The 112,992-nt window shown below is 63.4% G+C and carries 108 protein-coding genes and 1 pseudogene (2 of these 109 only partly in view); 51 read left to right on the top strand and 58 right to left on the bottom strand.

Annotated features, from left to right (window positions below; all coding sequences use genetic code 11):
* Positions 1-375 carry the 5' portion of a T4SS efffector SepA family protein gene (locus OHD58_RS18545; protein WP_263804896.1) on the bottom strand. Its footprint begins 189 nt before the window's first position, so the window shows 375 of its 564 coding nt (coding positions 1-375); it begins with the start codon at positions 373-375; its stop codon lies beyond the left edge, outside the window.
* A gap of 479 nt (positions 376-854) precedes the next feature.
* Between OHD58_RS18545 and OHD58_RS18540 the strand changes: the two genes are divergently transcribed.
* Positions 855-2,150 carry an ATP-binding protein gene (locus tag OHD58_RS18540; protein ID WP_263804943.1) on the top strand — a complete coding sequence of 432 codons (1,296 nt, stop codon included), beginning with the start codon at positions 855-857 and terminating at the stop codon, positions 2,148-2,150.
* A 67-nt stretch (positions 2,151-2,217) separates the two neighbouring features.
* Here the strand turns inward: OHD58_RS18540 and OHD58_RS18535 are convergent, their stop codons facing one another.
* From OHD58_RS18535 to OHD58_RS18525, 3 genes are all read right to left on the bottom strand, one after another.
* The gene (locus OHD58_RS18535; protein ID WP_263804895.1) at positions 2,218-2,814 is read right to left on the bottom strand and encodes a PadR family transcriptional regulator; all 597 of its coding nucleotides are present in this window, start codon (positions 2,812-2,814) and stop codon (positions 2,218-2,220) included.
* Between the two features lie 159 nt (positions 2,815-2,973).
* Positions 2,974-3,375: a DUF305 domain-containing protein gene (locus OHD58_RS18530; RefSeq protein ID WP_263804894.1), complete on the bottom strand. Its 402-nt coding sequence runs from the start codon at positions 3,373-3,375 to the stop codon at positions 2,974-2,976.
* A 144-nt stretch (positions 3,376-3,519) separates the two neighbouring features.
* Positions 3,520-6,054 (bottom strand): heavy metal translocating P-type ATPase, encoded by a 2,535-nt coding sequence (locus OHD58_RS18525; protein ID WP_263804893.1) that lies wholly within the window; start codon positions 6,052-6,054, stop codon positions 3,520-3,522.
* Between the two features lie 146 nt (positions 6,055-6,200).
* On the opposite strand from OHD58_RS18525, the gene OHD58_RS18520 reads away from it, so the two are divergent.
* The 3 genes from OHD58_RS18520 (at position 6,201) to arsK (ending at position 9,432) form a co-directional block, all read left to right on the top strand.
* A complete protein-coding gene (locus OHD58_RS18520; RefSeq protein ID WP_263804892.1) occupies positions 6,201-6,521 on the top strand; it encodes an ArsR/SmtB family transcription factor in 321 nt (106 codons plus the stop codon).
* Between the two features lie 50 nt (positions 6,522-6,571).
* Positions 6,572-8,026 carry an NAD(P)-binding domain-containing protein gene (locus tag OHD58_RS18515; protein ID WP_263804891.1) on the top strand — a complete coding sequence of 485 codons (1,455 nt, stop codon included), beginning with the start codon at positions 6,572-6,574 and terminating at the stop codon, positions 8,024-8,026.
* Positions 8,027-8,142: 116 nt separating this feature from the next.
* Positions 8,143-9,432: an arsenite efflux MFS transporter ArsK gene (gene arsK / locus OHD58_RS18510; protein ID WP_412177240.1), complete on the top strand. Its 1,290-nt coding sequence runs from the start codon at positions 8,143-8,145 to the stop codon at positions 9,430-9,432.
* Here arsK and OHD58_RS18505 read toward each other — a convergent pair.
* The 5 genes from OHD58_RS18505 to OHD58_RS18485 form a co-directional block, all read right to left on the bottom strand.
* Positions 9,429-9,791 (bottom strand): tRNA-binding protein, encoded by a 363-nt coding sequence (locus tag OHD58_RS18505; protein ID WP_263804889.1) that lies wholly within the window; start codon positions 9,789-9,791, stop codon positions 9,429-9,431. The two genes, arsK and OHD58_RS18505, sit on opposite strands and share 4 nt — an antisense overlap.
* Before the next feature lie 9 nt (positions 9,792-9,800).
* Positions 9,801-10,301 (bottom strand): YbjN domain-containing protein, encoded by a 501-nt coding sequence (locus OHD58_RS18500; RefSeq protein ID WP_263804888.1) that lies wholly within the window; start codon positions 10,299-10,301, stop codon positions 9,801-9,803.
* Positions 10,302-10,618: 317 nt separating this feature from the next.
* Positions 10,619-10,942 (bottom strand): accessory factor UbiK family protein, encoded by a 324-nt coding sequence (locus tag OHD58_RS18495; RefSeq protein WP_263804887.1) that lies wholly within the window; start codon positions 10,940-10,942, stop codon positions 10,619-10,621.
* Between the two features lie 81 nt (positions 10,943-11,023).
* Positions 11,024-11,326 (bottom strand): type II toxin-antitoxin system RelE/ParE family toxin, encoded by a 303-nt coding sequence (locus OHD58_RS18490; protein ID WP_263804886.1) that lies wholly within the window; start codon positions 11,324-11,326, stop codon positions 11,024-11,026.
* Positions 11,316-11,591: a type II toxin-antitoxin system ParD family antitoxin gene (locus OHD58_RS18485; protein WP_263804885.1), complete on the bottom strand. Its 276-nt coding sequence runs from the start codon at positions 11,589-11,591 to the stop codon at positions 11,316-11,318. Before OHD58_RS18485 ends, OHD58_RS18490 begins: the two co-directional genes overlap by 11 nt.
* A 124-nt stretch (positions 11,592-11,715) precedes the next feature.
* On the opposite strand from OHD58_RS18485, the gene lgt reads away from it, so the two are divergent.
* The 6 genes from lgt (at position 11,716) to OHD58_RS18455 (ending at position 17,423) form a co-directional block, all read left to right on the top strand.
* Positions 11,716-12,567, top strand: a complete 852-nt coding sequence (gene lgt, locus OHD58_RS18480) for a prolipoprotein diacylglyceryl transferase (RefSeq protein WP_263804884.1) — start codon at positions 11,716-11,718, stop codon at positions 12,565-12,567.
* On the top strand, positions 12,564-13,652 hold the full coding sequence (locus OHD58_RS18475; protein WP_263804883.1) for a class I SAM-dependent methyltransferase: 1,089 nt from the start codon (positions 12,564-12,566) through the stop codon (positions 13,650-13,652). Before lgt ends, OHD58_RS18475 begins: the two co-directional genes overlap by 4 nt.
* A gap of 102 nt (positions 13,653-13,754) precedes the next feature.
* The gene (gene pgeF, locus OHD58_RS18470) at positions 13,755-14,549 is read left to right on the top strand and encodes a peptidoglycan editing factor PgeF (protein ID WP_263804882.1); all 795 of its coding nucleotides are present in this window, start codon (positions 13,755-13,757) and stop codon (positions 14,547-14,549) included.
* 1 nt (position 14,550) lies between these two features.
* On the top strand, positions 14,551-15,702 hold the full coding sequence (locus OHD58_RS18465; protein ID WP_263804881.1) for a M24 family metallopeptidase: 1,152 nt from the start codon (positions 14,551-14,553) through the stop codon (positions 15,700-15,702).
* Positions 15,703-15,757: 55 nt separating this feature from the next.
* Positions 15,758-16,342 carry a hypothetical protein gene (locus OHD58_RS18460; RefSeq protein WP_263804880.1) on the top strand — a complete coding sequence of 195 codons (585 nt, stop codon included), beginning with the start codon at positions 15,758-15,760 and terminating at the stop codon, positions 16,340-16,342.
* 145 nt (positions 16,343-16,487) lie between these two features.
* On the top strand, positions 16,488-17,423 hold the full coding sequence (locus OHD58_RS18455) for a ribose-phosphate pyrophosphokinase (protein ID WP_263804879.1): 936 nt from the start codon (positions 16,488-16,490) through the stop codon (positions 17,421-17,423).
* A gap of 106 nt (positions 17,424-17,529) precedes the next feature.
* Here the strand turns inward: OHD58_RS18455 and OHD58_RS18450 are convergent, their stop codons facing one another.
* The 3 genes from OHD58_RS18450 to OHD58_RS18440 all read right to left on the bottom strand — a co-directional run bounded on the left by OHD58_RS18450 (position 17,530) and on the right by OHD58_RS18440 (position 20,427).
* On the bottom strand, positions 17,530-17,973 hold the full coding sequence (locus OHD58_RS18450; protein ID WP_263804878.1) for a hypothetical protein: 444 nt from the start codon (positions 17,971-17,973) through the stop codon (positions 17,530-17,532).
* 274 nt (positions 17,974-18,247) lie between these two features.
* Complete coding sequence (gene chrA, locus OHD58_RS18445) at positions 18,248-19,612, bottom strand: chromate efflux transporter (RefSeq protein ID WP_263804877.1); 1,365 nt, start codon at positions 19,610-19,612, stop codon at positions 18,248-18,250.
* 2 nt (positions 19,613-19,614) lie between these two features.
* Positions 19,615-20,427 (bottom strand): chromate resistance protein ChrB domain-containing protein, encoded by an 813-nt coding sequence (locus OHD58_RS18440; RefSeq protein WP_263804876.1) that lies wholly within the window; start codon positions 20,425-20,427, stop codon positions 19,615-19,617.
* A gap of 302 nt (positions 20,428-20,729) precedes the next feature.
* Between OHD58_RS18440 and OHD58_RS18435 the strand changes: the two genes are divergently transcribed.
* The 9 genes from OHD58_RS18435 to OHD58_RS18395 all read left to right on the top strand — a co-directional run bounded on the left by OHD58_RS18435 (position 20,730) and on the right by OHD58_RS18395 (position 28,743).
* A complete protein-coding gene (locus tag OHD58_RS18435) occupies positions 20,730-22,505 on the top strand; it encodes a DEAD/DEAH box helicase (protein WP_263804875.1) in 1,776 nt (591 codons plus the stop codon).
* A 121-nt stretch (positions 22,506-22,626) separates the two neighbouring features.
* Positions 22,627-23,265 (top strand): bleomycin resistance protein, encoded by a 639-nt coding sequence (locus OHD58_RS18430; protein ID WP_263804874.1) that lies wholly within the window; start codon positions 22,627-22,629, stop codon positions 23,263-23,265.
* A 205-nt stretch (positions 23,266-23,470) separates the two neighbouring features.
* Positions 23,471-24,112 (top strand): 50S ribosomal protein L25/general stress protein Ctc, encoded by a 642-nt coding sequence (locus OHD58_RS18425; protein ID WP_263804873.1) that lies wholly within the window; start codon positions 23,471-23,473, stop codon positions 24,110-24,112.
* 27 nt (positions 24,113-24,139) lie between these two features.
* Entirely contained in the window at positions 24,140-24,868 is a 729-nt protein-coding gene (gene pth, locus OHD58_RS18420; RefSeq protein WP_263804872.1) for an aminoacyl-tRNA hydrolase, read from the top strand.
* 95 nt (positions 24,869-24,963) lie between these two features.
* Positions 24,964-26,067, top strand: a complete 1,104-nt coding sequence (ychF, locus tag OHD58_RS18415) for a redox-regulated ATPase YchF (RefSeq protein ID WP_263804871.1) — start codon at positions 24,964-24,966, stop codon at positions 26,065-26,067.
* A gap of 222 nt (positions 26,068-26,289) precedes the next feature.
* Positions 26,290-27,264 (top strand): magnesium/cobalt transporter CorA, encoded by a 975-nt coding sequence (gene corA / locus OHD58_RS18410; protein ID WP_263804870.1) that lies wholly within the window; start codon positions 26,290-26,292, stop codon positions 27,262-27,264.
* Between the two features lie 115 nt (positions 27,265-27,379).
* The gene (locus OHD58_RS18405; protein ID WP_263804869.1) at positions 27,380-27,847 is read left to right on the top strand and encodes a MaoC family dehydratase; all 468 of its coding nucleotides are present in this window, start codon (positions 27,380-27,382) and stop codon (positions 27,845-27,847) included.
* Positions 27,844-28,314 carry a MaoC family dehydratase gene (locus tag OHD58_RS18400; RefSeq protein WP_263804868.1) on the top strand — a complete coding sequence of 157 codons (471 nt, stop codon included), beginning with the start codon at positions 27,844-27,846 and terminating at the stop codon, positions 28,312-28,314. The genes OHD58_RS18405 and OHD58_RS18400 overlap by 4 nt, the downstream gene beginning before the upstream one ends.
* A gap of 81 nt (positions 28,315-28,395) precedes the next feature.
* The gene (locus OHD58_RS18395) at positions 28,396-28,743 is read left to right on the top strand and encodes a DUF1428 domain-containing protein (RefSeq protein WP_263804867.1); all 348 of its coding nucleotides are present in this window, start codon (positions 28,396-28,398) and stop codon (positions 28,741-28,743) included.
* Positions 28,744-28,829: 86 nt separating this feature from the next.
* Here the strand turns inward: OHD58_RS18395 and OHD58_RS18390 are convergent, their stop codons facing one another.
* The 6 genes and pseudogenes from OHD58_RS18390 to OHD58_RS18365 form a co-directional block, all read right to left on the bottom strand.
* Positions 28,830-29,561, bottom strand: coding sequence for a hypothetical protein (locus tag OHD58_RS18390; RefSeq protein ID WP_263804866.1), 732 nt, complete (start codon positions 29,559-29,561; stop codon positions 28,830-28,832).
* Between the two features lie 98 nt (positions 29,562-29,659).
* Entirely contained in the window at positions 29,660-30,205 is a 546-nt protein-coding gene (locus tag OHD58_RS18385) for an adenine phosphoribosyltransferase (protein WP_263804865.1), read from the bottom strand.
* Between the two features lie 543 nt (positions 30,206-30,748).
* Positions 30,749-31,594: pseudogene (locus OHD58_RS18380) on the bottom strand (cytochrome c1); the annotation flags it as partial.
* Positions 31,595-31,625: 31 nt separating this feature from the next.
* A complete protein-coding gene (locus OHD58_RS18375) occupies positions 31,626-32,927 on the bottom strand; it encodes a cytochrome b (RefSeq protein ID WP_263804864.1) in 1,302 nt (433 codons plus the stop codon).
* Positions 32,928-32,948: 21 nt separating this feature from the next.
* On the bottom strand, positions 32,949-33,512 hold the full coding sequence (petA, locus tag OHD58_RS18370; protein WP_263804863.1) for a ubiquinol-cytochrome c reductase iron-sulfur subunit: 564 nt from the start codon (positions 33,510-33,512) through the stop codon (positions 32,949-32,951).
* Positions 33,513-33,796: 284 nt separating this feature from the next.
* Positions 33,797-34,111: a DUF6665 family protein gene (locus tag OHD58_RS18365; protein WP_263804862.1), complete on the bottom strand. Its 315-nt coding sequence runs from the start codon at positions 34,109-34,111 to the stop codon at positions 33,797-33,799.
* Positions 34,112-34,218: 107 nt separating this feature from the next.
* Between OHD58_RS18365 and OHD58_RS18360 the strand changes: the two genes are divergently transcribed.
* A complete protein-coding gene (locus OHD58_RS18360) occupies positions 34,219-34,563 on the top strand; it encodes a cupin domain-containing protein (protein WP_263804861.1) in 345 nt (114 codons plus the stop codon).
* Between the two features lie 6 nt (positions 34,564-34,569).
* On the opposite strand, the gene OHD58_RS18355 is transcribed toward OHD58_RS18360, so the two are convergent.
* The 3 genes from OHD58_RS18355 to OHD58_RS18345 all read right to left on the bottom strand — a co-directional run bounded on the left by OHD58_RS18355 (position 34,570) and on the right by OHD58_RS18345 (position 38,939).
* A complete protein-coding gene (locus OHD58_RS18355; protein WP_263804860.1) occupies positions 34,570-36,438 on the bottom strand; it encodes an ABC transporter ATP-binding protein in 1,869 nt (622 codons plus the stop codon).
* Between the two features lie 201 nt (positions 36,439-36,639).
* Entirely contained in the window at positions 36,640-38,502 is a 1,863-nt protein-coding gene (locus OHD58_RS18350; RefSeq protein WP_263804859.1) for an ABC transporter ATP-binding protein, read from the bottom strand.
* A 38-nt stretch (positions 38,503-38,540) separates the two neighbouring features.
* A complete protein-coding gene (locus OHD58_RS18345) occupies positions 38,541-38,939 on the bottom strand; it encodes a hypothetical protein (RefSeq protein WP_263804858.1) in 399 nt (132 codons plus the stop codon).
* Between the two features lie 422 nt (positions 38,940-39,361).
* Between OHD58_RS18345 and OHD58_RS18340 the strand changes: the two genes are divergently transcribed.
* Both OHD58_RS18340 and OHD58_RS18335 read left to right on the top strand, forming a co-directional pair.
* Complete coding sequence (locus OHD58_RS18340) at positions 39,362-39,826, top strand: tRNA (cytidine(34)-2'-O)-methyltransferase (protein WP_412177239.1); 465 nt, start codon at positions 39,362-39,364, stop codon at positions 39,824-39,826.
* Between the two features lie 367 nt (positions 39,827-40,193).
* Positions 40,194-40,604, top strand: a complete 411-nt coding sequence (locus OHD58_RS18335) for a hypothetical protein (protein ID WP_263804857.1) — start codon at positions 40,194-40,196, stop codon at positions 40,602-40,604.
* A gap of 14 nt (positions 40,605-40,618) precedes the next feature.
* On the opposite strand, the gene OHD58_RS18330 is transcribed toward OHD58_RS18335, so the two are convergent.
* Positions 40,619-40,876: a hypothetical protein gene (locus OHD58_RS18330; protein WP_263804856.1), complete on the bottom strand. Its 258-nt coding sequence runs from the start codon at positions 40,874-40,876 to the stop codon at positions 40,619-40,621.
* 114 nt (positions 40,877-40,990) lie between these two features.
* Here OHD58_RS18330 and hemF point away from each other — a divergent pair, with 114 nt between their 5' ends.
* Entirely contained in the window at positions 40,991-41,905 is a 915-nt protein-coding gene (hemF, locus tag OHD58_RS18325; RefSeq protein WP_263804855.1) for an oxygen-dependent coproporphyrinogen oxidase, read from the top strand.
* 5 nt (positions 41,906-41,910) lie between these two features.
* On the opposite strand, the gene OHD58_RS18320 is transcribed toward hemF, so the two are convergent.
* On the bottom strand, positions 41,911-42,111 hold the full coding sequence (locus tag OHD58_RS18320) for a hypothetical protein (RefSeq protein ID WP_263804854.1): 201 nt from the start codon (positions 42,109-42,111) through the stop codon (positions 41,911-41,913).
* Between the two features lie 92 nt (positions 42,112-42,203).
* Here OHD58_RS18320 and OHD58_RS18315 point away from each other — a divergent pair, with 92 nt between their 5' ends.
* The gene (locus OHD58_RS18315) at positions 42,204-43,103 is read left to right on the top strand and encodes a LysR substrate-binding domain-containing protein (RefSeq protein WP_263804853.1); all 900 of its coding nucleotides are present in this window, start codon (positions 42,204-42,206) and stop codon (positions 43,101-43,103) included.
* A 96-nt stretch (positions 43,104-43,199) separates the two neighbouring features.
* Here the strand turns inward: OHD58_RS18315 and OHD58_RS18310 are convergent, their stop codons facing one another.
* The gene (locus tag OHD58_RS18310; RefSeq protein ID WP_263804852.1) at positions 43,200-44,102 is read right to left on the bottom strand and encodes a LysR family transcriptional regulator; all 903 of its coding nucleotides are present in this window, start codon (positions 44,100-44,102) and stop codon (positions 43,200-43,202) included.
* A gap of 152 nt (positions 44,103-44,254) precedes the next feature.
* Here OHD58_RS18310 and OHD58_RS18305 point away from each other — a divergent pair, with 152 nt between their 5' ends.
* The 3 genes from OHD58_RS18305 to OHD58_RS18295 all read left to right on the top strand — a co-directional run bounded on the left by OHD58_RS18305 (position 44,255) and on the right by OHD58_RS18295 (position 46,652).
* Positions 44,255-45,697, top strand: coding sequence for an MFS transporter (locus OHD58_RS18305; RefSeq protein ID WP_263804940.1), 1,443 nt, complete (start codon positions 44,255-44,257; stop codon positions 45,695-45,697).
* Between the two features lie 387 nt (positions 45,698-46,084).
* Complete coding sequence (locus OHD58_RS18300; protein WP_263804851.1) at positions 46,085-46,345, top strand: DUF1344 domain-containing protein; 261 nt, start codon at positions 46,085-46,087, stop codon at positions 46,343-46,345.
* Between the two features lie 121 nt (positions 46,346-46,466).
* Entirely contained in the window at positions 46,467-46,652 is a 186-nt protein-coding gene (locus tag OHD58_RS18295; RefSeq protein ID WP_263804850.1) for a DUF1059 domain-containing protein, read from the top strand.
* Positions 46,653-46,657: 5 nt separating this feature from the next.
* Here the strand turns inward: OHD58_RS18295 and OHD58_RS18290 are convergent, their stop codons facing one another.
* From OHD58_RS18290 to OHD58_RS18280, 3 genes are read right to left on the bottom strand one after another with little or no spacing between them, the layout of a single operon-like run.
* Positions 46,658-47,923: a CCA tRNA nucleotidyltransferase gene (locus OHD58_RS18290; RefSeq protein WP_263804849.1), complete on the bottom strand. Its 1,266-nt coding sequence runs from the start codon at positions 47,921-47,923 to the stop codon at positions 46,658-46,660.
* Positions 47,920-48,552 (bottom strand): CoA pyrophosphatase, encoded by a 633-nt coding sequence (locus OHD58_RS18285; protein ID WP_263804848.1) that lies wholly within the window; start codon positions 48,550-48,552, stop codon positions 47,920-47,922. Before OHD58_RS18285 ends, OHD58_RS18290 begins: the two co-directional genes overlap by 4 nt.
* Before the next feature lies 1 nt (position 48,553).
* The gene (locus OHD58_RS18280) at positions 48,554-49,183 is read right to left on the bottom strand and encodes a DUF1285 domain-containing protein (RefSeq protein ID WP_263804939.1); all 630 of its coding nucleotides are present in this window, start codon (positions 49,181-49,183) and stop codon (positions 48,554-48,556) included.
* A 134-nt stretch (positions 49,184-49,317) separates the two neighbouring features.
* Between OHD58_RS18280 and OHD58_RS18275 the strand changes: the two genes are divergently transcribed.
* The 4 genes from OHD58_RS18275 to OHD58_RS18260 are packed head-to-tail and all read left to right on the top strand — an operon-like array spanning position 49,318 to position 56,158.
* On the top strand, positions 49,318-50,325 hold the full coding sequence (locus OHD58_RS18275) for an AAA family ATPase (protein WP_263804847.1): 1,008 nt from the start codon (positions 49,318-49,320) through the stop codon (positions 50,323-50,325).
* Between the two features lie 25 nt (positions 50,326-50,350).
* Positions 50,351-51,271, top strand: coding sequence for a DUF58 domain-containing protein (locus tag OHD58_RS18270; RefSeq protein ID WP_263804846.1), 921 nt, complete (start codon positions 50,351-50,353; stop codon positions 51,269-51,271).
* The gene (locus tag OHD58_RS18265; RefSeq protein ID WP_263804845.1) at positions 51,268-54,090 is read left to right on the top strand and encodes a DUF4159 domain-containing protein; all 2,823 of its coding nucleotides are present in this window, start codon (positions 51,268-51,270) and stop codon (positions 54,088-54,090) included. Before OHD58_RS18270 ends, OHD58_RS18265 begins: the two co-directional genes overlap by 4 nt.
* A 1-nt stretch (position 54,091) precedes the next feature.
* Entirely contained in the window at positions 54,092-56,158 is a 2,067-nt protein-coding gene (locus tag OHD58_RS18260; RefSeq protein ID WP_263804844.1) for a hypothetical protein, read from the top strand.
* A 33-nt stretch (positions 56,159-56,191) separates the two neighbouring features.
* Here OHD58_RS18260 and OHD58_RS18255 read toward each other — a convergent pair whose 3' ends face one another.
* Positions 56,192-56,740 (bottom strand): GNAT family N-acetyltransferase, encoded by a 549-nt coding sequence (locus OHD58_RS18255; protein ID WP_263804843.1) that lies wholly within the window; start codon positions 56,738-56,740, stop codon positions 56,192-56,194.
* A 284-nt stretch (positions 56,741-57,024) separates the two neighbouring features.
* Here OHD58_RS18255 and OHD58_RS18250 point away from each other — a divergent pair, with 284 nt between their 5' ends.
* A complete protein-coding gene (locus OHD58_RS18250; protein ID WP_263804842.1) occupies positions 57,025-58,014 on the top strand; it encodes a glutathione S-transferase family protein in 990 nt (329 codons plus the stop codon).
* Positions 58,015-58,020: 6 nt separating this feature from the next.
* On the opposite strand, the gene OHD58_RS18245 is transcribed toward OHD58_RS18250, so the two are convergent.
* Positions 58,021-58,521 (bottom strand): NUDIX domain-containing protein, encoded by a 501-nt coding sequence (locus OHD58_RS18245; RefSeq protein WP_263804841.1) that lies wholly within the window; start codon positions 58,519-58,521, stop codon positions 58,021-58,023.
* Between the two features lie 50 nt (positions 58,522-58,571).
* Here OHD58_RS18245 and OHD58_RS18240 point away from each other — a divergent pair, with 50 nt between their 5' ends.
* Positions 58,572-59,513 carry a metallophosphoesterase family protein gene (locus OHD58_RS18240; RefSeq protein WP_263804840.1) on the top strand — a complete coding sequence of 314 codons (942 nt, stop codon included), beginning with the start codon at positions 58,572-58,574 and terminating at the stop codon, positions 59,511-59,513.
* Here the strand turns inward: OHD58_RS18240 and OHD58_RS18235 are convergent.
* Entirely contained in the window at positions 59,510-60,148 is a 639-nt protein-coding gene (locus OHD58_RS18235; protein ID WP_263804839.1) for a hypothetical protein, read from the bottom strand. The two genes, OHD58_RS18240 and OHD58_RS18235, sit on opposite strands and share 4 nt — an antisense overlap.
* A 124-nt stretch (positions 60,149-60,272) precedes the next feature.
* Positions 60,273-61,031: an alpha/beta fold hydrolase gene (locus OHD58_RS18230; RefSeq protein WP_263804938.1), complete on the bottom strand. Its 759-nt coding sequence runs from the start codon at positions 61,029-61,031 to the stop codon at positions 60,273-60,275.
* Positions 61,032-61,235: 204 nt separating this feature from the next.
* Between OHD58_RS18230 and OHD58_RS18225 the strand changes: the two genes are divergently transcribed.
* A complete protein-coding gene (locus OHD58_RS18225; protein ID WP_263804838.1) occupies positions 61,236-62,021 on the top strand; it encodes an aspartyl/asparaginyl beta-hydroxylase domain-containing protein in 786 nt (261 codons plus the stop codon).
* A 46-nt stretch (positions 62,022-62,067) separates the two neighbouring features.
* Here OHD58_RS18225 and OHD58_RS18220 read toward each other — a convergent pair whose 3' ends face one another.
* Both OHD58_RS18220 and leuA read right to left on the bottom strand, forming a co-directional pair.
* On the bottom strand, positions 62,068-63,816 hold the full coding sequence (locus tag OHD58_RS18220) for a tetratricopeptide repeat protein (RefSeq protein WP_263804837.1): 1,749 nt from the start codon (positions 63,814-63,816) through the stop codon (positions 62,068-62,070).
* Between the two features lie 180 nt (positions 63,817-63,996).
* Positions 63,997-65,697: a 2-isopropylmalate synthase gene (leuA, locus tag OHD58_RS18215; protein WP_263804836.1), complete on the bottom strand. Its 1,701-nt coding sequence runs from the start codon at positions 65,695-65,697 to the stop codon at positions 63,997-63,999.
* Positions 65,698-66,085: 388 nt separating this feature from the next.
* Between leuA and OHD58_RS18210 the strand changes: the two genes are divergently transcribed.
* On the top strand, positions 66,086-66,568 hold the full coding sequence (locus OHD58_RS18210) for a GNAT family N-acetyltransferase (protein WP_263804835.1): 483 nt from the start codon (positions 66,086-66,088) through the stop codon (positions 66,566-66,568).
* A 4-nt stretch (positions 66,569-66,572) separates the two neighbouring features.
* Here OHD58_RS18210 and OHD58_RS18205 read toward each other — a convergent pair whose 3' ends face one another.
* From OHD58_RS18205 to OHD58_RS18170, 8 genes are all read right to left on the bottom strand, one after another.
* Complete coding sequence (locus tag OHD58_RS18205) at positions 66,573-67,658, bottom strand: AbrB family transcriptional regulator (RefSeq protein ID WP_263804834.1); 1,086 nt, start codon at positions 67,656-67,658, stop codon at positions 66,573-66,575.
* Between the two features lie 139 nt (positions 67,659-67,797).
* Positions 67,798-68,712 carry a cation diffusion facilitator family transporter gene (locus OHD58_RS18200; protein WP_263804833.1) on the bottom strand — a complete coding sequence of 305 codons (915 nt, stop codon included), beginning with the start codon at positions 68,710-68,712 and terminating at the stop codon, positions 67,798-67,800.
* Positions 68,713-68,732: 20 nt separating this feature from the next.
* The gene (locus OHD58_RS18195; protein WP_263804832.1) at positions 68,733-70,922 is read right to left on the bottom strand and encodes an anthranilate synthase; all 2,190 of its coding nucleotides are present in this window, start codon (positions 70,920-70,922) and stop codon (positions 68,733-68,735) included.
* Between the two features lie 265 nt (positions 70,923-71,187).
* A complete protein-coding gene (locus tag OHD58_RS18190) occupies positions 71,188-72,003 on the bottom strand; it encodes a galactosyl transferase (protein ID WP_263804831.1) in 816 nt (271 codons plus the stop codon).
* Positions 72,004-72,040: 37 nt separating this feature from the next.
* Entirely contained in the window at positions 72,041-73,048 is a 1,008-nt protein-coding gene (locus tag OHD58_RS18185; RefSeq protein WP_263804830.1) for a polysaccharide pyruvyl transferase family protein, read from the bottom strand.
* Between the two features lie 52 nt (positions 73,049-73,100).
* The gene (locus tag OHD58_RS18180) at positions 73,101-74,585 is read right to left on the bottom strand and encodes a lipopolysaccharide biosynthesis protein (RefSeq protein WP_263804829.1); all 1,485 of its coding nucleotides are present in this window, start codon (positions 74,583-74,585) and stop codon (positions 73,101-73,103) included.
* 377 nt (positions 74,586-74,962) lie between these two features.
* Positions 74,963-76,345 (bottom strand): FAD-containing oxidoreductase, encoded by a 1,383-nt coding sequence (locus tag OHD58_RS18175; protein ID WP_263804828.1) that lies wholly within the window; start codon positions 76,343-76,345, stop codon positions 74,963-74,965.
* Positions 76,342-76,803: a DUF4126 domain-containing protein gene (locus OHD58_RS18170; protein WP_263804827.1), complete on the bottom strand. Its 462-nt coding sequence runs from the start codon at positions 76,801-76,803 to the stop codon at positions 76,342-76,344. Before OHD58_RS18170 ends, OHD58_RS18175 begins: the two co-directional genes overlap by 4 nt.
* A 244-nt stretch (positions 76,804-77,047) precedes the next feature.
* On the opposite strand from OHD58_RS18170, the gene OHD58_RS18165 reads away from it, so the two are divergent.
* Complete coding sequence (locus OHD58_RS18165; RefSeq protein ID WP_263804826.1) at positions 77,048-77,833, top strand: SDR family NAD(P)-dependent oxidoreductase; 786 nt, start codon at positions 77,048-77,050, stop codon at positions 77,831-77,833.
* Positions 77,834-77,842: 9 nt separating this feature from the next.
* Here OHD58_RS18165 and OHD58_RS18160 read toward each other — a convergent pair whose 3' ends face one another.
* From OHD58_RS18160 to OHD58_RS18120, 9 genes are all read right to left on the bottom strand, one after another.
* Positions 77,843-78,898 (bottom strand): succinylglutamate desuccinylase/aspartoacylase family protein, encoded by a 1,056-nt coding sequence (locus OHD58_RS18160; RefSeq protein ID WP_263804825.1) that lies wholly within the window; start codon positions 78,896-78,898, stop codon positions 77,843-77,845.
* A gap of 158 nt (positions 78,899-79,056) precedes the next feature.
* Positions 79,057-80,736 carry a formate--tetrahydrofolate ligase gene (locus OHD58_RS18155; RefSeq protein WP_263804824.1) on the bottom strand — a complete coding sequence of 560 codons (1,680 nt, stop codon included), beginning with the start codon at positions 80,734-80,736 and terminating at the stop codon, positions 79,057-79,059.
* 145 nt (positions 80,737-80,881) lie between these two features.
* Positions 80,882-82,063, bottom strand: a complete 1,182-nt coding sequence (locus tag OHD58_RS18150) for a DUF2333 family protein (RefSeq protein WP_263804823.1) — start codon at positions 82,061-82,063, stop codon at positions 80,882-80,884.
* Positions 82,064-82,077: 14 nt separating this feature from the next.
* Positions 82,078-83,364, bottom strand: a complete 1,287-nt coding sequence (locus OHD58_RS18145) for a DUF6638 family protein (protein ID WP_263804822.1) — start codon at positions 83,362-83,364, stop codon at positions 82,078-82,080.
* The gene (locus OHD58_RS18140) at positions 83,364-85,274 is read right to left on the bottom strand and encodes an ATP-binding protein (RefSeq protein ID WP_263804821.1); all 1,911 of its coding nucleotides are present in this window, start codon (positions 85,272-85,274) and stop codon (positions 83,364-83,366) included. The genes OHD58_RS18145 and OHD58_RS18140 overlap by 1 nt, the downstream gene beginning before the upstream one ends.
* 10 nt (positions 85,275-85,284) lie before the next feature.
* Positions 85,285-85,707, bottom strand: a complete 423-nt coding sequence (locus OHD58_RS18135) for a hypothetical protein (protein ID WP_263804820.1) — start codon at positions 85,705-85,707, stop codon at positions 85,285-85,287.
* Positions 85,700-86,845, bottom strand: a complete 1,146-nt coding sequence (locus OHD58_RS18130; RefSeq protein WP_263804819.1) for a hypothetical protein — start codon at positions 86,843-86,845, stop codon at positions 85,700-85,702. Before OHD58_RS18130 ends, OHD58_RS18135 begins: the two co-directional genes overlap by 8 nt.
* A 22-nt stretch (positions 86,846-86,867) precedes the next feature.
* A complete protein-coding gene (locus OHD58_RS18125) occupies positions 86,868-87,956 on the bottom strand; it encodes a hypothetical protein (RefSeq protein ID WP_263804818.1) in 1,089 nt (362 codons plus the stop codon).
* Between the two features lie 158 nt (positions 87,957-88,114).
* Positions 88,115-88,729 (bottom strand): thymidine kinase, encoded by a 615-nt coding sequence (locus OHD58_RS18120; RefSeq protein WP_263804817.1) that lies wholly within the window; start codon positions 88,727-88,729, stop codon positions 88,115-88,117.
* Between the two features lie 217 nt (positions 88,730-88,946).
* Between OHD58_RS18120 and choX the strand changes: the two genes are divergently transcribed.
* From choX to choV, 3 genes are all read left to right on the top strand, one after another.
* Entirely contained in the window at positions 88,947-89,888 is a 942-nt protein-coding gene (gene choX / locus OHD58_RS18115; RefSeq protein ID WP_263804816.1) for a choline ABC transporter substrate-binding protein, read from the top strand.
* A gap of 118 nt (positions 89,889-90,006) precedes the next feature.
* A complete protein-coding gene (gene choW, locus OHD58_RS18110; RefSeq protein WP_263804815.1) occupies positions 90,007-90,861 on the top strand; it encodes a choline ABC transporter permease subunit in 855 nt (284 codons plus the stop codon).
* Positions 90,858-92,042: a choline ABC transporter ATP-binding protein gene (gene choV / locus OHD58_RS18105; protein WP_263804814.1), complete on the top strand. Its 1,185-nt coding sequence runs from the start codon at positions 90,858-90,860 to the stop codon at positions 92,040-92,042. Before choW ends, choV begins: the two co-directional genes overlap by 4 nt.
* Before the next feature lie 24 nt (positions 92,043-92,066).
* Here the strand turns inward: choV and OHD58_RS18100 are convergent, their stop codons facing one another.
* The 3 genes from OHD58_RS18100 to OHD58_RS18090 form a co-directional block, all read right to left on the bottom strand.
* Positions 92,067-93,371 (bottom strand): glucoamylase family protein, encoded by a 1,305-nt coding sequence (locus OHD58_RS18100; RefSeq protein WP_263804813.1) that lies wholly within the window; start codon positions 93,369-93,371, stop codon positions 92,067-92,069.
* A 165-nt stretch (positions 93,372-93,536) separates the two neighbouring features.
* Positions 93,537-95,450, bottom strand: a complete 1,914-nt coding sequence (locus OHD58_RS18095) for an adenylate/guanylate cyclase domain-containing protein (RefSeq protein ID WP_263804812.1) — start codon at positions 95,448-95,450, stop codon at positions 93,537-93,539.
* Between the two features lie 120 nt (positions 95,451-95,570).
* Positions 95,571-96,149, bottom strand: a complete 579-nt coding sequence (locus OHD58_RS18090; protein WP_263804811.1) for a TetR/AcrR family transcriptional regulator — start codon at positions 96,147-96,149, stop codon at positions 95,571-95,573.
* Positions 96,150-96,352: 203 nt separating this feature from the next.
* Here OHD58_RS18090 and OHD58_RS18085 point away from each other — a divergent pair, with 203 nt between their 5' ends.
* The 5 genes from OHD58_RS18085 to OHD58_RS18065 all read left to right on the top strand — a co-directional run bounded on the left by OHD58_RS18085 (position 96,353) and on the right by OHD58_RS18065 (position 101,516).
* Complete coding sequence (locus OHD58_RS18085) at positions 96,353-96,850, top strand: (2Fe-2S)-binding protein (protein WP_263804810.1); 498 nt, start codon at positions 96,353-96,355, stop codon at positions 96,848-96,850.
* The gene (locus OHD58_RS18080) at positions 96,847-97,905 is read left to right on the top strand and encodes an FAD binding domain-containing protein (RefSeq protein ID WP_263804809.1); all 1,059 of its coding nucleotides are present in this window, start codon (positions 96,847-96,849) and stop codon (positions 97,903-97,905) included. The genes OHD58_RS18085 and OHD58_RS18080 overlap by 4 nt, the downstream gene beginning before the upstream one ends.
* Positions 97,895-100,159, top strand: coding sequence for a xanthine dehydrogenase family protein molybdopterin-binding subunit (locus OHD58_RS18075; protein ID WP_263804808.1), 2,265 nt, complete (start codon positions 97,895-97,897; stop codon positions 100,157-100,159). The genes OHD58_RS18080 and OHD58_RS18075 overlap by 11 nt, the downstream gene beginning before the upstream one ends.
* Positions 100,160-100,299: 140 nt before the next feature.
* Positions 100,300-100,605: an ATP-dependent Clp protease adapter ClpS gene (gene clpS, locus OHD58_RS18070; RefSeq protein ID WP_263804807.1), complete on the top strand. Its 306-nt coding sequence runs from the start codon at positions 100,300-100,302 to the stop codon at positions 100,603-100,605.
* 74 nt (positions 100,606-100,679) lie between these two features.
* Complete coding sequence (locus OHD58_RS18065; protein ID WP_263804806.1) at positions 100,680-101,516, top strand: class I SAM-dependent methyltransferase; 837 nt, start codon at positions 100,680-100,682, stop codon at positions 101,514-101,516.
* 98 nt (positions 101,517-101,614) lie between these two features.
* Here the strand turns inward: OHD58_RS18065 and OHD58_RS18060 are convergent, their stop codons facing one another.
* Complete coding sequence (locus OHD58_RS18060; RefSeq protein ID WP_263804805.1) at positions 101,615-102,097, bottom strand: YkgB family protein; 483 nt, start codon at positions 102,095-102,097, stop codon at positions 101,615-101,617.
* 169 nt (positions 102,098-102,266) lie between these two features.
* Here OHD58_RS18060 and OHD58_RS18055 point away from each other — a divergent pair, with 169 nt between their 5' ends.
* Both OHD58_RS18055 and OHD58_RS18050 read left to right on the top strand, forming a co-directional pair.
* Complete coding sequence (locus OHD58_RS18055; RefSeq protein WP_263804804.1) at positions 102,267-103,145, top strand: AraC family transcriptional regulator; 879 nt, start codon at positions 102,267-102,269, stop codon at positions 103,143-103,145.
* Between the two features lie 103 nt (positions 103,146-103,248).
* Positions 103,249-105,018, top strand: a complete 1,770-nt coding sequence (locus OHD58_RS18050; RefSeq protein ID WP_263804803.1) for an adenylate/guanylate cyclase domain-containing protein — start codon at positions 103,249-103,251, stop codon at positions 105,016-105,018.
* Between the two features lies 1 nt (position 105,019).
* On the opposite strand, the gene OHD58_RS18045 is transcribed toward OHD58_RS18050, so the two are convergent.
* From OHD58_RS18045 to OHD58_RS18035, 3 genes are all read right to left on the bottom strand, one after another.
* Positions 105,020-105,964, bottom strand: coding sequence for a hypothetical protein (locus tag OHD58_RS18045; RefSeq protein WP_263804802.1), 945 nt, complete (start codon positions 105,962-105,964; stop codon positions 105,020-105,022).
* A gap of 326 nt (positions 105,965-106,290) precedes the next feature.
* On the bottom strand, positions 106,291-106,635 hold the full coding sequence (locus OHD58_RS18040) for a hypothetical protein (protein WP_263804801.1): 345 nt from the start codon (positions 106,633-106,635) through the stop codon (positions 106,291-106,293).
* 866 nt (positions 106,636-107,501) lie between these two features.
* Positions 107,502-108,230 carry a hypothetical protein gene (locus tag OHD58_RS18035; RefSeq protein ID WP_263804800.1) on the bottom strand — a complete coding sequence of 243 codons (729 nt, stop codon included), beginning with the start codon at positions 108,228-108,230 and terminating at the stop codon, positions 107,502-107,504.
* 184 nt (positions 108,231-108,414) lie between these two features.
* On the opposite strand from OHD58_RS18035, the gene OHD58_RS18030 reads away from it, so the two are divergent.
* From OHD58_RS18030 to OHD58_RS18010, 5 genes are all read left to right on the top strand, one after another.
* On the top strand, positions 108,415-109,176 hold the full coding sequence (locus OHD58_RS18030; protein WP_263804799.1) for a 3-hydroxyacyl-CoA dehydrogenase: 762 nt from the start codon (positions 108,415-108,417) through the stop codon (positions 109,174-109,176).
* A 245-nt stretch (positions 109,177-109,421) separates the two neighbouring features.
* Complete coding sequence (locus tag OHD58_RS18025) at positions 109,422-110,591, top strand: CaiB/BaiF CoA transferase family protein (RefSeq protein WP_263804798.1); 1,170 nt, start codon at positions 109,422-109,424, stop codon at positions 110,589-110,591.
* Between the two features lie 35 nt (positions 110,592-110,626).
* Positions 110,627-111,406 (top strand): HugZ family protein, encoded by a 780-nt coding sequence (locus OHD58_RS18020; RefSeq protein WP_263804797.1) that lies wholly within the window; start codon positions 110,627-110,629, stop codon positions 111,404-111,406.
* A gap of 159 nt (positions 111,407-111,565) precedes the next feature.
* Positions 111,566-111,910: an ArsR/SmtB family transcription factor gene (locus tag OHD58_RS18015; protein ID WP_263804796.1), complete on the top strand. Its 345-nt coding sequence runs from the start codon at positions 111,566-111,568 to the stop codon at positions 111,908-111,910.
* A gap of 80 nt (positions 111,911-111,990) precedes the next feature.
* Positions 111,991-112,788, top strand: coding sequence for a TrmH family RNA methyltransferase (locus OHD58_RS18010; protein ID WP_263804795.1), 798 nt, complete (start codon positions 111,991-111,993; stop codon positions 112,786-112,788).
* Positions 112,789-112,813: 25 nt separating this feature from the next.
* Here OHD58_RS18010 and OHD58_RS18005 read toward each other — a convergent pair whose 3' ends face one another.
* Positions 112,814-112,992, bottom strand: partial view of a hypothetical protein gene (locus OHD58_RS18005; protein WP_263804794.1) — the 3' portion only. 955 nt of this gene lie beyond the right edge of the window; the window shows 179 of its 1,134 coding nt (coding positions 956-1,134); its start codon lies off the right edge, out of view; the stop codon is at positions 112,814-112,816.

The following is a 112,992-nucleotide window of genomic DNA, read 5'->3' as shown; positions in this document are numbered from 1 at the left end:
CTCCTCGTATTGCTCAGCCTTCGCCGGGATGTGCAGTTCGCGAACCAGTTTGTCGCCCCCTAGCCCCTTAGCTTTAAGTTGTGCGATCGTTGTCAACAGGATGGCAGACCAACGCGGACCGTGAATTGCCTTGCCATTCACGGAAGCTGAAAGCGGTTTCGTGAAAGCGAGTCCAGGCGCGGTATCAAACTCCATAGCACCGGAACTCGTCATGGTCGCATCTTCCGGCTCGTCATCGCGCTCCATACCAAGCTGTTCCATTACCTCCTGCACCATGCGGTCGATGGTTTCGCTGGGCGTTTTCGTACCGAACCAAGTCGAGATGGACTTTAGGTCGGAAAAGGTGGCGTCGTTAATCCTGACCACAGGCATCATTGGTTTCTCCGTTTTGTCTGATCGCGCGCAGGATATGTAACATATCCTGAAAGCTATTTCTAGCAGAATATGTTACATAATTCGTCCATTAACATGCTTGTGGATCAAGCGTCGGATTTTCAACACAGGCGCTCTGACTGCGCATCGTCATTGGTGTCGCAGCCGATGCGCCTATATGTTGGCGCAAGCCGGCTGTAAGAAGGGAGACGAAAACCTTCGCGGCGGGAATCGGCTGGAAAGCGCCTCGGTACGGCAACCATCCGGTTCCAGCGTTCTTGGAGAACACCCGGGTGTGGACTAGATTGTCGGACATGCTGCCGTCGTTCAGGATCGACGAGACGACCGGCACCAATTGGAAAGGAAACATGGCGGCTTCCGAGATCACGCCGGAACGAACTTTTCCGCGCACGCGCACGGCACACCTCATTGCGAAATGGCGTCTCGGCTGGGTGAAATTCTGGCGTTTCGTATCGCGTTACATGCCCAAGCGGCTCTACGCGCGCTCGCTGATCATCGTGATCGCGCCGATGATCCTGCTGCAGTCGGTGATCGCCTTTATGTTCATGGAGCGCCACTGGCAGACGGTGACCCTGCGCCTGTCGCAGGCGGTCACCCGCGACATCGCCGCGATCATCGAGATGATCGAGACTTATCCGCATGATCCCGGCTATTCCGACGTTATCCGCATCGCCCAGGACCGGCTGTCGCTGAAGATCGATATCATGCCGCCCGACCCGTTGCCCGCGCCGGGGCCGAAGCCGTTCTTTTCGATCCTCGACCAGATCCTGTCGTCGGAAATCACCAAGCAGATCAACCGGCCATTCTGGCTCGACACGGTGGGCAACTCCAACATCGTCGAGATCAGGATCCAGCTTGAAGACAAGGTGCTCCGGGTGTTTGCCCGCCGCAGCCAGGCTTATGCCTCCAACACTCACATCTTCCTGCTCTGGATGGTTGGCACCTCGCTGGTGCTGCTGATGATCGCCGTGCCATTCCTGCGCAACCAGATCCGGCCGATCATGAAGCTTGCGGAGGCTGCGGAAAGCTTCGGCAAGGGGCGGCAGATGCCACGCGATTTCCGGCCGCGCGGCGCCGAGGAAGTGCGCCGTGCCGGCGTCGCCTTCATCCAGATGCGCGAACGCATCGAGCGCCAGATCGAACAACGCACGGCGATGCTCACCGGCGTCAGCCACGATTTGAGGACCATTCTCACCCGCTTCAAGCTGCAGCTGGCGCTGGCCGGTCAGAACGAGGACACCAAGGCGCTGGATCAGGACATCGACGACATGCAGTCGATGCTGGAAGGCTATCTCGCCTTTGCCCGCGGCGAGACGAGCGAGGATGCCGGCCGCTTCGACCTGCGCGCCTTCTTCGACAAGCTGGGCGATGAGGCCAAGCTGCGCAAGCGCACCATCAAGACATCACTGACCGGCAGGCCGGAGGTTCATGTGCGGCCGAACGCCTTTTCGCGGCTCCTGTCCAATATCGTCGGCAATGCCTTCCGCTATGCGGAAAACGTCGAAGTGGATGCCGTGCACATGCGCGGCTGGCTGACGGTCACCATCGACGACGACGGCCCGGGCATCCCTGCCGAAAAACGCGAGGAGGTGTTCAAGCCGTTCTTCCGGCTCGACGAAGCCCGCAACCTCGATTCCACCGGCACCGGGCTCGGCCTCGCCATCGCCCGTGACATCGCCCGCAGCCACGGCGGCGACATCTCGCTCGAAGACAGCCCGATGGGCGGCTTGCGGGCCGTCATCAAGGTGCCGGCTTAAGCTCACGAAGCACGGACAACCGGCAAAATGAGCGGCGGACAGCCGCCGCTCATTTCCGGATGCGGTATCAGAGATTGTCGAGGTCGACGCGGGCTTTCCTGAGAATGTCGCGGGCCTTTTCGGCTTGTTCCGCAGTCAGCGTGCCGCTGCGCAGCTTGCCATGGATGGCGCGGCGCAAGGCCCGCATCTCCTCGCCGATCGCGAAGCCGCTGATTTCTTCTGAAGCCTCGTCAAGCTGGGCGTTGATCTTGTCGAGTTCGGCGCGGTTCTCCTCGAGCCAGGCGAGGCCTTCGCCGGTGATGGTGAAGAGCCGCTTGTTGCCGTTCATCGTCGAGGAGACGAGATCGGCCTCCTCCAGCATCTGCAGCATCGGATAAATGGCCCCTGGGCTCGGGCTGTAGGCACCCTGGAAGCGGGCTTCCAGCGCCTTGATGATGTCGTAGCCGTGACGCGGTTCCTCGGCGATCAGGCCGAGCACGACCAGGCGCAACGCGCCGGGATCGAACATACGCGGGCCGCGACCGCCGAAAGGTCCGCCGCGATGACGGCCGAACGGTCCGCCGCGTCCGCGCCGGCCGTGCGAAGCATCGCCGCCGTCGCGCCCCGACATCTTGCAATGACCGTGGCCGTGCCGATGCTCTTGGGCAAATCGATGGTTGAACATGAGTTTTTCCTTTCAAGGATGATGTTTCCGGTGAGACTTATCTAGTCAACGATATATCTTTTGTCAATACGATCGCTTATCAGACACTATCTCGCATCCCGAGAAACAAAAAAGGGCAGCGTCGCCGCTGCCCTTTTCACATCCAAATGGCCGCTCCCGTCAGTTGGCCGGATGCTTCTCCAGCCAGGTTTCAAGCTGCTTGATCTCGCGTTCCTGCGCTGCGACGACGTCCTCGGCGAGCTTGCGGATTTCCGGATCCTTGCCGTGCTGCAGCACGGTCTTTGCCATGTCGATCGCCGCCTGATGGTGCGGGATCATGCCGACGGCGAAGTCGACATCGGCATCGCCGGTGTATTTTTGCGCCGACATGGCCGAATGCATCTTGTCCATCGCAGCCTTGTAGGCCTGGGAAGCCGGCGCATCCGCAGCTTCCGTCGAGGACACGGCACCGGTACCGTGGCCGCTGTGGTCGGTCTGCGCCCGCACCACGGTCTCGAGAGCGAAGGTGGCGAGCAGCGCTGCGGCGATGAGTGCCAGCACGATCTTCTTCATTAAGCTCATTCTGATCTCCTGATTGGAATTGGCAGTTGGGGGCGAATGTCTAAAGCACGCCGCGCCGAATAGGATTCGGCGGCCGCGCTTCAGATTCTTTGATCTGATGCATGTCGTTATCCCGAAACCGAGGACACTTTCGGGCGACATGCATTAGAGTTTCAACGCCCGGAGCCGGAGCGCATTGGCGATCACCGACACCGAGGACAGGCTCATCGCGGCGGCGGCCAGCATCGGCGACAGCAAGGTGCCGGTGAGCGGGTAGAGCAATCCTGCGGCAACCGGCACGCCGAGCACATTGTAGAGGAAGGCGAAGAACAGGTTCTGCTTGATGTTGCCGATCGTCGCCTGGGCAAGCGTGCGGGCGCGCACGATGCCGTTGAGATCGCCCTTCACCAGTGTGATGCCGGCGCTTTCGACCGCCACGTCGGCGCCGGTGCCCATGGCGATGCCGACATCGGCGGCAGCGAGAGCGGGCGCGTCGTTGACACCGTCACCGGCCATCGCAACCTTGGCGCCCTTGGCCTGCAATTCGTCGACCAGCGCCTTCTTGCCCTCCGGCAGCACGTCGGCGCGCACCTCGTCGATGCCGAGCGTTCTCGCCACCGCCTGCGCAGTGCGGGCGTTGTCGCCCGTCGCCATGATGATCTTGAGACCGCGCTCATGCAGTGCGCGGATCGCCTCGGCCGTGGTCTGCTTGACCGGGTCGGCGACGGCGACGATGCCGGCAAGCTTGCCGCCGACCGCAACGAACATCGCCGTCTTGCCGCCGCCGCGCAACGCGTCCGCTTCTCGGGCCAAGGCGCCCGTATCGACCTTGAGATCGTCCATCATCGCCTGGTTGCCGAGCGCGACCGCCTTGCCTGAAACCGTGCCGGAAACGCCCTTGCCGGTGACGGATTCGAAGTCGCTCGCCTCCACAACCTTGACGGCGCGTTCCTCGGCACCCGCCACAATCGCTTCGGCCAGCGGATGCTCGGAGCCTTTTTCGAGCGCCGCCGCGAAGCCGAGAAGCTTGTCCTCGCCGAACCCTTCAACGGCTACCACGTCGGTCAGCTTCGGCTTGCCCTCGGTCAAGGTGCCGGTCTTGTCGACGATCAGCGTATCGACGGAGGCGAAACGCTCCAGCGCCTCGGCATCCTTGATCAGAACGCCGGCCTGGGCGCCGCGCCCGGTGGCGGTCATGATCGACATCGGCGTCGCCAACCCAAGCGCGCACGGACAGGCGATGATCAGCACAGATACCGCCGAGACGATGGCGAAGATCATCGACGGCGCCGGCCCGAACAGCGCCCAGCCGACGAAGGAGAGGATCGCCACCAGCACGACGGCCGGCACGAAATAATAGGAAACGCGGTCGGCCAGCCCCTGGATGGGCGCTCTGGAGCGCTGGGCCTTGGCCACCATCTCGACGATGCGCGACAGCATGGTGTCGGCACCGACCTTTTCCGCCCGCATGACGAGCGAGCCGTTCTTGTTGAGCGTACCGCCCGTCACGGTGTCGCCAATGTTCTTCTCGACCGGCAGCGGCTCGCCGGTAATCATCGATTCATCGACCGAGGAGCGACCTTCCGTGACCACCCCGTCAACCGGAACGCCGTCGCCGGGCCGCACGCGCAGCAAGTCGCCGGTCACCACCTCGTCCAGCGGCACATCGGTTTCGGAACCGTCCTTGCCGATGCGACGCGCGGTCTTCGGCGCCAAGTCGAGCAACGCGCGGATTGCCGAGCCGGTACGCTCGCGCGCCTTCAGTTCAAGCACCTGGCCGAGAAAGACCAGCGCGACAATGACGCTTGCTGCCTCGAAATAGACCGGCACGCTGCCACCATGGCCGCGGAACTGATGCGGGAAAAGATCGGGAAACAGCGTTGCGGCCAGGCTGTAGAGATAGGCGGCGCCGACGCCGAGCGAGATCAGCGTCCACATGTTGGGGCTGCGGTTGACGATGGACTCGTAACCGCGATGGAAGAACGGGATGGCTGCCCACAGCACCACCGGCGTTGCCAGCGCGAGTTCCAGCCAGGTCACCAGCGGCTCGCCGATCCAGTCGCGCACCGGCAGGCCCAGCATCGGCCCCATGCCGATGACCAGCAGCGGGATGGCAAGTGCCGCGCTCACCCAGAAACGGCGGGCGAAATCGACAAGCTCTGGGTTCGGCCCCTCGTCGCCGGTGGGCACGCCCATCGGCTCCAGCGCCATGCCGCACAGCGGGCACGAGCCCGGCTTGTCGCGCACGATCTCCGGATGCATCGGGCAGGTGTATTGCGTGCCTTTCGGCATCGGCTCGGGCGCCGGCCGGTCGCCGAGATACTTTTGCGGCTCCGCCTCGAACTTCGCCTTGCAGCCTGCCGAGCAGAAATAGAAGCCCTGCCCCTCATGGCGGGCGAAATGTTTCGCGCTGGCGCGGTCGACTGTCATTCCGCAGACCGGATCGGTGGCCGTAAGATATTGCTCGGGATCCTTGGCGAACTTGCCCTGGCAGGATGTGCTGCAGAAATGGAAGGTATGTCCGGCGTGCTCTGCCGTCGGCTTGCCGGCGTCGGGGTCCACCGTCATGCCGCAGACGGGGTCGCGGACCACCGTTTCGGCAACGACGACGCCTGCCGGCTTCGACGAACAGCAGGCACCATGGGCGTCATGGCCATGATGGTGGTGGCCGCCGTGCGGCTTGTGACTGCTCTCGTTCATTGCCGATTCTCGCATGCTTTTGTTCAGATGAGCCACAGGTAGGGCTTCCAGCAACTGGAAGGTCAAGGGCCATGCGCACAATTGTAATTCGAAAATTTTCGAAATTACCTTGACGGCATCCGCAAGCAAAGCGTATTCATATTTCCATGAAACTCGGAAAAGCAGCCGCTCAGCTCGAAGCGTTGGGCAACCCGACCCGCCTAGCCATCTATCGCATCCTCGTGCGCGCGGGCGACGAAGGAATTCCTGTCGGCAAGATCCAGGAAAAGCTCGACATCCCGGCGTCGACGCTGTCGCATCACTGCAAGCGCCTGATCGATGCGGGTTTGTGCACGCAGGAACGGCAAGCAACGACATTGATCTGTCGCGCCAACTATCCAGGCATGCAGGCCCTGATCGGCTATCTCGCCGATGAATGCTGCGCCGACGGCACCTGCCCTCCTGTCGCAAAGGAAGCGGTCGCCTGACCACTCTCTTTTTTGACTCATAATTCGAAATTGCTAGAAGGATCGAATCAATGAACAAAGCGATCACCCCCGATCTTCCGGTTGCAATTATCGGCGCCGGGCCGGTAGGCCTTGCAGCGGCTGCGCATCTGATCGTCCGCGGGATCGAACCGCTGATCCTGGAGCGCGGCACTTCGGTCGGCGCCACCTTGCTGGAATGGGCGCATGTCAGGGTTTTCTCGCCCTGGTCCTTCAACATCGACAAGGCTGCCCGCTCCTTGCTCGAGAAGGCGGGCTGGTCTGCGCCGGATGCGGCAGGCCTGCCGACCGGCGGCGAACTGGTCGGGGATTATCTTTCGCCGCTTGCGGCACTCCCATCCGTTGCGCCGCATTTGCGGCTTGGCGCGGAGGTTACCGCCATCACCCGCGAAGGTCTGGACAAGATCTCGTCCACGGGCCGTGAGCGGGCGGCCTTCATCGTCCGTTACCTGGACCGTGACGGTTCGGTGCACCAGGCCCGCGCTCGGGCGGTGATCGACGCTTCAGGCACATGGACGCGCCCAAATCCGATCGGTGTCGATGGTTTGCCGGTCAAGGGCGAACCGCAGGCAGCAGGCTATATTGCCTACGGCATTCCGGACGTTCTTCATGCCGAGCGCGAGACCTACGCGGGCAAGCGCGTTCTTGTCGTCGGCGGCGGCCATTCGGCGATCAACGCCGCCCTGGCCTTGCTGAGTCTGCAGGAAGCGGCCCCAGGTACGAAAGTCTTCTGGGCTCTGCGCCGCAACCGCATCGACCGGTTGTTGGGCGGAGGCCTCAACGATCAGCTGCCCGAACGCGGTGCGCTGGGTCTGGCAGCAAAAAAGGCGATCGATGAGGGCCGGCTCGAAATGCTTGCGCCATTTTCGGTGGAGCAAGTTGAACAGAAGGAGGCGTATCTGAGGGTGGCCGCGCGCCTTGACGGAGAGCCCCACGCCCTCGATGTCGACCGCATCATCGTGGCGACCGGTTTCCGTCCAGACCTTTCATTCCTTGGCGAACTGCGCGTGAGCCTCGATCCTGTCGTCGAGGCGCCGCCGGCACTGGCGCCGCTAATCGATCCAAACTTCCATTCCTGCGGCACGGTCCCGCCGCATGGGATCGCCGAACTCGTTCATCCGGAACCGGGCTTCACGATTGTCGGCTCGAAATCCTATGGCCGTGCGCCGACCTTCCTGATGGCGACCGGTTACGAGCAGGTTCGCTCCGTGGTGGCCGAATTGGCCGGGGATGCCAAGGCCGCACGTGAAGTGCAACTCGTGCTGCCGGAGACCGGCGTCTGCAGCGCCGATTATCCCACCGGCGCCGGCGCGGATTCAGCGCGGTCCGGGTGCTGCGGCGGCCCGGCTTCGGAAACGGTGGATGCCTGCTGCGTGGCGGATGCCGCAGCCAAGACGGCGGGACTGGGCGGCTGTGGCTGTGGTTCGGCAAGCCGGTCGGCCGAGAAACAGACAGTGCAATCCAAAGCGCTCGAAACGACGGAATGAGTGGACCGCCGATGCCGGCTAAGTCCGACCGCACGGCGGCTGGCCGCATCGGCATCCATTCTTTGGTTCTTGCGCCGGCTACAATCTCCGGCTGGTGAAGGGGTGGCTCCGTAACCATGGATTTTCCGCTTCACCAGAAAGCCGCCTTCATGCGCATTTCCGACCGGCACCTCGCCCTGGTTGTCTGGGGCCTCGGCGTCACCCAGATCGTCGGCTACGGCACGCTCTATTACAGCTTCAGCATTCTCGCGCCTGAAATGGCGCGCGACTTTTCGTGGTCGCTCGAATGGGTCTACGGGGCGCTGTCGGCGGCACTTCTGGCCGGCGGGCTGGTGGCGCCACTGACGGGCCACTGGATCGATCGCCAGGGCGCCGCCCACATCATGACGATAGGCTCGATCGCCGCCGCACTTTCGCTGGCGGCCTGCGCGCTGGCGCCCGAACGCATCAGCTTCTTTGTCGCTCTCCTGGTGCTGGAGGTGGCGTCGGGGCTCGTGCAATACAACGCGGCCTTCGCCCTTCTGGTCCAGATCGCACCGAACCGGGCGCAGCGGTCGATCACGCATCTGACACTGATTGCCGGCTTCGCCTCGACGCTGTTCTGGCCCTTCACAACACTGCTGCACGAACATTTGACATGGCGTTCGGTCTATCTCGCCTTCGCGGTCGTCAACATCCTGGTCTGCCTGCCGATCCACTGGCGCCTGTCCATGCTGACCCGGCAGAAGCCGACTGCCGCGGCAAAGCCGCTCGCCACCGAAGCGGCAGTCGAGCAGGCCGACGTGCCGGTGCCGCCGGAGATGCCGATCCGGGTGATCGGCAGCCTCGCGGCATCGCAGCGCCGGAAAGCCTTCGCGCTGATGGCGGCCGGCTTCACCCTGATGAGCTTCGTGCTCTCTGCCTTGCTGGTGCACATGGTGCCTATGCTAGGCGCGGTCGGCCTCGGGGCGATGGCCGTGCTGGTCGGCACCGTGTTCGGCCCGGCACAGGTGCTGGCGCGGTTCATCAACATGATCTTCGGCGCCGGCATGTCCCCGGCAAGGCTCGCCATCGTTTCGGCGGCGGCCTTGCCGCTGGCGATCGCCATTCTGCTCGCGACCGCGCCCTGGTTGGGTGGCGCAATCGTCTTCGCCCTGCTTTTCGGCGCGGGATCCGGCCTGAACAGCATCGTCCAGGGGACCTTGCCGCTGACGTTGTTCGGCAGCGATGGCTACGGCGCGCTGGTCGGGCGGATAACCGGAATACGGCTGGTGGTCGCCGCCGCGGCACCCTTCATATTCGCCTTCGTTTCAGAACAGTTCGGCGTCCACATCGCTTTGGTCGCCACCTGCGTGGTTGGAGCGGCGTCGGTATTCGCCTTCATCGCGGTGACCAGGCTGGCGGGCAGCCCACCCGTGGCCAGCTAGAACAGCCGGCCGCCATTCGGCACCGTGCGCTCGATCGCGGTGAGCACGACATCGCCGTCTTCGTCCGGCATGCCGAGCGTCAGCACTTCCGACATGAATTTGCCGATCTGGCGCGGCGGAAAATTGACCACCGCCATCACCTGCCGGCCGACCAGGGTTTCCGCCGTATAATATTTGGTGATCTGGGCCGAGGATTTTTTCATCCCGATCTCGGGCCCGAAATCTATTCTCAGCTTGAAGGCCGGCTTGCGCGCTTCGGGAAAGGCCTCGACCTCGACGATGGTGCCGGCACGGATGTCGACACGGTCGAAATCGGCAAAGGTGATTTCAGGCTTCCTTGGCCCGCCGCCAGCATTCATCGAAAGAACTCAGGCGTTGCCGAAAGTTTCGAACAAGACGCTGGACAGCGCCTCCTTGGCCGACGTGCCCGACCAGACGACGAACTGGAAGGCCTGGAAATAGCATTCGCAGGCTTCGAGAGCGCTGGAGAGCAGCACCTCGACCTGCTGACTGGTCGGCTCGGCCCCGCCAGCGAGAAGCAGCGACTGGCGGAACATAATCGCCCCCTCCTGCTCCCACAGGTCGAAATGTCCGAACAACATCTGCTCGTTGATCAGCGACAGGAGCCGCATCACCTCCAGCGTGCGGCTCTCCGGCACCTTGATGTCGAAGGCGCAGGCGAGATGCAACGCCTCGAAATCCTCCATCCAGGAGAAGGAAACCTGATAGTCGGTCCAGGTGCCGGCAACCGAGATGGAAATCTCGTCGTCACCGGTCCGTTCGAAAGACCAGTCATTGTTGTGCGCGACCTGCTCGATGACATCGACCGGATGGCAATCTCGGGCGAGTTCGATCTCAAGAAGTTCCATGAAAAATGCTTCCTGTCGTTCTGGGAACGCCACCGCACGCTCCCGGGAGGGCACACGACAACAACGAGAAAACTCAAGCGCGGGCAGGAAGGCAACACAACATCCCCATGCCGGAACCTCCGCTGCCCGGCGCATGACCCGTCCCCGAATCATGCAACAAATTCAGTGTATTGATGCGGAGTCGCGGCGCCAGCCCCTTTTTTTGCAATGCGGCATTGGGGTGTGGACAGAGCCTGTCGCAAAGATTCATGCAAGCCGGATAAGCGATTCACGCCAAAGCGTTTTTCGAATCCGGCCCTGTGGACAAGATTAACGAATTATTTTTTTGGGGAAGGCTTGGCAGCGCGTTTTGAGGTGGCTTCGGACGCCTTGGCAGCGCCCTCGCCCGAGGCCCCCGACAGTTTCGCCTCGAGTTCGGCAAGCCGCGCCTCGAGCTTCTTGTTCTCGGCACGTGCCTTCAGCGCCATGTCGCGCACCGCCTCGAACTCCTCGCGCTGCACGACGTCCATCGAATTGAGCACTTTTTCCGCCTGCGACTTGAAGGCGGTCTCGACCTCGCGGCGCACGCCCTGCGCGGCGCCGGCGGCATCGGTCATCAGCTTGGCGAATTCGTCCAGAATGCGGTTCGGTCCGGTCGTCATGGCAAACCCCGTGCGTTTATCCGGAGGTAATGGCGGAAGCCGGCGAATGCAAGGCGGAAGGATACGGGTTGAGAGACATCGCTAGGATTCCACCCATTCCGATGGAAAATCCTGTCCTGCATAAAACACGCGGACGATCTGGACGGCTTTGTCGTCCACCCTGTAGGCGACAACCACCCGCCGCTCGAAACTCAGCGTGCGAATGCCGAATGCCAGATCGTCGCGCGGCACGCCGCGCTCCGGCATCTCCGACAATTTGGCACAGTGTGCGCGAATCCTGTTGACGAAGGCAAAAGCCCGCTCGGGGCTGTCCAAAGCGATGAATTCATAAATCCGGTCCAGGTCAGAAACCGCCAATGGGCGGTAAGTGACCCTATAGACCACGATCGGAAGCCTTCATCCGGTCCTTGTGCATGCGTTCAAAGTGCTCGGAAACCTCCTCGGCGGAAAGATCCGGTCGGGGATCGTCCAGCGCCTCGCGTATCTTGATGCGCATGACTGCATTGATCGCATCTTCTTCGCGATCAAGCGCACGCAGTGCTGCCCGCATCACCTCGCTGGCCGACTCGTAGCTGCCCGACGCAAGTCGGGCGTCGAGACTGCCTTGTTGCTTGCCCAGGGTGACGGTGATCGGTTTGCTGGTACGCATCGCATTCTCCTTGGTGTATGACACTATCACGTTGTTACACTGTCATACAATTCCTTTGCCTTGACCCTGCCAAAAGCCTGCCGCATGGTCCGCGCCCAACTGATCCTGCCACCGGATTTCGCGCTTGACCGAATATTTCCTGCTGCCGCTTGCCGCGCTGCCTTTCCCGAACATTGACCCGGTCATCTTCCAGGTCGGGCCACTGAAGGTTCACTGGTACGGCGTCGGTTACGTCGTCGGCATCCTGTTTGCCTGGTGGTACGCAAAACGGCTGGTAACCAACGCCCGGCTGTGGCCGGACGGCCGGCTGCCTATGAAGGCACTCGATCTCGACGATTTTGTCATCTGGGCAGCAGTCGGTATCGTCGCAGGCGGCCGCCTCGGCTACGTGCTTTTCTACAACCTGCCCAAATACATGGCCAACCCGGTCGAAATCCTGTTTCTCCAGGACGGCGGCATGTCGTTTCATGGCGGCTTTGCCGGCACCACACTGGCGATGATCCTGTTCGCCCGCTCGCGCGGCATCAACATATGGACGCTGTTCGACGTCGTGGCGGCGGGCGTGCCGGTGGCGCTCGGTGTGGTACGCTGCACCAACTTCATCAATTCCGAATTGTGGGGACGCGTCACCGATGCGCCATGGGGCGTGGTCTTCCCGAATGGAGGGCCGTTTCCGCGTCATCCGAGCCAACTGTATGAGGCGGCACTCGAAGGCCTGGTTCTGTTTCTCGTGCTGCGCCTGCTGACGCATGGCTTCCTGAAGCTGAAACGGCCGGGCTTCATCGCCGGCGCCTTTGTCGCCGGCTACGGACTGTCCCGCATCCTGGTCGAATTCTTCCGCCAGCCGGACGAGCAGCTCGGCTATCTCGTTGGCGACTGGCTGACCATGGGCATGGTGCTGTCGGTGCCGATGGTGCTGGTCGGCGCCTGGGCCATGGTCACCGCCCGCCAGACCGCGACATCCGCCACTGCATGACCAAGCTGAAAGAGCGCATCGTCGACTTCATCGAGGCATTGGGGCCTATCACGGTTTCGGAATACATGGCGCTTTGCCTCTCCGATCCGAAGCATGGCTACTACATGACGCGCGACCCGTTCGGCCGCGTGGGCGACTTCACCACCGCCCCGGAAATCAGCCAGATGTTCGGCGAACTGATCGGCGCCTGGCTGGTCGCTGCCTGGCATGCACTGGATCGACCGCAAAAACCGCTGATCGCCGAGATCGGCCCGGGCCGCGGTACCTTGATGAAGGATATCGCCCGAACCATCGGTAAACTGGAGCCGAAATTGCGCGAAAATGCCGGTTTCAACCTGATCGAAACCAGCCAGAAGCTCGGCCGGGCGCAAGCGACGACATTGGAAGGCGCCGGCGGCCGCTTCGACTGGCGCCAAAGCATCGACGAGTTGCCGAGACAACCGCTGCTGATCGTCGGCAACGAACTGTTCGATGCGCTTCCGATACGTCAATATGTGAAGACGCCGAACGGCTGGCGTGAGCGCGTGGTCGGGCTGGACGATACCGGCAATCTGACCTTCCTTGCGGGTGCGGGCTCCGTCGATCCTTCGCTGCTTCCGCCAGGTCACGCACAAGCACTGGACGGTGCGGTTGTTGAACTCGCGCCGGCCCGCATGGCGTTGATGCAGAGCATTGCCGAACGCATTGCGCGCGATGGCGGCGCCGGGCTGTTCATCGACTATGGTTATCGAAACCCCGGCGTGGGCGATACGCTGCAGGCATTGCTGAAACATGCCTATGACGACCCGCTGGCGCATCCCGGCGAAGCCGACCTCACGGCGCATGTGGATTTTTCGGCCCTGGCCGCAGCCGCGCGACAGGCAAGCCTCGATTCGCATTTTGCGACCCAGGGCGATTTCCTCCTGGACATGGGATTGCTCGAACGCGCCGGCAGCCTGGGCGCCAAAGCCGACGAGGCAACACGACGGCGGCTTTCCGACGAAGTCGAGCGGCTGGCCGGTCCGGATCACATGGGTACGCTGTTCAAGGTTCTGGCGGTGGCGCCGAAAGGCCTGGCGTTGCCAGCCTTCCCCCAACCGGATTGACTTCGCCCCCTCGCCTGCCGCACTGTCCCGCCTCCCGAACGGGACGGGCCGCGTCGGCGAAAGCGCCTTGACGAATCCTGTCCCTGCAACGACAAGGCGGCCATGCTCGACCAGACCAAACCGGATCCAATCCGGTCCGAAATGCTTGAAAAAGCGGCCACGGCCGGCATCCGTCACGGCTTCTTTACGCGCACGGGCGGCGTTTCCGAAGGCATCTACCGCGGCCTGAACACCGGTGTCGGCTCGAATGACGATGCCGAAAAAGTCGCCGAAAACCGCCGCCGAGTCGCCGCCTGGATGGGCGTGCCGTCCGAAAATCTGCTTTCCGTCTACCAGATCCATTCGCCCGACGTCATCGTGGTGCGCGACGCTTTCGCGCCACCGCGCCCGAAGGCCGACGCGATGGTGACCGACCGGCCTGGACTGGCGATCGGCGCCTCGGCCGCGGATTGCGGCCCGGTGCTGTTCGCCGATCCCGATCATCGTGTCATCGGCGCGGCGCATGCCGGCTGGAAGGGTGCGCTGACCGGCGTCCTGGAAAACACCGTCACCGCCATGGAAGGCCTCGGCGCCAGGCGCGATCGTATCATTGCCGTGCTTGGCCCTTCGATCAGCCAGGCGAACTACGAGGTCGGCCCTGAATTCGTCGAACGTTTTGCCGCGGCGGACGCTGGCAATGACCGCTATTTCGTGCCTTCGGGCAAGCCCGGACACGCCCTGTTCGATCTCAACCTCTACACTGTCAACCGCCTCGCCAAGGCAGGCGTGCAGGCCAGCCAACTCGGCCGTTGCACCTATGCCGAGGAAGATCTGTTCTATTCCTACCGCCGCGCCACCCACCGTAAGGAAGCGGATTACGGCCGGCTGATTTCCGCGATTGCCCTGGAGGATTCCTGAAATGGCGCTGCACTTCGAACGCACCGAATATGACGCGCGCCGCGACCGGCTGGTCATCGAGATGGCAGAAAAGAAACTCGACGCGGTCCTGCTTTTCGCGCAGGAGAGCATGTACTGGCTAACCGGCTACGACACATTCGGCTTCTGTTTCTTCCAGTGCCTCGTGGTGAAGGCCGACGGCTCGATGGTGCTGCTGACCCGCTCCGCCGACCTGCGCCAGGCCCGCCATACATCGACGATCGACAACATCGTCTTGTGGACGGATCGCGACGGCGCCAACCCGGCGCTCGACCTGCGCAATTTGCTCAACGACCTCGACCTGCTCGGCGCGCGCATCGGCATCGAATACGACACGCACGGGCTGACCGCCTACAATGGCCGCCGGGTCGACGAACAGATGCAGACCTTCGGCCAGATCGCCGATGCTTCGGGCATCGTTTCGCGGCTGCGCCTGTTCAAGAGCCCGGCCGAAATCAAGAAGGCCGAAAGGGCGGCAGCCCTTGCCGACGACGCTCTCGACGCGGCGCTGAAGCTGATCAAGCAGGGCGCCGACGAAGGCGTCATCCTGGCTGCCATGCAGGGCGCCATATTCGCCGGCGGCGGCGACTATCCGGCCAACGAATTCATTATCGGCTCCGGTGCCGACGCGCTGCTCTGCCGCTATAAGGCCGGCCGCAGGAAGCTCAACAAGAACGACCAGCTGACGCTCGAATGGGCCGGCGTCTTCCACCACTACCATGCCGCGATGATGCGCACGGTGCTGACCGGAAAGGTATCGAAACGGCATCAGGAACTGTTCGACGCCGCGCAGGCCGCCCTCCTCGCCGTCGAGAAGGCGATGACCCCCGGCAACACGTTCGGCGACGTCTTCGACGCGCATGCGCGCATCATGGAAGCGCACGGACTGACCAAGCACAGGCTGAACGCCTGCGGCTATTCGCTCGGCGCCCGCTTCACGCCGTCCTGGATGGACATGCCGATGTTCTATCAAGGCAATCCCGAGGCGATCGCCCCGGACATGACGCTGTTTGCCCACATGATCATCATGGACTCCGAGACCGAGACCGCGATGACGCTGGGGCGCACCTACCTGACCACCGATTCGCAGCCGAAGCCGCTGTCGCGCCATGATCTCGACTTGATCGTGAAGTGAGTCCATCTTGCAAGGGATGCGGCCGCCGGCGAGTGTGCGTTTGGAGTTCCACTGAATGAAGCGATCGGCTGCTACCGGCTTGTCCCTGTTTTTTGCCGCATCGGCGCTTGCCGCGTGCACGAGCACGGAGGCGCTCGATCCCTCGGCGATCACCCCGCCCCAGCAGACGACCTCGACCAGTCCGGCAACGACGGCGACCGCTTCCATCACCGATCCCACCGCAACCCAGGGCACCACGGCGGCGCCTGCGGCCGGACAGGTGGCCGCGATCAATTCAAACGCCCGGGTCCAGATCGCACCGATCGTCGGCGCCAGCGTCGAGGCAGCCGGTCCGCTCAGCGAGCGCATTTCGGCGAAGGCCAAGGAACGCGGCATCAAGCTGGCAGGCGGCGACGGGTCGGCGACGCTGGTGCTGAAAGGTTATTTTTCGGCGATCACCGAGGCCAAGGAAACGACCGTCATCTACGTCTGGGACGTGCTCGACCCCGCCGGCAATCGGCTGCATCGCATCCAGGGCCAGCAGAAGACGCCTGCTGCCAACGCCGAAGGCTGGGCCTCGGTTTCCACCCCGACCATGCAGGGAATCGCCGACCAGACCGTCGATCAACTGGCGGCGTGGCTGGCGGCAAGGACCGGTTAAGTCTCGTTGCGGGAGTCACTCCAACGCAACATCAACCGTTTTTGACGATGCAACCGAGGATTCGAGCCATCGGCGCTTGCAATAGCGGCCAAGGGCGCTAAAAGCCCCGTCATATCCGGGTCTGGGCATTCGCCAGGAACACTGAATGAAACTTTTCGCGGGCAATTCCAATCGGGTGCTGGCCGAAGGCGTCGCACGCTATCTCAACGTCCCGCTTGGAAAGGCCAGTGTCAGGCGCTTCGCCGACCAGGAGATTTTCGTCGAGATCCAGGAAAATGTGCGCGGCGAGGATGTCTTCATCCTGCAGTCGACGTCGTTTCCGACCAACGACCACCTGATGGAACTGCTGATCATGATCGATGCGTTCATGCGCTCCTCGGCGCGGCGCATCACGGCGGTCATCCCCTATTTCGGCTATGCCCGGCAGGATCGCCGTGCCTCCGGCCGCACGCCGATCTCAGCAAAGCTTGTCGCCAACATGATCACCCGCGCCGGCGTCAACCGCGTGCTGACGCTCGACCTCCACGCCGGCCAGATCCAGGGTTTCTTCGATATCCCCACCGACAATCTGTTCTCGGTGCCGGTGATGGCCCGCGACGTCAAGGCCAAGTACAAGCAGCTCGCCAACGTCATGGTGGTATCGCCGGACGTCGGTGGCGTGGTGCGCGCCCGCGCGCTGGCCAAGCGCCTCGACGCGCAGTTGGCCATCGTCGACAAGCGCCGCGAGCGCCCCGGTGAATCCGAAGTCATGAACGTCATCGGCGACGTCAAGGGCAAGGACTGCCTCCTGATCGACGATATCGTCGATTCGGGCGGCACGCTTTGCAACGCCGCCGACGCGCTGCTTGCCAACGGCGCCACCAGCGTCACCGCCTACATCACCCACGGCGTTCTTTCGGGCGGCGCGGTTGCCCGCATCGCCGGCTCCAAGCTGCAGGAACTGGTCATCACCGATTCGATCCAGCCTTCGCAGGGCGTGGTCGACGCGCCCAATATCCGCGTCGTCTCCATCGCCGATCTGATCGGCGAGGCAATTTCGCGCACCGCTACCGAGGAATCGGTGTCGAGCCTGTTCGACTAAAGCGCGTTGCGCCGAACAGGATTCGGCGGCCGCGCATCAGATTCCTTGATTTGATTCATGTCGTTATCCCGAAACCGAGGACATTTTCGGGCGACATGCATTGGCTTCAGGAATCTGTTCGGCGGGCAAAATGTTCGTAGGTGATCTGCCAAGGGTCGCTCTCGGAAAATCTTTCCTCGCCGATCCAATGGAAGCTGTCGGCGGTGATCTCGGTGAAACGCCATCGCGTTTTCAGGCCGCGCGAGTCATCGCCGATCTGGACGATGTCCTTGCCCTCGGCCCGCCCGATCTGGCGCGAGTAGTCCTGGTTGAGCGGGTCGCTCCAGATGATGTGCCAGCCGCCGATCGCAGGATCGAAGACACGCAAAGTCGTGCCATACATAGTGGACGGCTCGGGACGCTTGGGCCTGATCCAGAGGTCCTGAATCGCGCGGCCTTCGAGCACCCAGCCGAAATGGATTTCTCCAGTCGATTTCTGGATTGTGCCGTCGTCGAGGTGGTGGACCGTGTCCATTTCCCAGCTTCCGATCAGCCATCCATACAGGTCCATGTCTTTCGCCCGGTCGGCAGAGGGACCTTCGGATCCGAGCGCGGTGAGAAACGGAGAAATCGTCATCGTCATGGTCGCAAGGCCTTTCGTTGCGAGACACCGCCGTAGAGCAGTGTCGCACAATGTTCCTGACAGCTTCCCGTCAGGACGTGCCACCGCAACACTTGGTGGTGGTACGCCATATCGGAATCGATCGGCGGGCCAATGATTGCCCCTGACCAGTAGCTCTGAATCAACCGGCCAAACGCAAGTCACCCTTTGTACACGAAGCTGATCAGAACACCGTCAACCACCACGCCATACCCGCCAACGCGGCAACGACCAGCACCGCGATCATGTTTGCATTGTAGCGGATCAGCGCGACGCCCGCCGCGATGGCAATCAGCGCCGATGCGCCATCGAAGCTCGCCCAATCCGGCACCGGCAGAAGAAATGGCCCGAACGCCAGTTCGCCAACGGTAGCGAAAAGCACGTGCAGGGCGAACCAGACGGCGAGATTGGCGATGATGCCGACCACCGCAGCCGTCACGGCCGACAACGCGCTCGCCAGCCAGCGCACGTTGCGCACCGTTTCAACATACGGCGCGCCGACGAATATCCATAGGAAGCACGGTACGAAGGTGAACCACAGCGTGACCGCCGCGCCGGCGATGCCGCCGATTAGCGGTTCGAGGCCGGAGAGGCGCGCGCCACCGAGAAAACCGACGAAAACCAGCACCAAAATGAGCGGGCCTGGCGTCGTCTCGGCAAGACCAAGCCCCGTCAGCATCTCGTCGGGTTTCAGCCAGCCATACACCTCGACGGCCTGCTGCGCGACATAGGCAAGCACGGCATAGGCACCGCCGAACGTCACCGCCGCCATCTTCGAGAAGAAATTCGCCTCGGTCGCGAAAACATTGCCGTTGCCGAGCGCGGCATGCAGCAGCAACAGCGGCAGAAACCAGATCGCCAGCCACACGGCGAGCGTGGAGAAGAAGCGTCGCGCGTTGGGCTTCGTCCATTCGGGCATTTCGTAAGTGGGTTCGGGGCGAAGCTCAGGTCCGCTAGCGGTTGTCGAATAACCCGAAAGGTGGAGCAAGGCGCCGCAGAGCGCGGCGACCGCGATGATCAATGGAAACGGCAGTTTCAGGAACGCGATCGCAATGAAAGCTGCGATCGCCAGCGCCACCATGAAACCGCCTCTGAGCGCTCGCTTCGAAACCTTGATCAGCGCTTCGAGCACCACGGCAAGCACCGCCGCCTTCAGCCCGAACAGCAGGCCCTGGACCAGTTCCATATGCCCGACCGTCATGTAGATCGCCGACAACGCGGTGATGACGACGGCACCCGGCAGCACGAAAAGCAGGCCGGCGACGAGCCCGCCCCTGACACCGTGCAGCAGCCAGCCGGCATAGGTGGCGAGTTGCATCGCCTCCGGACCGGGCAAAAGCATGCAGTAGTTCAGCGCATGCAGGAACCGAGGCTCGTCGAGCCAGCGTTTTTCGTCGACAAGTATACGGTGCATCAATGCGATCTGCCCCGCCGGACCGCCGAAGGACAACAGGCCGATCTTCGCGAAGACACGCGTGGCCTCGGCGAAGCTCGGCGTTGCGCGAGATGCCGTGGGAACATTCGCGGCGGCGTCTTCGGTGCTGGTCATCGTCATGCCGCCCTGGCCGGCCAGTTGTGCGTTTCCGCAGTGGCATACCGGCACCAACCGTAAAGCGCATCGTAGATGACCATGCCCTTTTCCAATTGCGTCGGATCATCCTCCTCGATTGCCGAAAGCCCGAGCGAGATGGCAAGCAGCCCCGCCGCCTGCGGCTCGAGATCCAAACGTGCCGTGTCAGCGCCGCGGACGATGTTGGCCAGATGCAAAAGCGCGGGATCGGTGAGACCGAACTCCGAAATCAGCGTATCGAACGTGCAGGTCTCGCCGCGATGCGAATAGAACACATCCTTGATATCGTAAGCGATCCAGCCGGTTTCGTCGGCAATGTCCTTCACCCATTCGGCGGCGACGAAATGGAATACCGCTAGCGGATCGATAAAACGGCGGATGAGCCACGGACAGGCGATCCGGTCGATCTTCGGCCGTTCCCGCGTCACCCAGACACTGGGTCTCGGGAGACCTGTTTCAAGGCCAGACGCCTCGCAGATGACCGTCGGCCCTCCAGCGGCCACCCAGGCTTCGATGCCGCCGTCGAGCATCGCGACATCGCAGCCTGCCGCGGCGAGATACGACGCGGCGATTTCGCTGACATTGTGGCCATGGGTGCAATAGACGACCACCGGCTGGCCTTCCGGCAACTGCGGCAGCCACTCGACCGTCTTCATATGGTCGCGCCAGATCGCGCCCGCGATGCGAACCGGCGACGACGAGAGAGCTGCCGCCCGTCGCACATCGACGAGCAGCGGGCATCGGCTGGTGCCGACAAGCGGAATGAGTTGTTCGGGCAAAAGTCTTCGAGGCATGGTTTTCCTCCGCATACATTTCGCGAAGGCGGAACTTGGGCAAAGCCTCACGGGGAGTCCACCATGCCCCCGACGAAAACATCATAGGCAGTTCGCCTGAGGCGATCAACGGAAATCGCTGGAAAACCAGCGGCGAAGGATGCCCGGTGATGGAAACGGCTCTGGCTTGAGGCAAATCGGCAGGGCAGCTATTCGCGGTCGCGGCTTGCCGCCTCGGCTTTTGCGCTTTAGGGATGGCCCGAATGAGGGCTGGCGCGGCAAATGCCGCATTGCCGGCTCATTCTCCCGTTGAAAGCCGAACGATGAACGACTTCGAAAAAATGGCGCCGGCGCTCGCCGCCGCATTGGCCGCCCGTGGTTACGAGACGCTGACGCCGGTCCAGCAGGCGATGCTGACGGCGAATGCCGACGGCGCCGACCTGCTCGTTTCCGCTCAGACCGGCTCCGGCAAGACCGTTGCGTTCGGCATCGCGATCGCGCCGACATTGCTGCGTGGCGAGGCAGATCTCGGCGCCGCCGGCCTGCCGCTGGCGCTGGTGATCGCACCGACGCGCGAACTGGCGCTGCAGGTGCGGCGCGAACTGGAATGGCTCTACGCGGGCGCCGGCGCGCGCATCGGCTCCTGTGTCGGCGGCATGGACATGCGCAAGGAGCGCCGGGCGCTCGAACAGGGCGCCCACATCGTCGTCGGCACGCCGGGCCGGCTGCGCGACCACATCACGCGCGGCTCGCTCGATATTTCGGAACTGCGCGCCGTGGTGCTGGACGAGGCCGACGAGATGCTCGATCTCGGCTTTCGCGAGGATCTGGAGTTCATCCTGGCCGCCGCCCCCGCCGAACGGCGCACGCTGATGTTTTCGGCCACCGTGCCGAAACCGATCGCCCAGTTGGCAAAACGCTTCCAGCGCGACGCCGTGCGCATCACCGCGACCAGCGAGGGTGAGCAACATGGCGACATCGAATACCAGTTGGTGCTGGTGGCGCCGCCGGACCGCGAGAACGCCATCATCAACACGCTGCTCTATGTCGACGCGCAGAACACCATCGTTTTCTGCCACACGCGCGAGGCGGTGAAGCACCTGGCGAGCCGGTTGGCCAACCGCGGCTTCGCCGTCGTGGCGCTGTCGGGCGAATTGAGCCAGGCCGAACGCACCAACGCGCTGCAATCGATGCGCGATGGGCGGGCGCGGGTGTGCGTGGCGACCGACGTCGCGGCGCGCGGCATCGACCTGCCCAATCTCGACCTCGTCATCCATGCCGACATGCCGACCAACCCGGATACGCTGCTACACCGCAGCGGCCGTACTGGCCGCGCCGGTCGCAAGGGCACCTGCGCGCTGATCGTGCCGCATCACAGGCGGGGCGCCGCGGCGCGCGTGCTGAAGCTGGCCAAGCTCGAGGCAACCACCATAGCGGCGCCGACCAGCGCCGACATCGAGGCACGCAACCGGCAGCGCATCCTCGAAGACCCGGCATTGTCGGAAGCGCCGAATGAGGAAGAACTGGCCTTCGTGCGCGAACTGATGGCGGCGCATGGTCCAGAGCAGATCGCCGCGGCCTATCTGCGCCAGCAAATGGCATTGCGTCCCGCGCCGGAAGAACTGGCCGACACGCCGTTGCAGGCGTTCACCCCGCGCGACCGCAATCCCGGCAATTTCGAACGCGACGAACGGCCGTCGGAGCGTTTCGAAAACGGCGTCTGGTTCCGCGTCTCGGTCGGCCGCAAGCACCGCGCCGAACCGCGCTGGCTGTTGCCGATGATCTGCAAGGCCGGGCACATCACCAAGCGCGAGGTCGGCGCCATCAAGATCCTCGAAGCTGAATCGCTGGTCGAGATCATCACCGAGAAGGCGGAGGCCTTCGCGGCGGCGATCAGAAAGGGCGGCGTGATCGAAAAGGGCGTCGCTATCACGCGGGTCGATGGAGCACCGCCCGCCGACGAACCGGCCCGCACCGGTTGGAATGCCGCCAAGAAGGGCAAATTCAAGCCCAAGGCGGCAAGGCCGGCTGAAGCACCTGGCGACGGAGCGAAGAAGATAAAGACCAAGCCGCGCTGGAAGAAGGGCAAGCGCCCGTAAGCGAAGCGGCTGCTTGACCACCGGTCGTCGGCGGCGCTAGGCTGACGATGCTTCCGCAGGGCGCATCGGCTTTGGCCGGAGGGGCATTGCCCACCTGCGTTACGTCAACCCAAATGCGCCCATGCCGACCCTCGAACACCTGAAGAAGCAAGCCAAGCTCCATCTGCGATGGCATCGCGAACGGTATTACCCGGTCGCGGCCGCCATCAGGCAGTTGTTGCCGCGCTACGGCCACCTGACCGATGGACAGGTGCTGGAGGCGAGCTTCAAACTGAGCGATGCTCAGGAGCTTGTCGCGAGAAAGGCGGGTTTCGAAAGCTGGCAGGCGCTGAAGAAGGACCTGCGGACCATGACCGAACAAACCGACAGAACAGTTTCCAAACCGCTGCTCGCGCTCGCCGAGCCACAGCTTTTCGTCTCGGACATCGAGGCATCCTGCGTCTTCTATGCGGAAAAGCTCGGCTTTGAGGTTGGCTTCATCTATGGCGAGCCACCCTTCTACGCACAGGTCAGGCGCGATGGCGCAAGACTGAACCTTCGCCACGTCGACCGGCCGGTGTTCGACGCGGAATTGCGGGCCAAGGACGATTTGCTGTCCACGACCATCATTGTCGAGGAGATCAAGGCGCTGTTCCTGGAGTATCAGGAGCGCGGCATCACCTTCCATCAGGCCTTGCGCACGGAGCCCTGGGGAGCGCGTACGTTTATCGTCGCCGACCCGGACGGCAATCTGATCGCCTTTGCCGGCGAAAACACTTAGGCCGGCGCGGGCCGCGTTTTCGCTGCCCAACGTGCGCTGCCGGCCAATCTTGCGCTTGGCCCCTGCTTCCGCTATAGAGCCGCCACCCGCGTAGACACCCTTGGAGGCAACGCGGATGAGGGCCGCGAAATTCGCGGCTTTCGACATTTTCGGCACCCGCTCCGGCGGTAACGGAAATGCTCCAGACAACGCGAAAGGAAATGCCATGAGCCACGATACGTACGAGCTCAAGGCCGAAGCGCGCGAACAGGTCGGTAAGGGGTCCGCCCGTGAAGTTCGCCGCAACGGTAAAGTGCCTGCAGTCATCTATGGCGACAAACAGCCTCCCCTGGCAATCGCCCTGTCCTACAAGGACATCTACTACAAGATCCACGGCGGCGGTTTTCTGACCACCATCGCGACGATCGACGTCGGCGGCAAGAAGGTCCAGGTCCTGCCGAAGGACTACCAGCTTGACCCGGTCAAGGACGTCCCGATGCATGTCGACTTCCTGCGTGTCGGCAAGGACACCGAGGTCAATGTCGACGTGCCGGTGCACTTCGCCAATGAGGAAAAGTCGCCCGGCCTCAAGCGCGGCGGCGTTCTCAACATCGTTCGCCACGAGGTCGAGTTCCACTGCCCGGCCAATGCGATCCCGGAATTCATCACGGTCGACCTCACCGGGACGGATATCGGCGACTCGATCCACATCTCGGCGGTTAAGCTGCCGGCCGGCGTGAAGCCGGTGATTTCGGACCGCGACTTCACCATCGCGACGATCGCCGGCTCTTCGGCGATGAAGCCGGAAGTCGAGGAGACGACCGAGGCTGCCGAGGAGACCGAGGAAGAGGAAAAGACCGAGGAGTAATCCCCGGTCCGCCTGGAGTGTTGCCCAATGCTGCTTTTCGCAGGTCTCGGCAATCCGGGCACGAAATATGCCAATAACCGGCACAATGTCGGCTTCATGGCGGCGGATGCAATCGCCCGCCGCCATGATTTTTCGCCCTGGTCGAAGAAATTCCAGGGCCTGATCGCCGAAGGAACAATCGGCGGCGAAAAGACCATCATCATCAAGCCGCAGACCTTCATGAACCTGTCCGGCCAATCGGTCGGCGAAGCGCTGCGCTTCTACAAGCTCGAACCGTCCGACGTGACCGTCTTCTACGACGAGATCGAACTTCCCGCCGGCAAGGTCAGGGTCAAGACCGGTGGCGGCGCCGCTGGTCACAACGGTATCCGCTCGCTGGATCAGCATCTCGGCAAGGATTATCGCCGCGTGCGCATCGGTGTCGGCCACCCGGGCCGGGACATGGTGCACGGCCATGTGCTTGGCGATTTCGCCAAGGCGGACCGCGAATGGTTGGACGTGCTCCTGGACAGCATCGCCGACAATGCCGGCATGGTCGCCAAGGGCGACGAAAACGGCTTCATGAACAAGATCACGCTGACCTTGCGTGAAAAATTGCAGCCGACCGGCGAGGACGACCGTCCGCCGCCGAAAGCCCCCAAGGCTGCCAAACAGCAGAGCCATATCCGCCAGGCACGGCCACAGCAGACCGCGGCCAAAGTGCCGGAAACCGGCCCAATGGCCGCAATGCTGAAGAAGTTGCTCGGCAAGGATTGAACGGAACGCTGGATATGTGGAAAGGCTTGACGATCATCGACCCTTTCGCCCATAGCCCTGAGCAAATTCTCGTTCTCCGATAGGACTTAAACAATATGGGTTTCAAATGCGGCATCGTTGGGCTGCCCAACGTTGGCAAGTCGACGCTTTTCAATGCACTGACGCGCACCGCCGCCGCGCAGGCGGCCAACTATCCGTTCTGCACCATCGAGCCGAACACCGGCGAGGTAGCGGTGCCTGACCCGCGACTCGAGAAGATCGCGGCGATAGCCAAATCGAAGGAAATAATCCCCACCCGCATCTCCTTCGTCGATATCGCGGGCCTGGTGCGCGGCGCTTCCAAGGGTGAAGGCCTGGGCAACCAGTTCCTTGCCAACATACGCGAGGTCGACGCCATCGTGCATGTGCTGCGCTGCTTCGAGGATGACGATATCACCCATGTCGAGGGTCGCATCGATCCCGTCGCCGACGCCGAGACGGTCGAAACCGAGCTGATGCTTGCCGACCTCGAAAGCCTCGAGCGCCGCATCGTGCAGATCAGGAAGCGTGCTTCCGGCAAGGACAAGGAGGCCACCACCGTCCTGCCGATGATGGAAAAAGCGCTGGCGCTGCTGCAGGAAGGCAAGCCGGCGCGCGTGCTCCTGAAAGGCATTGCCGCGGAAGACCTCGCCATCCTGCAGGGTCTCAACCTTTTGACCTCGCATCCGGTGCTCTACGTCTGCAACGTCGCCGAGGCCGACGCCGCCACCGGCAACGAGCACACCAGGGCGGTCGAGAAGATGGCCGAGGCTCAGGGCGCCGGCACGGTGGTGATATCAGCCGCCATCGAAGCCGAAGTGGCGCAGTTGCCCGACGACGAGGAACTCGAGTTCCTCGCCTCAATGGGGCTCGAGGAGCCCGGCCTCGACAAGCTGATCCGTGCCGGCTACGAGCTCCTGCACCTCATCACCTATTTCACCGCCGGCCCCAAGGAAACCCGCGCCTGGACGATCGAGCGCGGCACCAAGGCGCCGCAGGCCGCCGGCGTCATCCATACCGACTTCGAGCGCGGCTTCATTCGCGCCCAGACGATCGCATACAACGACTTCGTCACGTTGGGCGGTGAAGTGGCGGCAAAGGAAGCCGGCAAGGCGCGGGACGAAGGCAAGGAATATGTTGTTCAGGACGGCGACGTGATGCTGTTCAAGTTCAACACCTGACAAGCTTGGTGCGCGACGGAATCCGCTTTCAGGTCCGCTTCTGCCCGCCGTTTCACTGTCCAGCTGGGTCAAGGCCGGCGCCCTCGCCCCGGCTTGACGTTGCTCATTCGCGGGTCTAAGCGCTTCGGACGCCCGGTTGCGGCCCATAGTCCGTGCCGGTCATATTCCTGCAACATGCGTCCCCGATGACGCGCCTCTTGCTCGAACAAGGGAGACCCGGCGATGATCAAAGCCTTCGTCGTGGAAAAGGACCGTCTGCGCTTCGTCGAAGACCTGCAGCAACATCGAGACCAGGTTATCTGGGCCGACCTGCTCGTCCCCACCAAGGAGGAGGAGGCTGCGGTCGAGAACTGGATCGGCGTCGGCGTTCCGACGCGCGAGGAGATGGAAGAGATCGAGATATCGAGCCGGCTCTATATAGAGGACGGCGCCTATTTCATGACCGCCACCCTGCCGGCGCACACCGACGGGGACGACCCGGTGATGTCGCCGGTGACCTTCGTGCTGGCCGGGAACCGGCTGGTAACGGTGCGGTATCACGAACCGCGTGCCTTCCAGACCTTTCCGATGCGCGCCGAGAAGGTTTCCACCGGTTGCACCAGCGGCGAAACCATCCTGATCAGCCTTCTCGAAGCCATCGTCGACCGCCTCGCCGACATCATCGAGCGTGCCGGACGCGATATCGACGAGATTTCCCACGCCATCTTCCAATCGTCCGAGACAAAAGCGACGAAGCGCGACCGCGACTTCAAGAAGATCCTTCAGCGGATCGGCCGCAAGGAGGAACTCGCCTCCAGCCTGCGCGAAAGCCTCGTCTCGCTGCAACGGCTTTCCGGCTTCCTCGGCCATGCCACCGGCACCGAGAAGACCTCCAAGGACATCCGCGCCCGCGTCAAGACATTGGCGCGGGATGTGCTGTCGCTGACCGATCACGTGACGTTCCTGTCGCAGAAAATCACCTTCCTGCTCGACGCGACGCTCGGCATGATCAACATCGAGCAGAACGGCATCATCAAGATCTTCTCGGTGGCCGCGGTGGTGTTCCTGCCGCCGACCCTGGTCGCCTCGGCCTACGGCATGAATTTCGACGTCATGCCGGAGCTGAAATGGGTGCTCGGCTATCCGTTCGCGCTGGCACTGATGCTGATCTCTGCGATCCTGCCGTTCCTGTATTTCAAGCGACGCGGCTGGCTTTGAGGAACCGGGGCTGTCTTCGCTTCGTCCTGGATCAGGCAAACTGACCTTTTGTCGCCTTGCGGGACCAGGCCCGGACGGCCATGGTGTAGTTCAAGCGTGAACAGGATTCTCCGCGATGGCCGGCAAGACATGGGCGTTTGAGGATTTCGAGGTGGGCGGCTCGATTTCGCTCGGCTCGAAACTCGTCACGGCCGAGGAGATCGTCGAATTCGCCGGCGAATTCGACGCACAGCCGATGCACATGGACGAAGCGGCCGGCAAGGCAAGCATCCTGGGCGGCCTCTCGGCGTCCGGCTGGCACACCTGCTCGATGTTCATGCGATTGATGTGCGACGGGTTTCTGCTCGATTCCACCTCGCAAGGTTCGCCGGGCCTCGATTATGTGCGCTGGAAGAAGCCGGTACTGGCGGGAGACACGCTGACCGGCAAGAGCACGATTCTTGCCAAGCGGGAATCGAAGTCGAAGCCCGGCCTCGGCTTCGTCACGGTGAAGAGCGAGTTTTCCAACCAGCGCGGCGAAACCGTGCTGGAACTCGAAAACACCGGCATGTTCCTGACCCGCCAGGCCGCAGGTGCCGCATGACCCTCGATGAATTCTTCGGCATCGGCCACAGCATCACGCTCGGCTCGCACAAATTCGAACCGGAAGCGATCAAGGCCTTCGCGAAAAAATACGATCCGCAGCCTTTCCACGTCGACGAGGAAGCGGCGAAGAAGAGCGTCTTCGGCAGGCTTTGCGCATCGGGCTGGCACACCGCCGCGACGTGGATGAAGTATAATCTGGCGACCCGCATGGAGACCGAGGGCAGGCGCTGGACAGGCCCCGGCCCGCTACCGGTATTCGGCCCCTCGCCCGGCTTCAAGAACCTGAAATGGCTAAAGCCGGTCTATGCCGGCGAGACGGTCACATTCACCCGGACCGGTGTCGCGCATCGTCCGATCGCCTCGCGCCCCGGCTGGCGGCTCTTGAGCATTCGCGCCGAGGCTTTCGATTCGACCGGCGACAAGGTGCTGGAGTTCGAGAGCGCAGTGCTGGTGCAGGTGGGCTGACGCTCCCGCCGCGTGACCATCCTTGCCATTGGTCTGGCCGCCCTATGTTAGGACGGATAGGAATCAGCGAGGAGAACTGCCATGCCTTACATCGAGGGTTTTGTCGCGGCCGTGCCGACCGCCAACAAGGAAGCCTATCGCAAGCACGCGCAGGAGGCGGGAGCCTATTTCAAGAAACTCGGCGCCACGCGCCTCGTCGAGTGCTGGGGCGACGACGTTCCCAAGGGCGTGTTGACCGACTTCTACAAAGCCACCCAGGCCAAGGATGACGAGACGCCGGTCTTCAGCTGGGTCGAGTATCCAGACAGGGCGACGCGGGACGCAGCCAACAAGAAGATGAGTGAAGACACCAGCACGGCCAACATGGAAATGCCGTTCGACGGCAAGCGCATGTTCTGGGGTGGTTTCGAGCAGATCGTCAACGAATAGCTTTTCGCCCAGCGGTTCAGCGTCGGGGATTTCCTCCCGCGCGATGTGTTGGTGCACGTGGAGTACGCTGCCAGCCGGGTTGCGCTTCACGCGGTACCCAGCAGATAGGCCAAGACGAGCAGACCGACGCAGACCGGTCCAAATATCTTCGCAGCGTCCCGCCGGGACGCGAGGATACGGATGCCCAGCACCAGGTGTCCGCCTTGCCGGCCGAACCGGCTTCCGGCCAGGGCGGGATCCGGAAGCGCCGGCTCCTCATCGCGGAAAGCCAGCCAGCGCGTTTCAATGGGTGTGCGCACCTCGTCGGGCCTGAGCAGGAACCATTCATGGTGGATGGCGATGCCGACCAGGTCTCCCATAGGGCGGAAGAACCACTCCCAACCCGATGCCGCCCGGCGAAGCGACCCGACGTGAAAATACGTCTGGTAGAAGCCCTCGGGCACCGATACGACGGTGACGTCCTCGGCCCGGACTTCGCGCTTTCCATGGCCGACGCTGAAGGCGATCGTGTCGACGCCCCGGACCACCTGCCATGGGATGAAGGCTTGCGGCACACCCCTGACCCGGTAGATGATTCCCTCTGGCAAGAGCATGAGGACGGGCCAGCCGGGAAAAAACTTACGCCAGACGAAATAGGCCGCGAAGCAGGCTGCGGCCGCGAGCAGCGGCCAGCCGAAGAAATAGGCGAAACGCGGTTCCACGCGGCCGATCAGCAGGAAGACCACGCCGACGCAGAACATCCAGGCCGCACCGATCAGCTGGCGCGCCGGATTGGCGTGGTATTCGACAACGCGGAAAAGATTCCGCTCGATGGTCATGGGACGCCCAGACGGAAAGAAGTCGTCAAACCACTATAGGTCCGGCGCCTTTGCGGTCAAACACTGGCCCGGTATCCGCAACCGGGCGACGGGTTGCTTCAGTGCCCTTCGAAGGCGATCAGGGTGCGCACGTCGACGTCCAGCGCCTCGAGCTTTTTCCGGCCGCCGAGATCCGGCAGGTCGATGATGAAGCATGCCGCGACGATGTCGGCACCCATCTGGCGCAGCAGCTTCACCGCACCCTCTGCGGTGCCGCCGGTGGCGATCAGATCGTCGACCAGGATCACCTTCTCGCCTCCCGAGACCGCATCCCGGTGCATTTCCATCTCGTCCAGCCCGTATTCCAGGCTGTAGGCGACACGCACAGTGTCGTGCGGCAGCTTGCCTTTCTTGCGGATCGGGATGAAGCCGGCGGAAAGCTGGTGCGCAATGGCGCCGCCCAGGATGAAACCGCGCGCCTCGATACCGGCGATCTTGTCGATCTTCTGGCCGGCATAAGGATGCACTAGTTCGTCGATGGCGCGCCGGAAGGCCCGTGCATTGCCGAGCAGCGTGGTGATGTCGCGAAACAGGATGCCCGGCTTGGGATAATCCGGGATTGTCCGGATGGCGGCAAGCAGCGTGTCTTCGAGCGAGGATTTCATGAATCGATTCCCGTTGCCGTTCAGTTCTGACGGGCCGAGGACAAAAAGAAAAGGGCGCCTTTCAGCGCCCTTTAATGTTTCTGCAGGTCGACCGGGCGATCAGCGCGGCTTCTTGCCGAACACGCGGACATATTCGGCGACGCCGCCCTTGGCCAGCGCCTTGGCCTGCTTGACCCAGTCCTCGCGCTCGATACGGCCCTTGAAGTTCAGGTAGCTATCCACCCAGGCTCGCTCGGTCTTCGTCCAGCCGGCAACCTGCGCATAGGTGTAGATGCCGAGGTCGTGAAGGATGCCTTCGATCTTCGGGCCTACGCCTGAGATCAGCTTGAGGTCGTCGGGGTTGAACGGACGTTCGATGCGCGCCGGGCGGCCCTTCTCGGCAACCGCCGGAACCGTTCCGACAAAAGCCACCGGTTCCGCAACCGGCTCTGCGACTGCGGGAGTGACCGCGACAGCAGGCACATGAACGACAGCGCGGGTCACGGGCTTTGCAGCAGGAACCGGCGCGGCCAACGCTGCCGCCGGCTCGTCATGCAGGCCGTGCCAGATCTTGCGCTTGGTGAGATAGACGAGCCCCGCAAACAACAGCAGGAACACCATGACGCCGAGACCCGTTTGCTTGCGCGTCTCGAGATGCGGCTCCGCCGCCCACATCAGGAAGGCAGAGACGTCGCGAGCGTACTGGTCGACCGTCTGCGGCGAACCGTCGTCATAGGTGACCTGATCGTCCGATAACGGCGGCGCCATCGCCAGTGACTTCCCGGCGATGAAATACGGGTTGTAGTGCGTGCCCTCGGCGATCTCCATGCCAGCTGGAGGCTGCTCGTCATAGCCAGTCAGCAGCGAGTGGATATAGTCAGGGCCGCCCTCGGCGTACTGCGTGAAGATGTCGAAAACAAAGGTCGGGAAGCCGCGCTCGACGCCGCGCGCCTTGGCGATCAGCGAGAAGTCAGGCGGCGGCGCGCCATTGTTGGCTGCGGCAGCCGCTTCCTTGTTGGGGAACGGCGACGGGAAATGATCCGACGGGATGCCAGGACGCTCGAACATCTCGCCGTCGGCGTTGGGTCCGTCCTGCACGGTGTATTCGGCGGCGAACGCCTTCACCTGCGCCTCGGAATAACCAAGCGCTTCAAGCGTACGGAACGGTATCAGGTCCATCGAATGGCAGGCCGAGCAGACCTCCTTGTAGACCTTCAGGCCGCGCTGCAACTGTGCCTTGTCGAATTTGCCGAACGGACCGGCGAATGACCAGTCTTCCTGCTTCGGCTTGTGGATAGGGAAATGCGTCGGCTCGGCGGCGCTGTGTCCCTCTTCCTGGGCAAATACGATCCCGGTGCCGGCAACCGCGAACAAACCGGCGGCAACGAGGCGGGCGAGAATCTTTTTCATGCGAAAAATCCTTCCAAGATTCTCTTCTGTCTCAGCCTTTGGTTTCCGGTGACGCCGTGGCGCCTGCCGGATGGCCGGAACCGCCGCGGTTCTTTTCGAGCACCGCCTCGGTGATCGAATTCGGTGTTTTGCGTGGGGTCTCGATCAGGCCGAGCAATGGCATGACGATCAGGAAAAAGCCGAAGTAAACGATGGTCGAAATCTGCATGGCCGGGATGTACCAGCCTTCCGCCGGCTTGGAGCCGAGCCAGCCGAGGAAGATCGCGTTGGCGGCGAATAGCCAGTAGAAGATGCGGTAGGACGGCCGGTAGCGGGCGGACTTGACCTTCGACGTATCGAGCCACGGCACCACGAACAGCACCGCGATGGCGCCGAACATTGCAAGCACGCCGCCGAGCTTGGAATCGATCGGCCCGATGTTGAAGGTGACGGCGCGCAGGATCGCGTAGAACGGCAGGAAGTACCACTCCGGAACGATATGGGCCGGCGTCTTCAGCGAATCGAACTGCGTGTAGTTGTCCGGATGACCGAGATAGTTCGGAATGTAGAAGACGAAATAGGCGAAGAAGGCGAGGAACAGGATCATCGCGAACGCGTCCTTGACGGTCGCGTAGGGCGTGAAGGCCACGGTGTCGGTCTTAGATTTCACCTCAATGCCGGTTGGATTGGTCTGGCCGACGACGTGCAGTGCCCAGACGTGCAGCACGACGACGCCGGCGATCATGAATGGCAACAGATAGTGCAATGCGAAGAAGCGGTTCAGCGTCGGATTGTCGACCGAGTAGCCGCCCAGCAGCAATTCCTGAATCCAGTTGCCGACCAGCGGAATGGCGGTGAAGAAGCCGGTGATGACCGTAGCGCCCCAGCCCGACATCTGGCCCCAAGGCAGCACGTAGCCCATGAAGCCCGTCGCCATCATCAGCAGGTAGATGATGCAGCCGAGGATCCAGAGCAGTTCGCGCGGCGCCTTGTAGGAACCGTAATAGAGGCCGCGGAAGATATGGATGTAGACGGCGATGAAGAACATCGAGGCGCCGTTGGAATGCAGGTAGCGCAACAGCCAGCCGGAATTCACGTCGCGCATGATCTTCTCGACCGAGCCGAAGGCGAGCGTGGTGTCGGCCGCATAGTGCATGGCGAGCACGACACCAGTCAGTATCTGGGCGACCAGCATGATCGCAAGGATACCGCCAAAGGTGTAGGCGTAGTTCAGGTTGCGTGGCACCGGGTAGGAAACGAATGAATCATGGACGAGGCGCGGCAAGGGCATGCGCGCGTCGAACCATTTTCCAAGGCCGGTCGTGGGTGTGTAGGTCGAGTGTCCACCGCTCATCGAATTGTCCCTCTGCCTGCCTCAACCGATCCGGATCTTGGTGTCGGAAATGAACTGGAACGCCGGAACCGCCAGGTTCTCGGGCGCCGGGCCTTTGCGAATACGGCCGGCGGTGTCGTAGTGCGAACCGTGGCACGGGCAGAACCAGCCGCCGAAATCACCCTGCTGGCCGAGCGGCACGCAGCCGAGATGGGTGCAGACGCCCACCATCACCAGCCAGTTTTCCTTGCCCTCGCCGGCCGAACGGTCGATGTCGGTCGCTTCGGCGTCGTTCTTCAGATTGGCGTTGCGGGCAACCGGATCCTTGAGTTCGGCCAGCGGCACTTCCTGTGCCGCCTTGATCTCGGCCGGCGTACGGTTGCGGATGAACACCGGCTTGCCGCGCCATTTGACCGTCAGCGACATGCCTTCCGTCACCGAGGCGACGTCCACCTCGACCGACGAGGCGGCGAGTGTCGAGGCATCGGGGCGCATCTGGTCGATGAAGGGCCAAGCAGCCGCTGCGACGCCGACGGCGGCGGCCGTCCCGGTGGCGATATACAAGAAATCGCGACGGTTGGGATCGATCGTATCGTTAGCGCTCACGGGGCCTGATCCTTTCGCCTCTTTCCGCCGATGGAAGAGCTTTCCGTTCAATGCTGCCAACCCGGTCGCGCACGGCAAAAGGGCCGGCGGACTCCCCCGGCATTCGGCGTTGGTTTATGCGTGAAGCCCGGCCTTGTCCAGACTGCAAAGTGTATGACGGCAGATTGTCGCGGGCGCTCTCGAAGCGTCGCGAAATCGGGCTGGTGAAACCGGAAAGACCGCAAGGCCGCCCCATCGATACAGCGCCGGCGCATTCAGTAGCGAGGCGCTGCAAGGCCGGCCTTTTACTTCGCCCCCAGCCTGACCAGCACCTCTTTCGGGATCGCGTATTCCCGGATGACGTCGTCATGCCGGCGAAGACCGCAGAGTTCGCGCTGGATGAACCAGGCATAGACCGCTTCGGCCGCCTCCCTGACCAGCGCGGTGCGGCCCTCGGCGCCGTGCTCATGTTGCTTGAGTCGCCGCAGGCAAATCTCGGCGCGTTCGCCGGCGCGGCCGAGCGCCGCCGCCTTCTCGGCCAGTATCTCGTAGCCGAGTGCATCGAAGCCGGTTTCGGCAAGCGAATTTGCGGAAAGATTCCCCGGTGGGCGAAGTGCCATGCTCATCCTCTTCGTTGCTTGCGGCCATTTCCTGCATCCTGGCCGCTCGCCTCCGGCCTCGCCGGCAGCCTCGACAGCGCGCTCCAGTCGGAAATATAGTCCGCGCCATGGCACATGTTATCAATCGCGACGAATGGGCGGCAACGCCCGAAGGCTGGAACGGCGAGTTGCAGGGCGGCGCTTACGGCGCCAACATCTGTGTGATCTTCAACATGCTGGACAAGCCGGGGGGCGGGCCGCGCCTGCACCGGCATCCTTATGCGGAAACCTTCATCATCCGGTTGGGTACCGGGCTGTTCACCGCCGGCGACCAGCAGATCACCGCGACGGCCGGCCAGATTCTGGTGGTGCCGCCGGACACGCCGCACAAATTCACCAATCTCGGCCCCGGACCGCTGGAAACCATCGACATCCACGAAAGCGGCAAATTCGACACCCACTGGCTGGAGTAGCGCCGACTATTCCGCCGCGATGCGGTCGGCCAGGAAACCGCCGGACTGGCGCTTCCACAGCTGCGCGTAAAGCCCGTTTTGCTCGATCAGCGCGTCGTGCGTGCCTTCCTCGACGATGCGGCCCTGGTCGATGACGATCAGCCGGTCGAGCGCCGCGATGGTCGAAAGCCGGTGCGCGATGGCGATCACCGTCTTGCCCTCCATCAGCCGGTAGAGGTTTTCCTGGATCGCCGCCTCGACCTCCGAATCCAGCGCCGAGGTCGCCTCGTCGAGAATCAGGATCGGCGCGTCCTTCAGCATCATGCGGGCAATCGCCACGCGCTGCCGCTGGCCACCCGAAAGCTTCACCCCGCGCTCGCCGACCTGCGCTTCATAGCCCTTGCGGCCGCGCGGATCCTCGACATTGGCGATGAAGTCGTGGGCGGCCGCGCGTTTCGCGGCATCGACGATCTCCGCTTCGGACGCGCCTTCGCGGCCATAGCCGATATTATCGCGGATCGAGCGATGCATCAGCATCGCTTCCTGGCTGACGACGCCGAACTGGGCTCGCAGCGAAGCCTGCGTAAGATCGCGGATATCGCGGCCGTCGATCAGGATACGCCCCTCCTCGACATCGAACAGGCGCAGCATGAGGTTGACGATGGTCGTCTTGCCGGCGCCCGACGGCCCGACCAGCGCGACACGCTCACCGGGCCGGATGTGCAGGTTCAGGCCGTCGATGACGCCACCTTCCTTGCCATAATGGAAGGAAACGTTCTCGAAACGGATATCGCCGGCCGAACGCGGCAGCGTGACGGCATCTTCGCCGTCGCGGATTGCCGGCGTCACCGAGATCGTGCGCGTGGCGTCCTGCACGGTGGCGTAGTTGCGAACCAGCCCGTTGATGTTGAACATCATCCAGCCCGACATCTGGTTGAGCCGGAACACCAGCCCCAGCGCCGCGGCAATGGCGCCGGTCGAAATGCTGCCGTTCGTCCAGTTGAGGACGGCGATCGCCGCGATGGTGCTCATCATGACGCCGTTGAGCACGGCGACCGACGAGCGCACCGTCGTCACCGCCCGCGTCAGCCGGACGACGGCGGTGAGGAAACCTTCCAGACCGTCCCGGATATAGGCATGCTCGCGGCGGCCGCTGTCGAACAGTTTCACCGCCACTATGTTGGTGAAGGCGTCGACCAGGCGGCCGTTGAAGATCGAGCGCTGGTCGGCTGTCTCGCGGCCGGCACGCCGCATCTCGGGCAGCAGGAACCACACGATGCCGGCGTAGCCGGCGAACCACAGCGCCACCACGACGCCCATCAGCGGGTCGAGCGAGACGAGGATGGTGATCGCCAGTATGACGAAGGTCAGGAACGACCACATGGTCTGCAACACGTTGATGATGAAGTCGCCGACAGCCTCGCCGCCCTGCATGATCTTGGTGGCGATGCGGCCGGCGAAATCATTCTGGTAGAAGCCGTAGGGCTGCTGGATGACGCGCCGGAATGCCTGCCAGCGCACCATCGAATAGAATCCGGGCACGATCACCTGCTGTTCGACGATGGCCGAGGCGATCATGACGACGGAACGCACCACGAGGATGAGCAGCAGCAGGCCGACGAGCGCCGGCCAATGATCGGCAAGAAGCGTTTGCGGCGATGACCTGTCGAGCAGGTCGATCAGCCAACCGACCGACCAGTACATCGCCGCGTCGACGGCGCCGGCAAGACCACCGGTGACGAGCAAGAGGAAGAAGGCGCCTTTCGCCTGGTTGGCGAAATAAAGGATGAAGCGCCACGCATCCTCGGGCAGCACTTCGCGATCCGTATCGTGGAACGGATCGATGGCCCCCTCGACGGAGCGCCAGATACGATCGCGGAAGCCGTCTTCGCTCACGCCGCGCCTTCCTGACTCAATACGTTAGGAGATTGAATCATCGTCTCAAATGCCCGAGTACATGCCCTTGTTCGGATTAGCTCTTTTCAAATCGGAAGGCGCCGGAAACGCCGCAGCGCTATCCGGCATCTCCACCGAATATAGGGGCATCGCCGCGGAAATTCCCGTTACCCTTTCGTAACGCCGCCACCCTGCCCGGGTTCACTCAGCAGCCTGCTCGACTAGATCCGTCGTCTCGTCATGCGGCAGGAAGCCACCTGACTGCCGCTGCCAGAGCTGGGCATAGAGCCCGCCCTTGGCGACCAGCGCATCGTGCGTGCCTTCCTCAATGACGCGGCCCTTGTCCATGACGACCAGCCGGTCCATGGCCGCGATGGTCGACAGCCGGTGCGCGATCGCGATCACCGTCTTGCCTTCCATCAGCCGGTAGAGGTTCTCCTGGATCGCCGCCTCGACCTCCGAATCCAGCGCCGAAGTGGCCTCGTCGAGAATTAGGATCGGCGCGTCCTTCAGCATGACGCGGGCAACCGCGATGCGCTGCCGCTGGCCGCCCGAAAGCTTGACGCCCCGCTCGCCGACATGCGCGTCGAAACCCCTGCGGCCCTTCGGATCGGACAGGGCAGCGATGAAATCGATCGCTTCGGCACGGCGCGCGGCCTCCAGCATCATCTCGTCGGTGGCGTCCGGCCGGCCGTAGAGGATGTTCTCGCGCACCGAACGATGCAGCAGCGACGTATCCTGCGTGACCATGCCGATCTTTGCGCGCAGGCTGTCCTGCGTCACCTTGGAGATGTCCTGCCCGTCGATCAGGATGCGGCCGCTTTCGAGGTCGTAGAAGCGCAGCAGCAGGTTGACGAGCGTCGACTTGCCCGCTCCCGAACGCCCGACCAGACCAACCTTTTCGCCCGGACGAACCACCAGCGACAAATCCTCGATAACACCCTTCCGCTTGCCGTAATGGAAACCGATGGCCTCGAACTCGATGTTCCCGCTGTTGACGACAATATCCTTGGCGCCGGGCCTGTCCTCGACCAGCCTCGGCAATGAAATCGAGCCGATGCCATCCTGAACCGTGCCGATGTTCTCGAACAGGCCGGACATCTCCCACATGACCCAATGCGACATGCCCCACATCCTGAGTACCAAGCCGATGACCACGGCGACCGCGCCGATCGAAACCAGTTGGCCGAGCCACAGCCAGATCGAGAGCGCGCTTACAGCCACCAGCAACGCAGCATTCAGCACGCCGAGAAGCACGAACAGGACCGTGACCAGCCGCATCGAGCGATAAACGGTATCGATGAAGCCGCTCATTCCGTCTCTCGCGTAGGCGGCCTCGCGTCTGGCGTGCGAAAACAGCTTTACCGTCTGGATGTTGGAGTAGCTGTCGGCGATGCGGCCCGTCATGGTCGAACGCGCGTCGGCCTGTTCCTGTCCCACCTTGCCAAGGCGCGGGATGAAATAGCGAAGCAAGAGGACGTAGCCGACCAGCCAGACCAGCATCGGCATCATCAGCCGCCAGTCGGCGGAACCCATCAGCACCAGGACGCTGATGAAATAGATGCTGACATAGTTCATAACCTCGAACAGCTTGATGATGATGTCGCGCACGGCGAGCGCCGTCTGCATCAGCTTCGTGGCGATGCGTCCGGCGAACTCGTCCTGGTAGAAGGTCATCGACTGCTTGAGCAGATAGCGGTGCACCTGCCAGCGGATGCGCATGGGATAATTGCCCATCACCGTCTGCTGGGTGAGCAACTGCCGGACCAGGTCGAGCACAGGCGACACGAGGAGCACGACGCAAGCCATGCCGGCCAGCTTCCAGCCCTCGGTCTGAAGGAAGGTTTCGCGGTTAGCATTGGACAGCCAGTCGACGATGCTGCCCATGAAGCCGAACAACCAGACTTCGATAACGGCGAGCATTGCCGACAGCACCGTCGAGACGATGATGTAAGGCCACGCGCCCTTCGTGTAGTGCAGGCAGAAGCCGATCAGCGTCTTCGGCGGCTCAACCGGCTCTTGCGGGGGAAACGGGTCGAGACGTTTTTCGAACCAGCGGAACATCTTCGATCTTTCAAATAGTCGGCAGAAAACGCGCCGCCTCAGGCGGCGCGCGGATGATCAAGGTCGGATGCTTCGCGCGCCGGCGAACGCTCCGCGGCGCGGCGCGATTCCATCCCGCCAATGTAGGTGACCGAAGCGTTTTTGCCGACAGGCTGTTCGCCGAATCCTGACAACGACGCGGCAGGAGCGATTTCAAGCGCCTCGACCGGTCCGGCGGCCGATCGCACGAAGTCGATCAGCCGTCGGATCAGCGGCCGGTGGTTCGGATCGGGTACGGCGAAAGCCGGGTCGACATCGGGCAGCATGCCGCGATGCGAACGGGCCACACGGTCGGCGGATACGCGACCGCGGCTTCGTTCACCGACAAACAGGGCCCAGGCAGCCAGCTTCATTTCGTGGACGCTGGTGGTGCCGGGAATGCGGAAATAGTCAAACATAATTACCTCCTGGAATTTGGAAGGCATAGGCAATGGCGGCCGAAACCTGGCACCGCGCCGGCAGGCGCGGCGGTGAGGTCGGCGGATCGGAAGCAGTTCTAGGCGGGGCTCTCAGCCCGCGTGGCGGTTTGGAAAACATCGGACGATTCCTTCGGAGACCGGGAAAAATTCCGGCGGGAATCGAGGCGATGAAGCTTTGAGAAAGTCAGGAAAAGCGTCGAACCGAAACCGCCGTCAGGCTGGAAGCCCGCCAGTTCGGCAGGCGAGATGAGCGATAAACATATGTTCCATGCCTGCCTCCGTCGGTTCGTGTTGACAATGCCGGCTCTATAACCGCATTCGCCCCTGAAGGCTACCGCAACGGAATGATTTTTCTCCGCCGACAGCACGACTGTTGCCGGATAGCCACAATTTAGCGAGGCATGAAATTGGCCAAAGGCATCCGCATCGCGCTCTACCAGCCGGACATTGCCGGCAACACCGGCACCATCCTGCGCATGGCCGCCTGTCTCGGTATTGGCGTCGACATCATCGAGCCGGCCGGCTTCGACAGCTCCGACCGCAACCTCAGGCGCGCCGGAATGGATTACCTCGAAATGGCGCAGCTTGCCCGGCATCTCGACTTCGCGCGCTTCGAGGAGTGGCGGCGTGGCGATGGCCGCCGGCTGGTGCTGCTTTCGACCAAAGCCGCCCTGCCCTACACGAAATTCGATTTCGCCGATGGCGACATACTGCTGTTCGGTCGCGAATCGGCCGGCGTGCCGGACAGCGTCCAGGACGTGGCCGACGCTCGCCTCGTCATCCCGATGAGGGGCGGCGGCCGCAGCCTCAACGTGGCGCTTGCCGCGGCGATGGTGGCCGGCGAGGCACTTCGCCAGTTCGACTGAACCGCGAGCACGACCAACTGCCCCAGCGAGCACGCGGAACAGCCCATCGACGAACCGGATCTGCGTGGCAACCTGGGTAAATTTCAGCATGGGAGTTCCTTCGGAGTGCGGCGAAGGCTCCTAACTACAAGTTAAAGTTAACTTTAGATCAAGAGGTTTCTGAAGACGAAGCCGGACCGCGAGATCGAAGTGCCTACCAGCGCCATTTGGCGGCGAAGAGCGCTCTGGAGGCGATTGTGATCGGTTTCGTGATGCCACTTCACGAACTCGTGAGGTGATCGGTCTACCGCTCGAGGGACGGGATTCCCAATTGTCGCGTGGGTGGGTCCCAAGTCATCAGCATGCACAATAAAGAGGGAGAAACCCCGTGCCGCGTCACCAAATGAAACGTCCCATGCCGCAGCGGCACTTCGTGCCATCGCGTGTGGCCGGCCAGATCGCCGACGACGGCGCCTTGCCTGGCGCCGACATGATCGAGGGTCTGCGTGACAGGCATCGGGCACGTTATGCCCTCGATTCAAAATCCGCCGTCTTGCGCACCGATGCAGCCGCGCCGTCCAGTCGCGCGACGCCCGGCCGCTTTTCCGCCGGAAGGCTGCTTTCTCCGGTTGCCGGCTGGCTTGCGCGCTGGTCGAGCCGTCGCGCGGAACGGCGCAGGCTTCGCCAGACCATGGACCAGCTCAGCCGCGCACCGAATGCCGTGCTCAGGGATCTCGGTGTCTCCAAGAGCGAAATCGCCTACCGCGTCCGTTTCGCGAAACGGCACGACCTGGATTAGCCGCGGTATCGCGATCAATCTGCCGTCGGCAGACGGCGGATAGTGAATTCGATGACATCGCCAGGCCGCTCGAACCAGCTCTCGATCTCGGTCCAGTAGGCCTGCTTCGGCCAGCGGTCGAACCATTCGCGGGCTTTTTGTCGCGCATCGGTGCGTGGCAGGACGAAAGTCTCGCGCAAGAAACCGTCGCGCGGCAGCCGGGCGCGTTCGGCGCGGGCCTCGTCGAGCCGCTTCTTCAGACCAGCAAGTGGTGGTCTCGCCGGGGTGCGCAACAAAGAACTCCTTGACCCATGCGTTTTAAAGATTAGGGATCGCGCCCGGAAAAGACGAGTCATTTGTGCGCGGCGGCCTCGGCCGCCGCCAATCAGAAGAACCGGAGACGGCGCATGGATCGCCCCGAAATCCCGGCGGGTTTGCCAGTGGACATCGAAGAGAAGAAAGCCAAGGCGAAGGCCTGGTTCGAAGGACTGCGCGACAAGATCTGCGCCACTTTCGAGAAGATCGAGGACAGCGTCACCGGGCCGCAATCCTCGTGGTCGCCGGGACGCTTCGAGAAGACGCCGTGGCAACGCGACGAAGGCAAGGGCGGCGGCGGCATCATGTCGATGCTGCATGGCCGCGTCTTCGAGAAGGTCGGCGTCCACACGTCGACTGTGTTTGGCGAATTCTCGCCCGAATTCCGCAAGCAGATGCCCGGTGCCGAGGAGGATCCGCGCTTCTGGGCCTCGGGCATTTCGCTGATCGCGCATCCGTGGAATCCGCATGTGCCGGCGGTGCACATGAACACCCGCATGGTGGTGACCTCGCGCCAGTGGTTCGGCGGCGGTGCCGACCTGACGCCGGTGCTCGACCGCCGCCGCACGCAGGACGATCCCGACACGCAGGCCTTCCACAAGGCGATGCAGTTCGCCTGCGACAAGAACGCCAAGGTCGCCGACTACGCCCGTCTGAGGGCCTGGTGCGACGAATATTTCTTCCTGCCGCACCGCAACGAGGCGCGCGGCATCGGCGGCATCTTCTACGACTGGCTGCATTCGCCGGAAGAAAACGGCGGCTGGGCCGCCGATTTCCGCTTCACCCAGGATGTCGGCCGCTCGTTCCTAGTGGTTTACAAGCACCTGGTCGAGGACAATTTCAACCGCAACTGGACCGATGCGGAACGCGATGAGCAGCTCATCCGCCGTGGGCGCTATGTCGAGTTCAACCTGCTCTACGACCGCGGCACGATTTTCGGCCTGAAGACCGGCGGCAACGTCGATTCCATTCTTTCCAGCCTACCGCCGGAAGTGAAGTGGGTGTGACGACGCTATTCCCGGCAGTACGACCTGAGCGCTGAAGGCGGCAGGTCGGCAAGTTCGGACAGGTTCATCGCATCAAGGGCCGGATGGGAAAGCGGATCGCGCAGCCAGCGCTCGCAAGCCGCTTCGGTGTCGGCCGCCAGCGGGCCAATATGGGTGGCGACGGCGCGGGCTGTCTCCAGCAGTCTGATAGAGATTTTCTCAAACATGGCTTCGGCCTTTCGATCTCCCGCCATTATTTGTTCCCTCCAACCCGCGCATTTCAATGGAGATTGCCGCGACGACGATATAGAAAAACTATATGAAGAACCTGAATCGGGTGCATCTCAACGGCCTGCGCGCGCTGGAAGCGGCCGGCCGGCTCGGCACGCTGCAGCGTACCGCCGATGAACTCGGCGTGTCGCCAGGCGCCGTCAGCCAGCAGATCATCAAGGCCGAGCGGCAGCTCGGGGCGACCATCTTCGAGCGGACGCCACGCGGCCTTGCGCCGACCCGCTCGGGCAGCGCCCTGCTCGCCCGCCTTTCCGCGGGATTTCGCGAACTCGACAAGGCGGTGGAACTGGCGTCCGGCCAGACCGAGGCGACGCTGACGATCTCGGTAGCACCGGTGTTCGCCTCGAAATGGCTGGTACCGCGTCTGGCCCGGTTCAGGAAACTGCATCCCGATATCCGGGTGCGCATCGACGCCTCGACCGAACTCATCGATCCCGACCGTTCCGATGTCGATCTCGGAATCCGGGTCGGCACCGGCAACTGGCCAAGGGTCAAGAAGGAATTCCTGCTGCCGCAGGAGGTGTTCCCCGTTTGCGCGCCCGAACTTGCGTTGCTGCTGAAGGAACCGGCCGATCTCGCCAACGTGCCGATCGTCCGCGACGCCAATTCCAACCTGAGCTGGGATCTCTGGCTGAAACCTTTCGGGCTGTCGGAAACGATGCTGGCGGCCGGCGACAGCTTTACCGACGCCGCGCTGTGCCTCGATGCGGCGATCACCGGGCAAGGCGTCATGCTGGCCTGGCAGACGCTCGCCTTCGACGCGCTCGCTTCCGGGCTGGTGGTCGCGCCATTCCGCGAGCGCTTCCATTCCGGCTTCGGCTATTTCCTCATCACCTCGGCAACGCAAAGCGAGCCGAGGAAGATTTCGAAGTTCCGCGATTGGCTGAAGGCCGAAATCGCGGCAAGCGAGGAACGGCTGGCTCGCTAAAGCCGCCGGCATCGACCGCTTTATCGGATGGTCAGCACACGCGTCCTGAAAAGCGCCTCCAGCCACTCGACAATCTGCTGGCCTGGAAGACACCGGTCAATCGGCGAGTTGCTTCGCGCAAATGTCGCGAACACACCCGCGCAGCCAGCGATGGGCGGGGTCGGCGTCCAGCCGCGGATGCCAGAGCAATGAAACCGTCACCTCGGGCAGGGAAACCGGCAGAGGGAAACTGAACATCCCATCGCGCAGGTTTCCCGTATAGCGTTCGGGAACGCTGGCGATCAGGTCCGAGGCGCGCGCCATGGCAAGTGCTTCCGAAAAGCCCGCAACCACCGTCACAATCTCCCGCTTCAGCCCCAACGGCTCCAGGGCATCGTCCACCGGTCCGCTGTCGAGTCCGCGGCGGGAAACGAGGATATGCCGGCCGGCTGCGTAACGGGTGGGCGTCATCTCACCGCGGCTGAGTTCGTGCCCCGTCCGCACGACACCGATGAAACGGTCGCGAAACAGGGCCTGCGCACGCACCTCCGGGCCGGTCGTCTTTCCCACCACGCCGGTTTCCAGATCGACGTCCCCGCCGCGAAGCGGCGCGCTGTCCCTGTCCGGCTTCTGCACGAAGCGCAGGCGGACCCCCGGCGCCATCCCGCCGACGCGCGCCACGAGATCCGGTCCGAAATTCTCGACAAAGCCGTCCCTGTTTCTGAGTGTGAATGTTCGCACGAGCCGCTTCAGATCGAGGCTCTCGGCAGGGCGCAGCATGGCTTCGGCGTTCTCGACGAGTTGGCCGACCCGCTCGCGCAGTTCGAGCGCGCGCGGCGTTGGAACGAGACCGCGCCCGGCCCGGACCAACAGCGGATCGCCGGTTGTCTCGCGCAATCGTGCCAGCGCCCGGCTCATCGCGGATTGGCTCAGCCGCAACCGTTCGGCGGCGCGCGCCACGCTACCCTCGGTGAGGAGCACATCGAGGGTGACAAGCAGGTTGAGATCGGGCCTCGCCATACGCTGACCATAACACGGATTGGCAAACGATGTAGCGTCAAACACATGAATAACATGCAAATGATGCGTATTCCGCCATATCAGGCGACAGATTAGATATCAGGCAGTTCCCAGTGTTGGGGATCGTTGGAAAGGAGGTTGTGGTGAAATCGATCATTGCCGGAAAGGACAATACACCAGTAGAGGGCGCAGAACGGCCGATCCTATGGGCACTCGCCGCTCTTTCGCTTTCCATATTGCTGTCCGCGCTGGGCACCAGCATCGCCAATATCGGTTTGCCGACGCTGACGCAGGCGTTCGGTGCCTCGTTCCAGGAGGTCCAATGGGTCGTCCTTGCCTATCTGCTGGCCATCACCACCCTGATCGTCGGTGTTGGGCGGCTCGGTGACATTGCGGGCCGCAGGCGGCTGCTGCTTGCCGGAATCGCCCTGTTTACGGCGGCCTCGTCCTTGAGCGGCCTTGCGCCAGCGCTCTGGCTGTTGATTGCCGCCCGTGCGGTGCAGGGCCTTGGTGCGGCTATCATGATGGCCCTTGCCATGGCCTTTGTCGGCGACATCGTTGCCAAGGAAAGAACCGGCAGTGCGATGGGACTGCTCGGAACGATGTCGGCGATCGGCACCGCTCTCGGCCCATCGCTCGGCGGTCTGCTGATCGCCGGTTTCGGCTGGCGGGCGATCTTTCTCATCAACCTGCCGCTGGGTCTCCTGGCTTTTTATCTCGTATATCGCCACCTGCCCGCGGACGGCCGAAAGCCAGCGGACGAACAAGCCGGCTTCGACATTCAGGGCACGCTGCTGCTTGCCCTGACGCTCGCCGCCTACGCGCTCGCCATGACGATCGGGCGCGGGAATTTCGGTCCGCTCAACCTGATCCTGTTGGCGGCTGCTTTGTTGGGAGCCGGGCTCTTCGCGTTTGCCCAGACGAAAACAAAGTCGCCCTTGATCCATCTGGCAATGTTCCGCGATGCAGTACTGGGCGCCGGCTTCGCCACCAGCGCGCTCGTCTCGACGGTCATGATGGCGACGCTCGTTGTCGGGCCGTTCTATCTCTCTCGCACACTCGGGCTCGACGCGGCACTTGTTGGTATGGTCATGTCGGTCGGTCCGATGATCTCTGCGCTGAGCGGTGTCGCGGCTGGCCGTATTGTCGACCGTCTGGGCGCGCCGCTCATAATCACCATCGGGCTCATCCAGATGGCGGCAGGTGCATTTGCTCTATCCGTAATTCCGGCCGCATTCGGCATTGTTGGCTACATTGTCGCGATCGTTGTCCTGACTCCCGGTTACCAACTGTTCCAGGCTGCCAACAACACCGCCGTTATGACGGACATCCGCCCAGATCGGAGGGGCGTCATGTCCGGGATGCTCAACCTATCGCGCAATCTCGGGCTCATCACCGGCGCATCCGTCATGGGCGCCGTGTTCGCGTTCGCGGCCGGGACAAGCGACATCGCAACGGCATCCCCCGAAGCCGTCGCCACGGGAATGCGGATCACGTTCGCGGTTGCAACTGCCCTGATCGTTGGTGCGTTCGTCGTGGCGGTTGCCAGCCGGGCACACATGGCACGCATCCTGCTGCCGGAAGACCGGTCATGACACCGCAAGCCGATCGGTGATATGAGAACTCGCCACTGCCCCAAGCTTGGCTGATTCAACTCAGGCGGGTTGGGACGACACGCCGCACCGGGGATAGCGGAAAGAAAAAGCCTTTCCGCGGGAGTGCGGCTTAACGTAGCGGCAGGTCGTGCCGCCATCGTGCCACAATGGTGAAAAATCACCGCCGAATAAGGCAACCAGTGGCGAAGGAAATTTCTTTTTCGTCTAATATCCCATTGAGATCACAAGTCTATTTCTACTGCGGGGCCGGGAAACGCCGGCGGTTCTTCTTCCCTCGAGGAACCGTGACACGACGTGACCGGACGGCCCTTATCCCTGCGGGCAAAAGCCGGAAGGGACTATGCCCGCCATCAGGAGTGATCGCCAATGCGCACGCTTCTCATTCCGGCAGCCGCCGCTGCCATCCTCGCCACCTCCGCTTTCGCCTTTGCCGCCGCGCAGCACGCGACCGGCACGATCAAGGCCTATGACAGCAAGGCGATGACGCTGACGCTGGCCGACGGCTCGATGTACTCGCTGCCGAAGACCTTCAAGAGCCCCGGCCTCAAGGCCGGCGAGAAGGTCTCGGTCAACTGGCAAAAGAGCGGTTCGAAGAAGATCGCCGACCAGGTGACCCTCGTCAGATGACCGGTTGACGTGATGTCGGGCGGAGGCTGCAGCTCCGCCCCCGGCAGCTTTTGTGCAACCGCTTTTGCCCCTTTTGTGTTATGCTGAAGTCCGTGACCAGAACGAAGAAGGGAGAAACCCGATGAAGGAATTTCACTGTGGGACCCTCGTCCCCGGCTGCGACTGGCACACCCGCCACGAGGAAGAAGCCGAGATCATGCGTCGCGCCGCCGAACACATGCGCGAAACGCATGGCGAGACGATCATCCGCGAGACGATGATCGAAGCGATCCGCTCGCGCATCGAGAAGGTTCGCGACGCGGCCTGACCGGATCAGTTTTTCAGGATTTCCGCGGCGCGTTCAAGCAATGCGCTGCGGTCGAGCATGAAGCCGGATTCGACCCAGATCGTTTCGAGCTTCTTCAACGCGCCGCCCAGTTCCTTGCCTTGCTTCATTCCCAGTTCGGCGAGATCGGTCCCCCTGAGCGGAAACTCGGGCCTTCGCCATTTTTCCGTATAGGCAAGCAGGCGGGAGTAGCCGCCAGCTTCGACCAGCGCCTGGTTGTCTTCGACCGCCTTGGTCCGTGCCGAGGCGAGTGACAGCCGCAGCCGGTCGATGAATCCCTGCTTCTTTCCATTGTAGAGTTTTTTCGCCAGTTCGGCTTCGCTGGCACTTGGGCTGACAGCCTCCGTCGAAGCCCAGTCGCACAGACGCTCGGCCGCGGCATTGGAGAGCCGCAACCTTTCCCCAAGAGCCATCATCCGCATGTCATCCGGCGGCACGATGGCCTCCAGCCTGAGCAACGGATCAGACTGCCAGCCGAGATCCTTCTCCGCCTTCACCAGCCCGTGGATGGCATCGATGCCCCACTTCTCGCTTTCCGGCAGCACTTTCGTCAGCACGCCCGCCTGCCTCATCCACAACAACGCGCGCGCCGGATCGGGGGCGGACAGCAGCTTTTTCAGTTCGGTCCACACCCGTTCGACCGAAAGCTGGTCGAGGCCGTCCTTCAGCCGCGCGCATGCTTTCAGCCCTTCGGCATCAGGTCGGCCGGAACCGTACCAGGCGAAGAAACGGAAGAAGCGGAGGATGCGCAGATAGTCCTCGCGGATACGGATCTCGGGATCGCCGATGAAACGCAGCGTGCGGCTTTCGAGATCGGCGAGCCCGCCGACAAGATCGACCACCGTCCCGTCGGCTTCGGCATAAAGTCCGTTGATGGTGAAATCGCGCCGCTCGGCATCGCGCTTCCAGTCGCGGCCGAACAGCACCTTGGCGCGGCGGCCGTCGGTCTCGATGTCAGCCCGCAGCGTGGTCACCTCGTACGGCTTGCCATGCGCGATGACGGTGATGGTGCCGTGCTCTGCACCAGTCGGAACGGCCTTGAAACCAGCCGCTTCGACGCGCCGCACGGTTTCATCGGGGTGATTGGTGGTGGCGATGTCGATGTCGCTGACCGGCTGGCCGAGCAGCGTGTTGCGCACCGCGCCGCCAGCCAGCCTTGATTCTTCACCGGAGGCGGAGAGAACACCGAGAAGCCGTTGAAGCGATTCGTCTTTCAGCCAGCTGGCGGAAGCGATCGAGGTAGGCTTCGTCACGTGTAGAGCCTCTCGTAGAGGGTGCGGATGATGCCCGCGGTCACGCCCCATATGTAACGCTCGCCGAACGGCATCGTGTAGAAGAAGCGCTCCCTGTCCTGCCAGATGCGGCTCTCGCGCCGGTGGTTGGCCGGATCCATCAGGAAGGCCAGCGGCACCTCGAAGGCATCGTCCACCTCATCCTCGTTGATGGTCAGGAAATAGTCGGGCCGCACGATGCCGAGCACCGGTGCGATGCGGTAGCCGCTGCCGGTGACATAGTCCGGCATGCGCCCGACCACCTCGATGTCGGCGGCGCCGAGGCCGATTTCCTCGAGGGTCTCGCGCACCGCGGCGTCTTCCGGCGAAGCGTCGGTCGGGTCGATGGCGCCGCCCGGAAAGGCGACCTGGCCGGAATGGCTGCGCAGCTTTTCGGTACGCTTGGTCAACAGCACATTGGCCTCACCGCCATGGTCGACGATGGGGATCAGCACTGCCGCGTCGCGCAAATTCGGCCGCACGATCAGATGACGCAGATCGGGATTGAGCCGATGGTCGCCATAGTCGGTATCGGCGTCGCCGCCTTTCTGGCGGGTGGCGCGCAGCCGGAAATCGCTGGCGGAAAACGGCTTGGCCGCGATAGCATCCATGTCAGGCGCTCAACCGTTTCAGCCTCTCGGCCGGCATGATCGGATAGACCTCGCCATTCGAGCGCACCGCAAACATCGGTATGCCGTCGATGTCGATCTCCTCGCCATGCTCGATCAACTCGTACATCACCGGCCGCGCGACAAGCGCTTCCAGCCGGCCGCGCACCAGCACGTAGGGCTTCAGCCCGCCGGTCTCGTCCTCGTCGACGAAACGCAAGGGATGTTCCGGACCTGCCTCGACGACGTCGCCGACGTTGGTGCGGAAGGTGATCACCTGCTGGTCGTCGTTGCCCATCACGTTCATTTCCACGGCAAGGAAGGGCGCGTCGACGACCCGGATGCCGACCTTTTCCACCGGTGTGACCAGGTAGGTCTTGCCGTCGGCATCTTTCCTGAGAACGGTCGAAAAGAGCTGTACCAGCGGCATGCGGCCGATCGGCGTACCCAGATAAAACCAGGTGCCGTCCTGCCTGATCTCCATGTCGAGATCGCCGCAGAAGTCGGGATTCCAGCGCTCGACCGGCGGCAATCCCTTGCCTGCGCGGGCGGCGCGCGCGATCAGCGCCTCCAGCCCGGCCGTGTCTCCAGCGCCGGTCAAGCTGTCTTTGGTACTATCCGCATCATCGGCCATGGTCACGAAATAGTCACTGTTGTTCCGCTTGTCAGCCTAGTTGAGTGATTTAAGTTCGGCTATGCGCCGTATGGTGCGAGTCGTGGCGCCGGAGATTGCCGGCAGCCTACCTACGATCGAAGGATGATGCCCGCATGAGCATAGCGATCAAGGAAAAGCCCCTCAGCGAGAAAGAGATGATCGCCGAAGCCGAACGGGCGCTGGCCGACATCTCGAAAATCCGCGATGGCGTCGGCCAGGTGATTTTCGGCCAGGAAAGCGTCGTCGAGCGCACGCTGGTGGCGCTGCTTGCCGGCGGCCACGCGCTGCTGGTCGGCGTTCCCGGCCTCGCCAAGACCAAGCTCGTGGAGACGCTGGGCATTGTGCTCGGCCTCGACGCTCGTCGCATCCAGTTCACGCCAGACCTGATGCCCTCCGATATCCTCGGCTCCGAGGTGATGGAGCAGGACGAACTGGGCAAACGCTCGTTCCGCTTCATAGAGGGACCGATCTTCGCGCAACTTTTGATGGCCGATGAGATCAACCGCGCCAGCCCGCGCACCCAGTCGGCGCTCCTGCAGTCGATGCAGGAGTATCACGTGACGGTCGCCGGCGCCCGCCACGACCTGCCGGCTCCCTTCCACGTGCTCGCCACCCAGAACCCGCTGGAGCAGGAAGGCACCTATCCGCTGCCGGAAGCCCAGCTCGACCGCTTCCTGATGCAGATCGACATCCTCTATCCGGAACTGGAGGCCGAGCGCCGCATCCTGCTCGAAACTACCGGCACCGAGGACGCCAAGGCGCAGAACGTGCTCAATCCGGAGCGGCTGCGCGAAGTCCAGCACCTGATCCGCCGCATGCCAGTGCCGGAAAGCGTCGTCGAGGCGATCCTCAACCTGGTGCGTTCGGCGCGCCCCGGGCAGGGCAACGCTGACACCGACAAGCACGTCGCCTGGGGTCCCGGCCCGCGCGCCAGCCAGGCGCTGACGCTCTGCGCCCGCGCCCGCGCCCTCTACGACGGGCGCCTGGCCCCGTCTATCGACGATGTCCATGCATTGGCCGAACCGGTACTGCAGCACCGCATGGCCCTCACCTTCGCGGCGCGGGCCGAGGGCATGAGCGTGCGCGACGTCGTCGCCAAGTTGGTCAAGGCGCAAGGCTGACCATGGCGGTGCGGAAAAGGCTCTGATGGCGAGGATCGGCGAGGCGGCAGGACCGGTTGCGACACGCGACGCGCTCGCCCGGGCGCGATTGCGCGCCTCGCTGGTGCCTGACCTGCTGGTCGAGGCCCGCCGGGTCGTCACCACCGTCATTTCCGGCTGGCATGGCCGCCGCAAGCGCGGCATCGGCGAAAATTTCTGGCAGTTCCGCCCCTACGTCGAGGGCGAGACCATGTCGCGTATCGACTGGCGCCGCTCCGCCCGCGACGACCATGTTTATGTCCGCGACCAGGAGTGGGAAGCCGCCCATACCGTCTGGCTATGGGCCGATCCGTCGCCGTCGATGCTCTACAAGTCGGAGGGCGCCAACGTATCCAAGGAATCGCGCGCGCTGGTCATTGTCCTGGCTCTGGCCGAGCTCCTGTCGCGCAGCGGCGAGCGTATCGCCTGGCCTGGCCTCACCGATCCGATCACGGCCCGCAACGGCGCCGAGCGGCTCGCGGCGCATCTCTCTCATGCGACGACGCTGTCCGCCAAGCCCGATCTGTCGAACATCCGCCGCTTCTCCGACATCGTTATCGCCAGCGATTTCCTCGACCCTGTCGAGGAAACGATGGAATGGCTCGACGTGCTGTCGCGCCATGGCGTTCGTGCCCATCTGATCGAGGTGGTCGATCCGGCGGAGGAGAGCTTTCCCTACACCGGCCGCACCGAATTCAGCGATCCCGAGACCGGCAGCAAGCTGACTGCCGGCCGCGCCGAACTGCTCGGCCAGGATTACCGCAACCTCTACACCGCCCGGCGCCACGAACTCGCCGCCTGGGCCAAGCGCCTCGGCTGGAGCTACACGGTCAACCACACTGACCGGCTGGCTTCCGACGCGTTGGTCAGGGTCCACATGGCGATGACCGCCGAGGCGCATTATGCCGCCGCGGGAGCCGCACGATGAGCTGGCTGCCATTCACCTTCGGCTTCCCGGCCATCCTTTGGGGGCTTCTGGCGCTGCCGGTGATCTGGTGGCTGCTCAGGCTGACGCCACCGAAACCGCAGACCGAAGTGTTTCCGCCGCTGAAGATCCTCGCCCGCGTGCTGAAGAAGGAGGAGACGCCGCACCAAAGCCCGTGGTGGTTGACGCTGCTGCGGCTGTTGATGGCGGCGCTGGTGGTGCTGGCGCTGGCCGAACCGGTTTTCAATCCGCGCGAGCAGCTTCCGGCCAGCGGTTCGGCACTGGCTCTCGTCGTCGACAATGGCTGGGCGAGCGCCCCTGACTGGGATCGACGCGTGGCCACCGCCGAACGGCTGATCGACGATGCCAATTCCAAGGGCGTGCCGGTGGTGCTTGCCTTCACCGCCGAGAAGCCGAATGCCGAGATCGGGCCGTTCGATGCCGCCGCCGCCCGCGACCGCCTGCGCGCGGCGCAACCGCGCCCGGTGCCGGTCGATCGCACCGCGATCTACGCGCGCGTCGCCGCCGAACTGCGCAATCTCCCCGGCGCCGGCGTTGCCGTACTGGCTGACGGCCTCGCCGCTGAAGGCGACCAGCAGGCCTTCGCCACGCTGCTCGGCCAAAATGCGGCAAGCGTCGTCTGGGCAGTGCCCGATCGCCTCGATGTCGCCGGGCTGACCGCGGCCGAGAACGAGGTCGACGGCTTTGCCATTTCCGCCATCCGCGCCGCCAACCCGGCGCCCGCCCAGGTCACCGCCGGCGCCTTCGACGACAAGGGCCGCCGCATCGCCGACGCGACGCTGACCTTCGGTCCCAACGAGACGGCGGCGACCGGCACGATGACCGTGCCGTTCGAGATGCGCAACGATTTCGCCTCGATCGCGCTCGACGACCAGCCGCAGGCGTCCGCGGTGCGGGTGCTCGACGAAAGCGCCAAGCGCCGCCGCGTCGGGCTTCTGTCGCAGGCCGAGGCCGACCAGGCGCAGCCGCTGCTGTCGCCGCTCTATTACATCCGCCGGGCGCTGGAGCCGTTTGCCGATCTGATCGAGCCGCCGAGCCCGGATCTCGCCGAGGCGATCCCGCAGCTTATCGAGCAGAAGCCGGCGATGATCGTCATGGCCGATGTCGGCACCATTCCGGATAGCGCACGCACCCAACTCGTCGACTGGGTCAAGAATGGCGGCACACTGGTGCGCTTCGCCGGCACGCGATTGATCTCGGCCGGCAACGACGAGGAGTTGCTGCCGGTCAGACTGCGCCTCGGCGAACGCTCGCTCGGCGGTGCCCTGTCGTGGACGACACCGCAGGCGGTCACCGAATTCCCGGCCGCCGGCCCGTTTGCCGACCTGACGCCACCGTCTGAAGTCACGGTATCGCGCCAGGTCCTGGCCGAGCCGACCCCGGACATCGTCGAGCGCACCTGGGCAAGTCTCGCCGACGGCACGCCCCTCGTCACCGGTGCGCGGCGCGACAAGGGAACGATCGTGCTTTTCCACATCACGCCGGCCGCGACATGGTCGAACCTGCCGATCTCCGGCACCTTCGTCGAGATGCTGCGCCGCATTGTTCAGCTGTCTCGCAATCAGGGTGCTGCCGCCGCCAATCAGGAGGGCGCCACGGCTTCGTTGGCACCCTATCGGATGATCGGCGCCGATGGCCGCCTGGTGCCGCCGGCGCCGGATACCAAGCCGCTTCTGACCGGACGCGGCGACCCGCCGGTGACCATCGAGAACCCGCCGGGCCTCTATGGGGCCGAAGAGGGCGTCGTCGCCCACAACCTCTTGCAGCAGGACGCGACCTTTGCGCCGCTGGTGCGGCCTGAAACAACGGCTCCGGTGACCAATGTGCGCTATGCCTTCGACGAATCCCGCGATCTCAAGGGCCCGCTCGTGGCAATCGCAATTGCCCTGATGGTGCTCGATACGCTGGCCGTGTTCTGGATGGGCGGCATGTTCGCCCGCCGTCCGCGTAAGGTCGCGCGGGCTGGAAGTGCCGCCGCCATTGTCCTTCTGGCCGCGACCGCGCTGCTGGCGTTTGCACCGCATGCCGACGCGCAGGACCAGAAGCCCGGCGACGCCGACGCCGTAAACGCCATCTCCGTTACCCACCTTGCCTACGTGCTGACCGGCGACGCGTCAGTGGATTCGGTGAGCCGCGCCGGCCTTGCCGGCCTCACCCGCTTCCTGGTCGAGAAGACGGCACTCGAACCCGGCGAACCGGCCGGCGTCGACATTTCCCGCGACGAACTCGCTTTTTACCCCCTGCTCTACTGGCCGATCGATCCCAACGCCCCGATGCCGTCGGAAGCAGCCATCGCCCGCATCGACGCCTATATGAAGGAAGGCGGCAGCGTGCTGTTCGACACCCGCGACCAGTTTGCCACCGGCATCGATGCCGGATCGGCGAGCCCGGCGACGCTCAGGCTGCGCGAAATCCTGGCGAACCTCAACGTTCCCGCGCTTGAGCCGGTGCCGGAAGACCACGTGCTGACCAAGTCCTTCTTCATCCTTCCGGAATTTCCCGGCCGCTTCAACGGCAGCCCGCTGTGGGTCGAGGCCTCTCTCGACGCCTCCAACGTCGACAATCGTCCCGTGCGTACCGGCGACGGCGTGACGCCGATCATGATCACCGCCAACGATTTCGCCGGCGCCTGGGCGGTCGACGAGAACGGCGACGCATTGCTGCCGACGGTACCGGCGGACCCGATGCAACGGGTCTATGCCTACCGGGCCGGCGTCAACATCGTGATGTACATGCTGACAGGCAACTACAAGTCCGACCAGGTGCACGTGCCGGTGCTGCTCGAACGGCTGGGGCAGTGAGATGAACTGGTCAATCGGACTCGAACCGCTCCTGTCATGGCCGCTGCTGGCAGCAGTGCTGGTGCCGGTGCTCTTGATGGCGCTGGCCGGGCTGTGGTTCCGCCAGCGCGGCGCCCTGTTCCGTTTTGCTGCGCTCGTCGCACTTGCCGCCGCCCTGTTCAATCCGGTGATGCGTGACGAAGAGCGTGAGCCGCTGAAGAGCGTCGTCGCGCTTGTCGTCGACCGCAGCCAGAGCCAGGAGATCGCCGGCCGCGCCGACGAGACGACGCGCGCAGTCGCCGGCCTGCAGGAAAGGCTGGCGCGCTTCAAGCAGTTCGACGTGCGCGTCGTCGAAGCCGGCAAGTCGGATGCCGCCGACGAGCGTGCTGAAACCCGCCTCTTCAGCGCGCTGGAAAGCGCCTTCCGCGATGTGCCGCCGTCGCGTGTCGCCGGCTCGATCATGGTCACCGACGGCCAGGTCCACGACGTTCCGGCCAACATTTCCGGCCTGTCCGGACCGCTGCACGCGCTGGTCACCGGCGACGAAGGCGAGCAGGACCGCCGCATCCGCTTCGAACGGGCGCCACGTTTCGGCATTGTCGGCAAGCCACTGGAATTGACCTACCGTGTCATCGGCACGGAAGGCGAAACCGGCTCGGTCGATGTGCGCGTCTCCATCAACGGCGAGCAGCAGACGATCGAGCGCGCCACCATCGGCCAGGAGATGCCGCTCGACATCATCATTCCCGGCGCCGGGCGCAACATCGTCGAACTGGCGATCGACGCGGCTCCCGGCGAACTCACCGAGACGAACAACCGCGCCATCGCGCTGATCGACGGCATCCGCGAAAACCTGCGCGTGCTTCTGGTTTCCGGCGAACCGCATGCTGGCGAGCGCACCTGGCGCAATCTGCTGAAATCCGACGCCTCGGTCGACCTGGTGCATTTCACCATCCTGCGGCCGCCGGAGAAGCAGGACGGCACGCCGATCAACGAACTGTCACTGATCGCTTTCCCCACAAGAGAACTCTTCGTGGAGAAAATAAACGATTTCGACCTGATCATCTTCGATCGCTACCAGCACCGCGACGTGCTGCCGATCCTCTACTACGACTACATCGCCGAATATGTCGAAAAGGGCGGCGCGCTGCTGATCGCCGCCGGGCCTGAATATGCCGGCGAGCAGTCGATCGCCCGCACGCCGCTGATTGCCGCCCTGCCCGGCCTGCCATCCGGCGAGATCGTCGAGCAGGGTTTTTACCCGCGTCTCACCGATACCGGCAAACGCCACCCGGTCACCCGCGGCCTCGAAGGCTCGGCGACCGAGCCGCCGCATTGGAGCCGCTGGTTCCGGCTGATCGGCATCGACCAGCCGGAAGGCGAAATCGTCATGAGCGGCCCCGACAACAAGCCGCTGCTGGTTCTGAACCGCAAGGGCGAAGGCCGCGTCGGCATGTTCCTGTCCGACCAGGGCTGGCTGTGGGCGCGCGGCTTCGAAGGCGGCGGCCCGCATGTCGCGCTCTACCGCCGCATCGCGCACTGGCTGATGAAGGAGCCCGAACTCGAGGAAGAGCGGCTGACCGCCGCCGGTCGCGGCATGACGCTCGACATCCGCCGCCAGACCATGCGCGACGATCCCGGCCCGGCGCAGGTCATCACACCGTCCGGCAAGACGCTCAATGTTACCATGACGGCGGAATCGCCCGGCGTCTTCACCGGCAGCGCCGAGACGGACGAGATCGGCCTCTACCAGATCGGCAATGGCGACCTGAAGGCGCTGGCCCATGTGGGGCCGATCAACGCGCCTGAATTCGCCGACACCGTCTCGACCACCGAGGTGCTGCGCCCGGTCGCCGAGGAGAGCGGCGGCAGCGTCCGCCGGTTGGCCGGCCTCACCGGCATCAGCCTGCCCGGCATCGTGCCGGTGCGCTCGGCCGGCGACGCCTCCGGCCGCGACTGGATCGGCCTTCGCACGACCAACGACAGCATTCTGAAATCGGTACGCCGCGTGCCGCTGTTCGCCGGCTTCTTCGGCCTGGCGCTGCTGCTGCTCGCACTCGGCTCGATGTGGTACCGCGAGGGGCGGTAGGAACAGTGGTTCCAGCCAGATTTTCTGGCCAGCTCAGGCCTCCGCCAGCGCGGCAAGCTTGAGGCGCTCGCCTTCCGTCGCCAGATCCTCGTGGTCGACCATGCCCGTGAGCTTTGCCACCGCGCCGGTCTCGAATTCGACGGCGAGCAGCCGGTCGAGGTCAACCGGGCGCGGCATCGACATCTGCCCGCGCGGGATGCGCTTGAAGCCGAGCGGACCGTAATACGGCTCGTCGCCGACCAGTATGACCGCCGGGGCACCGGCTTTATGCGCAGCCTCCAGTGCCATACGCACGAGCTTGCGGCCAATGCCGACATTCATGTAGTCGGGCCGCACCGCCAGCGGCCCGAGCATGAGCCCCCTGCCCTTGCCCGCCGCGATGCGTGTCATCTTCACCGATGCGATCACCACGCCGCCATAGGTCGCCACGAACGACAGCGCGCGTTCACACGGTCCGCCCTCGCGGATCTTGTAGGCGGCGCGCGTGAAACGTCCCGGCCCGAAGGCCTCTTCGTTGATGTGGTCGATTTCTGGATCGTGCGCCGGGGTTTCCGGCAGGTAGATGACGTCGGCAGCGTTCATGATCTTTGCATCCGGTGCGAAGAGGAAGGGTCTTCTCGCCGCGCACAGCGCGGCTGTATCGCCAGTCAGCGCTTACGCGCGGGCGCCCATTCGTCGTCGGTCGAACCGGGGTGCAAGGAACGTCGTCATCGGACGTCCCCGCTATCATCAAATTTTGCGTGCGGCAATCGGCGATTTTTCACGCCGGCGCAAAGTTTGCGCCACGTTGACGGTCTGTCGTGATCCAGGCGATTGGGCAATCCGGCCGAAGCACCTAGATTCGTCCTTCAAAGAAGGAGATTCCGATGGGATTGCTTGTCGACGGCGTCTGGCACGACCAGTGGTACGATACGAAGAAGAGTGGCGGAAAATTCGTGCGGGCCGAATCCGGCTTCCGCGACTGGATCACCCGTGACGGCAAACCGGCGGAAGGCCGTTCGCGCGGCTTCAAGGCCGAGCCCGGCCGCTATCACCTCTACGTGTCGCTCGCCTGTCCGTGGGCGCACCGCACGCTGATCTACCGCAAGCTGAAGAAGCTCGAAGACCTGATCTCGGTATCGGTCGTGCACCATTTCCTGGGTCAGGACGGCTGGACCTTTCTCGCCGAGGATGGCGGCACCGGCGACCATCTCTATGGCCTCGATTTCCTGCGTGACATCTACCTGAAGGCCGATCCGCATTATTCAGGCCGGGTGACGGTGCCGGTCCTCTGGGACAAGCAGCAAGAGACCATGGTCTCCAACGAATCCGCCGAGATCATCCGCATGTTCAACACGGCCTTCGATGAATGGGGCGATGCTTCGGTCGATTTCTACCCCGAGCCGTTGCGCGACGAGATCGACCGGCTGAACGCGAAGATCTATCCGGCGGTCAACAACGGCGTCTACCGCGCAGGCTTCGCCACCACGCAGGAAGCCTATGAGGAGGGCTTCCGGGACGTCTTCGCCGTTCTCGACGAGTTGGAGCAGATCCTCTCGCGCAACCGCTACCTGACCGGCGACCGGATCACCGAGGCCGACTGGCGGCTGTTCACCACGCTTTTGCGTTTCGATCCCGTCTATTTCGGCCACTTCAAATGCAACCTGCGCCGCATCGCCGACTATCCGAACCTGTCGAATTACCTGCGCGACCTCTACCAGGTGCCAGGCGTTGTCGAAACGGTCGATATCCCGCACATCAAGAAGCACTATTATGGTAGCCACGAGACCATCAATCCGACGCGCATCGTACCGGTCGGGCCGGATGTGGATTATTCCGCCCCACACAATCGCGACCGGCTCAGAAAGGCAGCCTGAAGCCGCCTACCAGTATGGCGAGACAGCCTCGCCGCCGAACACCTCCGCCAACCGGCGTCGTGTGGCTGGCGTTGTTTCTTGTGGCAGGCGGTCGAGCGGAAAGAACGCCGCCTCGGCGATCTCGCGGTCGCGGATTCGAGGCGCCGTCTGCCGGAATGCGGTGATCAGGTAGAACGCGACGTGGTCGCGGCCGGAGGCCAGCCGGTTGGCGTGAATTGAGCGAAGCTCCGGCGGGCCGGAAAATTCGATGTTGCCTTCTTCGGAAAGTTCGCGCTCCAGCGCTTCCAGCATCGTTTCGCCGAATTCGACGCCGCCGCCCGGCAACTGCCAGCCGGGCACATAAGTGTGGCGGATGAGAAAGACCGTATTCGCCGCCTTGTCGTGAACCAGTCCCCGCACGCCCAGCGTCATCGGCCGGCGAAGCAGGAAATAGAGATGGAAAAGCCGCGCCCGCAGCCCCGGCCAGCCAGTCTGGCGGAAGCGCCCTTCGTCGCTCGAGTCGCTCATGCGGCCATTGGCCGTTGGCAAGCCGATACGCCGTGCCTTAGAAGGAGATTATGTTCAGGCTCGCGCATCTTTCCGACGTTCATCTGGGACCGCTTCCCGATGTAGCCTATCGCGATCTCGTCTCCAAGCGGATCACCGGCTACGTCAACTGGCATCGCAACCGCCGCCAGTTCCTGCACGACAGCGTGATCGACGCGATCATCGGCGACATGAAGGCGGCGGCGCCCGACCACGTCGCGGTGACCGGCGACCTCGTCAACCTGGCGCTCGACATCGAGATCGACATGGCCAGGCAATGGCTGGAACTGCTCGGCAATCCGCACGACGTGTCCGTTGTGCCGGGAAACCACGACGCCTACGTGCCTGGCGCGTTCGACAAGGTGTGCCGTGCCTGGGGCAACTGGATGACCAGCGATGGCGGTAGCCCGCCGCGCGACCGCGAAGCCTTCCCCTATCTGCGCATCAGGGAAAACATCGCGCTGATCGGTGTCACCTCGGCCCGCGCAACGGCTCCCTTCATGGCAACCGGCTATTTCCGCGAAGGCCAGCGGCGCAGGCTCGCCAAGCTCCTCGATGAGACGGGCGCGAAAAATCTGTTCCGCGTCGTCATGATCCATCATCCGCCGATCCGGAGCGCTGTCGGCGCCCACAAGCGACTTTTCGGCATCGGGCGCTTCCAGAAGACGGTGCTGCGTCATGGAGCCGAACTCGTGCTGCACGGGCACTCGCACATGCCGAGCCTGTACACCATCGACGGAAAGGACGGCCGGGTGCCGGTGGTCGGCGTGTCGGCAGCCGGCCAGGCGCCAGGTGGCTCGCGGCCCGCGGCACAATGGAACCAGCTCGATATTTCAGGCGAGAAAGGCAACTGGACGCTTCGCCTGGCGCGTCGCGGCCTGACCGGGGCCTCGATGCCGCCGGTCGAGCTCTCCTCCATGGATCTGCTCGGGGAAACGGCGGTCATGCCCGTTGTCGAGCCGCTGCCGCTTTAAAGGCTGATGCCCAACTCCGCCAGCTTGCCCCAGAGCAGAGCGGCTATCATCATCAGGATCAGCCCGACCACGCCGCCGACAAAGACCAGGCCGAGGCCCGACCAGAAGGCTCGCCAGCGGCCGGACCGAGTGCCCTCATCGATCCTGATTTCCGGCAACGCACCCGTCGTTTCAGCCGGATGGGCCACAGCCTCGCTCACAAGCGCCGGCGCGACATCGCCTTCCATCATACGCTGGCGTTCGACGATACGCTCGGCAACGTAACGCGTCACCTGGTCGGCAACCGGCTTCATCTCGCTCGATTCGGCCAGCACCACGCGGCCAAGCCTCGTATCGCGCAGGAAGCGGTAAGTGCGACGGTCGCGCCCCATGGAAACATGGCTCACCGCGTCGATCCACAGCCGCGGCTGCAGGCCGGACGAGATGGCGAAGTCGAACCATTCATTGTCGGTTGGAACGTCGGCGAACACCGGCGCCAGTTCGGCGGCCAGCAGTTCGAGCCGCATGCGCTGTGCTTCACGCATGTCGACCACGACATCCTCGCGGTCCGCGGCCGCGTTCCTTACGTCGCGGATCGCCTCGGAAAGCTTGCGTCGCTTGTCTGCCGTCGCCGCGGTTTCACTTGCGTCACTCATCAGCCTCGGCTCCATCCGGCGGGCGATTGACTCAAACCCTTATGGCCTTGTTAAGGAAGAATTAACATAACAAGCCAGCCAATGCACTGAAAACCGGCGTTTCCGCGGCGAGCAGCGGAGCGATTCAGCGCATCGTGCGGCGGATGATTTCGGTCACCAGTTCCGGCTTTTCTTCCGGCAGCATGTGGCCGGCACCGGCGATCCGGTGCAACCCGAACAGTGGAGGTAGGCCGTTCGCCTGGTGAACCGGCAGCACGCCGTCGAGCAAGCCCCATGCGACCGACACGGGCATCGGCAAGCCGGCCAGCTTTTCACGGGCAATGATGCCCTGCCTTTCATCGTGGGTGATCGATGCGGCGATCTCGACCAGCTTTTCGGTTTGTCCGGCCCGGCGGCGCATCTCCACCAGTGTCCGCACGGTCTCTTCCGGTACCGGGTTCGGCCAGCCGATCATCGATTCCAGGCAGGTGCGGACTTCAGCCTCGCTTATTGCCGCGGCATAGCGGCGGAGCAACCTGCCGTTTATCTCTTCGCCGAAGCCGCCCGGCGCCAACAAGGCGAGAGAGGCAATGCGAGAAGGTTCGGCCAGCGCCATCAGCGCGGCGATCGCCCCGCCCATCGAATGGCCGGCGAGATGAAAGCGTTCGATGCCGCGTTGGGTGAGGTCCGCCAGGATGGCGCGTACGGCGATTTTGGCCGGCCCGGCTTCCGGCCAGCCCAGTGACCCGCCGTGGCCAGGGAGATCATAGGCTAGCACCCGAGCGTTCGTGGCGAGTGTTTCTTGCACCGGCCGCCACAGACCGTGGCAGCCGCCGAACCCGTGCAGCAGCACGATCGTTTGCGGACCTCGGCCGCTTTGCAAAGCATACAAGGATTGATTCAAGAAGCGTCCCCACCGAAAGATTCGAACCTGTCGGAGAGGCTTCCATGAAAGCGGCGGCGGGTAAACCGCCCTTGTCGGCGAGCTCGTGCGGATCGGGGGCGGCGCGGCGGTCATCCGCCCGCTTCCCACGGGCGGAACACGCGTCTAGATTTGAGAAGAAAACGCGGTCATCGGGCAAGAGACGTCCCCCTAGGGAGCAAAAACATGCATGAAAACATTGAAACAATCTGGTCGGGCGTTGTCGATGAAGCAGAGAGGGAAACGGGTGTCGATTGCGGGCGCTTCAGGCGGGCAAAATTTCATGTGAGCGACGGTGTTCGTTCAACGGAGAACATTCCCGTGCAGAATCCGGACTTCATGAGCATTCCAGGCCTCGAAGACAAACCATGGTGGAATATCGAAGATTTTGACCCCGTCATGCAGGACTTCGTGAAGCGGATGGAAGTCCTGTTTGGGGAGTATCAGGCAGAATTCGAAAACAACATGAATTCGGTGACATTTGGCGAGGGAGCAGCCACCTTCTATTACGGTGCAAATGAGGGATGGAAAATTTTCCTGTTCTACGGCAACGAGGCCGAGGAAGTACCCGGTGCTTCCAAGGTGTTTCCGAAAATCGCCGCCCTTTTGCGTGAAATGCGTGACGCGAACTATATCGCCAAATCCCACTTTTCGGTCCTGAAGGCGGGAGGGTCAATCCGCGTTCATTGCGGAGGTGTAAACCACAAGCTTCGATTGCATTACGGCTTGAGGGTTCCGGATGGCGACATCGCCATGAAAGTTGGCGGCGATACGCGTCGCTGGGAAAATGGCAAGGTTCTGCTTTTTGACGATACCTTTCCCCATGAGGTCTGGAACAACACCCCTCACGATCGCTACATCCTCCATTGCCGCATACAGCATCCCGGTTTGTCCGCCGATGAAAGACGCATGAGCTACGTATTGGAATCCAAGCTGTCCAGAGCCCTGGAGCGAAACAAATCAGGCCGATGATATAACGCCGCCTTTTGGATCGGCATTTCGCTCTAACTTGTTGATTTTAACTTCCGCTGCCCAGCCCGGCCGCACGTAAGTCGGCGACAAATCTGTCGGTGAAATCGGCGGGATACTTGGCCTTCACGAAGGTAGCGCGTGGATCGGCGGCGAAGCTGGCATAGTTGGCGGCGATCTCGTCGGCCAGTTGTCGCGAAGCAGCGCTATCTCCGGCTTCGAAGGCGACAACCAGGCGCGCCGCGAGATACTGCGGCCGCTTGGTCGTGGCGAGCGCGTCGACCGCGCGCGCCGCACCGGATTTGTCGTTGAGCATGTACTGGCCGAGGAACAGGCCGAAGTCCCACCAGCTGGGGTGTGCGCTCGACAGTTCAACGGCGCGTCTCATCACCGGCACGCCGTTGACGTAGTCGCCGGAGAAGATCAACGCATAGGCGTAGGCCGCCGCCATGCTGAGGTCGAACGTGTTGAGCTCGTAGGCCTTTTGCATCCAGTGGATGGATTCTTCCGACGTGCCCGTCCGCGAATTCAGGAAGCCATAGGCACGGTGCGCGTAGGGGCTGGTCGCCCCCATCAGCACGGCACGGCGGGCAAGATCCAGCGCCTCCGCCTCGGTCACGCCTTTCGGATAGTCGTAGCCGTCGGTCACCGCCTTGAGGTGCAGCGCCGCCAGCTCGGAATATACGAGCGGCGACTTGGCGCCTGCCTTCATCAGCGTCTCGAAGCATTTGGACGCTGCGAGGTGGTTTTCGGCCGTTTGACTGAGGTAATAATCGTCGTTGAGCAGGAGGCAGTTCGTCAGGCCCGACTGCAGGGCGTTCTGTTCGATATGTGCATAGAGGATGCCCGAAACCGGTATCGATGCGCTCAGCATCGTCGCCACCCGGTCCTCCAGCGATGCCGCGATCTCATCGGCCGAAAGCGTCCGTGACAGCAGAATCTTGCCGCTGGCCGTGTGTTGGAGTTCAACGACGACCGCCCCGGGATCGACCCCGGCCGAGATCGCGAAAAAGAAATCCAGCTTTCCGGGCGATTGCCCGCCCGCCGTCCTGTCGTTGGCGATGAAGGAGACCGTGTCGAAACCGGAAAGCGCTCGGCGCAGCACCGACGCCACCCGTGCGGTGTTCTGGTCCTCCGATGCGTTCCGGATGTGGACGGTCGGCAAGGCTTCCGCCGCTATGCGGGCGCCGTCAGCACCGCCAGCCGGTGCCTGGCCAGTAGCTGCGGTGATCAGATCGCCAACAGCAGCCGTTTCCGGCATGACGGTCCGGTACATGACGAAGCCAAGCATGGCAATGACGACGGCGATCGCCGCCCAGAACAGCCGCAGTTGGCGGACTAACTGGGCTCCCGGCGGCGGCGGGCGATGCCTGCTCAAGCCGCTGGGCAGCACCAGCGGGTGACCGCCGATCGCCCCGGCCACGCCGAAGCTCTGTGGCGGCGTGGCGCCGGCCTTATCCTCCGGGGCGGTCTTCGGCTGAATTTTCTCGCCGAATTCGTACGCCGGCACATAGGTGCCGCGCGGAATAACGATGCGGACGGGATCGCTTGCGCCTTCGGTAGCGAAATATTGAGACAGCAATTCGCGCAGGCGTCCGGCTTGCACCCGCACCACGGCGTCTGTCGCCGAATCGAAATCGGCATCCTTGCCGAAGACATCCATCGCGATCGAAAAGCCCTTCAGCCTCTCGGCTTCACCGGCCTGTTCCCGTTCAACGAGATAGCGGATGAGTTTGCGCGCTCGCTCAGACCGTCCGAAGGTCTCGCTGGCGAGCAGTCGCTCGAGTGTTTCGCGCACTGCGGGGGCGGCAGGCGTATTTTGTTGCAAGCTTCGGACCTTTCGATACGAGCTGGACCCGATCATATCGGGTCTGTTCCGGCACACAAGGAAATGTGGCGCGATACGAACAAAAACCCGCCCGCGTTTTGGCGCGGGCGGGTGGCTTTCAGCTGAATTTACTTAGCAGTCTTCAAACTTCTATTGCAAGATGCGGTTTGCGGCTGACACAACCGCTTCCAGCGACGCGGCGACGATATTGGTGTTGATGCCGGCTCCGAAGATTCTGCCGGCCGGGTGCTCGACTTCCATGTAGCTGATCGCGGCGGCGTTCGATCCCTGCTGGAGCGAATGTTCCGAATAGTCGAGAACCGACAGCTGAACGCCGACATGACGCGACAGCGCATCGACGAAACCGTCTATCGGTCCGGTCCCGGAACCGCTGATCGTCGTTTCGATGCCGCGGTCCAGAATGGTCGCTTCGACGATACGCAACCCCTTCCTTTCCGTATCCGGATAGGTGTGGTGGTCGAGAAACTTCAGCCGCCCGTCCGGCTGGTCGATATAGACGTCAAGAAACCGGTCGTAGATGCGCTTGGCTGGCACTTCCTTGCCTTCGGCATCGGTGATCGACTGGATGTCGCGGCTGAATTCGATCTGCAGGTTGCGCGGCAGGTTCAAACCGTAATCGGCCTGCAGCACATAGGCGATGCCACCCTTGCCGGATTGCGAGTTGATGCGGATGATCGCTTCGTAGGAACGGCCGACATCCTGCGGGTCGATCGGCAGGTACGGCACTTCCCAGAACGGCGTGTTGGCCTGCCGGATCGCCTTCATGCCCTTGTTGATGGCATCCTGGTGCGAACCCGAGAACGCCGTGTAGACCAGTTCGCCGACATAAGGATGGCGTTCCGGTATCCGCAATTGGTTGGAATATTCGTAGACATCCTTCATCCGCGGGATGTTCGAGCAGTCGAGTGCCGGATCGACGCCCTGCGTGTACATGTTGAGCGCCAGCGTGACGATGTCGACATTGCCGGTGCGCTCGCCATTGCCAAACAAGGTGCCCTCGACCCGGTCGGCGCCGGCCATCAGGCCGAGTTCGGTCGCCGCGATGCCGGTGCCACGGTCATTATGCGGGTGCAGCGACACAATGATGTTCTCGCGGTTGTCGAGCTGCCGGCACATCCACTCGATCTGGTCGGCATAGATATTCGGCGTCGACATCTCGACGGTCGCCGGCAGGTTGATGATCAGCTTGTTGTCGGGCGACGGCTTCACGATCTCGGTGACGGCGTTGCAGATTTCCAGCGCCACTTCGAGTTCGGTGCCGGTGAAGCTCTCGGGCGAATACTGGAAGCGGTAGCCGCCGCCGGCCTTGGCTGCCATGTCGGTGATCATCTTGGCCGCGTCGGTGGCGATCTGCTTGATGCCTCCGACATCCTTTTCGAACACCACGCGGCGCTGCAATTCGCTGGTTGAATTGTAGAAATGCACGATCGGGTTTGTCGCACCTTCGAGCGACTCGAAGGTGCGCGTGATCAGTTCAGGCCGGCATTGCACCAGGACCTGCAGCGATACGTCGGCAGGCACGTTGCCCTCCTCGATGCACCAGCGGGCGAAATCGAAGTCGGTCTGAGAAGCTGACGGGAAACCGACCTCGATCTCCTTGAAACCCATGTCGAGCAGCAACTGGAACATGCGCGCCTTTCGATCGTGCCCCATCGGGTCGATCAGCGCCTGGTTGCCGTCGCGCAGGTCGACGGAACACCATATCGGCGCCTTCTCGATGCGCTTCGAAGGCCAGGTCCGGTCGGTGAGGCCGATAGCCGGATAGGGCTGGTACTTGACGGCGGCGTCAGGCATGCCGCCCGCACCGCGAATTTCTGCTCTCTGGTTCATCGTCTCGTCTCCAGGGCGGCTTGCCGGGCAATCTGCCACTGCGCAAGCAGCGCCATTATACAAGGTTCATTCAGCGAATGTGACTGGCAAGGAGCATTGGCCCGTGCGGCACGATCGACCGCCGGGTGCTCCTTCAGCGAGCCCGGCGATCGCCGATAAGGCCGAGAAGCAGGAGAGCCGACGAGAGCGCGCGCAAGGTTTCGCCCGCGAAAGCGGACGGACGGGAGACGATGGTGGTCTGGCGCGGTTGCATGGGCGGAGGTCTACAAGAGAGCCGCATCCGGCGCAAGGGGGGTGCCAGCGCGCCGATGACGGCTTTAGCGAATGGCATTGAAGGCGATCGCGGATCGCTGATAGAACCCGCGCTGCAACCGGCAGGCGGAACACAATGAAGGCCAACACGGGCGAGGCGATACGCCTGCGTCGCGATCTCAAGGCGCCAACGAAGAGGCCAAACTGGCCGAAAGCCGTTGTCGTGCGCACGCTGCAGCCGGCTGACGCGACGTCGATCCACGCATTGCTGAACCTTGGCGCCGCGGAATATGGCGGCGAAGCCACAGGCTTTGATGACTGGTGGGCTTCGCTTTCCACCAACCCGGAATTCGACCCCGCGCTTTGCTTCCTTGCCGTGGATGAAGACCAAAAAATACTGGGCGTCGCCCAGTGCTGGACCAGCGCCTACCTGAAGGACCTTGCGGTTCATCCGGAGGCGCGCCGACGTGGTGTTGGCGAAAACCTGCTCTGGCATGTATTTCAGGTTTTCCGCCAGCGCGGCGCGTCCCATGTCGACCTGAAGGTCGTCGCCGACAACCTCACCGCTCGAAGACTTTACGATCGCGTCGGGATGGTCGCGGTGGCTTTCGACGGCTAGCTTTTCAGTCCTTGACCAGCCGCGCGATCATCCTGGCGATCGGCGGCCCGAATACCAGCACGAACAGGAAGCGTGCGGTCTGCAGCGCCATCACGAAGGAAATATCGATGGTGTCGGAGGCCGCGGCGATGATGGCGACCGAATCCATGCCGCCCGGGCTGGTCGCCAGATAGGCCGTCAGCGGATCGACACCCATCTCATACACCAGAAGCCACGCGAGCCCGCCGCAGAAGGCGATCATCACCAGGATCGAGAGTACGATCTGAGGCAGAACGCGGGCTGCATGGCGCAGGATGGCACGGTTGAAATTGAGCCCGATCGTCCAGCCGATAAGCGCATAGCTGATCGCCAGCAGCCATTCCGGCAGCTGAAAATCGACGCCACCGGCAAGGTGCAGCACGGTGCCGACAATGAGCGCGCCGAGAAAGTAGGGCGACGGGAGGCGGAGCAGCGGACCAAGAAGGCAGCCAATCGCCACGACCGCCACTGTCGCAGCGAAGGGCAGTATTTCTATCGGCGGAAACCAGATTGTCGGCGGCACCACGACGCCGGACGTGTCGACCCACAGGCGGGCGATCAGCGCCGCTGCCACGGTGACGAAGATCACCCTCAGATATTGCATGAAGGCAACCAGGCGGGCGTCGGCACCGAAAGCTTCAGCCATCAGCACCATCGCCGTGGCGGCACCCGGCGAAGAGCCCCACACCGCCGTGCTTCCAGGCATTATCCTCCAGCGGCTGATCAGGTAGCCGAGAAAGCTCGACGCCGCGACCGTGGCCAAGACGACGGCGAGGAAGAGCGGCCAGCGGGCGGCGAAGGAAAGGAAGATCGTCGGCGACAGCGACGAAGCGATCAGCACCCCCACGACAGCCTGTCCCACTGCAAAGCCGAGTTTGGGCGCCCGTACGCTCGCGCCATATGTACCGGCAACGATCGCCGCGAGCATCGGACCGATCAGCAAAGCGCCCGGAAGCGCGGCGAACTCAAGCAGAAATGAAAAAAGCGCGGATACGAACAGCAACAGAAGCCATTGCAGCCAGGCCGGTTTTCCGGTCAGCGGTTCGGGTCGCGGCGACTCGGCTGGTTCCATGGCGCCTTGGTAGCTGCTGGCACCCTGCTTTTAAAGTCGCTTTGGTATAATAATAGCGCGTTTTGCAAGATGATGCGGTCGCTCTGTCAACGGGGGTATCCGACCGTGGCAATCACCGCTGCGTCCATTGTCATTCGCGTTACGCGAACGGCACCGCAGTCGTGCCTTTCGGCAGCTTCGCCTCGTCCTCCGGCTCGACGTGAATGGTAACCCGCACGCTGGGAATCTCCGCCTTCAGCGCATCCTCGATACGGTCGCAAATGACGTGGCTTTCGCGCACCGTCATGTCGCCATCCACGATCAGGTGAAACTCGATGAAGGTGGCGCGTCCGGCAATGCGGGTCTTGAGGTCGTGCACCTCCAGCGCCCCTTTGCAATTGGTCGAGATGAGGTCGCGGATGCGCATGTGCTCATCCTTGTCGACAGCCATGTCCATCAACCCGCCGACCGACGATCCGATCACCTTCCAGCCCTGCCAGAGGATGTTAACCGCGACGACGATCGCAAGCGCCGGGTCGAGGATGGTCCAGCCCGTGACCACGGCACCAATCAGGCCGGCGATCACGCCGACTGAAGTGAACACATCCGTCATGATGTGATGGCCGTCGGCGACCAGAGCGGGCGAGCGCTCCGAACGGCCGTTGCGGATGAGGACGAGTGCCCAGATGGCGTTGATGGCTGATGCAAAGCCGTTTACCGCAAGACCTGTCCATGGCTGGTCGAGCGTCACCGGCACCTGCAATGCCCGCCACGCAGCGACCAGGATCAGCAGTGCCGCAACGACGATCAGCACGCCTTCCAGCACCGCCGAGAAATACTCCGCCTTGTGATGGCCGAAGGGATGATCCTGGTCGGCCGGCTTGTGGCTGAGCCTGATGGCGTAAAGCGCGGCACCCGAGGCAATGACATTGACGATCGATTCCAGCGCATCGGAATAGAGCGCCACCGAACCGGTAATCCACCAGGCAAGCGTCTTCAGTGCCAGCACGGCAAGGGCGATGACGATCGACCAGGCGGCCAGCGTCGCGACCTTCTGCTTGGAGGTTTTCGACACAGTCGTCACTGCTGACAAAATTACGCTGCCTTTTCCTTGGCCTTGCGCGGCAGATGCGCGACGACATTCTCGATCATCCGCATGCCGGCATTGTGGCCGAGCGTCATGATCGATTCGGGATGGAACTGTACCGCGGCGATCGGTTCCTTCTTGTGTTCGAAAGCCATGATGACGCCATCCTCGGTCTCCGCAGTGACGACGAAACCGGGCGGCAGCCTGACCGGATCGGCGAAGATCGAGTGATAGCGGCCGACCGTCACTTCCTTGGGCAGGCCGGAGAAGATGATCCCGGGCTTCGACACCCGGATGCGTGACGGCTTGCCGTGCATCGGGACGTGCAACTGCCTGAGCTCGCCGCCGAAGGCCTCCGCCAACGCCTGCAGGCCGAGACAGACGCCGAAAATCGGCAGGTCGCGGGCACGTGCTTTCTTGATCGTCGCCGCGCAGTCGAAATCCTTGGGCGTACCGGGTCCGGGCGACAGCACAACCAGGTCCGGCTTCAGCCGGTCGAACAGCTCTTCCGCCACCGGCGTGCGCACCGTCGACACGTTGGCGCCGGTCTGGCGGAAATAGTTGGCCAGCGTGTGGACGAACGAATCCTCGTGGTCGACAAGCAGGATGTTGACCCCCTCGCCCACCAGTGCGGATTGCCGTTCGGTGGCCGCGGCGTTGCCGGCGCGTGCATCGCGGATGGCGGAAATCATGGCGGATGCTTTCAACTCGGTCTCGGCTTCTTCTTCTTCCGGCACGGAATCATAAAGCAAGGTGGCACCGGCGCGAACCTCGGCAATCCCCTCCTTTATGCGGATGGTGCGCAGCGTCAGCCCGGTATTCAGGTCGCCATTGAAATGCACCATGCCGATGGCGCCGCCATACCAGGCGCGCGGACTCTTCTCGTTCTGCTCGATGAAGCGCATCGCCCAGAGCTTCGGTGCCCCAGTCACCGTCACCGCCCAGGCGTGGCTCAGGAACGCGTCGAACGCATCCATGCCTTCGCGCAAGCGGCCCTCTATGTGGTCGACGGTGTGGATCAGCCGCGAATACATCTCGATCTGCCTGCGCCCGATGACACGTACCGAACCCGGCTCGCAGACCCGGCTCTTGTCGTTGCGGTCGACGTCGGAGCACATTGTCAGCTCGGATTCGTCCTTCTTGGAGTTGAGCAGTTTCAATATCTGCTCGCTGTCGGAGATGGCGTCCTCGCCGCGCTTGATCGTGCCGGAAATCGGACAGGTCTCCACCCGACGGCCATTGACGCGAACGAACATCTCCGGCGACGCGCCGATGAGATATTCGCCCTCGCCGAGATTGATGAAAAACGAATAAGGCGACGGGTTGATCGCCTTCAGCCGCCGGCAGATTTCCGACGGCAGGCTCTCGCAGCGCTCGTAGAACATCTGCCCCGGCACCACCTCGAACAGGTCGCCGCGCCGGAAGCTCTCCTTTGCCTTCTCGACCAGCTTGGCATATTCGCCGGGCTCGTGGTCGCCGCGCGGCGGAATACGGTCGGACGGCTTGAACGGCTCCTCGTTCTGCTCGCGCGGCAGGTTTTCCGTGGAAAATCCGTCGCCTGCATAGTCGTAGCGGTCATGCCAGGCCTTTGCCGAATAGTGATCGACGACGAGGATTTCGTCGGGCAGGAAAAGCACCAGGTCGCGCTGGCTCTCCTTGCGCTCCAGCGTGTGCTTGACCGGATCGAACTGGAAGGCGAGATCGTAGCCGAAGGCACCGTAGAGGCCGAGATTGGCGTCCTGGTCGGTCTTGAACAGGTTGGTGACGGCGCGCAGCACGGTGAACACCGACGGCACGCGGCTGCGCTCCTCCTCGGTGAAGGCGCGGGCGGGTTCGGCGATCGTCAGCGCCAGCCGGCGCTTCGTCGTCTGCGTAAGCGTGACATCCTTTTCCGCCAGCAATGTTCGCGCGATGATCGGCAACAACGCTTCGCCGCGCGCATTCAGCGCCTCGATGCGCATGCCGCGGCCGCGCGCCGAGATCACCACCGGCGGATCGATGATCGCGGTGTCCCAGCGCGTGTAGCGGCCCGGATATTCGTAGTTGGAGGAAAACACCGCGCCGCGCCGGCTGTTCAGCCCGTCGATATAGGTCTCGATGGCGCCGTGATATGGCGTTTCGTGGCGCTGCCTGGTGATCGCGACGCCGCCGGCTGTCACAAACCGTTCGGCACCGTTTTCAAGCAATTCGACTGTCATTTCCGTCTCCGTCCGTTTCCACGATGGATCCGGAAAGCCAGCTGAAAAGAAAAAGGCCGCCCGGAAATCCGTTGCGGCCATTCTGAATTCCACGCGAACGCGCTTCGAAGGCCGCTATCAGCAGGCCCACCACCACAGGGTCTTGTTCGAAGTCATGTTCATGCCGGATTCCATAGCGGCGAATGGGGGTTGGGGCAAGCGGGATTTAAGGGCGGCCAAATGTTGACCGGGGCAGGACTTCGACGGTGCAGAGACCCCTGCTCCGTCAAGCCTGGGCGGGCTTGCCGAAAAATTCGCGCTTCGCGGTATCCCCGACCAGCCGAAGCTTGCCAAGGTTGCGAAGCAGCCGTCTCGGCCGCTTGAACGCCTCCCAGCTCAGGAAATATTTGACCAGCAAGCTTGGCGCCTTGCTATGCGAGCCACCGTGGGCGACGCGGTAGACGGCGCCGTGAAACGGCAGCGGCTTCAGGGGCGTGCCGCGCCCGGCGAGGATGTCGGCGATACGGACATGGCTGCCCAGCATCGACTTGATCCAGTCGAGCGAGGCGTCCTCGAACCGCTCCGGCAGGCCGTAATTGTCCGACCGGACGATCAGCGACGTTCCGCAGATATGATTGAACTCGTTATGGCCGAGCAGGAGCTTGCCGCCATCGTCCCAGATATAACCGCGGTCGATCGTCCACCCGTTCGCGTTGGGGTTTTCCGACACATGCTGGACGATCCGAGCGCTGACGAAATCGTCGTCGTCGACGATCATGAAAAAGCGGCTGTCACGCGCGGCGAGCATTCCTTTCAGGACACGCCGTCCCTTGTCGGCGCGGAATGCGTCGTAAACGGCCTCGAGATCTGCCTTGTCGATCTCATGCAGGTTGTTGGGGGGAAAGGTGACCCGTTCGACGCTGAAGCGCTCCGGCAGGTCGGGCAGGTCGGCGCCTTCGTTGGCGACAATGATGCCTCGCCAGTCGCCGTTGGTCTGGTTGGAGATCGAGGCGACGGTCTGCACGAGGTTTGCCTTGAGAAGGCTCCAGTCGCGGGCATTGTCCTGGTGGCGTACGGGGATGATGAAAGTGATGAGGGTCATCGGCGATCACCTCCACGGATGATTGTCTGCGGCCGTGTCATGCCGCGGCTCCCAGACTGGCCTGACTGCGCGCCCAGGCGATCCCGTCATCGAGCGAGGCAGCCTTGTGGGAAAGGTCGGTTCCGCCGGAAAAGGCGGCCATGAACCGCCGCACCTTGCCGTAATTGTTGTCGAGCACGGCGTGCGGCCGGCCGAGCAGCAGCGCGCAGATGTGGACGTGCAGGCGGTCGGTGACGATCGTCTGCCCGCGTGAAATCTGCCGGATGCCGCGCCGGAAGCGGTTGTGCGCCGCAGCATTGAGCTTGGCGGCCTTGATCAGTTCGGGGTTGAGCGAAACGGCTCCTTTCGCCGCGCCCAGCGCCTTGGCGATGCGTACGGGGGTGCGCGATTCGGAGATCCAGTCTTCCACCGGGACATCGGGATAGGCGGAAAAATCGTATTTCGCGGCACTTTCCTGATCCGCCCGCAGCATGGCCAGCACAGGAAACCGCGCTGCCGCCAATGGCTGGATCGGACCGATGCAGAACGCCATGTCGGGACAGAGGTGCACCCGGCAGTCGAAATGCTTCTCCGCGAATGCTTTCGACTCCTCGTCCCGCACCAAAAGGACGAAATTCTTGTGGCGCGCGATCGCCCGCGCCATTCGGTCGGCGTGCCCTTGCGACTTGTAATGAATCGACTGTGGCAGCTGCACGACCAGGCGGCCGGGCCAGCGTTCCAGAATGCTTTCGCGAAGCTCCTGGTGCCCCGACCAGATGTCGCCGAACGTTCCACCTCCGGTGATCAGGATCGGTCCGGAAGGCATCGCCTCGTCGAGCTTGTCGTGCGAATGATCCGGCAGTGCCGATATGTAGGAAGGGCTTTTGCCGAACCGGGATGAAAGATAGGCCATCTGGCCAAGCCAGATGGCTGAATCGCCGACATTCTTGTAATCGGGGAAATCGACCATCGCCACCGGCTCGTCCGCCGAGACATAGTCCTTCAGGCAATCATGGACCATGTCCTGCAATTCGGCGATCAGCGCCACATTCGATTTCGCGGTCATTTCCTCATTCTCCATCTGGCCGTGGGCCGCAGCAAAAAATCGCCGCGCACCTTCAGGCGGGGCGGACTTTCGTCAGGATCTTGCCCAGGATCTGCTGGACTTCCGTTTCGGGGCCGGCTGGGCGCTTCATCGCGATCCAAAGCAGGAAACTCGCCCCGCAGTAGAGAACCGCACCCAGCGCAACCAGCATCGCCAGTTGCGTCGCCAGCATGGTCTTGTCTGTCGTATGGTCCAGATAACCGGACGCAACCATCACGCCTGCCGCCATCACCGCGATGCTCGTCAGCGCACGCATATTGGCCGACAGTTGCTGCAAAACTGTGACGCCGGTGAGCCGTCGCACCAGCACCATGTTGACCAACGCGGCGAGAAGTCCGGTGAAGACGCGGCCGATGACCACCCCCTGGAGCCCGGCGAACATCAGTCCGGCGATCATCACGGGAACGCGAACGCACAGCATCTGCGTGTCGCGGATGAACAGCAGCTTGGTCTCGCCCTTGGCCATGCCGAGCGGCTGCACCAGGGAACCCAGCGTCTGCAGTGCGAAAACCGAGGCGAGCGACTGGATGATGAAGATGATCGGCACCCATTTCTCGCCGAGCGCCAGCCTGACCAGCGGATCGGCAACCACCGCCACCCCGATGCCGGCGGGCAGCGCAACCGCGGCGACCAGCGCCTGCGCGCGCTGATAGGCGGCGGCAAGGCGCGGAGGATCGTCGCGAATGCTGGAAAAGCCGGGATAGATCGTCTGGGTGAGCGGCGCGGTCGCTTCGCGCGTCGGCATCATGGCGAGGTTGCTGCCCACCGAATAATAGCCGAGCGCGGTGCCGCCGAGCATCTTGCCGACCAGAAGGTAATCGAAGCGCCAGTTGAGCGTATTGACGATCTGCCCGGCCGTCAGCCATGCGGAAAAGGAAAAGAACTCGCGCATGTGCCGGAAGGTGACGCTCGGCCGGAACGGCATAACGAGATAGGAGACGATGACGTTTGTCACCTGGCTCACCAGCGTACCCACCACCAGCGCCCAATAGCTGTGGTAGATCATCGCGATCGCCACCGCGGCAATGAAACCGGTGAGCTTCTGCGAGACGGCAAGCACGAATTCCTGCCAGAAGATCAGATCGCGCTGCAGCATGATCCGGCGCGGATTGATCAACCCTCCCAGCAGCATGCTCAAACCCAGCGCCAGCATGACGTTGGTAAGCCGGGGCTCCTCGAACACCCTCGCCGCCGGATAGGCGCAAGCCGCAAAGAAAAGGCAAAGCAGCAAGCCGCGCGTTGCATTGAGCGTCCATGCGGCGCTGAAATGCGATCTGTCCGGCGCGCTGTGGCGGATAAGCGCTTCGGTGAGCGAGATCTGGGTTACCGTGTCGACGATCAGCAGGAAGGTCATGGCCAGCGCCACGAGGCCGAAATCGGCAGGCGCCAGATACCATGCCAGCACGAAAGTAGAGAGCGTCGCCAGCCCGTTGACGATGGCCCGGGACAGGCTGAGCCACATGCTTCCCTTGACGAGACGGCCGGTGATGCTGGTCATCTGACCACAGCGGCAGCGATGGTGTGGACGGCGCACAGGACGGACCGCTTCACCTGAAAAACGATCCTCCGCTTCGACCTGAGGCTAATGAGCGCGATGTTCGCCGGTGCCAAACCCTACTCCAATCGGAACTGATCGCGGACGGCGCTCCGCACGTCCGGAATTTCTAAACTCGCCTGATTGGTACTTGCCGATCACGCCGCTGACCGAGGCCGCCGCAATTTAATTGCGCCTATGCTGCACTGCAATAGGCGCCCGATCACGGTTGATTTCAGATTCTTCGATCGCCGGCGCCGCAGCGTTGATGCCGCAGTCGTCGGCTCCCGCTTATGGTGCAAAAGCGGCATGAAGACGACGAGAGTGCGGTGCAATCGGCCCTATTCCAACGGCTTCAGCTCACCCAGCACGGTCGGGATCAGTTCCGAAACCGTCGGGTGAATGTGCATCGCGCGCTGGATGACCGTGTAGGGCGCCTTGGCGTACATCACATCGAGGATGCCATGCACGACCTCGTCACCGCCGCTGCCGAGGATCGCCGCGCCCAGCAATTCTTTCGTGTCGGCGTCGACCAGCACCTTCATGAAGCCGTAGGTTTCGCCCTTCTCGACGGCCCTGCCGACGTTCGTCATCAGCCTTTTGCCGACGAGCACCCGTCGTCCCGACTTCTTCGCTTCCGCCTCGGTCAAGCCGGCGCGGCCAAGCGGCGGGTCGACGAACAATCCATAGGTGGAGATGCGGTCGCTGACCCGGCGCGGGTCGTTGTCGAGCAGGTTGGCCGCGACAATCTCGAAATCATTGTAGGCAGTGTGGGTGAAGGCGCCCTTGCCGTTGCAGTCGCCAAGCGCCCAGATGCCCTCGACGCTGGTGCGCAACTGGTCGTCGACGGTGATGTAGCCGCGCGAATCCACCGCAACGCCGGCCTTGTCGAGGCCGAGATCGTCGGTGTTGGGTCGCCGGCCCATGGCCAGCAGCACATGCGAGCCGACCACCTCCGGCGCGCCGCTCGTGCACTCGACGCCGACGGCGATATCCTCGCCATGCGGCGCGAAGCGGATGCATTCGGCATTGAGCCTGATCTGGATGCCCTCGGCCTCGAGGAACTCCTTGATTGCGGCGGAAACGTCCTCGTCCTCGCGGCCGATCAGCCGCGGCCCCTTCTCGACCACCGTCACCTCGGCGCCGAAGCGCCGGTACATCTGGGCGAATTCCAGCCCGATATAGCTGCCGCCGACCACCACCAGATGTTTCGGCAGCATCTCCAGTTCGAGGATCGAGCTGTTGGTGAGGTAGTCGATGTCCTTGATGCCCGGCAGGTCCGGCGTCGACGCCCTGCCGCCGACATTGATGAAGATGCGCTCCGCCGTGAGCATCTCGCCGTTGACGCTGACCGAGCGGGCCGATTCAAAGCGGGCATGGCCACGCAGCAGGGTGCAGCCTTTCATGGAGCCCAGCCATGTCTCGTTGCCGCTGCGCGACGCATTGACGACGGCGTCCTTGCGCGCCTTCGCCTTTTTCATGTCGATGCCGACCGCCCCGCCGCCGAGCGTCACGCCGTAGTCGTCGGCGCGGCGGGCGAGATGCGCGGCATAGGCGCTGGCGACCAGTGTCTTGGTCGGCTTGCAGCCGGTGTTGACGCAGGTGCCACCGACATGATGGCGCTCGATGATGACGACGGTCATGCCGGCATCCGTCAGCCGGCCCGCGAGAGATGGTCCGGCCTGGCCGGTTCCGATGATGATGGCGTCGAAGTTTTTTGTCATGCGAGCGACGACACGATCCACAGCGCGCCGAGGATGGCGACGGCGTCTTCGATCAGCGCCGCCGGCAGGTCCTTGCCGAAAGCACCGGCGAGCCTGGAGCGCACTTCGGCGCCGCCGTAGGTGCCGATCACCGCGCCGACGATCCCGGCGATCAGTCCGAGCAGCAAGGCTCCTCCAGCCGTGCCGATTACGGCGCCGGAGAGCGCGCCGCTGACGATGCGCGCCCCGAATTGCTGCGGCACCTTGCGGCTCGGCGTCGACGGAAGCTGGTCGGTGACCAGTTCAACCAGCGCAAGGAGGGTGAAGATTGCCACGGCGATCCAGTGTCCCATGAAGCTTGCCCAGGTGCCGGCGACGGGGAGCCAGCCCAGATAGGCGGCCCAGGCGATGGCCGCAGGCGCGGTCATGGCGCGTAGCCCGGCGACAATTCCAATCAACAGTGCAAAAAACAGAGCCATGTTCCCCTCATCCTGGCTTCGCTTTCCCGTACCCGCCAATGGCTGGACGTCCGGGAAAGCGTATCTTGCGCTGGTTGTTTGGATGCATGCCCTGCGCCGGAGCAAAGCTAGCCGAGCCCGGAAAAATTGACCAGCGGTGCGCTGCACAAGTTCTACAAAATATGACTCCTCCCGCTGTTGACGATAGGGGGCTGTGCCCGCATCGTGGCCCGCCTGACAGTCCGAACCTCGCCGGAGACCCACCATGCCCAGCCAGAATGCAACGCTCACGATCCCTGACCTCGCCGGCAAGGCCGTGCTCGTCACCGGCGGGTCGACCGGCATCGGTGCGGCCCTTGTCGAAGCCTATGCCGCGCAGAAATGCCGGGTCGGGCTACACTACAACCAGAGCAAGGAGGCGGCTGAAAAACTCGCCGAAAAAATCACCGAGGCCGGCGGCGAAGTTTTCCTGGTGAAGGGCGATTTCTCGCTCACCGCCGACGTCACCCGCGTCGTCGAGGAAACCGCGCAGAAATTCGGGCGCCTCGACGGGCTGGTCAACAATGCCGGCGGCATGCTCGGCCGCATCCCCTATGCCGAACTGACCGACGCGCACTACGACAAGGTGATGGATCTCAACGCCCGCTCGGTTGTCACCGCCTGCCGCGTCGCCATGCCGTGGCTGAAGAAGCAGGGTGGCTTCATCGTCAACACAACGTCGGTGGCGGCGCGCAACGGCGCGGGCGGTGGCGCCGGTCTTTATGGCTCGGCCAAATCCTTCGTCTCCAATGTCACCCGCGGCCTCGCCAAGGAACTGATCGGCGACAAGGTCCGCGTCAACGGGGTGGCGCCCGGCCTCATCGTCACCGCTTTCCACGAGCGCTGGTCGACGCCCGAGCAGATGAAGATGCAGACCGCCACCATCCCGCAGGGCCGTGCCGGCACTGCGGAGGAATGCGTCGGCGCCTACCTGTTCCTCTCGTCGGATATGCTGTCCGGCTACATCACCGGGCAGATCATCGAGGTCAACGGCGGCCAGTTGATGCCGTGACGGGCGTCATCAGTCTTCCAGCGCGCCGGTCCTGGCGTCGGCGCTGCGCCGCTCGCCCACCAGCTTGATGACATCGCCGCCGGCCGGCAGCACCCGGATCGATCGCCGCGTCAGCACGAAACCCGCCTGCGGCGCGGCGATTTCGAGCGAACCGTTCTTTTCGCCGGGTGCATGCACGATCGTCGCCAGCCGTTGTCCGGCGCGCACCCGGTCGCCGGGCTTGACATCGTAAAGGACGGCGCCGGCTTTCGGCGTCGTCACCATCTCGATATTTTCCAGCGGCGCCACCACGCCTGCAAAGGCTGAAGGTGCGGCGATCGTCTTGTCATCGACAACGCCGCGCGCCACCAGCAGCCGGTAGAGCCCGTCCGCGTCAGCTTGCGCGAGGTCGCGTTCGACATCGACGACACCGCGATATTCGACGGTGGTCACCACCCGCTGGTCGAGCTTCGCTTCACCGGCCGGCATTTGCAGGTAGGGGTGGATCGACGCCTCCTCGAAGGCTCCGCCCGACGCGCCCTGCCACAACACCACCGCTTCGACCCCCATCGCGGCTGCACAGTCAGCCATCGCAGGCCAGAGCTGCGCCGGTACATAGAGATACGGCACCCCTTCGTCGTCGCAATGCAGGTCGAGCACGATGTCATGGCCCATCGACAACGCCACCAGCCGCCGCTTCAGGCTTTTGTCGGCCGGTCCTGGCACTTCGGGAGGCAACAGCGACGCATCCGGCTTCTCCAGCAGCGGAAAATCGCGATTGAAATTGTTGCGCGTGCCGAAGTGGAAACGGCCCTGGTGATCGCCGAACTGATATTGCGCGCGGCCGATCGGGTTGGCCCACGGTACGACCGTGATGTTGCCGAGAACGCGGCCTTCGTCGGCGGCCCTGCGCAGCTTCGGCATCAGCGCATCGATGGCGACGACGCCCGGCAATTCGCCGCCATGCAGTGCCGCTTGCAGATAGGCGGACGGCGCACCGGCGGACGCGCCGGAGAACCGGAACACCGGAAATTCGTAGGACACGCCTTCGGTATCGCCGACGATCGTCTCGATGGATTTGTGCATGAATGTCTCCCGACTGTCCAATCCGATAGCCGGAGCCGGCTGGTCCGAGAAGGGCCAGCCGGCTTCAATGCCGACGCCACAAGGCGATCGGCAGCACGGAGAGCGGCACCGGAACGCGCGGCGAATATGCCTGCGGCGCCTTCCGGTTTGGCCCGCGATCAGAAGAGGCCTTCGATCTGTCCCTTGTCGTTGAGAAAGATCTTCTCCGACGACGGCGCCTTGGGCAGGCCCGGCATGGTCATGATCTCGCCGCAGATGACCACGACGAAGCCGGCGCCGGCTGCCAACCTGACCTCGCGCACCGGCACGACATGGCCATGCGGCGCGCCGCGCAGGTTCGGATCGGTCGAGAAGGAATACTGGGTCTTGGCCATGCAGACCGGCAGATTGCCGTAGCCGGCCTGCTCCCAGGCGTGAAGCTGGTCACGGACGGACTTGTCGGCGATCGCCTCCGAGCCGCGGTAGATGCGCTGGACGATGGTGTTGACCTTCTCGAAGAGCGGCATCTCGTCGGGGTAGAGCGGGGCGAATTGCGACGATCCGGATTCGGCGAGCTCGACGACCTTGTTGGCAAGGTCCTCGATGCCGGCGGAACCCTTCGCCCAGTGCTTGCACAGGATCGCTTCCTCGCCCATCGACGCGACGTAGTCCTTCAGCGCCTGGATCTCGGCGTCGGTGTCGGAGTAGAAATGGTTGATCGCCACCACCGCCGGCACGCCGAACTGCCTGACGTTCTCGATGTGGCGGCCGAGATTGGCGCAGCCTTTCTTCACCGCCTCGACATTCTCCTTGCCGAGGTCTTCCTTCTTGACGCCGCCGTTCATCTTCATGGCGCGCACGGTGGCGACGATGACGGCCGCCGCCGGCTTCAATCCGGCCTTGCGGCACTTGATGTCGAAGAACTTTTCGGCACCGAGGTCAGCGCCGAAACCGGCTTCGGTCACCACATAGTCGGCGAGCTTCAGCGCCGTCGTTGTGGCGACCACCGAGTTGCAGCCATGCGCGATGTTGGCGAACGGGCCGCCATGCACGAAGGCCGGGTTGTTCTCCAGCGTCTGCACAAGGTTCGGCTGCATGGCGTCCTTCAACAGCACGGCCATGGCGCCGGGGGCCTTGAGATCACGGGCGTAGACCGGGCTCTTGTCGCGCCGGTAGGCGACGATGATGTCGCCCAGCCGCTTTTCCAGATCCTTGAGATCGGTGGCCAGGCAAAGGATCGCCATCACCTCGGAGGCAACCGTGATGTCGAAGCCGGCCTCGCGCGGGAAGCCGTTGGCGACGCCACCGAGCGATACATTGATCTCCCGCAGCGCTCGGTCGTTCATGTCCATGACGCGGCGCCACGCCACCCTGCGGATATCGATGCCGAGTTCGTTGCCCCAGTAGATGTGGTTGTCGATCAACGCCGAAAGCAGGTTGTGCGCGGTGGTGATGGCATGGAAGTCGCCGGTGAAGTGCAGGTTCATGTCTTCCATCGGCACGACCTGCGCATAGCCGCCGCCGGCCGCGCCACCCTTCATGCCGAAATTCGGCCCGAGCGAGGCTTCGCGGATGCAGACCACCGCCTTCTTGCCGATGCGGTTCAGCCCGTCGCCGAGGCCAACTGTCGTCGTCGTCTTGCCTTCGCCGGCCGGCGTCGGGTTGATCGCGGTGACCAGGATCAGCTTGCCGTCCTTGCCGCCTTTCTTCGAGGCGATGAATTCGGCCGAGACCTTCGCCTTGTCGTGGCCATAGGGCAGAAGATGCTCGGTCGGGATGCCAAGCTTGACGCCGATCTCCTGGATCGGCTTCTTCTTCGCGCCGCGCGCAATCTCGATGTCGCTCTTTACGTCGGCCATGACGGGCTTCTCCAGCTGTTCGTGAGGTGTATTCAAGCGGCGGAACCGCCGCTTCTGCATCGGGTCGCATAGAAGCCAATCCGGGACCGGCTTCGCCGTCTCAAAACAGCCGCCTAATACACGGATTGCGACAGGGAACCGAAGCCTATCGATCGAGGACGGAGCGTATCTCGATGATCTGCGAGCGTGCCCTGAGCAGATTGAAGCCCATCGTGGCCAGATGCGAGGGGAACAGGAAGCTCGACTCGTCGCCGTTCGAGATGATCCAGGGCTGCATGTCGAGCGCACCGCGCATCTGATTTTGCATGGTGTCCCACAGCGCGGTCAGGTTGCGTTCGCGGATGATCGCCGAGAAGTCGGATCGGGTGGCGTTCAGAATGCCGTAATAGGCGTAGAGCTGGCCATAGGCGAACCAGAAGCGGTCATCGGCGCGCGGGTCGAACCAGCCGGCGTCGGATGCCTCGATCTGTCCGCGCAGGATGTCGGAGGTGGAACCCATGTCGCCCGCGATGCGGTCGAGGAACAGAAGCAGGTTGTCGGCACGGGCATCGAACGTCGCCTGGCATTTCTCGAGGCTGGCGTTGAAGGTGCGCAGCGAGCGGATGGCATCGCGATAGACGCTTGGTGTCGGGCGAGTCGGGCCGCGCAGGCCGACATACCAGGCGTCTTCGTCCCAGGCGAGCGCGGTACGGGCATTCTGCAGGTTCTGGTCGATCTGCGAGGTACCGCGTGTGCGGCCGAGCGTGTCGACGAGTTCGGTCGTCGTGCGCCGCATCACCTGATTGATGCCGAGCTGGAAGGCTGCCTTATTGTCGAAGAATGGCGTGTTTCGCCAGGACATTCCGAAGAATCCGAGCTTTGAGGCCAGCATCGAGGATATCCAGGCATTCTGGTTGACGTTGAAGTCGACCAGGTCCGCCGACACGGCGGCGATTTCGGAGCGCTTGCAGGCTTGCTGCTGGCCCGGCGCTGCGGGGGCAGTGGGAGTGCTCTCCGCGCCGCCGGTGCTGCCTTGGCCTGTGGTGGCCGCGGAGATCGGATCGCCGGCCACCACACCGGCCGCCTGCGGGTTGGCGCTTGCAGCAGTCAGTGTCGGATAGTCCGGATTGAAGTTGTTCCACCATTGGGTGACATAGAAGAAATATCCGTAGAGCCCGATTATCCCGAGAACGACCAGGCCGAGCACGCCTTTCAGAACCAGCCCGCGCTGCGTATACCACCGGCCCGCCAACAGGAACGGCCACAAAAGGACGCCGATCACCAGCCCGATGCCGCGGCCGATCCAGTGGAAAATCCGGGTGAAGAAATTCACGATCGGATCAAGCATCGCGGTCTGCCCCTCTAGTCAACCAGGCCGTAGAGGCGTTCCCGAAACGCCTCCTTGTCTTTCAGATATGTGGTTTTCAGCGTGTCCACAACAGCCGATCGCTGGACTTGGTTATAGCCTTCATAGTCCTTGTAGAAGCCCTGCTTGTTGAAAACATAGCGCGAGACGAAGTCGGACGGCACGAAATCCGAGATCAGCCGGTTGGTCAGCCAGGCGTCGGGATGGTCGGGGCTGGCGCGCACCACCAGGAAGCGGTGCTGCGGAAACACCTCCTCGATCCGCAGTTGGCCAAGCTGCGCGATCTCGCGTTTGGCAGCGTTGAGGAACGGGAACGTGCCGTCGCGGTTGATGATGTCGGCATTGCTGTGGATCCAGGTCTGCAGCCACACCTTGTCGGCCTTGCCGAGGTCGCGTTTCGGCTCCGCCTCCTGGATCAGCGCGCGGATCGCCATCTCGGCGCGATGCTCGAGATAGCCCGACGTCTCGATCCACGAGGCGCGCGGCAGTTCGATGCGCTTGGTCGAGGCAAGGAAGCGGAACACCCGGTCGGCGTCATGGATCGACAGATAGCTCACCTGCCACGGCCGCGAGCGACGGAAGCCCGGTGCCGAAGGATCGCTGATCACCGTCGTCATGTCGGGATCGATGAACACGTAGAGCCCGCCGAAATGGCTGGTCCAGAAGGCGTTGTGGCGGAAGATCACTTGGTCCGGCACCAGCGCGTTCTCGCGGATGTCGCCGGTCACCTTGGCGAGTTCCACCATGCGCTCCAGCATCTGGTTGTCGCGCCATGCGTTCGGCTCCTGTTTCAGCCGGTCGACCAGCGTGCCCAGTTCCGAGGCCTTGCCGAGCACGTCCTCGGCGGAAAGCACGCGGAACTCGACCTGGTTGATCGACAAAAGGTCCTCGATGTCGCGGACCTTGTTCACCGAATCCTCGATCTCGCCGTAGATCACGTCCTTGATCGTCAGCGCGTCGATGGCACGGCTGTTTTTCGTCATGAACTCGTGGATGAGCTGCGAGGTGTTGGAGAAGGCCGTATGCACCACCGGCAGGTCGACCTGCGACGGGGTCAGGATGATGAAGCGCCGGTTGACCTCATTCGGGTCGAGGTAGAATGGGTCGTCGAGCTCCTCGGCAATCTGCGGCGAAAAGCCGGTTCGGTCGATCTCGAAACTGTTGCGCTTGGTCGGTTTCAGCCCGAACGCCTTCAGCGCCTTGTTGTAGCGGTCGATGAGGTGCTTTTCCTCGATCGGCAGCAGCCGGCCGTAGATGAGTTCGTTGTCGCGGAGAAGGTCCATCAGGCGTTCCACAGCCCCTTCTTCTGCAACTCCGCCATCTCCTTGGCCGCGCGTTCGCGCAGCCTTGCGTCGCGCAGCAGCTTCGACACCGCCGCGTCGTCGGACTTGTCGGAGTAGCGGAACTCGCTGTCGGCGTAGCGGTTGACCTCCTGCATGACCATATCCATGTCGAACGGCCCGCGCAGTTCCTCGATCATCGCCTTCTTCTCGTCGTAGCCCTTGTGCATGAAGGCTTCCGGCTTCTCGAACCATTCGTCGGGCAGTTCGATGTCCATCGCCCGCATCTTGATCGCGTCGGTGACGTTTTTGATGGCGCGGCCGGTGAAGCGCGGCTCGGCTTCCTTGATCATGTAGAGATAGGTGCCGATGTCGGCCATCGTCTTCGGCTGGCCATTCTCCTTCAGGAAGCGCTCATAGACCTTTTCCAGCCCGTCTTCCTGCGGCTTGGCGTGTCCCTCATAGGCTTCCGCGATGGCGCGCTGGATTTCCTGCGCGGCGTAAAGCTGGTGGTCGCCGAGATCGATCTTGTGGTTCTTGCCGGCGAGCAGCACAAAGATATCGATGTAATCGTCGCGCGTCTGCGGGCCGTCGACCAGCCAGCGGGCCCCTGCCCGCTGCCTCAGCGCGTCGTCGACGTTCTCCGGATAGTTGGAGAACATGCCGAACGAGCAGTTGCCGCGCACCACGGTGCCGGCGCCGGCGAAGGCATCCATCAGCACGCCGGTGATCTCCTGCTGGCCGGCCGAGGCGCGGTCGTCGGAGCGTTTCGCCGCCACCTGATCGATGTCGTCGATGGTGCCGAAGCCGATCATGCGCGGATTGAGCACATTGTTGATGAACTGCCGGCAGTTCTGGCCGGATTTGCCCTGATAGGACGATATCTGGTCGACGCCGAAATTCTCGTAGTGGAACGGATAGCTGGCGACCTCGGCATAGCCATGAACCAGCCCGGCAATCATCTGGATCAGCGTCGTCTTGCCGGTACCCGGCGCACCGTCGCCGATGAAAGTGAACAAAAACCCGCCGAGTTCGACGAAGGGATTGAGTTCCTTGTCGAAATCATAGGCCATCAGCATCTTCGCCAGCTTCACTGACTGGTACTTGGCGATGTGGTTGCCGACGACCTCCTCCGGCTTCTTGAAGGTCATCACCAGCGGCTTCGATTTCTTGCCCGGCGCCACGTCGAAGCCGTCCAGCGTGAAATCGTCGGCGTCGATGCGGATATGCGCGTTCTCGAAGGCGCCGATGCCGTCGAACCGACCTTTTCGCGTCAGCAGACCGTCAATGGCGACACGAGCGAAGGCGTCGGCGCGCGTCATCAGGTCGGCATCGTCTTTCGAGCCTGAAATCGCCCGGTCGAGGCCGGCGACTAGCGATTTCAGCGCATCCTGCGCCGTGTCGAACAGGAAATCCGGCTCGGCGATGTCGTTCGGCGGTTCGCCGTCGCTGTCGATCAGCTGCATCAGGTAGGAGGCAAAGCTGAACGCCGAGACATAGGCCGAAGCCGACAGCAACTTCTTGAAATGGCTAGCCTCGTCACCCTCCAGCGGCGCCCGCGCATTTTTCGCCTGCAGGCTCTCCAGGTCGCAGCTGCGCGCAAAGACATCGGCGACGGCAAGCGCGATGGCGAGCCCACGCCGCGTGCGGTAGAGCAGCGTGTGCTGGCCGATGCCCATCAGCTGGTCGTCGGGCTTCACCGCCGCGACGGTCTTGATGAGTTCCACTTCGCGCGTCTTGCGCACCGAGCCGGTCGACACCGTCGAGACGAACCGCCGCCCGGTACCGGCAAGTGCCGTATTGGACTGGCCGGACGAATCCTCCAGCACGATGGTCCGCGTGATCATCGACTGCGCGATAGCGCGATGCTTCTCGATATCGGCTTCGGCAATCGTGGTCAGGCCAGTGTCCATGAAACCCCCGCTATGATCTTTTTTTACTAATAAAATTCTCGCCTAACACGACCGAGTAAATCAAAGCGAATAGCATAAGATAAGCCGTAGTCGACGCTGCAACAAACCCGATCATGGTCCCCGGATTTCCTGAAACCATACCTATCCGAACACCAGTGATCTGGCCATAAACGGCTACGAGCAGTGCCGTTGAGACAGCACCGGATACTGCAATCAGCAAGTTGGATCGGTTCCATTTGTTGGGCATCATTGTTGTCCCAAGAACCCCGGACAACACCGTAGCTGCTACATGGGATTCTGAGTCGGGCACCAATCTGATAACTGCCAGCGCGATGAACCACGCGATGCAATTGAGGGCAACGATCGATGTTTTTCGATGCGAAGTTACCCAAATCGCATAAGCGCTCGGTGGGTAATTTTCGCCGTTAGACATCGCTGATCACCTGTCCCTTGGACAGAATATGCACCTTGTAGCCGGAAAAGATCTTCTGCGCCTCGCCCGCCGCATAGAGCGCCTGGTAGGCCTCGTGTGGGATCAGCGCATGTTTCTCATAGCTCGACACGCCCTGCCGCGCCGCCTCGAGGTCGTCGGTGTTGATGAAAAACTCCTGCGTCGCCTTCTCGCTCGACCACAGGCCCTTGCGGCCGGGCTTCTCCGCTTTCGAAAACACTTCCTGGATGGTCCAGGTGAGCAGCCAGGCGTTTTCCGGCTTGCGGACCTTGGAAAGCACCTCCGTTACCGTCGAATTGTTCTCGGTGATGCCGGCAGAATAGAACGGCCCGAGCACGACACGGCGCAATTGCTTGGGGTGCAACGTCTCGAAATCCTTGTCGAGATTGCTGGCGATCGTCGCCGGCGACAGCGTGTAGGCCGAGTTCTTCTCGGTGAAATCGTCGAAACGGTGCGCCAGTTCGGGATTGAGCAGCCCGTCGACCGGCAGCGGTATGTCGACCCTGGAATTGATCTTGCCGTTGTCGTCGACCAGTTGGCTGATCATGGGTTCGGACGAATCCTCGACGGTGGCCATGTAGATCAGCGGCAGGTTGGCGGTACCGTCGAATGACGCCCAGTGGACGAGGTAATAGGGGCGCATCGTCTTCGGATTGACCGAGACCTTGGCCGTCTGCGCCAGCGTGAACGGCCCGAAGGTCTCGCCGTCCTTGATGTCTTCGAGATAGAGCCGCTCGGCCATCGTCTTCTGAAGTGCGGCCGGAAATTCCTTGTGGCGCAGGATGAAGTCGGCCATTTCCGAGCGCAGCATGCCGGGTTCGGGGATGTTCGCCAGCCGCTTCGGCGCCTGGCGCCTGTCGTTCTCCAGCTCCAGCAGGTTCTGGAACAGCGGAAAACCGCTGTCGGCGCGCGATATCCGGAAGCTTTCCATGAAGCCCAGCCGGTTGCGCCACGACGAGAAGGATTTCTCCAGCCGCGCGATATATTCGGCGACGATCTTGGCGACGATGCCGTGCCGGTAGAGCGGCGAACGGTCGTCGCGCATGAATATCTCGAGCCCCTTCAACGCCGAAGCGATGGCGTCGAAATAGCGCGTAGCGGCTTCGTTTTCCGGTGTCATGAAAGGCAGGCGTCGTTAGCGGTCACACCTTCACATAGTCCGCCGCGTTGTGCTTGCGCATCACCTCTTCGAAGCGGCGCGCGAAGGCATCGTCGGCGAGCTTCTTGCGGCGCTGGATGTCGCCGGTCGCCACCATGTTCTTCTCGTGCATTTCGAGGAGGTCGCCGATGTGCTTCTGCGCCGCCGCGCCTATGCCGGCCATGGTTTCCTCGGCTGTGGTGTCGACCTGGCTGCCCAGCGTGTTGATCTTGTGGGCAACGTCCTGCTGTGCCGCGGTCTTCAGCGAATCCTCGAGCGCCTTGTAGAGGACGATGCGCTGTTCGGTGTCGATGGTCAGCTTGTTGATCAGCGTGTTCTGCGCCGCGATCTGGTTGTTGAGCGAATCGACGAAGGTCTGGAACATCGAGGTGTAGCGCTCGAGCGTCTGGCTCTCGGCCAGCAATTCCTGCTCCTTGGCCTGCTTCTCGTTGTATTCGGTAGCCAGTTTCGAGCGCTCGCCTTCGAGCTGGGTGCGCTCCTTCTGGTTGGTCGACGCGGCGATCTTGTTCTCGATGTCGAGCAGCAGCGGGTTCAGCTCCTCGATGCGCTTCTGCGTCGCGGTCAGGTTGTCCATCGTCACCTTGCGGCGCTCGATGACCTGGGAAAGGCTCGCCTCCGAGGTCTTGTAGCGGGAATCGAGTACCTGCTTCTGCGCCTTCAGGATGCCGACGATGGTGTCGGACTTGGACAAGAGCTCCTGCAGGTTGCCGGCGAGCGACATGTTGCGCACGCGGTCGGTGCGCATGCGCTGCTTGCGCTGGTCCGAGAAGATGCCGATGAAGCTTTCCCAGCCGGTAAAGCTCTTCATGCTCTCGAATTCGGTGCCGAAGACGTTGGTTGCGTCCTCCAGCCCGATGATCAGGTCGGCGATGTTGCCTTCCATCACCTTCTGCTGCTTCAGCACGTCCTCGATGCGGGCGTTTTCGATGTCGAAATCGACGGAGCCGATCTTCTTGTCGGCCTTGGCGAGCGTTTCGAGCACGGTGCCCGACTGCTCGATCTTCGACCGCATCTCCTCGACGACCTGCTTGGTCTTCGCGATTTCCTGATCGAAATTCTGCAAGGTTGCCATCGAGTTCCTCCAAGCACAGCCACAGGTCGAGTTGAGCGAATATATGTGGGTGAATTAGCGAATGAAAGGCGTTGGAATTGTGAAATGGAGAAAAGAAAAAATCGGAAGAGGTGATGCTTTAGATTTGCCGTTGCTGGCGCAGGCAGTCCAGCATCCACTCAGCCGCCGGTGAATCCGACAAGATCCTCTGCTCCGACCCGTCCCATCTCCTCTTCCCAGTGCCGCCGGCACAGCGAGACATAGACGTCCTTGCCGATCGCCACCTGCGCGCCCTGCTTGGCAACCTTGCCGTCGGGCCCCAGCCTGACCACCATCGTCGCCTTGCGGCCGCAGCGGCAGATGGTGCGCACCTCGCGTAGTTCGTCGGCGATCGCCAGCAGCGCCCGCGAGCCGGAAAACAGCTTACCCTGGAAATCGGTCCGCAACCCGTAGCACATCACCGGTATGTTCAGGCGGTCTGCTACCCTGGCCAGTTGCCAGACCTGTTCGTCCTCGAGGAACTGCGCTTCGTCGACGAAGACGCAGTGCACGCTGCCATGCCTCTGATGGTCATCGATGCGGGCGAAAAGGTCGTCGCCGTCGCGGAACAGCTCGGCTTCCGCCTCCAGCCCGATGCGTGAGGAAATCGTCCCGGCGCTGTCGTCCTTGCGGTAGTGCCCGGCGATGAAAAGCATCGTCGCCATGCCCCGCTCGCGATAGTTGTATGACGCCTGCAAGAGCATCGTCGTCTTGCCGGCGTTCATCGTCGCGTAGTGGAAATAGAGCTTGGCCATCGCCCCTTTTATGCAATGCCCACCCGCCCGGGGAATAGGCCGCGGCCTGCGTCCACCGAAAAACACGCCGGCCTGTCGTTGCAAGACCAGCCGGCGGCGCGGCTCGCCAAGCGATGCCGCTTGAATCGGCCTCAAAATGATGTTTGGCTTGAAGAACCCGGGCGGAAGAAAAACCGTAACTCCGCACCGTAAGAAGAATTCCAATGGGAGAAATGACATGTCGCGCATGAAAATATTCGCCGCCTCGCTGGGGCTGGCGGCAATTCTTTCCTCGGGGGCGGCGTTTGCCGCCGATGCCGAGAGCTGCAAGAAGGTGCGCCTGTCGGATGTCGGCTGGACCGATATCCAGGCCACCACGGGCGTTGCCTCGGTGCTGTTGACCGCGCTCGGCTACGAACCCGAAGTCATCCAGCTCTCGGTCCCGGTCACCTACGCCTCGCTCAAGAACAACGATCTCGACGTCTTTCTCGGCAACTGGATGCCGTCGATGACCGCCGACATCAAGGACTATAGCGCCGAAGGTTCGGTGGAAACCGTCGCCCGCAACCTCGACGGTGCCGGCTACGGCCTCGTGGTGCCGACCTACATGGCGGATGCCGGCGTGAAGACACTGGCCGATCTCGCCAAGCCCGAGAACAAGGAAAAGCTGGACGGCAAGGTCTACGGCATCGAGGCCGGCAACGACGGCAACCGCATCATCCTCGATATGATCAGCAAGTCGGACAGCGGCCTGGCCGGGTACGAACTGGTCGAATCCTCGGAAGCCGGCATGCTCACCCAGGCCGAACAAATGATGAAGGACAACCAGTGGGTCGTCTTCCTCGGCTGGACCCCGCATCCGGTGATGGGCGAGATGAAGATCACCTATCTCGACGGCATGGGTGACAGCGGCTTCGGCGCCGCCACGGTCGAGACCAATACCCGCAAGGGCTATCTCACCGAATGCCCGAATGTCGGCAAGTTCATCGCCAACCTGAAATTCAACCTCGAAATGGAAGGCGTCATCATGGACGCTATCCTGAAGGGCAGCGACGCCAACACGGCCGCGACTGAGTGGCTGAAGGCGAACCCGGATGCCGTCGCTCCCTGGCTTGCCGGCGTCACCACCATCGACGGCGGCGACGCAGCGGCGGCAGTCAAGACCGCGCTCGGCGGCTGAACCGGCATTGCTTGCGCCGAAACGATCGAAGGGCAGCCCGGGGGCTGCCCTTTTTCATATCCTGTGACAAGATGATGACCGGGCGACCGATGGCCGTCCGCGGCAGTGAGGGGAAACAATGGATCCGATTTCGCAATTCCTGGCAGCCTGGAAAATCCCGATCGGCGCCTGGGGCAAGGCCTTCTTCACTTTCCTGACCGACAATTTCAACGCCATCTTCCGCGGCTTTTCAAACAGCCTGAATTTCGTCCTCGACGGCCTGGTCGACACCCTCCTGCTGCTGCCGCCGGTGCTGGTCGTCGCCCTGATCGCACTGCTCGCCTGGTATCTGCAGCGCTCGAAGGCGCTGGCCATCGGCGTTGCGCTCGGCCTGCTCTTCATCATCAACCAGGGCCTGTGGAAACAGACCGTCGAGACGCTGGTGCTGGTCGTCGCCGCTGCCGCCGCCTCGATGGCGATCGGCGTGCCGCTGGGCATCTGGGCCGCCCACAAGCCGAAGGTCTACCGCGTCATGCTGCCGGTGCTCGACCTGATGCAGACGCTGCCGACCTTCGTCTACCTGATCCCGGTGCTCACCTTGTTCGGCCTCGGCAACGCGCCCGGCCTCATCGTCACCATCATCTTCGTCATCCCGACCGCCGTGCGCCTCACCCATCTCGGCGTCACCTCGGTGCCGAAGGCGATCATCGAGGCAGGCGAGGCGTTCGGCGCCACCAGGAGCCAGTTGCTCTGGAAGGTCGAACTGCCGGCGGCACTGCCCACCATCATGGCCGGCCTCACCCAGTGCATCATGCTGTCGCTGTCGATGGTGGTGTTCGCGGCCCTGATCGGCGCCGGCGGCCTCGGCACCGAGATCAACCGGGCGCTGGGTTCACGCCGCATCGACCTCGGCCTTGAAGCCGGCCTCGCCATCGTGGTTCTGGCCATCGTGCTCGACCGGATGACCCGCATCGGCGTGGGAGACAAGAAATGAACGTCGCGGTCGATTTCAAGAATGTCGATATCGTCTTCGGCACCGATCAGTCCGGCTCGCTGGCGCTTATCGACAAGGGCGCGACACGCGCCGAAATCCTGGAGCAGACCGGCAACGTGCTGGGCTGTGCCGGCGCCAACCTCACCGTCAACGAGGGCGAGATTTCGGTCCTTATGGGGCTCTCCGGCTCCGGAAAATCGACGCTGCTGCGCGCCGTCAACCGGCTGAACATCGTCTCGCGCGGCCAGGTGCTGGTCAAGGACGGAGACAAGATGGTCGACGTCGTCTCCTGCGACGAGGCCACATTGCGGCGGTTGCGCCAGCACCAGGTCGCCATGGTGTTCCAGCAGTTCGGCCTGCTGCCCTGGCGTACGGTCGAGGAAAATGTCGGGCTCGGCCTCGAACTGGCCGGCATGCCGGAGGCGGAGCGCAAGGAGCGCGTCGAAAAACAGCTCAAGCTGGTCAATCTCGATCCGTGGGCGAAGAAATACGCCCATGAGCTGTCGGGCGGCATGCAGCAGCGCGTCGGCCTGGCCCGTGCCTTCGCCACCGAGGCGCCGATCCTGCTGATGGATGAGCCGTTTTCGGCGCTCGACCCGCTGATCCGCACCAAGCTGCAGGACGAGTTGCTGCAGCTCCAGAAGACGCTGAAGAAGACCATCATCTTCGTCAGCCACGATCTCGAAGAGGCGCTGAAGATCGGCAGCCACATCACCATCATGGAGGGCGGCCGCATCGTCCAGACCGGCGCGCCGGAAGACATCGTCTTGCGCCCCGCCAACGACTACGTCCGCGACTTCATCGCCAACGTGAACCCACTGTCGGTGCTGACCGCCTGGAATGTCATGCGCGACCGCCGCGACCTGGAATCGGCCGGCCGCGGCGGCTGGCTGTGGCTCGACCGCCGCCAGACCACCCGCTTCAAGATCGACAAGAACGGCCTGGTCGCCGCCGCCGAGCGCGACGGCAAGCCGGTCGAGTGGGTCTCCTGCGACGACATCGAAACCCCGCCACAGGATGAGTCGATCGTCTTCTGGGCGAAGCCCGGCACCTCGCTGAAGACGGTGATGCTCGCCATTCACCGCTCGCACACCGCGCCGGTCGCCATCTTCGACGAGCAGTCGCGGTTCATGGGCGCGATCGGCGTACGGGACGTGCTGAGCGCGGTGTTGCGGAGGTGATGTCGCTGCCGAACGGCCGCGTCCTCACAGCCACCCTCCGCTGAACCCGGCCCTTCGCAGCCCATCGACGATATACGGGCATTCCCGCATCAGCTTCCAGACGAAGTCTGTACGATGGTTCTCGATCATCAGCGGGATCGGCCCCTGGTTGATGCCGACATGGTCGTCGCATGTCCAGCCGCATGGGCGCCCGGTCGCCGCTTCCAGGGTCGGATTGAAGCTCGCGGTGAACCCATAGGGGTTGCCGTTCTTCAGGTCGAGGTCGTGGAAATGTCGGAGCGCCGGCAGCACGATCTCCGGCGCGAAGGGCAGCGACGCCACCACCGCCCAGGGCGACAGCGTGCCGTCGTCGGGTCCGAAGGGCGCGCCGCGCGCGCGGTAGTCGAAGAAGCGGCGCTCGACGCCGTCGATACGCCGCTTCAGCCGCCCTGGCCCGTCGCTGGCGGTGAGACCCCAGCTGTTGGCATGGTAGCCCTTGAAGCCGCGCGGATTGCGGATGGCATATTCCCGCTGCACGTGGGTTGCCTGGCGGCTGTTCTCGAAATAGTCGCTGCCCCGCTCGCGCATACAGGCGTCGCGGATGCCGCGGAAATCGATCCAGATGTGCGAGAACTGATGGATGAACAGCGGCCCGGCATAGACGAACTCGCGGCCGTAGATGGTCTTCCAGCGGTAGCTCGACAGCCAGGCGGCATAGCTTTCCGGCGGCAGCCTGTGCGTCGGCGAGCCAAGCCCCAGCACGTAGAGGATCAGCGCCTCGTCGAAACCCTCCCAGCGATAGCGCAGGAAGCCTTTCTCCGGCCGCCAGCCATGCGTCACGGTCGCGCCGCCGTTTTGCGCCCAGTTCCAGTCGACGCGCCGGTAGAGCGCGTCGACGAGTTGCCTGATCTCCAGTTCGTCCGGATCGTCCTCCTGGAAATAGGCGCCGGCCGCGAGAACGCCGGCAATAAGCAGCGCCGTGTCCACCGTCGACAGCTCGCACTTCCAGACGCGGTGGCCGCTCTTCATGTCGAGGAAATGGTAGTAGAAACCCTTGTAGCCGGTGGCATCGGGTTCAGGGCCTTGCGGGCTGTCGTGGAAGAAGCGCAGCGTCGCGAGCGTCCTCTCACAGGCCTGCCGGCGCGTCATGTAACCACGCTCGACGCCGACCGGATAGGCGGTCAGCGCCATGCCGACCGCGGCGATGCTGGCCGGCGAGCCTTCGCGGTTGCGGTCCGGGATCAGGCCGTTTTCCGCATTCGCCTCGTTGAGGAAATAGTCGAAGGAAAGGCGCTGGAGGTCGAGCAGAAGTTCATCGCTCAGCAGTTCGATGTTGGCCGATGCATCCATTGGTGGTGATGGTCTCCGTCGCCCCAAGGCCGCCGCCTGGTTTTTCATCGGGCAACGAAGCCCTGCTCGCAGATCAACGTGGGATGGAGAATAGCCATCGGCAAGGGCGAACCGCTCCGCGCACCCGCAAAACCTGTGGTCAACGCAATCGCTTGAGGGGTTGTTCTAGGTCGCCGTTGCCGCCACCCGCGGCTGGCGCGCTGCCGTTGCCGGCGCCTTGGCCCGCGCGAGGTCGGCGAGGAACCGGTCCATCAGGGGTGAATTGCCGAAGCGCCGGTAGTCGCGTTCCCCGGCCAGCGAGAACTGCGGGTTGGCGGCAACCAGCCGCGCCATCGTCGCCTGTGCCTGGTCGATTTCGCCCTGGCCGACCAGTAACGCCGCGCGGATCAGCAGGCAGTCCTGCTCCTGCGGCGCCCGCATCAGGCATTCGTTGAGCACGGCCTCGGCTTCGTCGACGCGTCCCGCCGCGTAGAGCGCCTGCCCGTGCACGTAGGTATAATATTCGGGCGCCAGCGGATGCAGGCGCCGCGCGCGCTCGGCGTTGGCTACCGCGTCGGCGTAGTCGCCGAATCGGACTTGGGCCTTCGCCAGCGCCATCATGCTGTCCGGATCGTTCGGGTTGAGTTCCACTGCCCGGCGCGCGGCTTGCATGGCCCCTTCGTAGTCGGCGCTGGCCGCCAGCCCGAAACTCAACGCCTGGTAGCCGATGGCGAGGTTGGGATCGAGGCGGATTGCCTGCCGCACTTCGCTGAGACCGGTCTCGATATCGGCCTTGGTGGCGCGGCCGCTGATACCCTGAACCGCATCGGCGATGTAGGTCAGTCCGAGATTCGCGCGGGCGGTCGCATAGCCGGGGTCGAGTTCCAGAGCCCGCTGCAACAGCGCCCGCGACGCAAGCAGGGCTTCACCATCGCCGGAGCCGTGCTTGTAGCGGTTGCGGGCCTGGAGAACGAGGTCGTAGGCCTGCAGGTTTTCCGTCGGCCGCCGCGCCGATTCGGCGACTTCCGATTGCCGGACATAGGAAACGAGGTGCGCCACGATTTCCGAGGTCAGCTCGGTCTGCACTGCGAAGACATCGTCGGCGCGGCGATCGTAGCTGCGCGACCACAGATGGGCGCCGCTGCGCGTGTCGATAAGCTGCGCCACGACGCGCAACTGATCGCCGGCCCGCCGCGCGCTGCCCTCGACGATGTAGCCGGCGCCCAGCCTCTGGCCCAGCTGCCGTGTATCGGTTGGCTGGCCGCGAAATGCGAATGTCGAATTGCGCGCGATCACCTGCAATTCGGGATTGCGGGCGAGTTCCGTGATGATGTCCTCGGTCAGGCCGTCGACGAAATAGGTCTCCTCGGCATCGCCGCTCATGTTATCGAACGGCAACACCGCGACCGCAGGCCGGGCGTCGGCGCGTTCGATGCCCGCCAACTCGGCGAGATTCTGGGTGAAGCCGGCAGTCACCGCCTCAAGCCGCGCGGTGTCGCTGGCAGCGACGGCGACAAGCGCAATTGCCGCAGCACTAGTGGCGTAGGCGAACATGGCGCGCCTGCCGCGCATCGCCCGCGGCAGCCAGTGCGCCACGGGTTTCCTGCCGCCTTTCAACCTGACGGCATAGACATCAAGGGATTCGCGGATGTTCTTTATGTGCCGCCGCCCGACACGCGAAAAGTGCTCGCCGCGGTTCCTGTCGGCGCCGCGGACGACCGCTGCGCTGACAAAGATGCTGCCGGGATCGGCGATCGCTTCCAGCCGCGCCGCGACATTCACGCCGTCGCCGAACATGTCGCCATTGTCCTCGATGACGTCGCCGAGATTGACGCCGATGCGGAGATCGAAAGGACGCTCTTCGAAGCCGGCCTGGATTTCTATCGCCGCGTCGAGCGCTTCGTTGACGCTTGGAAACGTCGCCAGAAATCCGTCGCCGGTGCTCTTGAACGTACGGCCGCCATGACGCTGCACAGCGGGCGTGATCAGGTCGTCGAAGGCCGAACGCAGCGCCGCATAAGTCGCCGCCTCGTCTTCCGCCATCAACCGGCTGTAGCCGACGATATCGCCGGCAACGATCGCGGCAAGCCTGCGTTCCATGGCGAACCCTCGATTGCCCCGCAGTGTGCACTTAACATGGACCGCCCCTCACGGACCAATCACGGTTCGGTGCGGGCAGATGTTCGTTCGCCGTCATGGCGGCGTCTCGTGGATTGGGCCTCAGCGCTTGCGCAGCCCGTCGACGAAGATGTCGACCAGCCGCAGCGCGGTGGGCTGCCACTCAACCATGCCCTGCGAATAAAAGATGCCGACAAGAGTGCGCAGCAGGTCTTCCGGCGAGATGTCGTCGCGTATCTCGCCCGCCGCGACCGCCCGATCGAGCAGCAGGCCGATCGCATTGGTCAGGCGCTCGAAGGAATAGGCTTTCAGTTCGGTGGAGCCGTGCGCGACGAGCTGCAGCCCCTCGACCATTCCCTTCTTGGTAGCCACCAGCCGGACGTTGGCATGCAGCCATTTGCGCAGTGCCTCGACCGGATCGCCGTCGTGGGCAAGCTCTTCGGCAAGCCCGCCAAGCAGGTCAACCTCGTGGCGGTAGACGGCCTCGAACAATGCCTCACGCGTCGGAAAGTGACGATAGAGCGTGCCAATCCCGACGCCAGCCTGGCGCGCGACAGCCTCGAGGCTGGCCTGCGGGCCGCCGGCGCTGAAGATTTGCGTCGCCGCTTCGAGCAGCAGCTCGCGGTTGCGGATCGAATCCGCGCGCTGCTTGCGGCTTGTTTTTACGCTTTCCGATCCCATTTTTTCCAAACCGGGCATTTCCCCCTTGATAAACGGAGGCATCCTCCGTATAAATAGGTAGCGCATCGGGAAAACGCACGAAGGCACGCATTCCCGGTCAGGGCCGACAGACCGTTCGCGCCAGATCTTCCCCGCGCTCGCATCCTTTGCCGCCACCCGGCGACTTCGATCCATACATCACAAACACTGAATGGAGTACCATGATGTCACTCTCCATCGGCCTCACCATCAATGGTCAGCCGCGCACGGTCACACTCGACGATCCACGCGTGACGCTGCTCGACCTTTTACGCGAGCGGCTCGACCTGACGGGCACCAAGAAGGGGTGCGACCGCGGCCAATGTGGCGCCTGCACCGTGCTCGTCGATGGGCGGCGCGTCAATTCATGCCTGGCACTGGCTGCCAGCCTCGACGGGGCGGAGGTTTCCACCATCGAGGGGCTGGCCGAAGGCGAGACGCTGCATCCGGTCCAGGCCGCCTTCATCGAGCATGACGGCTTCCAGTGCGGTTACTGCACCCCGGGCCAGATCATGAGCGCCGTCGGTCTCATCGCCGAAGGTCATGCGGGAGCCGATCCCGAGCGCATCCAGGAACTGATGAGCGGCAATATCTGCCGCTGCGGCGCCTACCAGGGCATCACCGAGGCGGTGCTGGAAGCGCAGAAGATCCTTGCCGAACGCAATCGGAGGGCCGCGGCATGAACCGTTTCGATTACATCCGCCCGGCCAGCGTGCCTGAGGCGGTGGCGGCAGCGGCCGTGCCCGGATCAGCCTATCTCGCGGCCGGCACCAATCTGGTCGATCTAATGAAGGGGGGCGCCGCACGGCCCGAGCGGGTCATCGACATCACGCGGCTGCCCGGCCTCGACCGCATCGAATGGCTGGCGGACGGCGGCGTGCGCATCGGTGCGCTGGTTCGCAATTCGGATCTCGCCTATGACGAGCGCCTCTCGCGCACCTTCCCTTCCGTCGCTGAGGCGCTGCTCTCGGGCGCGTCGGCGCAGCTTCGCAACGCCGCGACCGTAGGCGGCAACCTGATGCAGCGCACCCGCTGCGCCTATTTCCACGATCTCGCCGGTGCCTGCAACCGGCGGGTGCCTGGCTCCGGCTGCGACGCGCTGGAGGGCGAAAACCGCCTCCACGCAGTCCTCGGTTGGAGCGAGCACTGCATCGCCACCCATCCCTCCGACTTCTGCGTGCCGCTGGTGGCGCTGGATGCGGTGGTCGAGGTGGAAGGCCCGCATGGGGGCCGGGAGATCGCCCTGGATACCTTGCACATGCTGCCCGGCTCGACACCGGAGCAGGAGACGGCGCTAATGCCCGGCGAACTGATCGTGGCGATCAGGCTCCCGGCGGAAGCCGCCGCCTTCTCGCGCAATGCCCGCTACCTGAAGCTGCGCGAGCGCACATCCTATGCCTTTGCCGTCGTCTCCGCGGCAACGGCGCTCGAGATCGAGGACGGCGTGATCCGCGCGGCGCGCATTGCGCTGGGCGGCGTCGCTGCCAAGCCCTGGCGCGCACGCGACGCCGAGGCTCTCCTCGTAGACCGGACGGCCAGCCCCGAAGCATTCGCCATGGCCGCCAACCTGGCGCTCGCCGAGGCGCGGCCGTCCGGCGACAACGCCTTCAAGATCGAACTGGCGCGCCGCATCGTCGTGCGCGCGCTAAGCCTTGCCTTGGAAGGGACGCCCGAGTTCATGCCCGCGCTGCCGGCCTCGCCCTTCTCCACAATTACCGGAGCAAACCATGTCGCTTGAAACCGCTTCCCCATCCGCTCAGCACCGTAGGCACGGGTCCAATGCCGGACAGCCGCTGACGCGCCGCGACGGCGTGCTCAAGGTCACCGGCCGCGCGACCTATGCCGCCGACAACCACCCCGAAGGCATGCTCTATGCCGTTACAGCCGTCAGCCGCATCGCGCGTGGCCGCGTGACCTCGCTCAATGTCGCCGCGGCGAAGGCGCATCCCGGTGTCGTCGAGGTTCTGACGCCGGCCAACCGGCCTCCGCTGGCGCATGATCCCGACGTGAAGATGCCGCCGTTCGGGTTCCGGGTCGAAGTGCTGCAAGACGACACCGTCCGCTATGTCAACCAGCCGATCGCGTTGGTGATCGCCGAGACGCTGGAGGCGGCAACGGAAGGGGCAGCACTCCTCAACCCGCAATACGACATCGACATCGCGCGCACGGGCCTCGAGAGCGGTGAGCGTTTCGGCCTTGCCGCGGTCGGCGTCGGCGCGCCGCCACGCACGGCCCACGGCGACATCGAGGCCGGCCTTGCCGCCGCCACCCGCGTGACCGAGGCCGACTATGTCACGCCGCAGCAGTTCCACAATGCGATGGAGCCGCACGCGGTCGTGGCTGAGTGGGACGGCGACCGCGTGACGCTCGACATGCCCAACCAGGCGCTGGCGCTGAGTTGCGCGTCCTATGCGGCCTATTTCGGCATTCCGGCCGAGAATGTGCTCATCCGCTCTCCCTTCCTCGGCGGCGGCTTCGGCTCGAAAGCGATTCTCAACGGGCCGCAGATCCTGGCAATCCTGGCGGCGCGCATGCTCAAGCGGCCGGTCAAGCTGGCGCTCACCCGGACGCAGATGTACGGCCCGGTCGGGCATCGCGGCCACACCTGGCAAAAACTGCGCATCGGCACGGATAACGAAGGTCGCCTCACCGCCCTCCACCATCAGGCGCTTTGCGCCACGTCGAGCTTCGACGAGTTCATCGAGCCGGCTGCCAACGCTTCGCTCCCGCTTTATGCGAGCCCTGCAATCCTTGCCGAGCATGAGGGCCTGCGGCTCGACATAGGCACGCCGGGACCGATGCGTGCGCCGGGCGAGGCGTCCGGATCGGCCGCGCTCGAAGTCGCGATGGACGAGGCAGCCATTGCCTGCGGCATGGATCCGCTCGAGTTCCGGCTCGCCAATTACGCCGAGACCGAGCCGGGCACCGGCCGGCCCTTTTCGTCCAAGGCACTGCGCGAATGCTATGCCGAAGGCGCCAAACGCTTCGGCTGGTCGGGTCGGCCGCTCGAGCCGCGCCGGATGCGGGACGAGAACGGTTTCCTCGTCGGCTGGGGCATGGGCACGGCGGTTTTCCACTGCCCGCATTTCCCCGCGGAGGCGCGCGCCACCTTGCGTGCCGACGGCACCGCACTGGTGGAGACCGCGGGCGCCGACATGGGACAGGGCGCATGGACAGCACTTGCCCAGATCGCCGCGGAAGCGCTCGGCCTCGACCCGGATCAGGTCGAGTTGCATTCCGGCATATCGAGCCTGCCCGATGGTGGCATCGCCGGAGGCTCCGGCCATACCGCCAGCGCCGGGCTGGCGCTTCACAATGCCGGAGAGGACGCGATCGCCAGGCTTGCCGAGATCGCCACCGCCGATCCCGCGTCGCCGCTTTTCGGCGCCGGCAATATCGGCGTGGCGGCGCGCTCCGGCCGGCTTCATCGCCACGACGATGAAGGGCGCAGCGAAAGCTATGCCGAGATTCTCGCGCGTGCCGGCCGCGCCGAGGTGGTCGGCACGGCGAAGGCAGCCCGCGACCCGGCGATTGCGGAGGCTCACGCGATGTTTTCGCACGGCGCCGTCTTCGCCGAGGTGAAAGTCGATCCCGATCTCGGCCAGGTACGCGTGAGCCGCCTTGTCGGCGCATTCGCGGCCGGCCGCATCATCAATCCCCGTCTCGTGCGCAGCCAGTATTTCGGCGGCATGATCTGGGGTATGTCCTTCGCGCTGCAGGAGGAGGCGATCGCCGATCGCCGGACTGGCAGGATCATGAATGCCGACCTTGCCGAGTATCATGTACCGGTCAACGCCGACGTGCCCTCGCTCGACGCGATCCTGATTCCGGAGGATGACCCCTACGTCAATCCGCTCGGCGTGAAGGGTGTGGGCGAGGTCGGCATCACCGGCACCGTGGGCGCGATCGCCAACGCGGTCTGGCATGCCACCGGCGTGCGCGTCCGGCGTTTCCCGATCCGCATCGAGGATCTGCTCGTCGATCGGACGTAACCTCCGGCATCCGGGGACTGAGCTCAATCCATGCGGGCGGCTGGGGTGAACCCTTGCCGCCCCTGCGGCCTCCAGAAGGAAGGTGGACCGACCGCGCCGGATGTGCGAAACTTCACTGACACGCTGCCATTGTCGCTGCCATGCCAGACTCCCTCATCATACCTCGCACGAAAGTTCGCCCGAAGACCGAGCGGCCGAAGCTGCACAAGGTTATCCTGCTCAACGACGATTTCACGCCGCGCGAATTCGTCGTGACCGTGCTCAAGGCCGAATTCCACGTCGGCGAGGATCTGGCGCACAAGATCATGATCACCGCGCACCGGCGCGGCGTCTGCGTCGTCGCGGTGTTCACCAGGGACGTCGCCGAAACCAAGGCCACCCGCGCCACCGAGGCCGGCAAGGCGAAGGGTTACCCGCTGCAATTCACCACGGAGCCGGAAGAATAAGGCCTGCCCGCCCACCGCTTGCCTTATGAATTTCGCTCGCGCATCTTCCGCCGGCCCTGGAGGAGGAACGCCGAATGGCCGATGCGCCCAAACCCAATGCCGAGGAAATCGCCTACTGGACCGAGGTCGGTGCACCGGCATGGATCCGGCTGCAGGCGGCGCTGGAACGCGAGGTGGCCCCGCTTGGCGAGCGCGCTATGGATGCGCTTGCCCCGCAACCCGGTGAGCGGCTGATCGATGTCGGCTGTGGTTGCGGACACGCGACGCTGGAGTTGGCGCGGGCGGTCGGGCCTCAGGGGTCCGTGCTTGGCGCCGATATTTCCGCGCCGATGCTCGCGGTGGCCCGCGACCACGCCGCCGCGGCAAACCTCCCCAATGTCCGTTTCATCGAGGCCGACGCGCAGACCTTCGATTTCGGCGGCGAACAATTCGATGGCATTTTCTCGCGCTTCGGCGTCATGTTCTTCGAGGACGCCATCGCCGCCTTCGCCAATCTCGGCCGAGCGCTGAAACCCCGCGGACGCCTTGCCTTCGTCTGCTGGCGCACCCGCGACGAGGTGGAATGGGTAACCGTGCCGCTCCAGGCGGCATTCCGCACCATCGGAACGCAGCCGCCCACACCATCCAGCACCTTCTCGTTCGCCGAACCGGACCACACGCGGTCGGTTCTCTCGCATGCCGGGTTTTCCGATATCGCGATTTCTCCGCTCGACATGAGGACCGGCGGCGGCGACCTCGACGAGGTGATGGAGATCTTCAGGATGGGCGGTGTCGGCAGCCTGGTCCGCAAGCATCCGGACAAGGCCGAGGCGGCCTTCGCCGAAATCCGCAAGACGCTGAAGGACTATGAAACGCCGGATGGTGTCTTTCTCGGCGCCGCGTGCTGGATCGTGACGGCGCGGCGCCCCTAAGCGCGTCGCGCCGAACAGGATTCACCAGCCGCGCTTCGGATTCCTTGATTTGATGCATGTCGTTGCCCCGAAACCGGGGGACCCTCGGGCGACATGCATCAGCGTGCTTTCAGCCGCGCCAACCCCTCGCCCAGCACCACAAGCGAGATGCCGAGCAGTGCGATGTCCTTGATCAGGAACTGGCCGAGGAAGCCGAGCGCCGGAAACCCTCCGGCCTTCGGCTCCCAGATCGGCAGCGCGACCATGATCGAGCAGGTGACGAGGAAGGTGATGGCGGCGAGCAACCCGCCCGCTACTGCGGCGCGTGCCGACCATGGTGACGCGATCAAAAGCAGCGCCGTGGCGATCTCGACCACGCCGAGGAAATACGAGGCGCCCGCCTCGCCGAATACCGGGTACATCCAGGCCAGCCAGGGCGTACCGCCGATCAGCGGCTTCAGCCCTTCGATCTCGACCGCGGTGAATTTCAGCCCGCCGATCAGCAGCAGCGGCAGTACGACGCCTGCCAGCGCGATGCCGCGGCCGAGACGCTGCAGGGTGCCGGCTGCTTCCGGGGCGTCCTGTGATTTCGATGCATCCATGTCGGTGACCAGTCTTGAACTTCGCAAAATCGGACCGTGACGAAATGCTTTTGAATATGCCATGGTGCCGCCGCGCGCGGGAGGTCTGTTTTTGTCGTCAGCCGGCAGGCGGATGCCGGTTGTCGTCGACAGGAAAGAGGTCACACGAAATGGCTTCATCGAAAGCCCCATGAAGGCCGTCGACGTCGAGCAGGTGCTGAAGGGATCGCGGCGGATCAACCTTCGCTGGCCCGCGCTTGAGGTCGAGTATTCCTGGCTGCCGCCGTTCGATGGCGCAGCACCCACCCGCGCCAACCGCATCGAGGTGGTGTTCTCCTCCCATTCCGCGGTAGCGCTCGAGCATGCCGGCAGGACACATCGCATCGACGCACCGCCGGGCTCCATGTATGTGGTCGGCGCCGAGCCGACGACGCTGCTGCATGTCGGCGAATACAGCGACACGCTGGAGATGTACCCGTCGCCGGCATTGCTGGCCGACGCGGCGCGCGCTGCCGGCATTACTGACTTCGAACTGCAGCCGACCCTGCAAGGCCAGGCATCGCTCGAGTTCGGCCGCGATCCCGTGGTGCTCGGTGTCGCCCATGTGTTGCGGCGCGCCTGCATGGGCGGCCTGGAACTCTGCGATACCGAAGCGGCCTGGCTGGCGCATATCCTGGCCGAGCGGCTTCTGACGCTGCAATACGGCATCGAGCCTGGCCGGTCGCGCTTCGCCGGCGCCCGCATGGACGCCCGGCTGCTCCAGAGGCTGGCCGGCTTTATCGAGGACAACCTTGCCGAACAGATCAGCCTCGACGACCTCGCCGGACTGGCGCGGCTCAGCCCCTGCCATCTGGTGCGCTGCTTCAAGAAGGCGACCGGGCTGGCGCCGCATCAATATATCCTGGCGCGGCGCATCGAACTCGCCAAGCGGCTCTTGATGACCACCCGCCTGCCGGTGCGCGAGATCGCCTGGTCGATCGGCTTCGAAAACCTCAGCCATTTCCGGCGCCAGTTCGCGGCGCATCTCGGCGTGGTGCCCGGCGAGTTGCGCCAGGCCACGCAAGGCTGAACGTTTCCCGTCAAGCATATTCGGGTCGGCCCGGTGCTGCCGCATGGACTTGGGCCTGCCGGGGACGTAAACAGGTGCCGGTGCGTTTCAGCGAGGAACAGTTTTGCCCACCGATCGCGTGGTACGCAGGCTCGCCGCGGTGCTGGCAATCGACATGGTCGGCTACTCCAGGCACATGGAAGCCGACGAAGCCGGCACCATCGCCCGCCAGAAGGTTCATCGCCGGGAGGTCATCGACCCGGTCCTGAAGGAACATTCCGGCCGCATCGCCAAGACCATGGGCGACGGTCTCCTGGTCGAATTCGGCAGCGTCGTCGACGCGCTCGAATGCGCGGTGCGCATCCAGCGCGGCATCGCCAGGCTCGAGGCAAAGGTGCCGCGCCAGCATCGCATCGCATATCGTGCCGGCATCAACCTCGGCGACATCGTGATCGACGGCGACGACATCCTTGGCGACGGCGTCAACATCGCGGCGCGCCTCGAGGCGCTGGCCGAGCCCGGCGGCATCTTCATTTCCGCCAGCGTGTTCGAACAGGTGGTCGGCAAGCTCGACATCGCCTTCGACAATCTTGGAGAGCAGCAGGTGAAGAACATCCGCAAGCCGGTCCGCATCTACCGCGTCCGCCTGGAGATCATGGCCGACAGCATGGAGAGCCAGCCGGCCGGTTCTTCCGGCGCCGTCAAGCCGGCGATCGCCGTGCTGCCGTTCCAGGACATGAGCCCCGAGCGCGACCAGGAATATTTCGCCGACGGCATTTCCGAGGACATCATCACCGAGCTGGCGCGCAACCAGGCGTTCTTCGTCACCGCCCGCAACTCGACCTTTACCTACAAGGGCAAACCCGTCGACGTGAAGCAGGTGGCCGGCGAACTCGGCGTCCGCTACGTGCTCGAAGGCTCGGTGCGCAAGGGCGGCAGCCGGGTGCGCATCACCGCCCAGCTGATCGATGCCAGCACCGGCAACCACGTCTGGGCCGAGCGCTACGACCGCGAACTCGACGACATCTTCACCGTCCAGGACGAGATCACCACCAGCATCGTCGGCGTCGTGGCGCCCGAACTCATCGGCGCGGAAATGCAGCGCGCCCGCCGCAGGGACCCGGCCGGCATGGGCGCCTGGGATCTGGTCATGCGCGCCAACTGGCACGCCTGGCGGCTGACCGTGGAGGACAGCGCCGAGGCGAAGAAATTTGCCACCCAGGCGATCGGGCTCGATCCCCGAATGGCCCGGGCCCGCGTCGTGCATGCCATGTGCGACATCTGGGATGTGCTTTACGGCTGGAGCGGCAACCCGCTGAAATCGCTGGCCAGCGCCCACGAGATGGCCCGCGCGGCGGTCGAGATCGACCCGCGCGACGCCGAGGCCCACACAATCCTCGGCGTGGTGACCTTGTTCACGCGCGATTTCGACGACGCCCCGCGCCGGCTGGAAACCGCGCTCCGGCTCAACGCCAACCTCGCCTTCCCCTATATGTGGGGCGGCGGCTACTACGCCTTCACCTCCGAGGGCGCCAAGGCGCGCGAGTACCTGACCCGGGCGCTGCGGCTCAGCCCGCGCGACCCCGCCAACTGCTGGACCTATGCGTTCTTCGGCCTCGCCGAATTTTCCGAGGAGCGCTACGAGGAGGCCGCCGAATGGGCCCTGAAGTCCATTCATCAGCAGCCGGATTTTCCCACCGCGCACCGGCTGCTTGCCGCGAGCTACGGCCAAAAGGGCGATGCCGCGAAGGCTGAAGCCGCGCTCGAAGGCCTGCTCGCCGTAGCACCGGGCACGACCATCGCCAGCACCCGCGCCGGGGTTCCCTGGAAGGACCCGGCGATCATGGACCGCTATCTCGGCGCGTTGCGCAAGGCGGGGCTAAGGGAACAGTAAGTCACGAAGTATCGCGGCGCTCCTCCAGCACGTCGAAGGCGAGGCCGTGCAGGTCTTTCAGGATTTCGTGGACCTCGTGGCGGGATTTTTTCCGGCCCTGCCTGGGGTGCTGGCCGGGCGGCCTGCCGGGGCGCAGCGGCCAGATGCGATGTGGGCGGCTGCGACGGGTTTCTCCGGTTGGCGCGGCGACATCGGGGTTTCTGTCCTGTGCGATGATCGCATCGCGGCGCGCCCGCCAGCGGGCGAAGCGGTTTGCCTGGCGCGGCAGGTCGTCGAGGGCAGATGCCAGTGCCGCGAACCGCAGGCCGAGGCGCGTGGCGTCGACCGGGTCGTTTGGCATGGGCGGACGCCGGGGCACGATGGGAGATGGCGTGGTGTAGCCGGGCACCGAGATGCGCGGCACGCTTTTGGCGATAGGGCGGCGTGGGTGGCTATGCCAGCGCGGCAGCCGGTCGAACAGGGGGAGGGCGAGCGGCCGAGCAGATGCGTCCCTACCCCCACCCCTTACCCCTCCCCTCAAGGGGGAGGGGTATACTGAAACGTCGGCGCCCCCCGCCCGCTTGAGCGATAGGGGTCCAGGAAAGCCAACCGGCATCACGATGCCGGTGCCGACGCCGTTGCGCAGGATGGTCGGCGCGGGCTTCGCCTTGCGCGGGCGGGGCGGCGACGGCGGCGGCATGACGATGCCACGCGCGGCCACGATGATGAGCCGCCGTGTCGCAGCCTCGGCGGGCCGCAGCAGGCGGAGCACGGCGGTGTGGAGATGGCGCGGCAGGGTAAATGCAGGGGACAGTTTACTTTTTTCCGCCAGAGCCGGACCCTGAGGCAGCGCGCTTTTCCGCGGAAACAAAGTAAACTGTCCTCCGAGTTCCGCCATGGCGACGAGCGTGGCCAGGATGCGCTTCAGCGCCTCCGTGTTCCTCTCGATCGCCAGGGTCCAGTCCATCGTCCGCGTTTCCTTCTTGCCCATGCAAACTGGCGAGGATTATGCCGGGCGCCTGAAGGGGGGTGGATAAGCCTTGGGAAAACATTCCTGACAAGTGCTGACAGCGGGCGCAGCGACGTACAGGTTGAGAGCATGCGACCCCCTCTCCGTCTCGCTTCACTCGACACCTCCCCCACATTCGTGGGGGCGAGGAACCCAGGCTGGAGGGACGTGGACAAACAAGGAGAAAATCCTGACCGGCTGCTGACCGAAGGAAAGCTTCCGGCAGCTCTCGGGCCCCTCTCCTGTGATTTTCTGGCACTTCAGCGCGCTTGACGGCCTTCGGCCTATGCGCCGGGCGGGCTGACCGACGCCAGCTCTTTCGGCAATGGCTGGCTCGAGCATTTCAGGTGCATGTCGCGGACGAACAGCTTTCTCTGCTTTGCCTGATGGTCCTTGCCGGCCGCAACGATGGCGAGCCCGTACGGGCCGAGCAGCGCGCCGGCCGACCAGTAGAGCGGCCGTTCCCCGCCCGCGTAGCCCGCCGCCGCCATCCGGATTTCCTGGCATTCGGGCGACAGCCATTTCGGGTCCTGGCTGGGCAGTGCGGTTGCATAATCGGCCGGCGACGTGGTGCATCCAGCGATTGCCGCCGTCAGGAGAAGAGCCGCTGCCGTCGTTTTCTGTGTCATGCCATGGCCATGTAAGGGAGGGGCTTCGTTCCTAGCGGGTTCGCGCTTCACCGCCAAGACGGAACGTTCGTTACTGGAAAGCTTGGCGATGCGGTGAGTGGTTACCTAACAGCAGACTTGGCAGGTCACAGCAGCCGCAGTACGGCGCGGTGGAGATGGCGCCACAGGTAGCGGGGGCTTGGGGCCCGGTTTCTCGATCGCTGCATTCCTTCTACTCCTCAAGTTGTAGAGGACGATGGCAAGGGCGGTTGAAAAGCGGAAAAGAGGAAAAATTCCTGGATGCTGATAATTTCTTTCAGGCAGGCTTTCTTTCAGGCAGAGCGATGTAGCTCGCTCGCTTAAGGGGTATGCACGAAACGTTATCTCGAACGGGCCATGGAAAGTAATAGTGAAAACGGGAAAAAAGTAAAAAAACTTAAAGCAGATAGTACAATTGTTGCAAAAATTCCTGGAGATAGATAACTAATAGAAAAGTAATATAACAAACAGCATAAACAAGAAACTATAGAAAGAAAAAATACCATCACTGGCGCCTTTATAAATGAGTATGTCTTGTTTGATAATTCTCTTCCAACCACATATCCGCTTGCCATCGCAGTTGCACTAATGAAATGAAGGGCTTCAAAGCCAGCAGGGACGGTCAAGCCGAGGTTTGACATTACTAGCCCAGCAGCGGAGAGACTCCCAGCGATCGTAAAGTCCATAATGGTCATTGTGGAGAAAAAGCTGTTACAGGGAGTGTGACGTACGAGGCGAGTATAGGGCTCTGTTTCTCGTCAAATATCACTAATTGCTGACGCTTTGTGGACAATATTTTTTCGCCAATCCCAAATTCTTTTATCGTTCCTTTCACAAATATCGCAGGCTCATTTGGATCTTTTTAAATTGGTGTAAAAATCCTTTGAAACATCTCCTTTAGCAAATTTTGCAAGCGGTTCGATGATAAAATCGATATCTTGAGATTTTGCAACACCAATTAAGCTATCATAAGTTGCTTCCGACCAGACGTTTTGGTATGCGCCTATTGAAACATACAAGTTATCTTGGCTTAATATGTTAATCTCTTCTATTATTCCGTCTTTGACGGCGTATGACACCTCAATTTCAATCGGCTTTACCAATCCATCATCATTTCTATAAGCGGAAGAAATCTTACTTATGAACCGCCGGGAATCCAGCTCAGCGGTTTCTTTTTTTGCATAAACGGCAGCTCGTTGCTTGGTATTTCTGGCTCCATAAGTAATAGGTGCGTCGTCGTCGATATCGTTATCCTCAAGTCCCGTGACCGGATATTCTGCGCAGAACGTTTCTCCATGGGGAAGCGGCTTTACAAAAGATTGCTCTAAGCCCGCCTTCGGCCAAGACACATTAAGATCAGAACTTGCGTGTGTGTTCTTTATATAATTCCACACCCAGCTAAGACCGTCCTTCCGATCAAAGTCGGAGGACCAAGTAAAATTCCCATCGGGAGAATCAACGTCGCTGCTAATCGCTCGAGGCAACGTTTTATCAAAATTCTCTAACGAGCATTCCGCAAATGAGATTTCGCTCGATACAAAGTAGATAAAAATCGTGCAAACGGTCGTTGAACGCATTATCCCCCACCCTCTTCACCTCTACTTCACTTTACAGATTTTTATAAGATCAAGAATGGCTTACTATGTCTATAGTGCCTGCAAGCTGAGCACCCCTTCCCCACACCAACGTCACCACCCTTCCCTCCTCCTTCCGCATACGCTATCCGCAACGGACAAACCCATCACCCGGAGGAGCGTAAAAATGAACCCATCAGGCCATATCGCGATCGTTACCGGCGGCGGGTCGGGGTTGGGCGAGGCGACCGCCAGGGCGCTTGCCGCGAAGGGAGCGAAGGTGGCGGTGCTCGATGTCGGCGTCGAGAATGCCGAGAGGGTCGCCGCCGATATTGGCGGCATCGCGGTCAAATGCGACGTGTCGAGCGCCGAGGGTGCCGAGGCGGCGGTGGCCGAGGTGGCGAAAAGGCTTGGCGAGCCGCGCATCCTGGTCAATTGCGCCGGCATCGCCATCGGCGCCAAGACGCTGGGCAAGGACGGCCCGCATCCGCTCGATACCTACCGCAAGGTGATCGAGGTCAACCTCATCGGCACCTTCAACATGATCCGGCTCGTCGCCGACCGCACCCAGAAACTGGAGCCGCTGGAGAGCGGCGAGCGCGGTGTCGTCGTCAACACGGCGAGCGTGGCCGCCTTCGACGGGCAGATCGGCCAGGCCGCCTATGCGTCGTCGAAGGGCGGCGTGGTGGGCATGACGCTGCCGGTGGCGCGCGACCTGGCGCGCTCCGGCATCCGCGTCGTCACCATCGCGCCCGGCATCTTCAAGACGCCGATGATGGCGGGCATGCCGCAGGAGGTGCAGGATTCGCTGGGTGCCGCCGTGCCGTTCCCGTCGCGGCTCGGCGAACCGTCGGAATATGCAGCACTCGCGCTGCACATCGTCGAGAACCAGATGCTGAACGGCGAAACGATCCGACTCGATGGCGCGATCCGCATGGCGCCGAAGTGATACGGTGCGGCCAGCGGTCTTTCCGTTAAGGCAGGCAATGGATCGAAAAATACCCCCTCTCCGTCTCGGGCTTCCCCCGAGCCACCTCTCCCCCGCCTTGCGGGGGCGAGGAACCCAAGCTGGAGAGGCGCCGGCATCGCTGCAGCGGTTCCTCGCCCCATGAAATGGGGAGAGGTGGTTTGCGAAGCAAACCGGAGAGGGGATACTGCACCATCTGCGCGCGGTCGATGGCAAGCAAACGCAACATGAACAAGCAACCGGCACAAAAACCCGGCCCTCTCGCCGGCTTGAAAATCATCGAGATGGCGGGGCTCGGGCCGGTGCCGCTGGCCGGGCTGATGCTGTCCGAACTCGGCGCCGATGTCGTCCGCATCGAGCGCAAGGAGAGCGGCAAGCCGTTTCTCGTCGTGCCGCCGGACTATGACCTCGACCGCCACGGCCGCGACGTCGTCAAGGTTCACCTGAAGCGGCCGGAGGGCATCGAGCTGATGCTCGACCTGATCGAAAAGGCGGACCTGCTGGTCGAGGGTTTCAGGCCAGGCGTGATGGAGCGGCTGGGGCTCGGGCCGGCCGAGGCAATGGCGCGCAATCCGCGGCTGATCTACGGCCGCATGACCGGCTTCGGCCAGGACGGGCCGCTCAGCGCGCGTGCCGGCCACGACCTCACCTACCTCGCCTATTCCGGCGTCCTGCACGCGATCGGCCCGAAGGACGGCAGGCCGGTGCCGCCACTCAACCTCGCCGCCGACTATGGCGGCGGCACCATGTTCCTGATCATGGGCATGCTGGCGGCACTGTTCGAGCGCTCGCACTCGGGCAAGGGCCAGGTGGTGGACGCCGCGATGATCGACGGCGCCTCGATGCTGGCGGCCCCCTTCTTCAGCTTCCTGGCGACCGGCTTCTGGAAGGACCGCCGGGGCGTGAACCTGCTCGATTCCGGCACGCCGTTCTACGACACCTATGAGACCGCCGACGGCCGGCATGTCGCGGTGGCCTGCCTGGAGCCGCAATTCTTCGCCGAATTCGCGCGGCTTTTGCCACTCGACGATAAATTCGCGGCCGCGCAATATGACGCGACGCTGTGGGACGAGATGCGAGCGGCAATCGTCGCGCGCATCGGGCAGAAGACCCGCGACGAATGGGCGGCGATCTTCGAGCCGACCGATGCCTGTGTCGCACCGGTGCTGTCGCTGGCTGAGGCGCCGGACCATCCGCATGCCCAGGCGCGGCAGACCCATGTGATGGCGGGAAGCCTGCGGCGCCCGGCGCCGGCGCCGCGATTCTCGCGCACGCCAGGCGAGGTTTCCCATCCATCCGAGCCCGGCCCGCAAAGCCTTGCGGCCGCTCTCGAGCGGTTTGGCCTGGACGCGGAAGCCACATCGGCGCTTGCGCGGTCGGGGGTTATCGGTGATTAACTGGAGTAAATATCTCATCATTTGATGGAGCCGGCGTGGAAAAGAAAAAAGACGTCATCCGCGAGACCGACGCGGAAGCGATCCGCCTCGCCAGGACGCTGATCCGCACGGCACGCTACGGGGCGATCGCGGTGCTCGATCCCGAGACCGGCGCGCCGCTGGCGAGCCGCGTCGGCACCGCCACCGATATCGACGGAACGCCGCTGATTCTCGTCTCGATGCTCTCCTCCCATACAAGGGCGCTGATCGCCGATTCGCGCTGCTCGCTGCTGGTCGGCGAGCCCGGAAAGGGCGATCCGCTCGCCCATCCCAGAATCACGATTTCTTGCAATGCGTTACAACTGCAGACGGAGACGACCGAGCGGGCGCGGGCCGAGCGGCGTTATCTGAACCGCCATCCCAAGGCGAAACTCTATGCCGGGCTTGGCGATTTCCATTTCTTCCGGCTGGAGCCCGCGCGCGCCAGCCTGAATGGCGGCTTCGGCAAGGCTTATCTTCTCGGCCGCTCCGACCTGGTTGCCGAAACGTCCGTCGCGCAAAACCTTGCCGAATCGGAGCAATCGGCGGTTGAACACATGAATAGCGACCACGTTGACGCGATTTCCGTGTATGCGCGGGCTTTTTGCGGCGCCGGCGAAGCAAGCTGGCGCATCACCGGCATCGACGCGGACGGACTGGACCTGGCGGCCGGCGACGAAACGCGGCGCCTGTTCTTCCCGGAGCCGCTGGCCGATGCCCGGGATCTTCGCAAAGTCCTGGTCGAACTTGCCGCAGCCGGCCGCCGGAAACTCGCCGAGAGCGCTCCGCAGATGTGATGAAAAGTGCGTTTTGGCTGACTTGTGCTTTGAACGAAAGTGATTAGGTTGCAATGTGATACCTGTATTCGAGGTCGTGCATATACGCGCGGACAGGTTGCAACTTTCAGGTGCTATTGCCCCCTAGCGCCCGATTGAGAGAAGAAGCATGGGGGTTTGATGATTTCCAAAGAGCTGATCCGGAACGCTGACAAGGCGGCCGAGTTTTTGACCTTGCTGGGCAACAGCAAGCGGCTGGCGATCATGAGCCATCTCCTTGAGAGCGAGCTGTCGGTCGGCGCCATCGCGGAAAAGGTGTCGCTGAGCCAGTCGGCGCTTTCCCAGCATCTCGCCAAGCTGCGCAGCCTGCAACTCGTGGAGACCCGTCGCGACCGGCAGATGATCTACTACAGCTGCAAGTCGGTCGAGGTGCGCCGCCTGTTCCTGACGCTGGACGACATCTTCGGCGATACCGAGGAAGAAAAGAAGCCGGCAAGGCCAGCCCTTGCCGCGGTCCGCTCTTGACCTTCGGCTGAAGCGAGGCCCATCTCCCGACGTCCGGCACCGGCTTCCCTCCGGCATATATGCCGGGTGGATGGAGATAAATGCACCCGATCCGCATCGACGATCCCGACGATCCGCGCGTCGCCGCCTACCGCGACGTGCGCGAACGCGATCTTGCCGGCCGGCAAGGGCGCTTCGTGGCCGAAGGCAAGGTGGTGCTCAACGTGCTTTTTGCGGCGCGGCGTTTCGAGGCTGAATCCGTCCTCGTGCTGGAAAACCGGCTTGCCGGACTGGCCGACACCTTGCGCCATGCGCCGCGGAACCTGCCACTTTACGTGGCCTCCGGCGCCGTCATGGACGCCATCGCCGGCTTCCACATCCATCGCGGCATCCTGGCGATAGGCAGGAAACGCGATCCGCTGCCGGTCGAAGAACTGCTGGCGACGTTGCCCGCCAAAGCCCTGGTGGTCGCGCTGGTCGGCATCTCCAATCACGACAACATGGGCGCCATCTTCAGGAATGCCGCGGCTTTCGGCGCTGATGCAGTCCTGCTCGACGACACCAGTTGCGATCCGCTCTACCGCAAGGCGATCCGCGTCTCGGTCGGCGCGGTGCTCAAGGTGCCGTTCGCCGCCGGCGCCGGCGCGCAGGAACTCGCGACGGCACTATCGCGGCAAGAATTCGAGCAGATTGCGCTGTCGCCGGGAGGAGCGATCGATATCCGCGATGTAAAACCGTCGAACCGGATGGCGCTGTTTCTGGGAACGGAAGGCGAAGGCCTGCCGGATGCCCTGCTGAAGCGGTTGAAAACCGCGCGGATACCGATGGCGGAAGGCTTCGACAGCCTCAACGTCGCCGCCGCATCGGCCATCGCCTTGCACCGGCTTCGCCAGGATTAGGCGGGAAGCGTTTGGGCGGTCCGGCTCAATCGCCGGCAGCCGCCTTCTGGAGGGCGCGGATGCGATCGGCGAGGCTGGCGATCCTGCTTCCGGGCGCGCTGCCTTCGGGACCGTCGGCCGACGGCATCGACAGGGCCTTGCGGATCGGCGAATCGGCACCATCGAGTTTGGCGGTCAGGTTCACCACCTCGGCCGCCAGCTGGT

The organism is Mesorhizobium sp. ZC-5, from assembly GCF_025753855.1.
Lineage (GTDB): Bacteria > Pseudomonadota > Alphaproteobacteria > Rhizobiales > Rhizobiaceae > Neomesorhizobium.
This window is presented reverse-complemented; position numbering and strand designations above follow the sequence as displayed.

Excerpts from the sequence above, each read along its gene's own strand:
- OHD58_RS18540 (WP_263804943.1), top strand. The coding sequence starts at position 855 with ATGCCCAAGCGGCTCTACGCGCGCTCGCTGATCATCGTGATCGCGCCG.
- OHD58_RS18535 (WP_263804895.1), bottom strand. The coding sequence starts at position 2,814 with ATGTTCAACCATCGATTTGCCCAAGAGCATCGGCACGGCCACGGTCAT.
- OHD58_RS18530 (WP_263804894.1), bottom strand. The coding sequence starts at position 3,375 with ATGAGCTTAATGAAGAAGATCGTGCTGGCACTCATCGCCGCAGCGCTG.
- OHD58_RS18525 (WP_263804893.1), bottom strand. The coding sequence starts at position 6,054 with ATGAACGAGAGCAGTCACAAGCCGCACGGCGGCCACCACCATCATGGC.
- OHD58_RS18520 (WP_263804892.1), top strand. The coding sequence starts at position 6,201 with ATGAAACTCGGAAAAGCAGCCGCTCAGCTCGAAGCGTTGGGCAACCCG.
- OHD58_RS18515 (WP_263804891.1), top strand. The coding sequence starts at position 6,572 with ATGAACAAAGCGATCACCCCCGATCTTCCGGTTGCAATTATCGGCGCC.
- arsK (WP_412177240.1), top strand. The coding sequence starts at position 8,143 with ATGGATTTTCCGCTTCACCAGAAAGCCGCCTTCATGCGCATTTCCGAC.
- OHD58_RS18505 (WP_263804889.1), bottom strand. The coding sequence starts at position 9,791 with ATGAATGCTGGCGGCGGGCCAAGGAAGCCTGAAATCACCTTTGCCGAT.
- OHD58_RS18500 (WP_263804888.1), bottom strand. The coding sequence starts at position 10,301 with ATGGAACTTCTTGAGATCGAACTCGCCCGAGATTGCCATCCGGTCGAT.
- OHD58_RS18495 (WP_263804887.1), bottom strand. The coding sequence starts at position 10,942 with ATGACGACCGGACCGAACCGCATTCTGGACGAATTCGCCAAGCTGATG.
- OHD58_RS18485 (WP_263804885.1), bottom strand. The coding sequence starts at position 11,591 with ATGCGTACCAGCAAACCGATCACCGTCACCCTGGGCAAGCAACAAGGC.
- OHD58_RS18475 (WP_263804883.1), top strand. The coding sequence starts at position 12,564 with ATGACCAAGCTGAAAGAGCGCATCGTCGACTTCATCGAGGCATTGGGG.
- pgeF (WP_263804882.1), top strand. The coding sequence starts at position 13,755 with ATGCTCGACCAGACCAAACCGGATCCAATCCGGTCCGAAATGCTTGAA.
- OHD58_RS18465 (WP_263804881.1), top strand. The coding sequence starts at position 14,551 with ATGGCGCTGCACTTCGAACGCACCGAATATGACGCGCGCCGCGACCGG.
- OHD58_RS18460 (WP_263804880.1), top strand. The coding sequence starts at position 15,758 with ATGAAGCGATCGGCTGCTACCGGCTTGTCCCTGTTTTTTGCCGCATCG.
- OHD58_RS18455 (WP_263804879.1), top strand. The coding sequence starts at position 16,488 with ATGAAACTTTTCGCGGGCAATTCCAATCGGGTGCTGGCCGAAGGCGTC.
- OHD58_RS18450 (WP_263804878.1), bottom strand. The coding sequence starts at position 17,973 with ATGGACCTGTATGGATGGCTGATCGGAAGCTGGGAAATGGACACGGTC.
- chrA (WP_263804877.1), bottom strand. The coding sequence starts at position 19,612 with ATGACCAGCACCGAAGACGCCGCCGCGAATGTTCCCACGGCATCTCGC.
- OHD58_RS18440 (WP_263804876.1), bottom strand. The coding sequence starts at position 20,427 with ATGCCTCGAAGACTTTTGCCCGAACAACTCATTCCGCTTGTCGGCACC.
- OHD58_RS18435 (WP_263804875.1), top strand. The coding sequence starts at position 20,730 with ATGAACGACTTCGAAAAAATGGCGCCGGCGCTCGCCGCCGCATTGGCC.
- OHD58_RS18430 (WP_263804874.1), top strand. The coding sequence starts at position 22,627 with ATGCCGACCCTCGAACACCTGAAGAAGCAAGCCAAGCTCCATCTGCGA.
- OHD58_RS18425 (WP_263804873.1), top strand. The coding sequence starts at position 23,471 with ATGAGCCACGATACGTACGAGCTCAAGGCCGAAGCGCGCGAACAGGTC.
- pth (WP_263804872.1), top strand. The coding sequence starts at position 24,140 with ATGCTGCTTTTCGCAGGTCTCGGCAATCCGGGCACGAAATATGCCAAT.
- ychF (WP_263804871.1), top strand. The coding sequence starts at position 24,964 with ATGGGTTTCAAATGCGGCATCGTTGGGCTGCCCAACGTTGGCAAGTCG.
- corA (WP_263804870.1), top strand. The coding sequence starts at position 26,290 with ATGATCAAAGCCTTCGTCGTGGAAAAGGACCGTCTGCGCTTCGTCGAA.
- OHD58_RS18405 (WP_263804869.1), top strand. The coding sequence starts at position 27,380 with ATGGCCGGCAAGACATGGGCGTTTGAGGATTTCGAGGTGGGCGGCTCG.
- OHD58_RS18400 (WP_263804868.1), top strand. The coding sequence starts at position 27,844 with ATGACCCTCGATGAATTCTTCGGCATCGGCCACAGCATCACGCTCGGC.
- OHD58_RS18395 (WP_263804867.1), top strand. The coding sequence starts at position 28,396 with ATGCCTTACATCGAGGGTTTTGTCGCGGCCGTGCCGACCGCCAACAAG.
- OHD58_RS18390 (WP_263804866.1), bottom strand. The coding sequence starts at position 29,561 with ATGACCATCGAGCGGAATCTTTTCCGCGTTGTCGAATACCACGCCAAT.
- OHD58_RS18385 (WP_263804865.1), bottom strand. The coding sequence starts at position 30,205 with ATGAAATCCTCGCTCGAAGACACGCTGCTTGCCGCCATCCGGACAATC.
- OHD58_RS18375 (WP_263804864.1), bottom strand. The coding sequence starts at position 32,927 with ATGAGCGGTGGACACTCGACCTACACACCCACGACCGGCCTTGGAAAA.
- OHD58_RS18365 (WP_263804862.1), bottom strand. The coding sequence starts at position 34,111 with ATGGCACTTCGCCCACCGGGGAATCTTTCCGCAAATTCGCTTGCCGAA.
- OHD58_RS18360 (WP_263804861.1), top strand. The coding sequence starts at position 34,219 with ATGGCACATGTTATCAATCGCGACGAATGGGCGGCAACGCCCGAAGGC.
- OHD58_RS18350 (WP_263804859.1), bottom strand. The coding sequence starts at position 38,502 with ATGTTCCGCTGGTTCGAAAAACGTCTCGACCCGTTTCCCCCGCAAGAG.
- OHD58_RS18345 (WP_263804858.1), bottom strand. The coding sequence starts at position 38,939 with ATGTTTGACTATTTCCGCATTCCCGGCACCACCAGCGTCCACGAAATG.
- OHD58_RS18340 (WP_412177239.1), top strand. The coding sequence starts at position 39,362 with ATGAAATTGGCCAAAGGCATCCGCATCGCGCTCTACCAGCCGGACATT.
- hemF (WP_263804855.1), top strand. The coding sequence starts at position 40,991 with ATGGATCGCCCCGAAATCCCGGCGGGTTTGCCAGTGGACATCGAAGAG.
- OHD58_RS18320 (WP_263804854.1), bottom strand. The coding sequence starts at position 42,111 with ATGTTTGAGAAAATCTCTATCAGACTGCTGGAGACAGCCCGCGCCGTC.
- OHD58_RS18315 (WP_263804853.1), top strand. The coding sequence starts at position 42,204 with ATGAAGAACCTGAATCGGGTGCATCTCAACGGCCTGCGCGCGCTGGAA.
- OHD58_RS18310 (WP_263804852.1), bottom strand. The coding sequence starts at position 44,102 with ATGGCGAGGCCCGATCTCAACCTGCTTGTCACCCTCGATGTGCTCCTC.
- OHD58_RS18300 (WP_263804851.1), top strand. The coding sequence starts at position 46,085 with ATGCGCACGCTTCTCATTCCGGCAGCCGCCGCTGCCATCCTCGCCACC.
- OHD58_RS18295 (WP_263804850.1), top strand. The coding sequence starts at position 46,467 with ATGAAGGAATTTCACTGTGGGACCCTCGTCCCCGGCTGCGACTGGCAC.
- OHD58_RS18285 (WP_263804848.1), bottom strand. The coding sequence starts at position 48,552 with ATGGATGCTATCGCGGCCAAGCCGTTTTCCGCCAGCGATTTCCGGCTG.
- OHD58_RS18280 (WP_263804939.1), bottom strand. The coding sequence starts at position 49,183 with ATGGCCGATGATGCGGATAGTACCAAAGACAGCTTGACCGGCGCTGGA.
- OHD58_RS18275 (WP_263804847.1), top strand. The coding sequence starts at position 49,318 with ATGAGCATAGCGATCAAGGAAAAGCCCCTCAGCGAGAAAGAGATGATC.
- OHD58_RS18270 (WP_263804846.1), top strand. The coding sequence starts at position 50,351 with ATGGCGAGGATCGGCGAGGCGGCAGGACCGGTTGCGACACGCGACGCG.
- OHD58_RS18265 (WP_263804845.1), top strand. The coding sequence starts at position 51,268 with ATGAGCTGGCTGCCATTCACCTTCGGCTTCCCGGCCATCCTTTGGGGG.
- OHD58_RS18260 (WP_263804844.1), top strand. The coding sequence starts at position 54,092 with ATGAACTGGTCAATCGGACTCGAACCGCTCCTGTCATGGCCGCTGCTG.
- OHD58_RS18255 (WP_263804843.1), bottom strand. The coding sequence starts at position 56,740 with ATGAACGCTGCCGACGTCATCTACCTGCCGGAAACCCCGGCGCACGAT.
- OHD58_RS18250 (WP_263804842.1), top strand. The coding sequence starts at position 57,025 with ATGGGATTGCTTGTCGACGGCGTCTGGCACGACCAGTGGTACGATACG.
- OHD58_RS18245 (WP_263804841.1), bottom strand. The coding sequence starts at position 58,521 with ATGAGCGACTCGAGCGACGAAGGGCGCTTCCGCCAGACTGGCTGGCCG.
- OHD58_RS18240 (WP_263804840.1), top strand. The coding sequence starts at position 58,572 with ATGTTCAGGCTCGCGCATCTTTCCGACGTTCATCTGGGACCGCTTCCC.
- OHD58_RS18235 (WP_263804839.1), bottom strand. The coding sequence starts at position 60,148 with ATGAGTGACGCAAGTGAAACCGCGGCGACGGCAGACAAGCGACGCAAG.
- OHD58_RS18225 (WP_263804838.1), top strand. The coding sequence starts at position 61,236 with ATGCATGAAAACATTGAAACAATCTGGTCGGGCGTTGTCGATGAAGCA.
- leuA (WP_263804836.1), bottom strand. The coding sequence starts at position 65,697 with ATGAACCAGAGAGCAGAAATTCGCGGTGCGGGCGGCATGCCTGACGCC.
- OHD58_RS18210 (WP_263804835.1), top strand. The coding sequence starts at position 66,086 with ATGAAGGCCAACACGGGCGAGGCGATACGCCTGCGTCGCGATCTCAAG.
- OHD58_RS18205 (WP_263804834.1), bottom strand. The coding sequence starts at position 67,658 with ATGGAACCAGCCGAGTCGCCGCGACCCGAACCGCTGACCGGAAAACCG.
- OHD58_RS18195 (WP_263804832.1), bottom strand. The coding sequence starts at position 70,922 with ATGACAGTCGAATTGCTTGAAAACGGTGCCGAACGGTTTGTGACAGCC.
- OHD58_RS18190 (WP_263804831.1), bottom strand. The coding sequence starts at position 72,003 with ATGACCCTCATCACTTTCATCATCCCCGTACGCCACCAGGACAATGCC.
- OHD58_RS18185 (WP_263804830.1), bottom strand. The coding sequence starts at position 73,048 with ATGACCGCGAAATCGAATGTGGCGCTGATCGCCGAATTGCAGGACATG.
- OHD58_RS18180 (WP_263804829.1), bottom strand. The coding sequence starts at position 74,585 with ATGACCAGCATCACCGGCCGTCTCGTCAAGGGAAGCATGTGGCTCAGC.
- OHD58_RS18175 (WP_263804828.1), bottom strand. The coding sequence starts at position 76,345 with ATGACAAAAAACTTCGACGCCATCATCATCGGAACCGGCCAGGCCGGA.
- OHD58_RS18170 (WP_263804827.1), bottom strand. The coding sequence starts at position 76,803 with ATGGCTCTGTTTTTTGCACTGTTGATTGGAATTGTCGCCGGGCTACGC.
- OHD58_RS18165 (WP_263804826.1), top strand. The coding sequence starts at position 77,048 with ATGCCCAGCCAGAATGCAACGCTCACGATCCCTGACCTCGCCGGCAAG.
- OHD58_RS18160 (WP_263804825.1), bottom strand. The coding sequence starts at position 78,898 with ATGCACAAATCCATCGAGACGATCGTCGGCGATACCGAAGGCGTGTCC.
- OHD58_RS18155 (WP_263804824.1), bottom strand. The coding sequence starts at position 80,736 with ATGGCCGACGTAAAGAGCGACATCGAGATTGCGCGCGGCGCGAAGAAG.
- OHD58_RS18150 (WP_263804823.1), bottom strand. The coding sequence starts at position 82,063 with ATGCTTGATCCGATCGTGAATTTCTTCACCCGGATTTTCCACTGGATC.
- OHD58_RS18145 (WP_263804822.1), bottom strand. The coding sequence starts at position 83,364 with ATGGACCTTCTCCGCGACAACGAACTCATCTACGGCCGGCTGCTGCCG.
- OHD58_RS18140 (WP_263804821.1), bottom strand. The coding sequence starts at position 85,274 with ATGGACACTGGCCTGACCACGATTGCCGAAGCCGATATCGAGAAGCAT.
- OHD58_RS18135 (WP_263804820.1), bottom strand. The coding sequence starts at position 85,707 with ATGTCTAACGGCGAAAATTACCCACCGAGCGCTTATGCGATTTGGGTA.
- OHD58_RS18130 (WP_263804819.1), bottom strand. The coding sequence starts at position 86,845 with ATGACACCGGAAAACGAAGCCGCTACGCGCTATTTCGACGCCATCGCT.
- OHD58_RS18125 (WP_263804818.1), bottom strand. The coding sequence starts at position 87,956 with ATGGCAACCTTGCAGAATTTCGATCAGGAAATCGCGAAGACCAAGCAG.
- OHD58_RS18120 (WP_263804817.1), bottom strand. The coding sequence starts at position 88,729 with ATGGCCAAGCTCTATTTCCACTACGCGACGATGAACGCCGGCAAGACG.
- choX (WP_263804816.1), top strand. The coding sequence starts at position 88,947 with ATGTCGCGCATGAAAATATTCGCCGCCTCGCTGGGGCTGGCGGCAATT.
- choW (WP_263804815.1), top strand. The coding sequence starts at position 90,007 with ATGGATCCGATTTCGCAATTCCTGGCAGCCTGGAAAATCCCGATCGGC.
- choV (WP_263804814.1), top strand. The coding sequence starts at position 90,858 with ATGAACGTCGCGGTCGATTTCAAGAATGTCGATATCGTCTTCGGCACC.
- OHD58_RS18100 (WP_263804813.1), bottom strand. The coding sequence starts at position 93,371 with ATGGATGCATCGGCCAACATCGAACTGCTGAGCGATGAACTTCTGCTC.
- OHD58_RS18095 (WP_263804812.1), bottom strand. The coding sequence starts at position 95,450 with ATGGAACGCAGGCTTGCCGCGATCGTTGCCGGCGATATCGTCGGCTAC.
- OHD58_RS18090 (WP_263804811.1), bottom strand. The coding sequence starts at position 96,149 with ATGGGATCGGAAAGCGTAAAAACAAGCCGCAAGCAGCGCGCGGATTCG.
- OHD58_RS18085 (WP_263804810.1), top strand. The coding sequence starts at position 96,353 with ATGTCACTCTCCATCGGCCTCACCATCAATGGTCAGCCGCGCACGGTC.
- OHD58_RS18080 (WP_263804809.1), top strand. The coding sequence starts at position 96,847 with ATGAACCGTTTCGATTACATCCGCCCGGCCAGCGTGCCTGAGGCGGTG.
- OHD58_RS18075 (WP_263804808.1), top strand. The coding sequence starts at position 97,895 with ATGTCGCTTGAAACCGCTTCCCCATCCGCTCAGCACCGTAGGCACGGG.
- clpS (WP_263804807.1), top strand. The coding sequence starts at position 100,300 with ATGCCAGACTCCCTCATCATACCTCGCACGAAAGTTCGCCCGAAGACC.
- OHD58_RS18065 (WP_263804806.1), top strand. The coding sequence starts at position 100,680 with ATGGCCGATGCGCCCAAACCCAATGCCGAGGAAATCGCCTACTGGACC.
- OHD58_RS18060 (WP_263804805.1), bottom strand. The coding sequence starts at position 102,097 with ATGGATGCATCGAAATCACAGGACGCCCCGGAAGCAGCCGGCACCCTG.
- OHD58_RS18055 (WP_263804804.1), top strand. The coding sequence starts at position 102,267 with ATGAAGGCCGTCGACGTCGAGCAGGTGCTGAAGGGATCGCGGCGGATC.
- OHD58_RS18045 (WP_263804802.1), bottom strand. The coding sequence starts at position 105,964 with ATGGACTGGACCCTGGCGATCGAGAGGAACACGGAGGCGCTGAAGCGC.
- OHD58_RS18040 (WP_263804801.1), bottom strand. The coding sequence starts at position 106,635 with ATGACACAGAAAACGACGGCAGCGGCTCTTCTCCTGACGGCGGCAATC.
- OHD58_RS18035 (WP_263804800.1), bottom strand. The coding sequence starts at position 108,230 with ATGCGTTCAACGACCGTTTGCACGATTTTTATCTACTTTGTATCGAGC.
- OHD58_RS18030 (WP_263804799.1), top strand. The coding sequence starts at position 108,415 with ATGAACCCATCAGGCCATATCGCGATCGTTACCGGCGGCGGGTCGGGG.
- OHD58_RS18025 (WP_263804798.1), top strand. The coding sequence starts at position 109,422 with ATGAACAAGCAACCGGCACAAAAACCCGGCCCTCTCGCCGGCTTGAAA.
- OHD58_RS18015 (WP_263804796.1), top strand. The coding sequence starts at position 111,566 with ATGATTTCCAAAGAGCTGATCCGGAACGCTGACAAGGCGGCCGAGTTT.
- OHD58_RS18010 (WP_263804795.1), top strand. The coding sequence starts at position 111,991 with ATGCACCCGATCCGCATCGACGATCCCGACGATCCGCGCGTCGCCGCC.